This window comes from Klebsiella sp. BIGb0138 (assembly GCF_004342285.1).
Lineage (GTDB): Bacteria > Pseudomonadota > Gammaproteobacteria > Enterobacterales > Enterobacteriaceae > Klebsiella.
This window is the reverse complement of the sequence record NZ_SMCV01000001.1, coordinates 631,432-746,774: the sequence shown is the minus strand read 5'-3', so window position 1 is coordinate 746,774 and position 115,343 is coordinate 631,432. Positions and strand designations below refer to the sequence as shown.

Sequence of the window (115,343 nt, the reverse complement as noted above, 5' to 3'; positions counted from 1 at the left end):
TACTCTTGCTAACTGTGATCGCCAATGCGGATAAGAAAATTAACAATTATTACAGTGCCCGTCAATTGAGGCTTATGAACAGAAAAGAGTAAGGAAAATGAAAAATATATTGTTAGTGTGTGCCGCCGGGATGTCGACCAGTATGTTGGTTAAGCGGATGCAAGAGCATGCCGCAGCGATGGATCTTGCGGTAAATATCAATGCGCTGGCTATTTCAGAAGCCAAAGAAAAAATCAAAAACAACCTGGCGGATGTTGTTCTGTTAGGGCCGCAGGTTCGTTTTCAGAAAAATGAAATAGAAGAAGTGGCGCAGCGACGAATACCTGTGGCCGTGATTGATATGAAATATTATGGGCAAATGGCTGGCCAGGCCGTGTTAGACAGTGCGCTGGCACTGCTGGCAAATAAATAATGTTCAAATGATTCCGGTTAGTTTACAGGGGATAAATCCCTTGTCGCCGGGGGCCTGTGCTCCATCTATGGGGCCTTATCAAATATTAATGATTAACAGAAGGGTTCATCATGAGTTTCATGGATGCCTTTGAACGTGGCATGGAAAAAATTCTTGTCCCCGTGGCTATAAAATTAAATTCTCAGATTCATGTTTCCGCTATTCGGGATGCATTTATTTTATCTTTCCCGATCGTCATGGCCAGTTCGCTGATTATTCTGATTAACTTTGCCATTTTATCTCCGGATGGCTTTATTGCCAGCATCTTACATCTTGGTTCGCTGTTCCCGAATCTTGCCGAGGCGCAGCAAATATTTACCCCGGTAATGAATGGTTCGGTCAATATCATGGCAATACTGATCGCCTTTCTCGTAGCGCGCAATATCGCGATTAGCTATCAGCAGGACGATCTGCTGTGCGGACTGACGGCGATTGGCGCCTTTTTTGTGGTCTATACGCCTTACACGATCATTGACGGTCAGGCGTATCTGACGACGAAATATCTCGGGCCGCAGGGATTGTTTGTGGCGATTATCGTTGCGCTTATTTCCAGCGAGGTGTTTTGCCGCCTGGCGCGTAACCCGAAGGTGACGATTAACATGCCGGCCGCAGTACCGCCTGCGGTAGCGCGTTCGTTTAAGGTGTTATTACCGATCTTCTTCGTGATGATTTTGTTTTCCATCCTTAATTATCTGCTGACGCGGATTTCCCCTAACGGTCTTAACGATCTGATCTATACCCTGATCCAGGCGCCGCTTAAGGATATGGGGACTAATATCGTTACCGTGCTGGTGCTGGGGCTGGTCGCCAACTTCCTGTGGGTGCTGGGGATTCATGGGCCAAACACGGTGGCGGCGATTCGTGAAACGATTTTCTCGGAAGCGAATCTGGAAAATCTCTCCTATGCGGCATCGCACGGCACCACATGGGGCGCTCCGTACCCCATTACCTGGACCGGCATCAACGATGCGTTCGCCAACTGCGGCGGCTCCGGAATGACCCTCGGTTTACTGCTGGCTATCTTTATCGCCTCGCGGCGTAAAGATTATCGCGACCTGGCGAAAATGGCCTTCGTTCCGGGGTTATTCAACATCAACGAACCGGTGATGTTTGGTTTGCCCGTCGTGCTTAACCCGATTCTGGTGATTCCCTTTATCTTCGTACCTTTTATTAACTCGTTGATTGGCTATTTCTTTATCAGCATGGAGTTTATTCCACCTATCGCTTATGCCGTCCCCTGGACCACGCCAGGTCCGCTGATTGCCTTCTTCGGTACCGGCGGTAACTGGTTAGCGCTGTTTGTCGGCATTTTGTGTCTGGCTGTCTCAACCCTGGTCTATTTACCGTTCGTGATTGCGGCGAATAAGGTCAACACCGCGGCGGTAGCTGAATAAGGTCATACCGGGGGGACGTCACGATGTTTGCTGATGTCCAGCCCGGAACTGGCCTGTCGTAAGACGCATAAGATCCAAACGCTATTGATTGCTCTTGATGCGGAATCGGGCGAATTATAAAAATATGCAGGTACTCTATGTATGCAAGTCAATTGAAGGTTAGCTTATTGTCTTTATCCGTACTTCTGGCGCTTTCGTCACCCCCGGTTGTGGCGGCGAAATTAACGATTGAACAGCGTCTTGAATTACTCGAAGCGGAATTATCAGCCAACAAAAAAGAATTACAGACAACGCAATCACAGCTATCGACCTATAAAGATAAAGTGGCGCTGTTGCAAAAAAGTATTCAAGAAAATGAGCACAGAACGGTTACCGCCGGTTACCCTACCGCGACCTCGCCGGTCGCTGAAAATATTGCCAATGAAAATAATGAGTCCGGACAAAAATCGCCGCCAGCGGAAGTGAAAGCGACCCAGCAGGTGGCGGTGATTAATACTGACGGGAAGAAGGCGAAAGTCGAGAGTATTACCATGAAGGATCTTAGCGAATTCGTTAAAGACGATATTGGCTTCAGCTATCAGGGATACTTACGCTCCGGCTGGGGAACCGCCAACCACGGCTCTTCGCAGACCTATGCCGCGGGTTCATTGGGCCGTTTTGGCAATGAAATGAGCGGCTGGTTTGATCTGACCTTGAATCAGCGGGTGTATAACCAGGAGGGGAAAACCGCCAATGCCGTCGTGACCTACGACGGTAACGTGGGTGAGCAGTACAACGATGCCTGGTTCGGCGATACCAACAACGAGAATATCCTCCAGTTCAGCGATATCTATCTCACCACCAAAGGGTTCCTGCCTTTTGCGCCGGAGGCCGATTTCTGGGTCGGTAAACATAAGCTCCCGGAATATGAAATTCAGATGCTTGACTGGAAATCGTTGACCACCGACGTTGCCGCAGGCGTCGGGATGCAAAACTGGGCGCTCGGCGTCGGGCTGCTTGACGCCTCGCTCAGCCGCAACGATGTGGAGGTCTATTCGCGCGATTTTTCGCAGACCACGCAGATGAATACCAACTCTGTCGATCTGCGCTATCGCAATATCCCGCTGTGGGAGAAGGGAACGTTCTCTGTGATGGGGAAATACGCCTTTGCCAACAAGAGCGATCAACAGGAGAAAAACGAGGATAACAACCGCTACTTCAGGCTCAAGGATACGTGGATGGCGACCGGGATCGTTCGTCAGGAACTGGAGCGTCAGGGATTTAATGAGTTTACGTTACAGGTGGCGAATAACTCTTATGCCAGCAGTTTCTCGAACTTCTCCGGTGCCAGCAACTCGATGGCGCACGGGCGGTATTATTATGGCGATCATAGCGACGGTGTAGCCTTACGTCTGATTTCACAGGGTGAAATGTATCTGGCCGATCGCATTATTATGGCCAACGCGCTGGTCTGGTCACACGGCGATGATATTTATAGCTACGAAAGCGGGGCGCATAGCGATTTTGACAGCTTCCGCGCGGTGATTCGTCCGGCATGGATTTGGGATACCTGGAACCAGACCGGGGTCGAGTTAGGCTGGTTTGCGCAGAAAAATAAAACCGCGCAGGGTGAGGATTTGCAAGAGTCGGCGTATAAAACGACGCTTTATCATGCCTTAAAGGTCGGGCCGAGTCTGTTGGGTTCCCGTCCGGAAATTCGTTTCTACGCCACTTATATCAATATCCTCGATAACGAACTGTCGCAGTACCGCTTTAACGACGATAGCAAGGATGAATTTATGCTGGGTGTACAGGCTGAGGTCTGGTGGTAACTGGCTGATTGGCAAACTTACGCCCGCATAGCGGGCGTTTTGGCAGGACGTCAGGGAGTCACATCGCCAGCCACAGCAGGCCGAGCAGCACGATCGCCGCCAGCAGAATGACCCACGGCTTGTTGAACCGCGCGGGCAGAGGGGAGGGCTCAGGCTGCAGCGCCGGAATGGCCAGCGTCTCCTGCGCCCGGGCAACGCGCAGGACAAACACTTTATTCAGCAGCGTCAGCACCTGCGTCGCGCTCAGCGTCGTTTGCGGCGTGACGTGCCAGTTGTGCTGGGCAAAATCGGCGATCTTCTGCCACTCCTGCACCTCCAGCGGCTGTTTCAGCGCCGCCTGTAGCGAGGTGAGCGTCGGAGCGGCCTGCGCGCTCAGGGTTTGCCGCGCATGCAGCCAGTAGGAGAGGGGGGTAAAATGGGTGGCCGGAATCAGCTCTCCGGTTTTCACGCCGCTTAACTCCAGCATGGACTGCCAGATCAGTTTGCCGGGTTCCCCGGTCGCCGCGGCAAGCCTGCTCACCTGCTGATTCAGCGTATTGTGTTCCGCGGGCAACAGCGGGCGCAGGGTCGGCTGGCGCTGCTGCGGCTGCGGGATCGACAGCTGGCCGCTTTGCAGCAGCTGAAGCACCGTTTGCAGCTGCTGCTGGCTTAACGCGTGCAGCGTGGTTTGCCCGTAGTGCTGGCGAATATAATCGCTCACCCCCTGGCGATTGTTGCCTTGATTCAGCAGCTCGCTGAGTTGCGCCAGGGTCTGGCGATGATGATGATTCTGCTGCGCCGCGGTTAAGCGTTGATTCAGGTTGCTTTCTGCGGCGCTGAAATGGCATGCCAGCAGCGGCGCGTCGCCTTTGAGTCCCAGATCGTGCTTGATTCCCGCCCACACTTCCGCGCTCTGCTGGGATGTTAACGCCACCAGGCGCGTAATCAGTCGCTCGAGAACGGTACGTTGTTGCATGGTCAGCCCAGGTTCTCCGGAGACGGAGGAACCAGTCCCCGGGGGACGATCGGACATACCTGAAACGGGTTGCGTCATATTAATCCTTTCCGTATTGCTGTACTGAGGCCCGGGGATGATGTTCCTGGCGGCGAGATTATGGCACACTTCCCCGGTTTACTCTCGTTCTCAGACAGGTACTGAACCGTGAAAATCCTCGTTGATGAAAATATGCCCTATGCCCGCGAGCTTTTTAGCCGTCTGGGTGAGGTGGAGGCGGTCCCCGGCCGTCCGGTCCCGGTTGACGCGCTGACCGACGCCGATGCGTTGATGGTCCGCTCCGTTACTAAAGTCAATGAAGCGCTGCTCTCCGGCAAGGCGATTAAATTCGTCGGTACCGCGACCGCCGGCACCGATCATGTCGATCAGGCCTGGCTGCAGCAGGCCGGGATCGGGTTTTCTGCCGCGCCGGGTTGCAACGCCATTGCGGTGGTAGAATATGTGTTCTCGGCGCTGCTGATGCTGGCCGAGCGCGATGGGTTTGCGCTGGCCGATCGTACCGTCGGGATTGTCGGCGTCGGCAACGTTGGCGGCCGCCTGCAAAAGCGTCTGCAAGCGCTGGGGATCAAAACCCTGCTTTGCGATCCGCCGCGCGCCGATCGCGGGGAGGAAGGCGACTTCCGTACCCTCGATGAGCTGGTGCAGGACGCGGATATTCTGACATTCCATACGCCGTTGTATAAAGACGGACCATATCAAACCCTGCACCTGGCGGATGAGTCGTTAATTCGCCGCCTGAAGCCGGGAACAATACTGATCAACGCCTGCCGTGGCCCGGTGGTTGATAACCGCGCCCTGCTGCAGTGTCTGCAGGCAGGCCAGCCGCTCAGCGTGGTGCTGGATGTCTGGGAACCCGAGCCGGATCTGAACCTTGCGCTGCTGGACAGGGTGGATATCGGGACCGCGCACATTGCCGGCTACACCCTGGAGGGGAAAGCGCGCGGGACCACGCAGGTCTTTGAAGCTTACAGCGCCTTCATTGGCCATCCGCAGCAGGTGGCTCTGGATACCCTGCTGCCGGCGCCGGAATTTGGCCGCATTACCTTGCATGGCGCGCTCGATCAGCCAACGCTGAAAAGGCTGGTGCATTTGGTGTATGATGTGCGCCGCGATGATGCGCCGCTGCGAAAAGTTGCCGGCGTGGCGGGTGAATTTGACAAGCTGCGCAAAAATTATCAGGAACGCCGTGAATGGTCATCCCTGTACGTGCAGTGCAGCGACGCGCAGGCGGCGACGCTGTTGCGGCAGCTCGGCTTTAATGCCGTACATCACCCCATTCGTTAATATCTTCTTAATGGCCCTGTTGGATACTCCGGCAGGGTCGCTTTTTCTGGAGTAAACCACCATGTCTGAAGGCTGGAACATTGCCGTACTGGGCGCAACGGGCGCCGTAGGCGAAGCCCTGCTCGAAACCCTTGCTGAACGTCAGTTCCCGGTGGGCGATATTTATGCGCTGGCGCGCAACGAAAGTGCGGGTGAACACCTGCGTTTTAACGGTAAGTCGGTCATTGTGCAGGATGCTGCCGCGTTTGACTGGACCCAGGTACAGCTGGCTTTTTTTGCCGCGGGCGTCGAAGCGAGCGCGGCCTATGTTGATGAAGCGACCAATGCCGGCTGTCTGGTTATCGATCTCAGCGGCCTGTTTGCGCTGGAGCCGGACGTTCCGCTGGTCGTGCCGGAAGTGAACCCGTTTGTGCTGGCCGATTATCGTAATCGCAACCTGATCGCGGTACCCGACAGTCTGACCAGCCAGCTGCTGACGGCGCTGAAACCGCTGATTGATGACGGTGGTTTATCGCGGATTGGCGTGACCAGTCTGATCTCCGCCTCGGCGCACGGTAAAAAGGCCGTTGACGCGCTGGCCGGGCAGAGTGCGAAGCTGCTTAACGGTATACCGATCGATGACGACGATTTCTTCGGTCGTCAACTGGCGTTCAACATGCTGCCGCTGCTGCCGGATCGTGAAGGCAGCGTGCGCGAAGAGCGACGTATCGTCGACGAAGTCCGCAAAATCCTCCAGGATGACGGGCTGATGATTTCGGCCAGCGTCGTGCAGTCGCCGGTGTTCTACGGCCATGCGCAGATGGTGAATTTCGAAGCGCTGCGCCCGCTGGCGGCGGAAGAGGCGCGTGATGCCTTTGCCCGCGGCGAAGATATCGACCTCTCCGCCGAGCGCGAATTCCCGACCCAGGTCGGCGACGCTTCTGGTTCTGCGCGGCTCTCCGTGGGCTGCGTGCGTAACGATTACGGTATGCCGGAACAGATTCAGTTCTGGTCCGTTGCCGATAACGTCCGTTTCGGCGGCGCGCTGATGGCGGTGAAAATCGCCGAGAAACTGGTGCAGGAGTATCTGTACTGATGTCTGAGATGGAGCAACAGCCGGTCTATAAAATCGCGCTGGGCATCGAGTACGACGGCAGCAAGTATTACGGCTGGCAGCGGCAGAACGAAGTCCGCAGCGTGCAGGAGAAGCTGGAAAAGGCGCTCTCGCAGGTGGCGAATGAACCGATTACCGTGTTCTGCGCCGGCCGCACCGACGCCGGTGTACATGGCACCGGCCAGGTGGTGCATTTTGCGACCCACGCGCTGCGCAAAGACGCGGCCTGGACGCTGGGTGTAAATGCGAATTTACCTGGAGACATCGCCGTACGTTGGGTGAAACATGTGCCGGATGACTTCCACGCCCGCTTCAGCGCGACGGCGCGCCGTTACCGCTACGTCATCTATAATCACCGCCTGCGTCCGGCGGTGTTAAGCCAGGGCGTCACCCATTACCATCAGCCTCTGGATGCCGGGCGGATGCAGCGCGCTGCCCAGTGTCTGGTGGGGGAAAATGATTTCACCTCGTTTCGGGCGGTGCAGTGCCAGTCGCGCACGCCGTGGCGCAATATTAGTCATATTCGCGTGACGCGTTATGGCGCATATGTGGTGGTGGATATCAAAGCCAATGCCTTTGTACATCATATGGTAAGGAACATTGTCGGCAGCCTGATGGAAGTAGGGGCCGGTAACCAGCCAGAGAGCTGGATTGCAGAACTTCTGGCGGCTAAAGACAGGAAGCTGGCCGCCGCAACGGCAAAAGCAGAAGGGTTGTACCTGGTGTCGGTGGATTATCCGGCCCATTACGATCTGCCGGTGATGCCGATGGGCCCGCTGTTTCTGGCGGACTAACGTATAGACTTTATCTTTCAGGCCGTCTCGTTGTTGGCCGCACGGTGTGCCCCGGTTTATACGGCCGGAACTACCGGCTTGCGCGGCGATGGCTGCTGACTGATTTTGTGTCGTGTCATTAAGGACTCATACAATATGGACCTGATTCGCTTTGTAATTGATTTCATCCTGCATATTGATGTTCACCTGGCCGAGCTGGTTGCCGACTACGGGATTTGGGTTTACGCCATTCTGTTTTTGATTCTGTTTTGCGAAACGGGGCTGGTGGTGACGCCGTTCCTGCCGGGAGATTCGCTGCTGTTCGTGGCCGGCGCGCTGTCGGCGCTGCCGACCAATGACCTGAACGTCCATCTGATGGTGCTCCTGATGGTGATTGCGGCGATCCTCGGCGATGCGCTCAATTACACCATCGGGCGGCTGTTTGGCGAAAAGCTGTTCAGCAATCCCAACTCGAAGATCTTCCGCCGGAGCTATCTGGATAAAACCCACTCGTTTTACGAGCGTCACGGCGGCAAAACGATTATTCTTGCGCGCTTTGTGCCGATCGTCAGAACCTTCGCGCCGTTTGTGGCGGGAATGGGCCATATGTCCTATCGTCATTTTGCGGCGTATAACGTGGTTGGCGCGCTGCTGTGGGTCCTGCTGTTTACCTACGCAGGCTACCTGTTTGGCGACCTGCCGATCGTTCAGGAAAACCTGAAGCTGCTGATTGTGGCGATTATTGTTCTGTCGGTGCTGCCTGGGGTGATTGAAATTATTCGCCACAAGCGCGCGGCGGCGAAGCAGCCAAAATAATCCTCATTCCCCTCTTTTCCGCGGGCGTATCACCGCCGCCCGCAGAAACGAGGGGGAGCGGTACGACCACTTTTTTATCCCATGTTACGGGATGTTATGATTTAATGTGCAACATTCATGGTCTGTAAGGGTCAAAAATGGCATTATGCGCCCCTTACGACAAAACTGGCATCGACCAGGTTCAGGCAGAAAGGTTATCAATGAGCTGGATTGAACGAATTAAAAGCAATATAACCCCCACCCGCAAGGCAAGCATTCCCGAGGGTGTATGGACCAAGTGCGACAGCTGCGGGCAGGTTTTGTACCGCGCAGAGCTGGAGCGCAACCTGGAGGTTTGCCCTAAGTGCGATCACCACATGCGTATGTCGGCGCGTAATCGCCTGCATAGCCTGTTGGACGAAGGTTCCCTGGTGGAGCTGGGAAGCGAGCTCGAGCCAAAAGATGTGCTGAAGTTCCGCGATTCAAAAAAATACAAAGACCGTCTGGCGTCCGCGCAAAAAGAGACCGGCGAAAAAGATGCGCTGGTGGTCATGAAAGGCACCCTGTATGAGATGCCGGTTGTCGCTGCGGCCTTCGAGTTCTCCTTTATGGGCGGATCGATGGGTTCAGTCGTTGGCGCTCGTTTCGTGCGTGCGGTTGAGCAGGCGCTGGAAGACAACTGCCCGCTGATTTGCTTCTCCGCCTCCGGCGGCGCGCGCATGCAGGAAGCGCTGATGTCGCTGATGCAGATGGCGAAAACGTCCGCTGCGCTGGCGAAAATGCAGGAGCGCGGCCTCCCGTATATCTCCGTACTGACCGACCCGACCATGGGCGGCGTATCGGCGAGCTTTGCGATGCTGGGCGATCTGAACATCGCTGAACCGAAAGCGCTGATCGGCTTTGCCGGTCCTCGCGTTATCGAGCAAACCGTACGTGAAAAACTGCCGCCGGGGTTCCAGCGCAGCGAGTTCCTGATTGAGAAAGGGGCGATCGATATGATCGTGCGCCGCCCGGAAATGCGTCTGAAGCTGGCCAGCATCCTGGCGAAGCTCATGAATCTCCCGGCGCCGGAGGCTTCTCACGAAGGCGAGGTGGTGCCAGCGGCACCGGATCAGGAACCAGAGGCCTGATAATTCAGAGGGCAGGCCTGACGGCGCTGCCCTTTTTTAATTATACGCGCCATCATTCAAGCGGCGGCAAGGCCGTATCCCCGTCAGGGTTGAGGGCGGCAGGCAGCGCGGGTCAGGTGCGCCGTCGGCGTCAGGCAGTTTGAAGGATGCAGCGTATTTACCGTTAACTCTCGCGGACATCATGGAAAAAGAACCTATTCCTCAGGCCACGTCGCCCCTGGCTACGTGGCTTTCCTATCTGGAACATCTGCACAGCAAAACCATCGACCTGGGGCTGACGCGCGTGAGCGAGGTCGCCGGGCGGATGGCGGTATTGCAGCCGGCGCCATTTGTCTTCACGGTGGCCGGCACCAACGGTAAAGGCACCACCTGCCGTACGCTGGAATCGGTGCTGATGGCGGCGGGCTATAAGGTCGGCGTTTACAGCTCACCGCATCTGGTGCGTTATACCGAGCGCGTGCGCGTGCAGGGCGCAGAGCTGCCGGAAGCGGCGCATACGGCCTCTTTTGCCGAAATCGAAGCGGCGCGCGGCGATATCTCCCTGAGCTATTTTGAGTTCGGCACGCTCTCGGCGCTGTGGTTGTTTAAACAGGCGCAGCTGGACGTGGTGATTCTCGAGGTGGGCCTAGGCGGCCGCCTGGATGCCACCAACATCGTCGACGCCGATATCGCAGTGGTCACCAGCATCGCCCTGGATCATACTGACTGGCTGGGGCCGGATCGTGAAAGCATTGGCCGCGAAAAGGCGGGTATTTTCCGCGCGGGTAAACCGGCGATCGTCGGCGAGCCTGATATGCCGCAGACCATTGCCGAGGTGGCCGCTGAGAAGGGGGCGACGCTACTGCGACGTGACGTAGACTGGCGCTATACCGCGCATGCGCAGGATTGGTCATTCAGCGACGGGCAGGGGGGAGTCGTAGGTTTACCGTTGCCTCAGGTGCCAATGCCGAACGCCGCCACGGCGCTGGCGGCGCTGCGCGCCAGCCCGCTCAAGGTCAGCGAGCAGGCGATTCGTGACGGAATCCAGCGGGCGATGCTGCCCGGACGTTTCCAGATTATTCGCGAAGCGCCGCGCGTTATTCTCGACGTGGCGCATAACCCCCACGCGGCGGCCTGGCTCGTCGGGCGTCTCAAAAGCGCACCGAAAACGGGGCGCGTACTGGCGGTTATTGGTATGCTGCATGATAAGGATATTGCCGGTACGCTGGCGAACCTGACGGCAGAAGTGGATAGCTGGTACTGCGCGCCGCTGGAAGGGCCGCGCGGAGCGACCGCGGAACAACTGCTGGAACATCTGCGCGCAGGAAAAGCTTACGCTGACGTGGCTCAGGCATGGCAGGCGGCGATGACCGATGCCAGACCTGAAGATACGGTGCTGGTGTGCGGGTCATTCCACACGGTGGCGCATGTAATGGAAGAAATAGAGGCGGGGAGAATCGGTGGCGAGTAAGTTTCAGAACCGTTTAGTCGGGACGATTGTGCTGGTGGCGCTGGGGGTGATTATTCTTCCGGGGCTGCTCGACGGTCAGAAAAAACATTATCAGGATGAGTTCGCTGCGATTCCGCTGGTGCCGAAGCCGGGTGACCGCGATGAACCGGACATGCTTCCGGCGGCGACTCAGGCCTTACCGGCGCAGCCGCCCGAAGGGGCCGCCGAAGAGGTGAGGGCGGGGGATGCGGCCGCGCCGTCGCTGGACCCATCGCGGATCCCGGTTAACAGTAACAGTTTCGATGACGTGCAGGAGCCGGTTGTGGCGCCGAAGCCGCAGCCAAAACCGCAGCCGAAGCCTCAGCCTCCTCAGCCGAAGCCGGTTGAGAAACCGCAGCCGCCGCAGCAACAGCAGGTTGCGGTACAGACGCCGCCGCCGAAGCCGGCCGAGATTCCCGCACCGACCGGCAGAGCCTATGTGGTTCAGCTCGGCGCGTTGAAGAACGCGGATAAGGTCAATGAAATCGTCGCGAAGCTGCGCTCCTCCGGGTTTAAGGTCTACACGTCGCCTTCGACGCCGGTACAGGGTAAAATTACCCGCATTCTGGTGGGCCCTGACGCTTCGAAGGATAAGCTGAAAGGGCAGCTGGGCGATCTGAAGCAGCTCTCTGGCCTTAACGGCGTGGTGATGGGATATAGCCCGAACTAATCTGGCCCCCACTCCGCAGGTGACCGGCAAAGCTCCTGTCTGACGCGCTCTCAGGAGGCGAAGGGCAGCATGGCGTTGAATGTTTTTTCAGCGCCATTTTTATTTCTGTAGGGCACGGAAATCCCTACGCAAACGTTTTCTTTTTCTGTTAGAATGCGCCCCGAACCGGACGACAGGGCGTAAAATCGTGGGATGTTTATGGTCTGGATTGATTACGTCATTATTGCGGTGATTGGTTTTTCCTGTCTGGTAAGCCTGATCCGCGGCTTTGTTCGTGAAGCGTTATCGCTGGTAACCTGGGGATGTGCTTTCTTTGTTGCCAGTCATTACTACACTTACCTGGCTGTCTGGTTCACGGGCTTTGAAGACGAAATGGTCCGCAATGGGATTGCTATCGCGATACTGTTTATCGCAACGCTTATCGTCGGCGCTATCGTTAACTATGTGATTAGCGCGCTGGTAGAGAAAACCGGCCTGTCGGGTACCGACAGGGTGTTAGGGATCTGTTTTGGCGCCCTGCGTGGCGTGCTGATCGTCTCTGCGATTCTGTTCTTTCTCGATAGTTTTACCGGCATGGCGAAAAGCGAAGACTGGCAAAAGTCAGAGCTTATCCCGCAGTTCAGTTTCGTTATCAGGTGGTTTTTTGACTATCTGCAAAGCTCGTCAAGTTTCTTGCCCAAAGCATAAGCGTTGGGATGTGGCTGAACGAGGAAAAGACGTATGTGCGGTATTGTCGGTATCGCCGGTGTTATGCCGGTAAACCAGTCGATTTATGACGCGTTAACGGTGCTTCAGCATCGTGGCCAGGATGCCGCAGGCATCATCACCATTGATGCAAATAACTGTTTCCGTTTGCGGAAGGCAAATGGGATGGTGAGCGATATTTTTGAGGCTCGCCACATGCAGCGTATGCAGGGCAATATGGGTATTGGTCATGTCCGCTATCCTACGGCCGGCAGCTCAAGCGCCTCTGAGGCGCAGCCTTTCTACGTCAACTCGCCGTATGGGATTACGTTGGCGCACAACGGCAATCTGACCAACGCTCACGAGCTGCGTAAAAAGCTGTTTGAAGAAAAACGCCGCCACATCAACACCACTTCCGATTCTGAAATCCTGCTCAATATCTTCGCCAGCGAGCTGGATAACTTCCGTCATTACCCGCTGGAAGCGGATAACATCTTTGCCGCGATTGCCGCAACCAACCGCCAGATCCGCGGCGCCTATGCCTGCGTGGCGATGATCATTGGTCACGGGATGGTTGCCTTCCGCGATCCGAACGGTATCCGTCCTCTGGTGTTGGGCAAGCGTGATGTCGGCGACGGCCGCACCGAGTATATGGTCGCTTCCGAAAGCGTGGCCCTGGATACCCTCGGCTTCGAGTTTCTGCGCGACGTTGCGCCGGGTGAAGCGGTGTACATTACCGAAAAAGGCCAGCTGTTTACCCGCCAGTGCGCGGAAAACCCGGTCAGCAACCCGTGCCTCTTCGAGTATGTCTATTTTGCCCGTCCGGACTCCTTTATCGATAAGATTTCGGTTTACAGCGCCCGCGTCAATATGGGCACCAAGCTGGGCGAGAAGATCGCCCGCGAATGGGAAGATCTGGATATCGACGTGGTCATCCCGATTCCGGAAACCTCCTGCGATATCGCGCTGGAAATCGCCCGGATCCTCGATAAACCCTATCGCCAGGGGTTCGTCAAAAACCGCTATGTTGGCCGCACGTTTATCATGCCGGGTCAGCAGCTGCGCCGGAAATCCGTGCGCCGTAAGCTCAATGCTAACCGCGCAGAGTTCCGGGATAAAAACGTCCTGCTGGTCGATGACTCTATTGTGCGCGGCACCACCTCGGAGCAGATTATCGAGATGGCGCGCGAAGCTGGCGCGAAAAAGGTCTATCTGGCTTCCGCTGCGCCAGAGATTCGCTTCCCGAACGTTTACGGTATCGATATGCCGACGGCGACGGAGCTCATCGCTCACGGTCGCGAAGTGGATGAAATCCGGCAGATCATCGGCGCAGATGGCCTTATTTTCCAGGATCTGAACGATCTGATTGAAGCCGTACGTGCGGAAAACCCGGATATTCAGCAGTTTGAATGCTCCGTATTTAATGGCGTGTACGTCACCAAAGACGTTGACCAGCGGTACCTGGATTATCTTGATTCCTTACGTAATGACGATGCGAAAGCGGTACAGCGTCAGAACGAAGTGGAAAACTTAGAGATGCATAACGAAGGCTAACCGGCCACGTTGCTGCCTGAAGCCCGCCGTCTGACGACCGCGGGCTTTTTTGTTTTTGCCGCGCGGCCGTTTGTGTCCCCAGACTTGCGTCGGTGGCGATATTCCGGCAAAGTCTGCGACATAACGCAGAAGGGGCAATCATCGTGAAACGACTCATCATTGGTATTTCTGGCGCCAGCGGGGCGATTTATGGCGTGCGATTGCTGCAGGTTTTGCGTGATGTCCCTGATGTTGAAACCCATCTGATTATGAGCCAGGCGGCGCGACAGACGCTGGCGCTGGAGACCGATTATTCCCTGCGTGAAGTTCAGGCGTTGGCAGATGTCGTCCATGATGCGCGCGATATTGCCGCCAGCATCTCCTCGGGGTCGTTTAAGACCACCGGCATGGCGATTATGCCCTGTTCGATGAAAACGCTTTCAGGCATTGTCCACAGCTATACGGACGGCCTGCTGACCCGCGCGGCGGATGTCGTGCTCAAAGAGCGCCGCCCGCTGGTGCTCTGCGTGCGGGAAACCCCGTTCCACCTCGGCCATCTGCGGCTGCTGGTTCAGGCGGCAGAGATGGGCGCGGTGATTATGCCTCCCGTTCCGGCGTTCTATCACCGCCCACAAACCCTGGATGACATTATCAACCAGACGGTCAATCGGGTGATCGACCAGTTCGATATTACTCTCCCGCAGGATCTGTTTATCCGCTGGCAGGGACCCGTCGATGCACCAAAGTAGTGCGACTTATCGACCTTTGCGTCCCCGTAGTGCAATTTTGTCGCCTCGATCAAATCCTCGACATTTAATTTGTTTTTTTGCGTTCGGGCACTGCGGTTTATCCGTTAATGCTGGTATCTTCCCTTCTAAGACAATCCCGCAACTTTTTATTAACAAATTTAACGCTGTTTCCAGCACGCACTGAGAAGATGGCATAAAACCTGCAGGGTTGGTCGGCAACACAGATAACTACACGACAGAACGCACCGCATAACAACATCACGACACTTAAGGGTATTGTATGAAGAAGACGATCCTGGCCCTCTCTTTAATCATGGGAATCAGCAGTGCCTCCAGCGCTTTTGCCGCACTGCCGCAAAGCATCCGTATCGGCACCGATGCCACCTACGCCCCTTTCTCGTCGAAGGATGCGAAAGGTGATTTCGTCGGCTTTGATATTGATTTGGGCAATGAACTGTGTTCGCGTATCAAGGTGAAATGTACCTGGGTGGGAAGTGATTTTGATTCATTAATTCCGTCGCTGAAGGCGAAGAAAATCGACGCCATTATCTCTTCATTATCGATTACCGAAAAACGTCAGCAGGAGATTGCCTTCTCTGACAAGCTGTACGCCGCAGATTCTCGTCTGATTGCGCCGAAAGGTTCCCCGATTCAGCCGACGGTGGAGTCGTTGAAAGGTAAGCACGTCGGCGTATTGCAGGGTTCGACTCAGGAAGCGTACGGCAACCAACGCTGGCGTAGCCAGGGCGTTGATGTGGTGGCCTACCAGAACCAGGACCTGATCTATTCCGACCTTGCCGCAGGCCGTCTTGACGCCGCTCTGCAGGATGAGGTCGCCGCCAGTGAAGGCTTCCTCAAACAACCCGCCGGTAAAGATTTCGCTTTTGCCGGCCCTTCGGTTAAAGACAAACAATTCTTCGGCGACGGTACCGGTATTGGCCTGCGCAAGGCTGATGGCGAGCTGAAAAGCGCTTTTGACAAAGCGCTGGCCGAGATGCGTAAAGACGGGACCTACGACAAGATGGCGAAGAAATACTTCGACTTTAACGTTTACGGTGACTAATCCGCTCCGGGCCCGGGAAACCGGGCCTGCTGATAGCGCGCCGCTATGAATGCCCTGTGATGGTACAATCCTGCCTTCGCTGTTTCACTTTGGTGCAGTAAAGGCGTTTTTGCCAGGCAGGCAGTGCATAGTTAAGCGTTTATGTTGCGAAATAATTAGTTTCCCGGCGCAGAATGTTTTGCCTTCCCGGGGCGAATAATGGCACGATAACTGGCTTAAGTACTTCTAATAAACCCGTTAGAATGACAGTCTGTTGAGGATAGTTATGAAAAAACTGGCGTTGTCTCTTTCTTTAGCGCTGGCCCTTTCCAGCGTTTCCACGGTATTCGCCGCCATTCCGCAAAAAGTCCGTATCGGTACTGACCCAACTTATGCCCCGTTCGAATCGAAAAATGCGCAGGGTGAATTGATTGGTTTTGACATCGATCTGGCAAAAGAGCTGTGTAAGCGTATCAATACGCAATGTACCTTCGTTGAAAACCCGCTGGACGCGCTGATCCCCTCTTTAAAAGCGAAGAAAATCGATGCAATCATGTCTTCGCTGTCGATTACCGAAAAACGTCAACAGGAAATCGCCTTCACCGACAAACTCTACGCTGCGGATTCCCGCCTGGTGGTGAAAAAGGGCAGCGATATCACCCCGGATCTCAGCAAACTGAAAGGCAAGCGTATCGGCGTGCTGCAGGGCACCACCCAGGAAACCTACGGCAATGAACACTGGGCGCCGAAGGGGATTGAAATTGTCTCCTATCAGGGGCAGGACAATATCTACTCCGATCTGACCGCGGGACGTATCGACGCGGCGTTCCAGGATGAAGTCGCCGCCAGCGAAGGCTTCCTCAAGCAGCCGGTCGGTAAAGATTATCAGTTTGGCGGCCCGTCCATTAAAGACGAGAAGCTGTTTGGCGTCGGCACCGGTATGGGCCTGCGTAAAGAGGACAACGAACTGCGTGAAGCGCTGAATAAGGCCTTCGCGGAAATGCGCAAAGATGGCACTTACGACAAGCTGGCGAAAAAATATTTCGATTTTAACGTGTACGGTGACTAAGCATCATGCGTACCCCATCGCGCGCAGTTTGGCGCGCGATGGTCGATGACAGACAGGGCAGACAGCATGTTGTACGGGTTTTCACAGGTTATATTGCAGGGCGCTCTGGTCACGCTGGAGCTGGCCCTTAGTTCGGTCGTGCTGGCGGTCCTTATTGGTCTGGCGGGCGCCGGCGCAAAACTCTCGAGCAATCGACCACTGGCGCTGGTTTTTGAGGGCTACACCACCTTAATTCGTGGCGTGCCCGATCTGGTGCTGATGTTACTGATTTTCTATGGGCTGCAGATTGCCCTCAATACGCTCACCGATGCGCTGGGCATGTCGCAGTTTGATATCGACCCGATGGTCGCGGGGATTATCACCCTCGGCTTTATCTACGGCGCCTATTTTACCGAAACCTTCCGCGGTGCCTTTATGGCGGTACCGAAAGGGCATATCGAAGCGGCGACGGCGTTTGGATTCAGCAGCGGGCAGACTTTCCGGCGGATCCTCTTCCCGGCGATGATGCGCTATGCGCTACCGGGCATCGGCAACAACTGGCAGGTTATCCTGAAGGCGACGGCGTTGGTTTCTCTGCTGGGGCTGGAAGATGTGGTCAAGGCCACGCAGCTGGCGGGGAAAAGCACCTGGCAGCCGTTCTACTTTGCCATCGTCTGCGGTCTGGTTTATCTCGTGTTTACCACAGTTTCCAATGGTGTACTGCTGCTGCTTGAACGCCGTTACTCCGTGGGCGTGAAGAGGGCTGACCTGTGATTGAGATTATTCAGGAGTACTGGAAATCCCTGTTGTGGACCGACGGCTATCGTTTTACCGGCGTGGCCATCACGCTGTGGCTGTTAATTTCCTCGGTGGTGATGGGCGGCATTCTGGCGGTGTTTCTTGCTATCGGGCGCGTCTCAAGCAACAAATACATTCAGTTTCCGATCTGGCTTTTTACCTATGTGTTCCGCGGGACGCCGCTGTATGTGCAGCTGCTGGTGTTTTACTCCGGGATGTATACGCTGGAAATCGTCAAAGGCACCGAGCTGCTGAACGCTTTTTTCCGCAGCGGCCTGAACTGTACGGTGCTGGCGTTGACCCTCAATACCTGTGCCTACACCACGGAGATTTTCGCCGGGGCGATTCGTTCGGTGCCTCCAGGGGAAATTGAAGCGGCGCGGGCATATGGCTTCTCATCGGTCAAACTGTATCGCTGCATTATCCTGCCGTCGGCGCTGCGCATCGCGCTGCCTGCGTACAGCAATGAAGTGATCCTGATGCTGCACTCCACCGCGCTGGCCTTTACCGCCACCGTGCCGGATCTGCTGAAAATCGCCAGGGATATTAACTCGGCGACCTATCAGCCGTTTACCGCCTTCGGGATTGCCGCGGTGCTCTATTTAATTATTTCGTATGTGCTGATTAGCTTGTTCCGCAAAGCGGAAAAGCGCTGGTTGCAGCATATAAAACCTTCTTCAACGCATTGAGACCGCCATGTCCGACAATAAATTAAATGTTATCGATCTCCATAAACGTTACGGCGAGCATGAGGTGCTGAAAGGCGTCTCGTTACGGGCGAAAGCCGGGGACGTTATCAGTATTATCGGCTCATCGGGTTCCGGTAAAAGTACCTTTTTGCGCTGCATTAACTTTCTTGAAAAGCCCAGTGAAGGCACGCTTGTCGTCAACGGGCAGAATATTGGTCTGGTTCGCGACAAAGACGGTCAGCTGAAGGTGGCGGATAAAAATCAGCTGCGTCTGCTGCGTACCCGCCTGACGATGGTGTTTCAGCATTTCAATCTGTGGAGCCACATGACGGTGCTGGAAAACGTTATGGAAGCGCCGATTCAGGTGCTGGGACTCAGCAAGCAGGAAGCGCGTGACCGGGCGGTGAAATATCTGGCGAAGGTCGGCATTGACGAGCGGCAACAGATCAAATATCCGGTGCATCTTTCCGGCGGGCAGCAGCAGCGCGTCTCAATTGCGCGTGCGCTGGCGATGGAGCCGGACGTGCTGCTGTTTGACGAACCGACCTCGGCGCTCGATCCCGAGCTGGTGGGAGAAGTCCTGCGGATCATGCAGAAGCTGGCGGAAGAGGGGAAAACGATGGTGGTGGTTACCCATGAAATGGGCTTTGCGCGCCACGTTTCCTCACACGTCATCTTCCTGCATCAGGGCAAGATTGAAGAAGAGGGGCACCCGGATGAGGTTTTCGGTAACCCGAAAAGCCCACGTTTGCAGCAGTTCCTCAACGGTTCGTTGAAGTAATATCTCCGCCTTCTCCCGGCGATCCTCGCCGGGAGAAACTCAACGTTCCAGGCGATACACCCAATCATCATAATCCACGCCGTTCAGGTGATAGGCCTTTTCCAGGATCTGAATCCGCGTAAAACCGTGTTTTTCCAGTAAACGCGCGGATCCCTGGTTATCCCCAAGCACCCACGCGTTAATGGCATGGATCCCGAGCTGACGAAATCCGTAATCACAGATGGCCCGCAGCGCTTCGCTGGCATAGCCCTTGCCCTGCGCCTCCGGCAGGAGAGCGTAGCCGATGTCGGCTTCATATGGGTTTTTACCGCTGATGCGCAGGCCAATATCGCCGATGGCTTGTCCCTCCTGGCCGCGGAGCACAAATACGCCGGGGTCGGCGCAGCGGGCAGCAAACAGGGTACGCAGCGCGGGTTCATCAAGGCATTCGCCCATAAAGCGCATCACCTCGCGGTCGCTGCGCAGGCGCTGGAAAAAAGGCCAGTCGGATTCGGTAAATGGAGAAAGCAGCAGCCGCGGGGTTGTCAGGATCGTCATAAGCAGATTATTCGGTGGATCGTGGACCTACCTTACCACCAGAATCCTTACGAAAAAACGATCGTTGACCCCACCCTTTCAGCAGGCCAACGGCGCGCCTGAAATGATGCTCTGGCTGGCAGGGTAGGCGACAACCGGCCAGCTCACCCCAGCACATCCTCTAACGCTTCTTCGAGATCGTACCAGCGGAAGCCGAATCCGGAGGCTTCAAGGCGTTTTGGCAACGCCCGCTGGCCGCCGAGCACCAGTACCGAGGATTCTCCCATCAGCAGACGAATAGCCGCCGCCGGAACGCGGAAAATCGCCGGGCGATTCAGCGCATGTCCGAGGGCGTGGGCGAACTGCTCGTTGCGAACCGGATAGGGGGAGACCATATTAAACGGTCCGCGCAGATCGTTATCCAGCAGCCACAGGATACCGTTGACCATATCGTCGATATGAATCCACGCCAGATACTGCCTGCCGCTGCCGATAGGGCCGCCAAGCCCGAGCTTAAAGGCCGGCGTCATTTTGGCGAGGATCCCGCCCCTGGGCGCCAGCACCACGCCGGTGCGCAGCAGGCAGACGCGGGTACGATCGCTTTGCGCTTCGCAGGCCAGCTGTTCCCAGCGCGCGCAGAGTTTATGGGTGAATTCATTATGCGGCGGCTCTTCTTCGGTGACGACGACTTCACCGAGATCGCCGTAATACCCGGCGGCAGAACCGCTAATCAGCACCGCCGGTGGGGTATCGCTGGCGTTGAATAAGCTCACCAGCTTTTGCGTGATATCCCAGCGGCTGTGGCACAGGCGCTGTTTTTGCTCCGCCGTCCAGCGTTTATCGGCAATGGGTTCGCCCGCCAGGTTGATAACGGCATCCATATCATTAAGGTTATGCTGACCGTCGAAGCCGCGCCACAGGGTGACGCGGGCATCCAGCCGGGTTTGCGCTTTGTCAGGGCTGCGCGTGGATACCGTTACGTGATGCCCAAGCTCCAGCAGCCGGGGGATCAGATGCCGGCCAATCAGGCCGGTACCGCCAGTAAGCAGAATCTTCATAGCGCCTCCCTAAGCAGCTTATCGCCGCCAGCTCATGGTCATGGAGACCGAGTCGGCGTAGCGCAGTGCGTGAAGTTTATCGATCTCTACTTCAGCATAAGTGACCCAGTGGTGTTCGCATGCGATATCGAGCACATCCTGAGTTAATTTTTCCAGCAACGAGAAGCGGTTATTCTCAATGTGGCTGATGATGCTTTTGGTGATAGTGCGGTAATTCAGAGCATCATTGATATCTTCGCTGTTGCGCGACCTGTCCGCCGGGTAGTGAATCGCCACGTTCACCACCACATCCTGACGGTTGGCGATCTCTTCCTCTTTAATCCCAATAAAAGTACGTAAGCGCAGGTTCTTTATACGAATAATGGCGTCTGGCTGAGACATTGCAGGCTTCCTCCGTGTAGTAATTTCCGCAATCATACATCAAAGCACGCCTGGCGAGCAGGGGGTTAATATTGTTGAATTTTCAGCAGGGCCTGCTCGGTTGCCGGGCGCTGGCGAATGCGCTCAAACCAGTTATGGACCGCCGGAAAATTTGTGAGATCGATGCGCTGGCGTGGGTGCGCGCTAACCCACGGCCAGCAGGCAATATCGGCAATACTGTAGTGCTCGCCGCCAAGCCACGGGCTGGCCTCCAGACGGTGGTTCAGCACGTTGTACAAGCGCTGGGTCTCCACCTGATAACGTTCGATGGCATAGGGCACCGTCTGCGGCGCGCTATGGTTGAAATGGTGATTTTGTCCCAGCATGGGGCCTAAGCCGCTGACCTGCCAGAACAGCCACTGCAGCGTGGCATAGCGCTCACGCAGCTCGCCGCTGAGCAGTTTCCCGGATTTCTCCGCCAGATAGAGCAGAATCGCCCCGGACTCAAACAGATTTAACGGCGCACCGCCGTCGAGGGGAACGTGGTCGACGATGGCGGGAATTTTATTATTCGGCGAGATGGCGAGAAACTGCGGGCGGAACTGTTCGCCCTTATTGATATCGACCCGAATCAGGCGGTAGGCCAGCTGCGCCTCTTCGAGGAACAGCACGATTTTTTGGCCGTTAGGGGTGGGTGCGTAGTAAAGATCGATCATGGTGTCTCCCGCCATCGTAGGTCCCAACGTTTCGAGTATAGGCGACCCGCCGTGATTCGGCAGAACGAGGCGCTAAATCGCGCGTGCGGCGCCGGGGCGCCCGCGCATCTCCTGTACCAGCGCGATAAAGGCCTTCAGCCCGGGAGGGACGTGGCGACGGCCGGGGTAATACAGGTGCAGTCCGCCAAATGACGGGCACCATTCCTCCATCACGCTGATCAGCCTGCCGCTGGCGAGATCGTCCTGGATAAACCAGTCGGAGATGAAGGCCAGGCCGATGCCTGAACGCGCCGCCCGGTGGATGGCGCGCATTTCGTTGAGGGTGATGCGCGGCGGGACGTTGACCGTCACTTTGTGCTGATGCCGTTCCAGCTCCCAATGATAGAGGCCGCCGTGGGACATACGCATCCCGATACCCTGATGACGCAGCAGATCTTCCGGGCTTTGCGGGATGCCATGGCGCGCAAAATACTCCGCCGTGCCGACGATAAGCATCCGCACGTCGGGCGTCAGGGGGACGGCAATCATATCCTGCGGCAGCGATTCCGCCAGGCGGATTCCGGCGTCAAAGCCTTCGGCGACAATATCCACCAGTCGCGACTCGGTGGCGATATCCAGACGCATCGCCGGATAGCGCTTGAGAAAATTTTCGAACAGAGCAAACAGCAGGGTGACGCTTTCGCGTGGCGCATTGATGCGCAGCGTCCCGGTGGGCATTTCCGCCTGTGTGGCTATCTCTTCCGACGCGCGCTGAATTTCCGCCAGCGCGGGGGCCACGCGCTCAACATAACGCTGCCCGGCTTCAGTCAGCGCCACGCTGCGGGTGGTGCGGTTAAACAGACGCACGTTGAGACGCGCCTCCAGTCCGGCGATGGCATTGCTGACGGCGGTGGCCGACATACCCAGCTCCCGGGCGGCGGCGCGAAAACTCTGCCGGTGGGCGACGGCGAGGAGGACTTCCAGTTCAGTAAGACCGCTACGATGCATGATTATCCCGATTTTCGTGACAGACTGTGTTAATTATACCTTCTTATCGGGGCAATACGGCGACTCTATACTGCCTTCATCAACACAGATGAGGAGCCCCATCATGCAGCACATCGATAAAATTTATATTAACGGCGAATTTGTGACCCCGCACGGTAGCGAAGAGTTTGCGCTGTTCAACCCGGCGACCGAGGAGGTGATTGGCCTGGTGCGACTGGCGGATGAAGAGGACGCCCGGCAGGCTATCGCGGCGGCAAGGGCTGCGTTCCCGGCCTGGTCGCGAACCACTAAGCCGCAGCGTCTGGCGGTGCTGGAACGAATGTATCAGGCGGTGCAGGCGCGAGAAGCGGATTTACTGGCCGCCATTGTGACGGAATATGGCGCCCCGGCTTCACGCGCGCAGTGGATGGCGCAGTGGCCTGCGCAAACCATCAAGCAGGCGATGGAGACGCTGGCGCGCTTTGAATTTGTTGAACAGGCGGGACGCGCGCAGGTGGTGATGACCCCGGTCGGCGTGGCGGGATTGATTACGCCGTGGAACAGCGATGCCGGTTTTATCTGCAACAAGCTGGCGACGGCGATGGCGGCAGGCTGCACGGCGGTGATTAAACCCAGCGAAATGAGCGCATGGCAGACGCAGATCGTGACCGAAGCGCTGCATGCGGCACAGATCCCGGCCGGCGTGGTTAACATCGTTACCGGCCGCGGCGAGGTGGTGGGCGATGTCATCAACCATCATCCTGATATTGCTAAAATTTCGTTCACCGGTTCCACCGCGGTGGGGAAACATATTATCGAAAGCGGGGCGCAAACCCTGAAACGCGTCACGCTGGAGCTCGGTGGTAAATCGCCAACTCTGATTCTTGATGATGCCGATGCACGGCAGGCGGTGTCCCTGGCGCTGGCAGCAGGGTTTATGAATAGCGGGCAGGCCTGCATTGCCGGAACCCGTATCCTGGTACCCGAACAGCGTCTGGCGGAGTTTGAACAGGCCATCGTGCAGGGAATGGCGGAGTATATCTCCGGCGATCCCTGCGATCCGCGGACCACGATTGGCCCGATGGTCAGCCGTAAACAGTGGCAGCGCGTGCAGGATTACATTCGCCTCGGACAACAGGAAGGGGCGAGGCTGCTGGTCGGTGGTGAAGGGCGGCCGCAGGGGATGGAAAAAGGCTGGTGCGTGAAACCCACCGTCTTTAGCGACGTCCATAACCAGATGCGCATTGCGCGGGAAGAGATCTTTGGCCCGGTACTGGTGCTGATCCCTTATCAGGATCGGGCGCAGGCCATCGCGATTGCCAACGACACCTCCTATGGCCTGAGCGCACTCGTATTAAGCGGGGATCGACAGCGCGGCGAGGAGGTGGCGCTGGAGATTGAATCCGGCCGGGTGCTGGTGAATACTCTCGACAATGAACCGCTGGCGCCGTTTGGCGGCTTTAAGCAATCCGGGCTGGGGCGTGAAATGGGGAAATGGGGGATGCAGGCTTATCTGGAGCCGAAAACGGTGGTCGTGGGTTAATCCTCCGGACGATGCAAAATCCTCATGGTGCGATAAGTGACATCCCTCAAAAGACAGGATATGTTGACTTATCGCCCCATGATTTTTGAGGATGCCATGAGCCAGCCCGTCATTACCCTGTGGTCCGATTCCAGTTTCTTCTCGCCGTACGTGATGTCCGTATACGTTGCTCTGCAGGAAAAGAGCCTGCCTTTTACCCTCAAAACGGTCGATCTGAATCGCGGTGAGAACCGGCAGCCCGGCTGGAAAGGTTACGCCGTGACCCGTCGCGTGCCGCTGCTGGACGTTGACGATTTTTCTCTCAGCGAATCTTCCGCCATTACCGAATATCTCGATGAGCGTTTTGCCCCGCCGGAGTGGGAGCGGCTCTATCCTCATGACCTGCAAAAGCGGGCGCGGGCGCGCCAGGTGCAGGCCTGGCTGCGCAGCGATCTGGTGCCGATTCGCGAGGAGCGTTCGACGGCGGTGGTTTTCGCGGGCGAGAAGAAGCCGCCGCTGAGTGACGCGGGGCGGAAAAGCGCCGCTCTGCTGTTTGAGGCCGCCGCTGCGCTGCTGGTCCACGGCGGCCCCAATCTGTTCGGCGAATGGTCAATTGCCGATACCGATCTTGCGCTGATGCTCAACCGGCTGGTGCTCAACGGCGATGAGGTGCCGGAGCCGCTGGCGGACTACGCGACATTCCAGTGGCAGCGCGCGTCGGTTCAGCGCTTTGCCGCACTGTCAGCTAAACGTGCCGGCTGAATAGCGCCGGCGGTTCCGCTATCATAGGCGTATCGAAATGCGTGGAGATGGAAGAAATGAAGCTGATGTTTGCATCGGATATTCATGGTTCCCTGCCCGCTACTGAACGCGTTCTGCAACGGTTCGCGCAAAGTGGGGCGCAGTGGCTGATTATTCTCGGTGATGTGCTCAATCATGGGCCGCGTAATGCGCTACCCGAAGGCTACGCGCCGGCGGAAGTGGCCGTGCAGCTCAACCGCGTGGCGCAGCGCATTATCGCCGTGCGCGGCAACTGTGACAGCGAAGTCGATCAGATGCTGCTGGACTTTCCCATCACCGCCCCCTGGCAGCAGGTGCTGAGCCAACGCTGCCGTCTGTTTCTGACCCACGGGCATCTGTATAGCCCCGAAAAAATGCCGCCGCTGGCCGCTGGCGATGTGCTGGTTTATGGTCATACTCATATCCCGGTAGCCGAGAAGCGCGGCGATGTTTTTCTTTTCAATCCCGGTTCGGTCAGTATTCCCAAAGGGGGATTCGCCGCCAGCTATGGCCTGCTGGAAGGGGATCGACTGCAGGTTTTAGCACTCTATGATCACCAGGTTATTGCAGAGGTGGCAATTAACCCGTAATTTACCCCCAACCGTAAAGACGCGCCGCAAGAGCGCTTTTAAAAGTAAGGTTTCCTGATGGCGGAACAGAACGATTTGGCAAGCACAGAATGGGTAGATATTGTTAATGAAAACAATGAGGTGATCGCGCAAGCCAGCCGCGAGCAGATGCGCGCGCAGTGTTTGCGTCATCGTGCGACCTATATTGTTGTTCATGATGGGATGGGCAAAATCCTCGTGCAGCGTCGTACCGAGACGAAAGATTTTCAGCCGGGCATGCTGGACGCCACCGCTGGCGGCGTCGTGCAGGCGGATGAGCAACTGCTGGATTCCGCCCGTCGCGAAGCGGAAGAGGAGCTGGGTATTGCCGGCGTCCCCTTCGCCGATCACGGGCAGTTCTATTATGAAGATCAACACTGTCGCGTCTGGGGAAGCCTGTTTAGCTGCGTGTCGCACGGACCGTTTGCGTTGCAGGAAGAGGAAGTGAGCGAAGTGTGCTGGCTGACGCCGGAAGAGATTACCGCCCGTTGCGATGAGTTTACTCCGGATTCGTTGAAAGCGCTGGCGCTGTGGATGACCCGCAACGCCAATAATGACCAGGTAAAAGCGGAAAAACCGGAAAAAGCAGAAAAACCGGAAGCAGCCGAATAGCCTTTAGCAGCTATCCCGCAGACATAAACTGGAGACGATCGCCTTCCGGTCGCTCCAGTCCCCGTCGTTAAGCCGTTCCAGCAGCGCCCGCCCGGCCTCAATGCCAATCTTATGGTGCGGTACCGTCATGGTTGTTAACGGCGGCTGGCACACCCGGCTCACATCGCTGTTGCCAAACCCGACAACGGCCAGATCGTCAGGCACTTTGATGCGTCGGCGCTGGCATTCATACAACACCCCGCAGGCTAGCTCATCTGAAACGCAGACCAGGGCATCCAGTTCCGGCCACGCCAGTAAAAATTCCGGCAGCTGGGAGGCGCCGGTGGAGAAATTCGGTGGCAGGGCGGCGTTAATCACCCTGTTGGGCGACAGATGATGGCGCAGCATCGCCTTATACCACCCTTGCAGGTGCTGCTGAAAAATCCACTGCTCCTGGTTAGCACACAGCAGGCCGATATTCTGATAGCCGCGCTTAATGACCATTTCCGTCAGTTCATACATGGCGGCCACATTATCGATACCGATATTCATATCAATCGGGTCGGCGCGCATCGCCCCCATTTCCATGACCGGAATGGAGGCGTTTTTTAGCCAGTGGCGCACGGTATCGCTGTGCTCGACGCTCAGCAGAATCGCCGCGGCAATATTGGAAGCTAGCAGGGTTTCCAGCAGCTTTTCTTCCTGTTCCAGGCGGTGCTGCGATTCCGCAAGCATGATCTGGTAGCCGGCGGGCTGTAATACCTGCTGCAGACCGGCAAACATGGCTGAACAACCTGCCTCGGCAAGATTAGGTACCACCATCGCGATGGTCCACGATGAAGCGGACGCCAGCGCGCTGGCGGCGAGATTGGGCATATATCCCAGTTCCTGCACCGCGGCTTCGATTTTTTCGCGCAGTTTATCGGAAACCTGTTCAGGGGTGCGCAATGCGCGTGAAACGGTCATGGTTCCCACGCCGGCAAGCTGGGCAACGTCGGCGAGAGTCACTTTACCGGTACTACGCCGTTTTCGGGTTAGAGACATACGAATTCCTGCAGAGCAGATGCTTTTACCATCATCCTTTATTTCACCTTTCACGGAGTATACGCCTTAAATCCTTTTTTTTGCTGTGTTTTCCTCGGCAAAACGCGAATTGATAGCGCTATCACAATTTTGAATGTTAGCCGATGGTAGCGCTATCTTTGTGACCGTAATCGCAGTTAACTGCTGTCAGCTTGAATAGAGTTTGCTCATCGTGGGCTTACTGATGGGGGACAACGTGCTGGAAAAATGGATCTCTGATGCAACTATTACGCAGCAGAAAAGCGTAGCTGACTGGCGGCAGGCCCTGGAACTTTGCGCCAGACCGCTGCTGGCGGCGGGGGTTATCGGCCCTGAATATATCACCGCCATCGTCGACCAGCATCAAAAGCTGGGGCCGTATTATGTTCTGGCCCCCGGTCTGGCGATGCCGCATGCCCGCCCGGAGGAGGGGGCCAAAGGTTTAGGGCTGTCTCTGCTGAAGCTGGAAGAGGGCGTCGCATTTGGCGCCGAAGAGTTTGACCCGGTGGATGTCATTGTTATGCTCGCCGCTCCCGATAAGCATAGTCATATTGAGATGATTTCCGCCCTCGCGGAATTATTTTCCAGCGAGGAGGAGATGGGGAAATTACATCAGGCGACAACCCTGGAGGATATTAAAAAAATAATCTCACGTTTCTGATTTAATTTTATAACCTGATTTCACCGCACATTACGCGCGAGCGTAATGCGGACGTACTGTACCTAAAAAAGGTGATAATGATGAAAATCATGGCAATTTGTGGCTCCGGCCTCGGCAGTAGTTTTATGGTCGAAATGAATATTAAGAAGGTTTTGAAAAAACTCGCTATCGAGGCCGAAGTTGAACATTCCGATCTGTCATCGGCGACCCCCGGCGCAGCGGATCTGTTCGTGATGGCGAAAGATATCGCCGCCAGCGCCAGCGTACCGGAAAGCCAGCTGGTGGTGATTAAAAACATCATCGATATTAATGAACTCGAAGCGCAGCTGCGCGCATGGTTCGATAAACAATAACCTTATTTTAAGCGAGGCGGATATGTTTATCCTTGAGACGCTGAATTTTGTTGTTGATATTCTCAAAGTCCCATCGGTACTGGTGGGATTAATTGCCCTGATTGGTCTCGTGGCGCAGAAAAAATCTTTTTCCGACGTCGTGAAAGGGACGGTTAAAACCATTCTCGGGTTTATTGTGTTAGGCGGCGGGGCAACGGTGCTGGTGGGGTCGTTAAATCCGTTGGGCGGCATGTTTGAACATGCGTTTAATATCCAGGGGATTATTCCCAATAATGAAGCCATCGTCTCCATTGCGCTGGAGAAATATGGTGCATCGACGGCGCTAATCATGGCTTTTGGCATGGTAGCCAATATTATTGTCGCCCGTTTTACGCGCCTGAAATATATCTTCCTGACCGGGCATCACACCTTCTATATGGCCTGCATGATTGGCGTGATCCTCACCGTGGCCGGCTTTGATGGCATCGGCCTGGTGTTCACCGGTTCGCTGATTTTAGGCCTGGTGATGGCCTTCTTCCCGGCGCTGGCGCAGCGCTATATGAAGCGGATTACCGGTACCGACGATATTGCGTTTGGCCACTTCGGCACCCTGGGATATGTCCTCGCCGGCTGGATTGGCAGCCTGTGCGGCAAAGGCTCGCGTTCTACCGAAGAGATGAACCTGCCGAAGAATTTAAGCTTCCTGCGCGACAGCTCAATCTCTATCTCCCTGACCATGATGATTATCTATCTGATTATGGCGGTGAGCGCCGGACGAGAGTATGTCGAAAGCACCTTCAGCGGCGGTCAGAACTACCTGGTGTACGCCATCATTATGGCCATCACCTTTGCTGCCGGCGTGTTCATCATTCTGCAGGGCGTGCGTCTTATTCTGGCGGAGATCGTTCCGGCGTTTACCGGCTTCTCGGAAAAACTGGTGCCGAACGCCCGTCCGGCGCTGGATTGCCCGGTCGTCTATCCCTATGCGCCTAACGCGGTGCTGATTGGCTTCCTGTTCAGCTTCCTCGGGGGACTGGTGGGGCTGTTCCTGCTCGGACAGATGAAGCTGGTGTTGATCCTCCCCGGCGTGGTGCCGCACTTCTTTACCGGCGCGACCTCCGGGGTGTTTGGCAATGCTACCGGCGGGCGCCGCGGGGCGATGATTGGCGCGTTCGCCAATGGCCTGCTGATTACTTTCCTGCCGGTGCTGCTGCTGCCGGTATTAGGCGCTATCGGTTTTGCCAACACCACCTTCTCCGATGCTGACTTTGGCGCTATCGGCATCGTGCTGGGCAATCTCGCGCGCTATTTATCGCCATTTGCCATTACCGGGCTCGTCGTGGCGCTGTTCGCGCTGCTGGTGGCGTACAACGTGCTGGCTAAAAACAAATCTGCGCGTGGTAACACGCAGGAAAACACCGGAGCGAAACCATGAATGTGAATGAAGTGACGCAGCTGGCGCGCGATATCCGCGTTGCCACGCTTAAAACGCTGACGCAGCTCGGCTTTGGCCACTACGGCGGCAGCATGTCTGTGGTGGAGACGCTCGCCGTACTGTATGGCGAGGTGATGAACATTGACCCGGCGGATCCCGACTGGCCGGAACGTGATTACTTTGTGCTGTCGAAAGGCCACGCCGGCCCGGCGCTGTACAGCACCTTAGCCATCAAGGGCTACTTTCCGATCGAGGAGCTCAGCACGTTGAATCATAACGGCACCCGCTTGCCCAGCCATCCCGATCGTCTGAAGACCCGCGGTGTGGATGCCACCACCGGTTCGCTGGGACAGGGGATTTCCATTGCCGGAGGAATGGCGTTATCGCATAAGCTGGCGGGGCGCGCTAACCGGGTGTTCTGCATCGTCGGCGATGGCGAACTTAATGAAGGCCAGTGCTGGGAGGCGTTCCAGTTTATTGCCCATCATCGTTTAACTAACCTGACGATATTTGTCGACTGGAATAAACAGCAGCTTGACGGCGAACTGGACGAGATTATCTGTGCCTTTGATCTGGAGGGGAAGTTCCGCGCCTTTGGTTTTGATGTGGTCACAGTAAAAGGGGACGACATACCGCGGCTGCTTGAAACGGTCTCTCCGCGACCGGCGGCAGATGCCCGTCCGCGGGTGGTGATCCTCGACAGTATTAAAGGGCAGGGCGTACCGTATCTGGAGCAGCTCAGCAACTCCCACCACCTGCGCCTGACCGACGAAATGGCAGAAGCGCTCAACGAGACGATTCGCCAACTGGAGGCCGAGCATGATTAAGGTTGCACCCGCAGGACAAAAAGATGCCGTAGAAATGCGTAAGATCTACGCCGGTTTCGTCTCACAGCAGGTGGAGAAGGGGACGTCGATTATTGCTCTTGAAGCGGACCTGATGAGTTCGATGGCGATGGACAGCGTTGCGCGGAAATACCCGCAGCATGTCATCAACTGCGGCATTATGGAGGCCAACGTGATCGGCACTGCCGCGGGGCTGTCGCTGACCGGGCGCAAGCCGTTTGTGCATACCTTTACCGCCTTCGCCAGCCGTCGCTGTTTCGATCAGCTGTTTATGTCCCTGGATTATCAGCGCAATAACGTCAAGGTCATCGCCTCGGATGCCGGGGTGACCGCCTGTCATAACGGCGGTACCCATATGTCGTTTGAAGATATGGGCATTGTCCGCGGATTAGCGCATTCGGTGGTGCTGGAAGTAACCGATGCGACGATGTTTGAGGATATTCTGCGTCAACTGATCGATCTCGAGGGGTTCTACTGGGTACGAACCATCCGTAAGCAGGCGCCGAGCGTCTATGCGCCGGGTTCGACCTTCACCATCGGCAAGGGAAATGTGCTGCGCGAAGGCGATGATATTACGCTGATTGCGAACGGTATCATGGTGGCCGAGGCGCTGGAGGCGGCACGTCAGCTTGAACAGGAGGGGGTCAGCGCGGCGGTTATCGATATGTTTACTCTGAAGCCCATTGACCGCATGCTGGTAAAAAATTACGCCGAGAAAACCGGACGCATTGTGACCTGTGAAAATCACAGTATCCACAACGGACTGGGATCGGCGGTGGCGGAAGTGCTGGTAGAGACTTGCCCGGTACCGATGCGCCGGGTTGGCGTGAAGGAGCGCTATGGCCAGGTGGGGACGCAGGACTACCTGCAGAAGGAGTACGGCCTGACGGCGCACGACATTGTTTCCAGCGCGCGGGAACTGCTGTAAGCGCGGCTCCCACAGTTGAACTGTGGGAGCTTTTTCTGTTTTTTTGCCATTATTCTGCTGTCAACAATACACTCTTCAACGCTTACCCCCAGGGCCGATACACTTAGCCTGTTAAACCGATACACTCACTTCTGTCGCCATACACAGTATTATATTATTTTTTAATACATTGATAAATTTATATATTTATAATTTGGCACGATAACTGCTTTATCGTATGAGATACTTTCTCAGGATGCAAAAGTGAGAAAGGAGGACCTGACATAATCCGCCCATCGATAAAGAGGAATCGTTAGCCATGGAATGTTCCGTTATTGTTGTGACGCATGGCAACCTGGCGTGTGAACTGATTAATACTACCAATATGCTTATTGGTAGCCAGAAACATGTTTTGACCGTTGATTTTATGCCCGGAGAAAATCTTGAAAGTTTAATAAAAAAGCTCGCGGTAATTATTTCTGATATTTCAGAGGATATTCCGCTATTACTCCTGGTGGATATTCATTCTGGAACTCCTTTTAATGCTTCAAGCTATTTTGTTAAACACCGGCAGGATACCCGACTCATCGCCGGAGTCAATATTCCGATGCTAGTTAATATTTTACTGGAGCGTCAGGACGTCTCTTCGCTGGAGGAACTGGTGACATTATCGGTAAACGTTGGGAAAAGTGCGATAAAACCCCTGTAAAAAAGGAAATCACAATGTCTATGATATCGCTTTTACGAATTGATGACCGATTGATCCATGGCCAGGTAATGACAGGGTGGGTTAAACATCTTAATGCCACAAAGATCATTATTGTTGACGATGAACTGGTCAATGATGAGTTTATGATTTCGGTACTGGAAATGGCGGTTCCTAATAACATGACACTCAATATTTATGATGCTGAGGCCGCTGCGATGAAGCTTAGTGAAGTGAGCTCCGATAATAATAGCGACAATATTATTATTCTGGTGAAGAGCCCACTAACAGTATTGAAAATGCTTAATGTCGGGGCTAAATTTCAGAATTTGACGGTGGGTGGTATGGGGGTAAATGAAAACCGTTCCCGCCTTTATCGTAATCTCGCCGCATCTGATGCCGAACGTCAGGCATTCAAGGATATAGATAAAATGGGTATTCCGATCCAAATTCAGGTGCTTCCCGGGGATACACCGGCAAATTTGATGAGCTATTTGTGAAAAGTTGGCAATTGCACGCCATTTATTTCTGGCGTGCCGTTGCATCATCATAAAGAAGATGACTGATAGTGTGTTATGTCGCGTTATGTGGCAGGGGGATGATTACCCTAAGCATTGCAGTATGCAGACAGATAGCGTTATTCCTGCAAACTATATGCTGGTGTTAAATCCGGCAAAGTATAATAAGAGGACAAAGTACTATGTTACTTTCAGCTATTCTTGTTGCTCTGATCGCTACTATGAGTAACTGGTGGGTCAGCCACCTTATTACTCGAACCTGGCTCTACCCGATTATTTCCGGTTTCCTGGTAGCGTTAGCTCTCGGTGAACCGGTCGAAGGGATGAAAGCTGCCGCCTATATCAACCTTGCTTATCTTGGCTGGATGACGGTCGGTGGTACGATGCCCGGAAACTTACCTGTGGCATCGGTATTTGGTACGGCCATGACCATCCTCAGCGGAGCGGAGCCGTCAACGGCGGTGGTATTCGCGGTGCCGTTCTCGTTGTTGGGCATTTTGACTTTCCAGGCGTCGATGAGTATTAACGCGCTGTGGGTGCATAAAGCTGAGGCGATGCTGGAGCGCGGCAATATTACCGGTATGCGTCTGATGAACTATGTGCCTTCATTCTTCGTTATCTTTATTCTGGTGGGATTACCGGCATTTGCGATGGTCTATTTCGGTGCCGATTTTATGCGTGAAATGCTGGCAAAAATTCCGCAGGAGCTGGTTAATGCGTTCCAGGTCATTGGCGGCATTATGCCAGCGTTGGGTATTGCCATGCTGGTTTCATTCCTGGGGAAAAAGCATCTGATGCCGTTTTTCTTCCTCGGTTTTTTCCTTGTTGCATTTCTTAAACTTGGAATTATGGCGATTGCGGTGTTTGCTATTATCGCCGCCGTTATTCTGAACGTTAATACGAAATTCTCTGTCGAGAAATAACGGGAAATAATAATTATGACTATGAATAACGAAACCGACAAAACTGCGGTAGGTGAAATTCTGACCCGTACTGAACTGTTAAAAACCTGGGCGTTAAATTACTCGTCAGAAACCTGTTATAACTACGAACGTTTACAGGCTTTAGGACAGGCCAGTGCGATGGTTCCGGTAGTACGCAAACTCTATCCGGGGGATAAAGCCCGGCAGGTTAAAGAATTGAAGAAGTATTTTAATTTCTTTAATACCGAACCGTCATTCTGCGGCCACGTGATTACCGGTGTATCGGTGGCAATGGAAGAGCAGAGAGCAAAAGGTATGGATCTGCCGCCGGAAGCGATAACCTCGCTACGTTCTGGATTGATGGGGCCGGTAGCCGGGATCGGCGACACTCTCCAGGCCATTGTTTACTCTATTCTCGCGGCTATCGCCTGTAATCTGGCGATTCAGGGAAATTTCGCCGGCCCCATACTCTTTGAGCTGGGGTATAAGTTCATCATGATCTTCTGCAGTTTGAATATGTTCTTTCTGGGCTATCGAAAAGGTCGCACGGTGATCCTGGATATTTTGAAAAAAGGCTTAATGGATAAACTGACCGATGCCTTTGGGCTTATTGGGCTAATGGTGGTCGGAGGTATGGCGGCTTCGCGCGTTGATATTGTGACCCCATTGGTGATACATATTAAAGGTGCTAATATTGGCATTCAGGATATTTTAAATACATTATTACCATCGTTAATTCCGCTGATAATTACACTCGGCATACTAAAAATGATTCGCCGAAAAATGAAACCCAATACGGTTATTGCGGTTATATTTATCGTCGGCATTATTACCTCCTGGCTTGGTATTCTGGCGGTTCCTGCACAATAACTTAAATTACATCCGGCTTGCCTCAGATTACAGGTCTTTCGCCTGTAATCTGGACGCACGCCTGAATTATAGAGGATAATCAAATGAAAGTATTATCATTGACGGAATTAGGTAAGTTTTCACTCGAGGAAAGACCTGTTCCTGTACCTGCTGCCGGAGAGGTGTTAGTAAAAGTTCGCGCCGCAGGTATTTGTGGTTCCGATATTCCGCGCGCGTTTGTTAACGGCCCGTATCATTATCCCATTGTGCTTGGCCACGAATTTTCCGGCCAGATTGAAAAAGTTGCGGAGGATGTGGATTCGGGGCTAATTGGTCGCAAAGTGGCAATATTCCCTCTAATTCCCTGTAACAAATGTGCCTTTTGCCAGGAGCGTCACTTTGCAAAATGCATTCAGTACAGCTACTTCGGTTCCCGACAGGATGGTGGATTTAGTGAATATCTGACCGTCCCATTATTTAACCTTGTGTTCCTGAATGACGATGCGGATTTACGTGAAGCGGCTATGCTGGAACCCGCCGTTGTTGGACTGCACGTGATGCGCCGCGCTCGTCTGGATATGAACGATAACGTAGTGATTTATGGTGCCGGGCCGATTGGTATCATGATCGCGCGCTGGGCGGCGATTTATGGCGCGCGTAAAGTCATGCTGGTCGATGTTGACAGTAAGAAAATCGATTTCTGCCGTTCTCTGGGCTTTGAACTACTGTGCGACGCCCGTCGGGACGATCCGGTTGACTGGGTCATGCATCAGACCGAGGGCAACGGTGCAGATGTCTGTATTGAAGGCAGCGGTTCCTCCGGCGGACTCTCCAACTCTCTTCTTTCCTGCCGCGTATTTGGCAAGGTACTGATGCTCGGCAACCCTCATGGGGATATGCATATTCCCCGCGGCGTCTATGACAAATTTATGCGTAAAGAAGCCGCGCTTCTTGGGGTCTTCAACTCCGTTTATAAGCAGCAGCCACATGACGAATGGCAGGATGCTGCAGCGGCCATCGGCAGCGGAAAACTCAAAGTTAGCGATTTAATCACCCATGAGGTGGGTATTGATGGACTCGCCGATCTTTTCGACCTGGTTCATGCGAATGACACCTTATTCTGTAAAGCAATGATGGTGATTTAAATGACGAACGCAAGTTATTCAGCAGCGGCGCAGGCGATTACCAGTGAAATTGCATCGGTATTAAAGAACATCGATGAGGCGCAGATTGCCGACTATATTGCGGCACTACGCCAGGCCAATAAGGTCTTTTTCGTCGGGGTCGGTCGTGTTGCGCTGGCGCTGGAAACCACGGTCAAACGCCTGAACCACATCGGCATTACCGCCTGTGAGGTCGGCGCTATTAATGAACCGCCTATTGCTCCTGGCGATGTGCTGGTGGTGGGCTCCGGATCGGGTGAGTCTATCTTTCCGAAACATATTGCCCAATGTGCGAAACGCTATGGCGCGACGGTGGTACACCTGACTTCCAGCCCGGCAAGCACCATTGCCCGTATGTCAGACGTGGTGGTGGATTTCCACTGCGGTTCTAAGTCCGGCAGCGGCACGCAAATGTCTATTCAACCGATGACTACCTTGTTTGAACAATCGCTGATGATTTTTGGCGATCTTATCTGCCTGCGCATTATGGATATGCAGGGTATGACCTTTGAGCAGGTCCGCCTGAACCATGCGAACCTGGAATGATTTGCTAATGCGGGCCGTCATGTCCCGCAGGAGGATGACATGAAAGTTGTTGCACTACGTGCTGTGGGCGATCTGGCGCTGGAGGAGCGAGAATTACCGGTACCGAAAAGCGGAGAGGTCAGGGTCAAAGTGATGGCCTCCGGGGTCTGCGGATCGGATATTCCCAGAATATGGCGCACGGGAACGCCGTCATTTCCTCGGGTGATCGGCCACGAATTTTCCGGACGGATTGACGCCGTAGGGATCGGGGGAGATGAAGCGCTCATCGGGCGACGGGTGGCGGTGTTCCCCATCAAACCCTGTCACGACTGCGTGTTCTGCCGGCATCATCACTATGCCAGATGTCTGAACTACAGCTCGTACGGCTCCCGCTGCGATGGCGGTTTTAGCGAATATCTTACGGTGCCGCTATTTAACCTGGTATTTTTTGCTGACGACGTTAGCTATCCGCAGGCGGCGATGCTGGAGCCCGCCACAATCGCGCTACACGTGGTACGGCGGGCGGCGCTCGACCTCAACGACACCGTGGCTATTATTGGCGCGGGGCCGATCGGACTGCTAACCGCCCGCTGGGCGCAGCTCCACGGAGCCGGAAAAATTGTGCTGCTGGATATCGATCCCGACAAAATCGCCTTCTGCAAACAGCTCGGCTTTGAGTATGCGCTGCGCTGCGATGAGGCAGGGGCGCTGGATAGTCTTCGACAGCTAACCGACGGAGGTGCCCATGTGGTCATTGAAGGCAGCGGTAGCGCTCCTGGGCTTTGCTTCGCGCTGGATGCCTGCCGTACCTTTGGCAGCGTGATGCTGCTGGGCAATTGCCATGAGGAAATGGTTATTCCACGCCTTGCCTATGACCGGGCGATGCGTAAGGAGCTAACGCTGACCGGTGTGTACAACTCAGTCTACAAAGGAGATCCCCACGATGAATGGGCGGATGCAGCGCGGGCTATCAGTTCCGGCGCTTTGCAAGTTAGTGACCTCATTTCCCATCAGGTTGGTATCGGACAGGCGATCGATCTCTTAAACGCCATTCATCAGCGTCAGCAATTTACCTGCAAATGCATGGTGACGGCACAGGAGTAACTTATGAAATTACCGGCTATTGCACCTTCACTTATGTGCATGGATCTGCTTGAGTTTCGCAATCAGATTCAGTTTCTGAACGACAAGGTTGCCTGGTTTCACGTGGACATTATGGATGGACACTTTGTTCCGAATTTGACGCTTTCCCCTTGGTTTGTTTCAAGCCTGAGTCAGCTGGCCAAAGCGCCGATCGACTGTCATCTGATGGTGACAGATCCGGAAAATTACGTTGCGCCCCTCGCGAAAGCCGGGGCGACAATGGTCAGCTTTCACGCGGAGGCGGTCAACGGAAAAGCCTTCCGTTTGATTGATACTATTCGTCAGGTGGGAATGCAGTGCGGGCTGGTGCTCAACCCGGAAACTCAGCTGGAGGATGTGACGCTTTACCTGGCCCGTATTGATAAGGTCACCATTATGACCGTCGATCCGGGATTCGCCGGCCAGGTGTTTATTCCTGAAATGCTGGGAAAAATAAAAGCTTTTGCCTCATGGCGTGAACAGCATGGCCTGAACTACCTGATTGAGGTTGATGGTTCCTGTAACAAGAATACCTACGCCAGCCTGATGGCAGCAGGAGCCGATATTCTGATCATGGGTTCAAGCGGACTATTTAACCATGCGCCGGAAATTGCAGCGGCGTGGCAAATGATGCAATCCGACCTGCAGGAGGCTTTAGCTCCGGTGTAAAGGGACGGGCGCGATGCTGACATCGCGCCGCTTCCTCTATTTGTCCTCCAGCATATCCATAATGTAGAGTAGTTCGTCATCGCTTAGTTTTACCCCTGTTTTATTTTCCAGCATATCGTTCGCCGTCTGGTAAATCGCCATTACCGGGCTGGAAAGATACTCCTCCCTGTTCTGTTTGTTGTAGGTAATGGTCTCGTTACGTACTGAACGTTCGAGAGCCAGGCAAATATGTACGCAGATGTTAAGTAATCCGCTGCCCTGATCCTCCAGCCGCCGATGCTCCTTAATCACCTGAATAAATGACATCACAATGGGCACCGCCTTTTTGGGGTTGAGAAAAACCACGAAATCCTGCAGGTACTGTTCGCTCAATTTGGTCAGAGTGACTGGGTTGTCAGCCCTGTTTTGGCGAACGTAGCTGCTGCCGATCGCCGTCTGAAACTTAAGCTCTCCCTGGCGGGAAAAAAATTCCGCTAGCGGAATATGAGGCAGATTAAACTCTGGATCGACTATCCCAACCGAGAGCAGTACCTGGTACTCGCTTAACAAACTCTGCCGTCGACTGAACATTTCATCGGCGGAAAGATTTATAATGTGAATATCGCTGCGGTTGATTTCATCTAGTACCGAACGCAACAGCGACTGCAGTTTTTTAGCGATCCCCTCGCCAGAAGAACAGATGGCCAGAACCGCCAACGGCTTATCAGGCACCGGCTGTTCCCGATGCTGATTCGCGCCGTAGCCTTTGAAATGGAGTAGACTGAAATAGATATCGTCCAGTTCGACATTGAGAATGGACGTGCGGCGCAGCGCCTCGATCACCAGCGGGGTAGATACCATATCCAGGGTACGCATCGCTATCCGGCACTCCTGGGCGATAATATCCCCGGCATGCAGCAGCGAGCCCATATCGACCAACAGTAAAAATCCCCGGGCGTTAGGCGTTGCCAGAATCGTCTCTTTTATCTGCGCGATGGCCTGGTTGGGACGAATATTCAGAGGCATATTAACCGCCGAAATGTTCTCTTCGGCGATCAGCGTACGGGCAATGTCTACCATATTACTGGCAATGAAATCCCCGTGGGTGGCGACAATTACGTGGATCAACTTCTCTTTTTCGCGGATCACCAGTGAGCTGAGTAAAATGGTCAGGTAAGCTACTTCATCTTCATGAATGTCGATACTGAATTCATCTTGCAGTCGTTTCTTAATGGTTAAGGCGGAATCATATTCCGGGAGTTTGTTAACCCGGTAGCGGCGTATCCAGCTATTACCGGGGGAATGAGTGTGGTTCCGGGTGAGATTCGTCAGGTGATACCCCAGTGAGAACAGAAAATTATCGCCGAACTCTTTTCCCATCTGTAGCTCAATTTCTGTTTTAAGCGACTGACAAAAAAGTAGCATTTTCTTATCTAGCCCGTGATCGAACCACTGGCGCATTCGCGGAAGCTTAACATCAATATAGTTATTAATTTCCGAAGTGATAAAGCGGTTGATATCGCTATCGGTAAAGTTCTGCTCCAGCATAAAATTAATTTTATTATCAATAAAATCATACATTCGTAACGGGCTGTCGTTTTTGTTGATGCTGAGTGCCGGATGAGCGGGAATGGCATCCGGCAAAATAGTCATAATATCGCCCAGGCTATATTGCAGGCGGGCCAGATAATCATTATTACGTTTAAGATTAAAGATCCCCGTTTTGATATCCAGCGCGAGCTGCTCAAAGCGGATATCCAGCATCTGTTGCTGCTGATGTTTTTCCACAAAAAAATGGGCGCAGACCGACTGAATTGTCGATTTAAGTTTACCCACATTGCCAGCAAAGGAGCTGCCAAGTATCGATTTGGCGCTGTCAGCATCGATGGTGATCGTGCAGCCAATGCGCGCCGCCTCGATTTTAAGTAAAAATTTAAGTAGCTCAACTTGCTCCTCAGGAAGGCGGTTAGCGAGGCCGGGTAAATTGATGGTGATGGGGATTCTTCTCAGGAAGGTGGAGAGTAATGAGGAGCTGGGATCTTCAGTTGTGGCGCAGATGAGCAGGATCTCGGCGCGGCGATCGCGCTTTGTTTCACCGAGCTGTCCCCATGTTCCGGTATCGATAAAGTAGAAGATCATCTCCTGACCTTCCGGTGGCAGACGGTGTACCTCGTCAAGGAAAAGCATACCGCCGTCGGCTTCACTTAACAGACCGGGCTTGTCTTTATCGGCGCCGGTAAACGTTCCTTTGGCATGACCAAAAATATGAGAAACCAACAGCTGTGGGTTGCTGGCATAATCGGCACAGTTAAACACAATAAAAGGTGCTTGTTCTTTCAGAAGCCGCCGGGCGATAGCATAGTTATACATTAGCCGGGCAAACAAACTTTTACCAGTACCGGTCTCACCGGTTAACAACGTATGTAGGCCGTGCGGTGGGTAAATAATAGCAGCCTTTGCCTGACTAATTTGTTTTTGCAAACTGTCATGATAGCCAATCAGATAAGTGAAAGGATCGTCGATAGCCGGAGAACTTACTTTTTCGCTGATTAATTCGGTGTTGACAAAATAATAAACCGGACGTGTGTTACTTTTAGAGATAACTCCCTCTTTAACCAGCATATTTAAATCACTACTGACGTTCGGGCGTGAAATTTTCAGCGTCTCGGATATTTGTTGCGTTGTTGTGCCGCCCGGTATTTTTTTACATAAATCAGCCAGATAAGTAAGGATTCTTTTTTTACGGGTCATTTTGTCTTTTGATTATAATTTACAGGGTAGGGTAATTATATAAAGTCTGGTGATTATTACTGTGAGCCAGCAAGAAAAGATACAGAACCTGTATTTTGCGCGGAATGACTTACGGAGAGTGAGGGATTTATATGCAAACCCCCTCGATAAGAGGGGGTTAATTGACAGCAAATTACTGCTGCTGGGAAGACTGAATCGCGGTCAGCGCGATGGTGTAGACGATATCGTCAACCAGCGCGCCGCGGGACAGATCGTTCACCGGCTTACGCATACCCTGCAGCATCGGCCCGATGGAGATCAGGTCAGCGGAACGCTGTACGGCTTTGTAAGTGGTGTTACCGGTGTTCAGATCCGGGAAGATGAACACGGTGGCGCGGCCGGCAACCGGAGAGTTCGGCGCTTTGGACTTCGCCACGTCAGCCATCACCGCAGCATCGTACTGCAGCGGACCGTCGATCATCAGGTCAGGACGTTTTTCCTGAGCCAGACGGGTCGCTTCACGCACTTTCTCCACATCGCTACCGGCACCGGAAGTCCCGGTGGAGTAGGAGAGCATCGCCACGCGCGGCTCAATGCCGAACGCAATCGCGGAGTCTGCGGACTGAATCGCGATTTCGGCCAGCTGTTCTGCGGTCGGATCCGGGTTGATCGCGCAGTCGCCGTAAACGTAAACCTGTTCAGGCAGCAGCATGAAGAACACGGAAGAGACCAGCGAGCTGCCCGGCGCCGTTTTGATCAGCTGCAGCGGCGGACGGATGGTGTTGGCGGTGGTGTGTACCGCGCCGGAAACCAGACCGTCGACTTCGTCTTGTTCCAGCATCAGGGTGCCGAGAACCACGTTGTCTTCCAGCTGCTCGCGCGCGACCGCTTCGGTCATGCCCTTGCTCTTACGCAGTTCGACCAGGCGAGCCACGTAGCTCTCGCGAACCACTTCCGGATCGACGATTTCGATGCCTGCGCCCAGTTCCACGCCCTGAGCGGCGGCAACGCGGTTGATCTCATCCGGGTTACCCAGCAGCACGCAGGTCGCAATACCGCGCTCTGCACAAATGGCGGCGGCTTTAACGGTACGCGGCTCATCGCCTTCCGGCAGAACCACACGTTTGCCCGCTTTGCGCGCCAGCTCGGTCAGCTGGTAGCGGAAGGCCGGAGGAGACAGGCGACGGCTACGCTCGGAGGTGGCGGTCAGAGACTCGATCCAGTCGGCGTTGATGTAACTGGCCACGTATTCCTGAACTTTCTCGATACGCTCGTGATCGTCAACCGGGACTTCGAGGTTGAAGCTCTGCAGGCTCAGGGAGGTCTGCCAGGTGTTGGTGTTGACCATGAATACCGGCAGGCCGGTAGCGAACGCACGTTCGCACAGCTTGCTCACGCGAGCGTCCATTTCGTAGGCGCCGGTCAGCAGCAGGGCGCCGATTTCAACGCCGTTCATGGCGGCGAGGCAGGCGGCAACCAGCACGTCAGGACGGTCTGCGGAAGTCACCAGCAGAGAGCCGGCGCGGAAGTGTTCCAGCATGTGCGGAATGCTGCGCGCACAGAAGGTCACCGATTTCACGCGGCGGGTGTTAATGTCGCCTTCGTTGACGATGGTAGCATTCAGGTGGCGCGCCATATCGATAGCACGGGTAGCAATCAGATCGAAGCTCCACGGTACCGCGCCCAGAATCGGCAGCGCGCTGCCGGTCGCCAGCTGAGCCGGATCGATCTTCACCACTTTCGCTTTCGAGGAGTCATCGAAAATTTCCGACAGATCGGGACGAGTACGCCCCTGTTCGTCAACCGGTGCGTTCAGCTTGTTGACGATAACACCGGTGATGTTGGTGTTCTTCGCGCCGCCGAAGCTGTTGCGGGTCAGTTCGATACGTTCGTTCAGCTGTTCCTGGGTATCGGTACCCTGAGACATGACGAAGACGATTTCCGCGTTCAGCGTTTTAGCGATTTCGAAGTTCAGGGACTGAGCGAACTGGTGTTTACGGGTCGGAACCAGGCCTTCAACCAGCACGACTTCAGCATCCTGAGTCGTTGCGTGGTAGTTAGCGATGATCTCTTCCATCAGCACGTCTTTCTGATTGCTGGACAGCAGCGACTCGACGTGGCTCATCTTCAGCGGCTCGGCGGCCGGAAGATTGGAATTTGCGCGTACGATGGTGGTGGTCTGGTCTGGCGCATCGCCGCCAGCGCGTGGTTGGGCGATAGGTTTAAAGACGCTAAGACGAACGCCTTTGCGCTCCATCGCACGGATAACACCGAGGCTGACGCTGGTCAGGCCAACGCTGGTTCCGGTAGGGATCAGCATGATTATACGGGACACGATATATCCTCTTTCGTTACCGCCAGTATCAGGCGGGAGACAAAACTGCACCACCAGCTTCTCGTCATACTTCAGGTTGCATCTACGTTGGCCTGGTAACCCGGCTCATCCATAAGCCTCGCCCTTGCGGGCCGCCTTCCTGCAACGCGAAGTATTTAAGGTTATCGCTGGCGGTGTGGCATCAGGCAGTCAGACGATTGGCGTCTTGCGCGATGACCAGCTCTTCGTTGGTCGGGATGACCAGAGCCGGGCGGGTGCCTTCTTTGTTGATGAAGCCAGACTTGCCGAAACGGGCCGCCAGGTTACGCTCGTGATCAACATCGAAGCCCAGAACGCCGAGTTTGCCCAGCGACAGCTCGCGTACCATGGCTGCGTTTTCACCGATACCGCCGGTGAAGACCACGGCATCCAGACGGCCGTCCATCAGCGCGGTGTAGGAACCGATGTATTTCGCCAGGCGGTGGCAGTAAACGTCCATCGCGCGTTTAGCGTCTGCTTTATCTGCGTAGTTGTCTTCAACATAGCGGCAGTCGCTGGTAACTTCGGTCAGACCCAGCAGGCCAGACTCTTTGGTCAGCATTTTGTTGATCGCATCAACGCTCATGCCCAGGGAGTCGTGCAGATGGAAAATGATGGCCGGGTCGATATCGCCAGAGCGGGTACCCATGACCAGGCCTTCCAGCGGGGTCAGACCCATAGAGGTGTCAACGCATTTACCGTTGCGGATCGCGGAAACAGAACCACCGTTGCCCAGGTGGCAGGTGATGATGTTCAGTTCTTCAACCGGTTTGTTGAGGACTTTTGCCGCTTCCTGAGTCACGTAGAAGTGGCTGGTGCCGTGTGCGCCGTAGCGACGTACGCCGTGCTCTTTGTACAGGCTGTACGGCAGGGCGTACAGATAGGATTCTTCCGGCATGGTCTGGTGGAACGCGGTGTCGAACACGGCAACGTTCTTATCTTTCAGGTGCGGGAAGGATTTCAGTGCTTCAGCAATACCGATCAGGTGAGCCGGGTTGTGCAGCGGCGCGAAAGAGGCGGAATCTTTGATGCCCTGAATCACGGAGTCATCAATGACCACGGAGCTGGTGTATTTTTCACCACCGTGAACGATACGATGGCCGATTGCGGTCAGCTGAGCAGACAGTTCTGGTTTTTGTGCCAGAATAGTGTTAACGATAAAGTTAAGCGCTTCACTGTGAGCGGCGCCAGCGCCGAGATCCGCTTCGTGTTTGCTGCCATCCATTTTCCATTTGATACGGGCTTCAGGAAGATGGAAACATTCAGCTAAACCAGACAGATATTCGTCACCGTTTACGGCATCAAGGATAGCAAATTTCAGTGAGGAGCTACCGCAGTTCAGAACCAGTACTAACTTACTCGACATGGAAGTACCTTTTATGATACGTGGCTAAAAAAACGTCAGTGTGTCACAAAGCGTAGCGCAGGATGACAACGACATTTATGATTAACATCATGCCTTGTTCTGTTTTCGGGCACGATGGGAGAAGTACATTTGATTTTATGCCATTTTGGATAATTTTCAGCCAATGGCAGAATGTGCGATAATTTGACTAACCTGGTCAAAGGGTCTATCGCCCTTTCAGGCGGGCACAGGATACCTGATTGCCGCAGCCATTGCCAAAATGTTTTGAACGTTGTCATGCATAGTTGGTGTTTTGCACGAATATTTTAAGATTTATATGTAAAGTTGAGGTAAAGCCATGTCGACCCCCGAGAATCGCCCCGTTAGCTTTTTTGGCTTGTTTCGCCACGGGCAGCACTATGCAAAGACCTGGCCTTTGGACAAACGCCTCGCCCCGGTATTTATTGAAAACCGCATCATTCGCGCCACCCGCTACGCGATCCGCATTATGCCGCCGGTCGCTATCTTTACGCTGTGCTGGCAAATCGCGCTAGGCGGTCAGCTTGGCCCGGCGGTCGCGACCGCGCTGTTCGCCCTGAGTTTACCGATGCAGGGATTATGGTGGTTGGGCAAGCGTTCGGTAACGCCGCTGCCGCCATCGGTACTGAACTGGTTTTATGAAGTGCGCGGCAAATTGCAGGAGGCAGGGCAGGCGCTGGCGCCGGTTGACGGCAAGCCGGATTATCAGGCTCTGGCTGACACGCTTAAGCGCGCCTTCAAACAACTGGATAAAACTTTCCTTGATGATTTGTAATTCACCAGGGAAAACGCATATAAAAGAAGGCGCATAATTAATGCGCCTTCTTTTTTCACGCCATAAAGTGCTACAGGAGTCAAAAATGGAAATGACCAATGCGCAGCGTCTGATTTTATCGAATCAGTACAAGATGATGACGATGCTCGACCCGGACAACGCTGAACGTTACCGCCGTCTACAGACCATCATTGAGCGTGGATACGGACTGCAAATGCGCGAGCTGGACCGCGAATTTGGCCAGCTGACGGAAGAAACCTGCCGTACCGTCATTGATATCATGGAAATGTATCATGCGCTGCATGTCTCCTGGGCCAACCTGAAGGACGCCAGTGAAATTGACGAACGCCGGGTGACCTTCCTCGGGTTTGACGTGGCAAGCGAAGCGCGTTTCCTCGGCTATGTGCGCTTTATCGTTAACGTTGAAGGGCGCTATAGCCACTTCGACGCCGGCACCCACGGCTTCAACTCTCAAACGCCGATGTGGGATAAATATCAGCGGATGCTCAGCGTTTGGCACTCTTGCCCGCGCCAGTATCATTTAAGCAGTAACGAAATTAATCACATTATTAATGCCTGATGGAGGTTCCCGTGCAGTGTAAAGGTTTCCTGTTTGATCTTGACGGGACGTTGGTCGATTCGTTGCCGGTGGTGGAACGCGCGTGGTGCAAATGGGCGGACCGATTCGCCATCCCGCGTGATGAGGTGCTTAACTTCATTCATGGCAAGCAGGCAATCACCTCTTTACGCCATTTTTTAGCGGGGCGCAGTGAAGAGGAGATCCAGGCGGAGTTCACCTATCTTGAAGCGGTGGAAGCGGCGGATACCGATGGCATCACGGCGCTGCCGGGCGCGGTCGCGCTGCTGGCCACTCTGGATGAGGCGGGGATCCCGTGGGCCATCGTCACCTCAGGTTCGGTGCCCGTTGCCCACGCCCGCCATCGCGCTGCGGGGCTGCCTGAGGCTAAAGTCTTCGTCACCGCGGAGCGCGTGAAGCATGGCAAACCGGCGCCGGATGCCTACCTGCTCGGAGCGGAACTGCTGGGACTGGCGCCGCAGGAGTGCGTCGTGGTGGAGGATGCGCCAGCCGGGCTACTTTCCGGGCTGGCCGCCGGGTGTCATACCATCGCCGTGAATGTGCCGGCGGATGCGCCTCGTCTCAATGAAGCCGATTTTGTGCTGACCAGCCTTGAAAGCCTGGCGGTTGAGAAGCTGGCGGACGGTAGGGTGAATGTCGCTCTTAAAGCGTGATCTCATGATATAGCCCCGCATCGCCGGGGCTTTTTTATGCAAAAATTCCGGCTCCATCTTCAGACAAGGATAGGTTGTGAACGGTGAACTGATTTGGGTGTTGTCTCTTCTTGCCGTCGCGGTTGTGCTCTTTGCCAGCGGGAAAGTGCGCATGGATGCGATCGCGCTGCTGGTTATTGTGGCCTTCGTGCTCAGCGACACGCTGACGCTCAGCGAAGCGTTCTCCGGATTTAGCGACCCGAACGTGATTTTGATCGCGGCGCTATTTATTATTGGCGATGGCCTGGTGCGTACCGGGGTCGCCACCAAGGTCGGCAGCTGGCTGGTGAAAGTGGCCGGCAACAGCGAAACGAAAATGCTGGTCTTTCTGATGCTGACCGTCGCCGGTCTGGGGGCCTTTATGAGCTCAACCGGCGTGGTGGCGATCTTTATTCCGGTGGTGCTCAGCGTCTCGCTGCGGATGAATACCTCGCCCTCGCGCCTGATGATGCCGCTCAGTTTTGCCGGCCTGATCAGCGGGATGATGACGCTGGTCGCCACGCCGCCAAACCTGGTGGTGAACAGCGAGCTGCTGCGTGAAGGGCTGGAGGGGTTTAGTTTTTTTAGCGTGACGCCGATCGGCCTGGTGGTACTGGTGCTGGGCGTAGTTTATATGCTGGCGGTGCGCTTTATGCTGCGCGGCGGCGAGGGCGAACAGACGCGCGACGGGCGTAAAAGAAGCACCTTTCGCGATTTAATCAAAGAGTACCATTTGACCGGCCGGGCCCGTCGGCTGGCGATTCGCCCGGGCTCGCCGATGATTGGTCAACGCCTGGATGACCTTAAGCTGCGTGAACGCTACTGCGCGAACGTCATCGGCGTGGAGCGCTGGCGTCGTTTTCGCCGGGTTATCGTGAATGTTAACGGCGTCTCTGAATTTCGCGCCCGCGATGTGCTGCTGATCGATATGTCGGCTTCAGACGTCGATTTACGTCAGTTCTGCGGGGAGCAGATGCTCGAACCGATGGTGCTGCGCGGCGAATATTTCGCTGACCAGGCGCTGGATGTCGGCATGGCGGAGGTGTCATTGATTCCTGACTCGGAGCTGATCGGCAAAACGGTGCGCGAAATCGGTTTTCGTACCCGCTTTGGCCTCAATATCGTTGGCCTGAAACGCGATGGCAAGGCCCTTGATGGTTCAGTGGTCGATGAGTCGCTGCAACTGGGCGATATTATGCTGGTGGTGGGGGACTGGCGGTACATCGGCCAACTGGCGAAACGCGGTCGTGATTTTGTGGTCCTCAACATGCCGGTTGAAGTGAATGACGCTTCGCCCGCGCACAGTCAGGCCCCGCATGCGATCTTCTGCCTGGTGCTGATGGTCGCCCTGATGCTCACCGATGAGATCCCCAATCCTATCGCCGCCATTATCGCCTGTCTGCTGATGGGGAAATTCCGCTGCATCAATGCCGAGAGCGCCTATAAAGCCATCCACTGGCCTAGCATTATTTTAATTGTTGGTATGATGCCGTTTGCGCTGGCGCTGCAAAAAACCGGCGGCGTCGATTTGGTGGTTCAGGGGCTAATGGATGTGGCCGGTAGTCAAGGCCCGTATGTGATGTTGGGCTGCCTGTTCGTGATGTGCGCGACTATCGGTCTGTTTATTTCCAACACCGCAACGGCGGTGCTGATGGCGCCGATAGCGCTGGCGGCGGCGAAATCAATGGACGTTTCGCCTTATCCCTTTGCCATGGTGGTGGCGATGGCGGCATCGGCGGCCTTCATGACGCCGGTCTCTTCGCCGGTGAATACTCTGGTACTGGGCCCCGGGAAATACACCTTCAGCGACTTCGTCAAGATTGGCGTGCCGTTTACCGTGCTGGTGATGGTGGTTTGCGTGCTGCTCATTCCGGTGCTGTTCCCCTTCTGAACGGCTCGATAGCCCGGCTCAGGCGGTGTTCACCGCAAGCCGGGTTAGCGCCGATTTACAGCGGGGAATCCTGGCTGATTTCGTCCAGCGACAGCTGGAAGCTGGGGACGAACACCCGCATAAAGTAGTCCATCTCCTCGCTGCGGCGAGACGCCAGGGTCTTCTCAAGCCGGCCCTTAGCCAGTAAAAACTCGTTGTTACCGGCCGACAGCTCTTCCAGGCATTTCAGGTAGGCGCAAAGCGCGTCGGCCTGTTTGACGATCGACTGCTCATCTTCGCTATAGCGATGCTCGTCGATCAGCGGTGCAAAGATATCGCGCAGTTCGTCAGGAACCATGTCGATCAGCTTTTGCTGGGCAATCTTTTCGATCGCCTTATATTCTTGCGCAATCTGCGAATTGAAATATTTTACCGGGGTCGGGAGATCGCCGGTTAAGACCTCCGACGCATCGTGATACATTGCCAGGAGCGCAATTCGCTCGGCATTAACCGTGCCGCCAAACTTACGGTTCTTAATAGCGGCCAGCGCGTGGGCGACCATCGCTACCTGCAGACTGTGCTCGGAGACGTTTTCGGTGCGGACATTGCGCATCAACGGCCAGCGGTTAATCAGCTTCAGGCGAGAGAGGTGGGCAAAGAAATGACTCTGACTCATAGGAACCCTTAATCAGTGACAACATCGGGTGCTATTGTGCGCAGGGATTGCCGCCGGATGCAAACACCGGCGGCAAGGCTTATCAGAGCTGATGATAGCCGGAGAGGAAGCGGCCAAAGCGAGAAATCGCCATTTCCAGATCGTCCTCGCGCGGGAGGGTGACAATACGCACATGATCCGGCCACGGCCAGTTAAAGGCGGTCCCCTGAACCAGCAGCACTTTCTCCTGCAGCAGGAAGTCGAGCACCATCTTCTGATCGTCGTGAATGTTAAAGCGCTTCGCGTCGATTTTCGGGAACATATACAGCGCCCCTTTCGGCTTGACGCAGGAGACGCCGGGGATCTCGTTGATCAACTCCCAGGCGCGATTGCGCTGCTCATACAGCCGACCGCCGGGGACGATAAATTCGCTAATGCTTTGATAGCCGCCTAAGGCGGTTTGAATCGCGTGTTGCGCCGGTACGTTGGCGCACAGGCGCATGGAGGCCAGCATCTCCAGCCCTTCAATGTAGCCCTTCGCGTGTTTTTTCGGCCCGTTCAGAACCATCCAGCCCTGGCGGAATCCGGCCACGCGATAGGTTTTAGACAGGCCGTTAAAGGTGACCGTCAGCAGGTCAGGGGCCAGCGCGGCGATCGAATGGTGCTGGGCCTCGTCGTAGAGGATCTTGTCGTAGATCTCATCGGCGAAGATGATCAGGTTGTGCTGGCGGGCAATCTCAACGATCTCCATCAGCAGCTCTTTCGAGTATACCGCCCCGGTCGGGTTGTTCGGGTTGATGATCACGATGCCGCGGGTGCGCGGGGTGATTTTGGCGCGAATATCGTCAAGATCCGGGAACCAGTCAGCCGATTCATCGCACAGATAGTGCACCGCTTTGCCGCTGGAGAGCGATACCGCAGCGGTCCACAGCGGGTAATCCGGCGCGGGAACCAGCATCTCATCGCCGCTGTTCAGCAGCGCCTGCATCGCCTGGACGATCAGCTCTGAGACGCCGTTGCCGATATAAATATCTTCCACCGTTATGTCACGCATGCCGCGAGCCTGATAGTGCTGCATGATGGCCTTGCGCGCAGAGTAGAGGCCTTTCGAATCACAGTAGCCCTGGGCGGTCGGGAGATTGCGAATAACGTCAACAAGGATCTCGTCGGGGGCATCAAAGCCGAACGGCGCCGGGTTGCCGATGTTCAGTTTCAGGACTTTATTGCCTTCTTCTTCAAGACGTTTTGCCTCTTTCAGAACCGGGCCGCGGATGTCGTAGCAGACGTTATCTAACTTGCTGGATTTTTCGATAGGGGACATGAACCTTTGACCTTTTAGCTGTTATCGCCACTCCCTGCTGTGGAAGTCAGCACGGAACAATGTACTCTTCATCCCCGAGGTTTTGAAGGGTTAACAGGAGAAGATTTTGCTAATATGATTTTTTTGGAGTAATCAATTTAGCTGATGCCGGGCTTTTTGTTTTATACAATATGCCTTCCATTGGTAATTTAATGGTTAAATATTGTGTATTTTTCGCTATTTAATGAACGTTTATCTGGTTTTCTGCCGGTCGGGAGACATCGGAGCACGTTTTTTGTACGTTTAGCGCGACCCGGCGTAAAAAGGTGTATAACTATTTAAGTAGGATGGCTGTAACGCTAATGTTAAATATGCTGAGCGAGAATATTTAACAAATTAAAAATTTTTTATTTTTTCGCCAGCGGAATTCTGATTTTTGTTAATTTAATTAAAGAGCTGAAAAAAATTTAAAATTATCTTTAATAGTAAAGATTAGCTCTTATAAATAATTCAGTTTTCGGTTAGGATACCCCTGTTAATATCGATTAAAGGCCTGCCGTTAGCGCGGGTTGGTTATTAATATATTGTTATTGCAGGCTTTTTTGTTCGTCTTTGTGCGGGTTGCGAGCGCGTGACTTGTGGGCTGATGGCAGTGCTCTGGTTATTGATGTTTTTTTGAATGCCATCACCGAAACTCGCTCGCGGTAATAAAAAGCGTAGAACTACGAACAAAATATTACTCAGACGTTTCGCACACTTGTCGCGGACGAGTACTTTCAAATGCAATAACGTTCTTCCAGTTGCCGATTCATTTTATGGATGGCACAAGGCTCAAGGAATAGCCGGAAACCTGGAGCACAGCATCAACAAGGCAGGTCAGCATTCGCCACCTGTAAGTGAAGCACATATGATAAATGCAAATCGTCCGATACTAAACCTCGACCTCGATCTGCTGAGAACATTCGTTGCCGTCGCCGATCTGAATACGTTCGCCGCCGCCGCCGCCGCGGTATGCCGTACGCAATCCGCAGTAAGCCAACAGATGCAACGTCTGGAACAGCTGGTTGGAAAAGAACTTTTTGCCCGCCACGGGCGCAATAAATTACTGACCGAGCAGGGTATTCAGCTGCTGGGTTATGCCCGAAAAATCCTGCGTTTTAATGATGAGGCCTGCCTGTCGCTGATGTTCAGCAGCCTGCAAGGCATCTTAACGATAGGGGCCTCGGATGAAACGGCAGAGACGATTCTGCCGTTTTTGTTGAACCGAATCGGCGGCCTCTACCCGAAACTGAACCTGGAAATCAAAGTCCTTAGTCATGTTGAGGCGGTGGAGATGCTGGCCAACGGTGCGATTGACCTCGCGTTGACCACTCACCAGTCCGGATATGTCGATACCCTGACGTTGCGCACTTCGCCAACGTTATGGTACTGCGCGGCCGATTATGTCCTGCGGCAGGGGGAGTCGATCCCGCTGATCCTGCTCGAAGAACCGGGACCGTTCCGGGCGGATATCATTGCCGCGCTCAATGCCGCCCGTACGCCATGGCATCTGGCCCATTCCGCTTCGACGCTTGCCGGCGTCAAAGCGGCGGTGAAGGCGGGGCTTGGCGTCACGGCGCGGCCGGTGGAAATGATGAGTCCTGAACTGCGTGTGGTGGGGAAAAACGACGGTCTTCCGGGGCTGCCGGATACGCATTACGTACTGAGCAGCAATCCGCAGAAAGCGAACGAACTGGTGCAGTCGATTTTCCGCTCGCTGCGTCAGGACGATAGCCCATGGTCATCGGAGCCGGTTTTTACCCCGGAAGGGGGAGATAATTCCCTCGTTTCCTGAGGGGATTTAGTTACGCAGATCACAAAAAGCTGGTAACAAATTGTAAGTGTAGAAAAGGGCCACAGAGGTTTGAATTACGCCCTGCGGTTCTTTTTTTTCTTATTTTACAGCGCTTTTTACTATTTGTTTGTTTTATTTTTATATTTATCAATCAGTTAACTAGGTTGTTGTGCTCACTTCCCGACTTTTCCCTGCACTTTCAATACTTCATGCTAATGTTAAAAAACCGACGGTATTGTTGCTGTTTTACAGCTTTAATTAACAAAAGCGTGTCACAGATCAAGAAAATACCCCTCCTTAGGGGGAGGAATCAAAGCTAAATCCTGTCAAAATAGACGGGTAATTTTGATTTACACCAGAAACGGACACGATTCAACAACACTAAATCCGGTTTGTATGCAAGGTTATTTCGCATAAAAGGGCATTTAATGTTAATGAAAAAAAAACTAATGTAAATTAATGTGGTTAAAACTTTTGTTGAAGTTGACAAAAGGTTAAAGAAAGGGGTAAAAAGCCACCGCATATAGCCTTCTACGCTAAGTAGGGACGCTTTTTTGCAAGGTTATTTTTTTATTCCTCCCCGTGAAACGCTGTGGCGTTCATCTGCCAGCAAGAGCAGAGGGTTTAGCGCTACACTTTTTTGGTTAAGCAATGCGTATGTCAACATCCACTGAAGTCATCGCTCATCATTGGGCATTCGCTATATTTCTCATCATTGCCATCGGCCTGTGCTGCCTGATGCTTGTCGGGGGCTGGTACCTCGGCGGTCGCGCGCGCGCGCGTAGCAAAAATACGCCGTTTGAATCGGGGATCGACTCCGTTGGTTCGGCTCGCTTACGTCTTTCTGCGAAGTTTTATCTGGTTGCCATGTTCTTCGTTATCTTCGACGTGGAAGCCCTGTATCTCTACGCATGGTCGGCTTCAATCCGCGAAAGCGGTTGGATCGGCTTTGTGGAAGCCGCAATTTTCATTTTAGTGCTACTGGCAGGTCTGGTTTACCTCGTTCGTATCGGCGCACTGGACTGGACGCCTGCGCGTTCCCGTCGCACGCTGGTTAACTCAGAAACAGACAGTCCCACTAACCGTCATATGCAGTAAAAGCGAGGCAATAAGATGGATTATACGCTCACCCGCATAGATCCTAACGGTGAGAACGACCGTTACCCCCTGCAGAAACAGGAGATCGTCACTGACCCCCTGGAGCAAGAAGTCAACAAAAGCGTGTATATGGGGAAACTCGAACATGCGCTGCATGACATGGTGAACTGGGGCCGCAAGAACTCAATCTGGCCTTACAACTTTGGCCTGTCATGCTGCTACGTTGAAATGGTGACGTCATTCACTGCGGTGCATGACGTTGCGCGTTTTGGCGCCGAGGTACTGCGTGCTTCTCCTCGTCAGGCGGACCTGATGGTCGTCGCCGGCACCTGCTTCACCAAAATGGCGCCGGTTATTCAGCGTCTTTATGACCAGATGCTGGAGCCAAAATGGGTTATCTCCATGGGCGCATGCGCCAACTCCGGCGGAATGTACGATATTTATTCTGTCGTCCAGGGCGTGGACAAGTTTATCCCGGTTGATGTTTACATCCCAGGCTGTCCGCCGCGTCCGGAAGCTTATATGCAGGCGCTGATGCTGCTGCAGGAGTCCATTGGTAAAGAACGTCGTCCGCTCTCGTGGGTGGTTGGCGATCAGGGCGTTTATCGCGCCAACATGCAGTCGGAACGCGAGCGTAAACGTGGCGAACGCATTGCGGTGACCAATCTGCGGACTCCGGACGAGATTTAACTTGCGCCTGCGGGCGGCGGCACAACACTTCGCAAATCAATCTACAACAGCGCGAAGCCACGCCCGGCAGTCACCACGGACCTTTTGCAATGGTGAACAATATGACCGATTTACATGCGCATGACGCCGCACCAGCCTGGCAAACCCGCGATCACCTCGATGACCCGGTGATCGGCGAACTGCGCAATCGTTTTGGGCCGGATGCCTTTACCGTTCAGCCTACCCGCACCGGCGTTCCGGTGGTCTGGGTCAAGCGCGAACAGCTGCTGGAGGTGGTTGATTTCCTGAAGAAATTGCCAAAACCTTATGTCATGCTGTTCGATCTGCACGGCATGGACGAACGTCTGCGTACCCACCGTGACGGGCTACCCGCCGCGGATTTTTCCGTTTTCTATCACCTGATTTCTATTGAACGCAATCGTGACGTCATGCTCAAGGTAGCATTGTCTGAAAACGATCTGCGCGTGCCGACACTGACCAAACTGTTCCCGAATGCCAACTGGTATGAGCGTGAAACGTGGGAAATGTTCGGTATTGATATCGAAGGCCACCCGCACCTGACGCGCATCATGATGCCGCCGACCTGGGAAGGCCATCCGCTGCGTAAAGACTACCCGGCGCGCGCCACCGAGTTCGATCCGTTTGAGCTGACCAAAGCCAAGCAGGATCTGGAAATGGAAGCGCTGACCTTTAAGCCAGAAGCGTGGGGCATGAAACGCGGGACCGAAAACGAGGACTTCATGTTCCTTAACCTCGGCCCGAACCACCCCTCCGCGCACGGTGCTTTCCGTATCGTTTTGCAGCTTGATGGCGAAGAGATCGTCGACTGTGTACCGGATATCGGCTACCACCACCGTGGCGCTGAGAAAATGGGCGAACGTCAGTCGTGGCACAGCTACATTCCGTATACCGACCGTATTGAATACCTTGGCGGCTGCGTCAATGAGATGCCGTACGTTCTGGCGGTCGAAAAGCTGGCGGGTATCACCGTACCGGATCGCGTCAATGTGATTCGCGTCATGCTCTCCGAGCTGTTCCGCATTAACAGTCACCTGCTGTATATCTCGACCTTTATTCAGGACGTCGGGGCGATGACGCCGGTGTTCTTTGCCTTTACCGACCGGCAGAAGATCTACGATCTGGTGGAAGCCATCACCGGTTTCCGTATGCACCCGGCGTGGTTCCGCATCGGCGGCGTGGCGCACGATCTGCCGCGCGGCTGGGATCGTCTGCTGCGTGAATTCCTTGAGTGGATGCCCAAGCGTCTGGATTCTTACGAGAAAGCCGCGCTGCGCAACAGCATTCTGATTGGCCGTTCAAAAGGCGTTGCCGCTTACGGCGCGAAAGAAGCGCTGGAGTGGGGCACCACCGGCGCCGGTCTGCGCGCCACCGGAATCAACTTCGACGTGCGTAAAGCGCGTCCATACTCTGGCTATGAGAACTTTGACTTCGAAGTGCCGGTTGGCGGCGGTGTATCCGACTGCTATACCCGCGTGATGCTGAAAGTTGAAGAGCTGCGCCAGAGCCTGCGCATTCTCCAGCAGTGCCTCGATAATATGCCGGAAGGCCCGTTCAAGGCGGATCACCCGCTGACGACGCCGCCGCCGAAAGAGCGCACGCTGCAGCATATCGAAACCCTGATTACGCACTTCCTGCAGGTTTCCTGGGGCCCGGTAATGCCGGCCAACGAATCCTTCCAGATGATTGAAGCGACGAAGGGTATTAACAGTTACTACCTGACCAGCGACGGCAGCACCATGAGCTATCGTACCCGTATCCGCACGCCGAGCTATGCGCACCTGCAGCAGATCCCGTCGGCGATTCGTGGCAGCCTGGTATCCGACCTGATCGTTTATCTGGGTAGTATCGATTTTGTTATGTCAGACGTGGACCGCTAATTATGCACGAGAATCAACAACCACAAACCGAGGCTTTTGAGCTGAGTGCGGCAGAGCGTGAGGCCATTGAGCACGAGAAGCACCACTACGAAGACCCGCGTGCGGCGTCCATCGAAGCGCTGAAGATCGTTCAGAAACAGCGCGGCTGGGTGCCGGATGGTGCGATCTATGCGATCGCCGACGTACTGGGCATCCCGGCAAGCGACGTGGAAGGCGTAGCGACATTCTACAGCCAGATCTTCCGCCAGCCGGTTGGCCGTCACGTGATCCGCTATTGCGATAGCGTGGTTTGCCACATTACCGGCTTCCAGGGCATTCAGTCGGCGATCGAGAAAAAGCTCGACATCAAACCGGGTCAAACCACCTTTGATGGCCGCTTTACTCTGCTGCCGACCTGCTGTCTGGGCAACTGCGACAAGGGACCGACGATGATGATTGATGAGGATACTCATAGTTATCTGACGCCGGAGGCGATTCCTGACCTGTTGGAGCAGTATAAATGAAGACAGTGATCCGCACTCCCGAAACGCATCCGCTCACCTGGCGTCTGCGCGATGATAAACAGCCGGTATGGCTGGAAGAATATCAGAGCAAAAACGGCTACGCCGGCGCGCGTAAGGCGCTGCTGGGGCTGGCGCCGGATGAGATCGTCAATCAGGTGAAAGACGCCGGTCTGAAAGGGCGCGGCGGCGCGGGCTTTTCCACCGGTCTGAAGTGGAGCCTGATGCCGAAAGACGAATCCATGAACATCCGTTACCTGCTGTGTAACGCCGATGAGATGGAGCCGGGCACCTATAAAGACCGCCTGCTGATGGAGCAGCTGCCGCACCTGCTGGTGGAAGGCATGCTGATCTCCGCGTTTGCGCTGAAAGCGTACCGCGGCTACATCTTCCTGCGCGGCGAATACATTGAAGCGGCGGTGCATTTACGCCGCGCCATTGCCGAGGCGACCGAAGCCGGTCTGCTGGGCAAAAACATTCTCGGCACCGGTTTCGATTTCGAACTGTTTGTGCACACCGGGGCAGGGCGCTACATCTGCGGTGAAGAAACCGCGCTGATTAACTCCCTTGAAGGCCGTCGCGCCAACCCGCGTTCCAAGCCGCCATTCCCGGCGAGTTCTGGCGTGTGGGGTAAACCGACCTGCGTGAACAACGTTGAAACCCTGTGTAACGTCCCGGCGATTCTGGCCAACGGCGTCGAGTGGTATCAGAACATTTCAACCAGCAAAGATGCCGGTACCAAGCTGATGGGCTTCTCTGGCCGGGTGAAAAACCCGGGCGTCTGGGAGCTACCGTTTGGTACCACCGCGCGCGAAATCCTCGAGGATTATGCCGGCGGCATGCGCGATGGCCTGAAGTTCAAGGCCTGGCAGCCGGGCGGCGCGGGGACCGACTTCCTGACCGAAGCGCATCTTGATCTGCCGATGGAATTCGAAAGTATTGGCAAAGCGGGGAGCCGTCTGGGCACCGCGCTGGCGATGGCCGTCGACCACGAGATTGGCATGGTGTCGCTGGTGCGCAACCTGGAAGAGTTTTTCGCCCGCGAGTCCTGCGGCTGGTGTACGCCGTGCCGCGACGGTCTGCCGTGGAGCGTGAAAATTCTGCGCGCTCTGGAGCGCGGTGAAGGCCAGCCGGGGGATATCGAGACACTTGAGCAACTGTGTCGGTTCCTGGGGCCGGGGAAAACCTTCTGTGCGCATGCGCCAGGTGCGGTAGAACCGCTGCAGAGCGCCATTAAATATTTCCGCGACGAATTCGAAGCAGGCATTAAGCAGCAGTTCAGTAATACCCATGCTATCAACGGGATTCAGCCGAACCTGCTTAAGACGCGCTGGTAATGTCTCCACCGGCTCTTCCAGGCGACGCGAAGGCGGCAATCTGGAAGAGGAAGTGGTAACGATTTTTTAATTTGGAAGCATGCTAATGGCTACGATTCATGTAGACGGCAAAGAATACGAGGTCAATGGAGCGGACAACCTGTTAGAGGCCTGTCTCTCTCTTGGTCTTGATATTCCATACTTTTGCTGGCACCCGGCGCTCGGCAGCGTCGGTGCTTGCCGCCAGTGTGCGGTGAAGCAATATCAAAACGCGGAAGACACGCGTGGTCGCCTGGTGATGTCCTGTATGACACCGGCATCGGACGGCACTTTTATTTCCATTGACGACGGCGAAGCGAAGCAGTTCCGCGAGAGCGTGGTGGAGTGGTTGATGACCAACCACCCGCACGACTGCCCGGTCTGCGAAGAGGGCGGTAACTGCCACCTGCAGGATATGACCGTGATGACCGGTCATAGCTTCCGTCGCTACCGTTTTACCAAGCGTACCCACCGCAACCAGGATCTGGGGCCGTTCATCTCGCACGAAATGAACCGCTGCATCGCCTGCTACCGCTGCGTTCGTTACTACAAAGATTATGCCGACGGCACCGATCTGGGGGTGTATGGCGCCCACGACAACGTCTACTTCGGCCGCCCGGAAGATGGCGTGCTGGAAAGCGAATTCTCCGGCAACCTGGTTGAAGTCTGCCCGACCGGCGTGTTCACTGATAAGACGCACTCCGAGCGTTATAACCGTAAATGGGATATGCAGTTTGCGCCGAGCATCTGCCAGCAATGTTCCATTGGCTGTAACATCAGCCCGGGCGAGCGCTATGGCGAGCTGCGTCGTATCGAAAACCGTTATAACGGTACGGTAAACCGCTACTTCCTCTGCGACCGCGGTCGTTTCGGCTATGGCTACGTGAACCTGAAAGACCGTCCGCGTCAGCCGGTGCAACGTCGCGGCGACGATCTGATTACCCTTAACGCTGAACAGGCGATGCAGGGGGCTGCGGATATTCTGCGTCAGTCGAAAAAAGTGATTGGTATTGGCTCGCCGCGCGCCAGCATTGAAAGCAACTTTGCGTTGCGTGAGCTGGTGGGCGCTGAGAACTTCTATACCGGCATTGCGAAGAGTGAGCAGGAGCGCCTGCAGATGGTGCTGAAAGTGCTGCGTGACGGCGGTATTCATACCCCGGCGCTGCGCGAAATCGAATCCTACGATGCGGTACTGGTGCTGGGCGAAGATATCACCCAAACCGGCGCCCGCGTCGCCCTGGCCGTACGTCAGGCGGTGAAAGGGAAAGCGCGTGAAATGGCCGCGGCGCAGAAAGTCGCCGACTGGCAGATTGCGGCGATCCTCAACATCGGTCAGCGCGCGAAGCATCCGCTGTTTGTCACCAATATCGATGACACCCGTCTCGACGATGTCGCCGCGTGGACCTACCGCGCGCCGGTTGAAGACCAGGCGCGCCTGGGCTTTGCCATTGCGCATGCGCTGGATGACAGCGCGCCGGCGGTGGACGGACTGAGCAACGATCTGAAAGGCAAAATCGATGTAATCGTCCAGGCGTTGGCCGGGGCGAAGAAACCGCTGATTGTCTCCGGGACTAACGCCGGCAGCATTGAGATTATTCAGGCGGCGGCCAACGTGGCCAAAGCGCTGAAGGGCCGCGGTATCGACGTCGGCGTCACCATGGTCGCCCGGGCGGTGAACAGCGTTGGCCTGGGACTGATCGGCGGCGGCTCTCTGGAAGAGGCGCTGAGCGAACTGGAAACCGGCGCGGCCGATGCGGTTATCGTGCTGGAAAACGACCTGCACCGCCACGCTTCTGCCGAGCGCGTAGACGCTGCGCTGGCCAAAGCGCCGCTGGTGATGGTGGTTGATCACCAGCGCACGGCGATTATGGACAAAGCGCATCTGGTGCTTTCCGCGGCAAGTTTCGCCGAAAGCGACGGGACGGTGGTCAACAACGAAGGCCGCGCACAGCGTTTCTTCCAGGTTTACGACCCGGCTTACTACGATGCGAATACCGTCATGCTGGAAAGCTGGCGCTGGCTGCACTCGCTGCACAGCACCGTCGACAACCGTCAGGTTGACTGGACGCAGCTGGACCACGTGATTGATGCCGTCGTGGCGAAACTGCCGCAGCTGGCAGGCATTAAAGATGCCGCGCCGGACGCGACCTTCCGTATCCGGGGCCAGAAACTGGCGCGTGAGCCGCATCGCTACAGCGGCCGCACGGCAATGCGCGCTAACATCAGCGTGCATGAACCGCGTCAGCCGCAGGATAAAGACACCATGTTCGCCTTCTCGATGGAAGGGAACAACCAGCCGTCCGCGCCGCGTTCGCAAATTCCGTTTGCCTGGGCGCCGGGCTGGAACTCCCCGCAGGCGTGGAATAAATTCCAGGACGAAGTGGGCGGTAAACTGCGCCATGGCGATCCGGGCGTACGTCTGATCGAGGCGTCTGCCAGCGGTCTGGATTATTTCACCACGGTGCCGGCAAGCTTCCAGGCGGAAGAGGGGAAATGGCGTATCGCGCCGTACTACCATCTGTTCGGCAGCGACGAACTGTCGCAGCGTTCTCCGGTCTTCCAGAGCCGCATGCCGCAGCCGTATATCAAGCTGAACCCGGCGGATGCCGCGAAGCTTGGCGTCAACGAAGGGGCGATGGTCTCCTTCAGCGTAGAAGGCCAGGCGCTTAGCCTGCCGCTGGTGATTTCTGCGGGGCTGACGGCAGGGCAGGTGGGCTTGCCGATGGGGATGCCGGGCATTGCGCCGGTACTGACCGGCGCACGTATTGACACACTGCAGGAGGCGAAAGCATGAGTTGGTTAACACCGGATCTCATCGACATTCTGTTAACCATCCTGAAGGCAGTGGTTATTCTGCTGGTGGTGGTGACCTGCGGTGCGTTCATGAGCTTTGGCGAACGTCGTCTGCTGGGGCTGTTCCAGAACCGTTACGGGCCTAACCGTGTCGGCTGGGGCGGGTCGCTGCAGCTCGTCGCCGATATGATCAAGATGTTCTTTAAAGAGGACTGGGTTCCGCGCTTTACGGACCGCGTTATCTTTACTCTGGCCCCGGTTATCGCCTTTACGTCGTTGCTGCTGGCCTTTGCTATCGTGCCGGTCAGTCCGTCGTGGGTGGTCGCCGACCTGAACATCGGTATCCTGTTCTTCCTGATGATGGCCGGTCTGGCGGTTTACGCCGTGCTGTTCGCCGGCTGGTCGAGTAACAACAAATACTCGCTGCTGGGGGCGATGCGTGCTTCCGCGCAGACCCTGAGCTACGAAGTGTTCCTCGGTCTGTCGCTGATGGGCGTGGTGGCGCAGGCGGGATCGTTCAACATGAGCGATATCGTCAACAACCAGGCGCATCTGTGGAACGTGATTCCGCAGTTCTTTGGCTTTGTCACCTTTGCTATCGCCGGCGTGGCGGTCTGTCACCGTCACCCGTTTGACCAGCCGGAAGCCGAGCAGGAACTGGCCGATGGTTACCACATCGAATATTCCGGCATGAAGTTCGGTCTGTTCTTCGTCGGTGAGTACATCGGGATTGTCACCGTATCAGCGCTGATTGTGACGCTGTTCTTCGGCGGCTGGAATGGCCCATGGTTACCTCCGTTCATCTGGTTCGCGCTGAAAACCGCGTTCTTCATGATGATGTTCATTTTGATTCGCGCATCATTACCGCGTCCGCGCTATGACCAGGTAATGTCCTTTGGCTGGAAGGTATGCCTGCCGTTAACGCTGATCAACTTGTTGGTAACGGCGGCTGTCATTCTCTGGCAGGCGCAATAAGGGGTGAATTGACCATGACCTTAAAAGAATTATTGGTGGGGTTCGGCACCCAGGTCCGCAGTATCTGGATGATCGGGATGCACGCCTTCGCCAAACGTGAAACTCAGATGTACCCGGAAGAGCCGGTATATCTGCCGCCGCGCTATCGTGGCCGTATCGTGCTGACGCGCGACCCGGACGGTGAAGAGCGCTGCGTTGCCTGTAACCTGTGTGCGGTAGCGTGTCCGGTAGGCTGTATCTCTTTGCAAAAAGCAGAGACCAAAGACGGCCGCTGGTACCCGGAGTTTTTCCGTATCAACTTCTCGCGCTGCATTTTCTGCGGTCTGTGTGAAGAAGCGTGCCCGACCACGGCGATTCAGTTGACCCCGGACTTCGAACTGGGCGAATACAAACGTCAGGACCTGGTGTACGAAAAAGAGGATCTGCTGATTTCCGGTCCGGGCAAATACCCGGAATATAACTTCTACCGGATGGCGGGTATGGCAATCGACGGCAAAGATAAGGGCGAAGCAGAGAACGAAGCTAAGCCTATCGACGTCAAGAGCCTGTTACCGTAAGGAGAGGGCAATGGAATTCGCTTTTTATATCTGTGGCCTTATCGCCATCCTCGCGACCCTGCGGGTGATCACCCACACCAATCCGGTACATGCCTTGCTGTACCTGATCATTTCGCTGTTAGCGATTGCCGGGGTGTTCTTTTCGCTGGGCGCCTACTTCGCCGGGGCGCTGGAAATCATCGTTTACGCCGGGGCCATCATGGTGCTGTTCGTGTTTGTGGTGATGATGCTCAACCTGGGCGGCAGCGAAATCGAACAGGAACGCAAATGGCTGCAGCCGGGGATCTGGATTGGCCCGGCGATTCTGTCCGCGGTACTGCTGGTGGTTATCGTTTACGCCATCCTCGGTCTTAACGATCAGGGCATCGATGGCGCGGCGATAAGCGCGAAAGAAGTGGGTATTGCGCTGTTTGGCCCGTACGTACTGGCGGTGGAGCTGGCCTCCATGCTGCTGCTGGCCGGTCTGGTTGTCGCCTTCCACATCGGCCGCGAAGAGCGCGTCGGTGAGGTGCTGAGCAACCGCCAGGGCGATAGCGACAAAAGAAAAACGGAGGAACACGCATGATCCCCTTAACACATGGACTGATCCTCGCCGCGATCCTGTTTGTTCTCGGTTTGACGGGTCTGGTGATCCGTCGCAATCTGCTGTTTATGCTGATTAGCCTGGAGATCATGATCAACGCCGCGGCGCTGGCTTTCGTGGTTGCCGGCAGCTACTGGGGCCAGACCGACGGTCAGATAATGTATATCCTCGCCATCAGCCTCGCGGCTGCGGAAGCGAGTATCGGCCTGGCGCTGTTGCTGCAGCTCCATCGTCGCCGCCAGAACCTGAACATCGATTCAGTAAGTGAGTTGCGTGGATGAACATGCTTGCCTTAACCATTCTTCTGCCATTGATTGGCTTTGTCCTGCTGGCATTCTCCCGTGGCCGCTGGTCGGAAAACCTCTCCGCCACCGTGGGGATGGGGTCAGTCGGCCTGGCGGCGCTGGTGACCGCGTTTGTCGGCGTCGACTTTTTTGCGAACGGCAAACAGGCGGTCAGCGTCCCGCTGTGGACCTGGATGTCGGTGGGTGATTTCAACATCGGTTTTAACCTGGTTCTGGATGGTCTTTCGCTGACCATGCTCTCCGTGGTTACCGGCGTTGGCTTCCTGATCCACATGTTCGCCTCCTGGTATATGCGTGGGGAAGAGGGCTACTCCCGCTTCTTCGCCTACACCAACCTGTTCATTGCGAGCATGGTGGTGCTGGTGCTGGCCGATAACCTGCTGTTGATGTACCTCGGCTGGGAAGGCGTGGGCCTGTGCTCCTATCTGCTGATCGGTTTCTACTATACCGATCCGAAAAACGGCGCCGCCGCAATGAAAGCGTTTGTGGTGACCCGCATCGGCGACGTGTTCCTCGCCTTTGCGCTGTTCATTCTCTACAACGAACTGGGGACGCTGAACTTCCGTGAAATGGTCGAACTGGCGCCGCAGCACTTCGAAGCCGGCAACAACATGTTGACCTGGGCGACGCTGATGCTGCTGGGTGGTGCGGTCGGTAAATCCGCGCAGCTGCCGTTGCAGACCTGGCTTGCGGATGCGATGGCGGGTCCAACGCCGGTCTCCGCGCTGATCCACGCCGCAACCATGGTGACCGCGGGCGTCTACCTGATCGCCCGTACCCACGGCCTGTTCCTGATGACCCCGGAAATTCTCCATCTGGTCGGTATTGTGGGGGCGGTGACGCTGGTGCTCGCCGGTTTCGCCGCGCTGGTGCAGACCGACATCAAACGCGTGCTCGCCTACTCGACCATGAGCCAGATTGGCTATATGTTCCTGGCGCTGGGCGTGCAGGCGTGGGATGCGGCGATTTTCCATCTGATGACCCACGCGTTCTTTAAAGCGCTGCTGTTCCTCTCCTCCGGTTCGGTTATCCTGGCCTGTCATCACGAGCAGAACATCTTCAAGATGGGCGGCCTGCGTAAGTCGATTCCGCTGGTGTACGTCTGCTTCCTGGTGGGGGGCGCGGCGCTGTCCGCCCTGCCGCTGATTACCGCAGGCTTCTTCAGTAAGGATGAAATTCTGGCCGGGGCGATGGCCAACGGTCATATCAACCTGATGGTAGCCGGCCTGGTCGGGGCGTTCATGACCTCGCTGTATACCTTCCGCATGATCTTCATCGTGTTCCACGGCAAAGAACAGATCCACGCGCATGCAGGGCAGGGGATTACCCACCATCTGCCGCTGATTGTTCTGCTGATTTTGTCGACTTTCGTTGGCGCACTGATCGTTCCGCCGCTGCAGGGCGTGCTGCCGCAGACGACCGAGCTTGAGCACGGTCGCGTGATGACGCTGGAAATCACCTCCGGGATCGTGGCTATCGCCGGCATCCTGATCGCCGCATGGCTGTGGCTGGGCAAACGCACGCTGGTGACCTCTATCGCCAACAGCGCGCCTGGCCGCTTCTTGGGCACATGGTGGTTCCATGCCTGGGGCTTCGACTGGTTATACGACAAAGTGTTCGTGAAACCATTCCTCGGCATCGCCTGGCTGCTGAAGAGCGATCCGCTGAATGCCATGATGAACATTCCGGCGATCCTTTCCCGCTTTGCAGGTAAAGGCCTGCTGCTAAGCGAGAACGGTTATTTACGCTGGTACGTGGCATCAATGAGCGTCGGAGCGGTTGTCGTACTGGCGTTGCTGATGGTACTGCGCTGAGTTTGTGGGTTGAGTGAATATCCCCGGCGGCGGTCCGCTGCCGGGTTTGTGAACCAAGAATGAATTTTAGGTAACTGCTTCTGAAGTCCGGGCGTCATCGGCGAGTGCGATAGCCTGTTCGGGAGTGAGAATATAAGGGACATACTTAGCTATGCTATTACCCTGGTTAATACTAATCCCCTTTATCGGCGGGTTTCTGTGCTGGCAGACTGAACGCTTTGGCGTGAAGGTGCCGCGCTGGATTGCGCTGATTACCATGGGACTGACGCTGGTGCTCTCTCTGCAGCTGTGGCTGCAGGGCGGTTATTCGCTGACGCAATCCGCGGGTATTCCGCAGTGGCAGTCAGAGTTCGTGATGCCGTGGATCCCACGCTTCGGTATTAGCATTCATCTGGCTATCGACGGTCTGTCGCTGCTGATGGTGGTGCTGACCGGTCTGCTCGGCGTGCTGGCAGTGCTGTGTTCGTGGCGCGAAATCGAAAAATACCAGGGCTTCTTCCACCTCAACCTGATGTGGATCCTGGGCGGCGTTATCGGCGTGTTCCTTGCCATCGACATGTTCCTGTTCTTCTTCTTCTGGGAGATGATGCTGGTGCCGATGTACTTCCTGATCGCGCTGTGGGGCCATAAGGCTTCCGACGGTAAAACGCGTATCACGGCGGCAACCAAGTTCTTCATCTATACCCAGGCGAGCGGTCTGGTGATGCTGATCGCCATTCTGGCGCTGGCCTTCGTGCACTTTAACGCCACCGGCGTGTGGACCTTCAACTATGAAGATCTGCTGAAGACCCCGATGTCCCACGGCGTCGAATACATGCTGATGCTCGGCTTCTTCATCGCCTTCGCGGTGAAAATGCCGGTGGTTCCGCTGCACGGCTGGCTGCCGGATGCCCACTCTCAGGCGCCGACCGCCGGTTCCGTTGACCTCGCCGGGATCCTGCTGAAAACGGCGGCCTACGGTCTGCTGCGTTTTGCTCTGCCGCTGTTCCCGAATGCCTCCGCCGAGTTTGCTCCTGTCGCCATGTGGCTGGGCGTTATCGGTATCTTCTACGGCGCGTGGATGGCTTTCTGCCAGTACGACATCAAACGCCTGATTGCTTACACTTCCGTGTCCCACATGGGCTTCGTGCTGATTGCTATCTATACCGGCAGCCAGCTGGCGTACCAGGGCGCGGTGATTCAGATGATTGCGCACGGTCTGTCCGCGGCCGGCCTGTTCATCCTGTGCGGCCAGCTGTATGAACGCCTGCACACCCGCGATATGCGTCAGATGGGCGGTCTGTGGAGCAAAATTAAATGGCTGCCGGCGCTGTCGATGTTCTTTGCCGTGGCGACGCTGGGGATGCCGGGTACCGGTAACTTTGTTGGCGAATTCATGATTCTGTTCGGCAGCTATAAAGTGGTGCCGCTGATTACCGTGATTTCCACCTTCGGTCTGGTCTTTGCTTCCGTCTACTCGCTGGCGATGCTGCATCGCGCGTACTTCGGCAAAGCGAAGAGCGAAATCGCGGCGCAAGAGCTGCCGGGCATGTCTCTGCGCGAGCTGTCGATTATTCTGCTGTTGGTGGTGCTGCTGGTGCTATTGGGCTTCTTCCCGCAGCCGATTCTGGACACCTCACATGCTGCGATGAGCAACATTCAGCAGTGGTTTGTTAATTCTGTTTCTACTACAAGGCCGTAATTCGCCATGACAATAACTCCACAACAACTGATCGCACTGCTACCGCTGCTGATCGTCGGCTTGACGGTGGTGGTTGTGATGCTCTCCATTGCGTGGCGACGCAATCATTTCCTTAATGCCACGCTGTCGGTTCTTGGACTTAACGCCGCGTTGATCTCGCTCTGGTTCGTGGGGCAAAACGGCGCGATGGACGTCACGCCGCTAATTCGCGTTGACGGTTACGCGATGCTCTATACCGGGCTGGTGCTGCTGGCGAGTCTGGCCACCTGTACCTTCGCGTACCCATGGCTTGAAGGCTACAAGGACAACAAAGAAGAGTTCTACCTGCTGGTGCTCATCGCCGCGCTGGGTGGCATTCTGCTGGCGGGCGCCAACCATCTGGCTGCGCTGTTCCTCGGTATCGAATTAATTTCGCTGCCGCTGTTCGGCCTTATCGGTTATGCCTTCCGCCAGAAGCGTTCGCTGGAAGCGAGTATCAAATACACCATTCTGTCTGCCGCAGCCTCTTCTTTCCTGCTGTTCGGTATGGCGCTGGTGTATGCCAACTCTGGCAACCTGTCCTTCCTGGCGCTGGGTAAAAGCCTGGCGGATAACGCCCTGCACGAGCCGCTGCTGCTGGCGGGTCTGGGCCTGATGATTGTCGGCCTTGGCTTTAAGCTGTCGCTGGTGCCGTTCCACCTGTGGACGCCGGATGTTTACCAGGGCGCGCCTGCGCCGGTATCAACCTTCCTGGCGACCGCCAGCAAGATTGCCATCTTCGGCGTGGTGATGCGTCTGTTCCTGTATATGCCGGTGGGCAACAGCGAAGCGGTACGCGTGGTGCTGGGCCTGATTGCCTTTGCCTCCATTATCTTCGGTAACCTGATGGCGCTGAGCCAGACCAACATCAAGCGTCTGCTCGGTTACTCCTCCATCTCGCATCTTGGCTATCTGCTGGTGGCGCTGATCGCCCTGCAGAGCGGTGAAATGTCGATGGAAGCGGTCGGCGTCTATCTGGCCGGTTACCTGTTCAGCAGCCTCGGCGCGTTCGGCGTGGTGAGCCTGATGTCCAGCCCGTACCGTGGCCCGGATGCCGACTCGCTGTACTCCTATCGCGGCCTGTTCTGGCACCGTCCGATTCTGTCGGCGGTAATGACGGTGATGATGCTGTCGCTGGCGGGTATCCCGATGACGCTGGGCTTTATCGGTAAGTTCTACGTCCTGGCGGTCGGTGTCCACGCGCACCTGTGGTGGCTGGTTGCCGCCGTGGTGATCGGTTCGGCGATCGGTCTGTACTACTACCTGCGCGTGGCGGTGAGTCTGTACCTGAGCGCGCCGGATAAACTGAACCGCGATGCGCCGTCGAACTGGCAGTACAGCGCGGGCGGTATCGTGGTGCTGATTTCTGCTCTGCTGGTTCTGGTGCTCGGCGTGTGGCCGCAGCCGCTGATTAGCATTGTGCAACTGGCAACGCCGCTGATGTAATCACCTGGGCCGGGGTTCACACCGCCGGTCCTGGCGCCATGCCTGCTCGTCGCGCGACGGGCAGGCATTTTTTTTGCCTCGTTTCTCTGCTGTATCTCTTCCAGCCCGGCTAGCTCAGGCTGTACACCATAAAGTCTTCGGCCAGCAGCGTCCGGGGAAAAACCTCCCGACACTCCGCCAGCAGGCGCCGGCAGCCTTCAGCGTCATAGCGCGAACTAAAATGGGTAGCGATAAACATACTGACGCCGGCATCGCGGGCCAGCGCCGCTGCCTGCTGGCTCGACGAATGGCCGCGGCTATTGGCTTTTTCCGCCATCGCCTGCTCCAGCGTCGTCTCATGAATCATGACGTCAACGTCGCGCGCCAGTTCAAACGCCGTCTCGCAAGGGGCGGTATCGCCAAAAATCGCCAGTTTTTTGCCGGGCGTCGCCGGGCCAAGATAGCGCTTCCCGTCGATCGTCCGGCCATCTTCCAGGGTGATGGTTTCTCCCTGTTTCAGGCGTTGAAACAGCGGCCCCGGCGGCACGCCGTCGGCAATCAGCCGGGCCGCATCGAGGGTGCCGGGTTTATCGTGCTGCTCAATGCGATAGCCGTAGCATTCCACCGGATGCGCCAGCGGCCAGGCGCTGACCCGATATCCCTGTTCATCGAACACCAGTCCTGGGCCGATTTCGACGATAGACAGCGGGTAATCGGTCCATGAACCGCTGAGGCGCAGCGCGGTCTCGACGAACTCTTTCAGTCCCGCTGGCCCATACAGCGTCAGCGGCAGCGAGTTTCCCTGCATGGAGCGACTGCACAGCAGGCCGGGGAGACCGAACAGATGGTCGCCATGCAGGTGGGTGATAAAAATTTTATTCAGTTTACCGGGGTGATATGGGGTATGCAGAAACTGATGCTGGGTGCCTTCCCCACAGTCGAACAGCCACATCTCCGCCGCCGTCGGCTGTTGCAAATTCAGCACGATAGACGTCATATTACGCGTACGGGTAGGCACGCCTGCGGATGTCCCCAAAAATGTTAATTCCATCGTCCAGTGTCCTCAGGGCGCGGGTGAAAAAACAGAGTATACAGGAGCAGTTAATGATTACATGGCAGGATCTTCATCACGGTGAGCTGACCGTTACGCAGCTATACGCTTTCCTGAAACTGCGTTGCGAAGTGTTTGTTGTCGAGCAAACCTGCCCCTACCTGGATATCGACGGCGATGATCTGGTCGGTGAAAACCGCCATCTTCTCGGCTGGCGCGGGGATGAGCTGGTGGCCTATGCGCGCATTCTGAAAAGCGCTGAAGATATTGAACCGGTGGTGATTGGTCGGGTCATCGTCAGCCCGGCGGTGCGCGGTGAAAAGCTGGGGTATCAATTGATGGAGCATGCGCTGGCCAGCTGTCAGCGGCATTGGCCGGATAAGGCTATCTACCTCGGCGCTCAGGCGCACCTGCAGGGATTCTATGGCCGCTTCGGTTTTCAGCCGGTGACGGATATTTATGATGAAGATGGCATTGCCCATATTGGTATGGCCCGCGAAGCGGCGGTGAATTAAGCGACTTCGCCTCCCCGCTTAAAGCCCTCTCCCTCATCATGGGTACTGCTATTTCCGGGTAGTACCCCGTATAATGTGTGGTTTTTAATGCGTGGAGGTTTGCGTGCTGTCTGTTTCCACTGCGCTCGAACGCTTACATGGCTGTCTGGCTGAGGATTTTCCGCCGTCTTGCGGCACGCGAATTTTCGCTATTCCTTTCCCTCCCGATGACGCCTTTGATCCTCTGCTGTGGTGCGGTCATCAGGCGCATTGGCCGCAGTTTTACTGGCGGCAGCGGCAGGGGGATGAAGAGCTTGCCGCGCTCGGCGCGGCCAGGACGTTCGCTTCGCTGACGGAAGCCCATCGCTTTTTGCAACATCACGGGCGCGAGGATTTGCGCATTTGCGGCCTTAATGCGTTTGATCCGCAGCAGGGGAGCTTACTCCTGCCGAGGCTGGAATGGCGCCGCGTCGGCGATCGGGCAAGCCTGCGCCTGGTGCTGTGCAGCGAGACGTCGCTGCGTGAAGATGCCGCCGCGGCCCGCGAATTTCTCCGTACCTTAACGCCTGAACAGTCGCAGCCGGCGGCGCTGCCGGCGATGGTCGGCGAGCGGCATTTTCCACCCTATCCGCAGTGGCGCGAGCTGGTTGTGCAGGCGACCCGGGCGATTGCCGCCGGGGAGTTGGATAAAGTGGTGCTGGCGCGGGCGACGGATGTGCGGTTTGCCGGACCACTCGATCCGCGGGCGATCGTGGCCGCCAGCCGTCGCAGCAACCGCCGCTGTTTTCATTTTATGATGGCCTTTAACCCGCAGCAGGCCTTTTTAGGCTCCACGCCGGAACGGCTGTGGCGGCGGGATGGAACCTTGCTGCGTACCGAAGCGCTGGCGGGAACCGTGGCCAGCCATAGCGACGATCGGCAGGCGCAGCGCCTGGCCGACTGGCTGATGAAAGACGATAAGAACCAGCGTGAAAATCGGTTGGTGGTGGAGGATATCTGCCAGCGGCTGCGGGATGACGTCCGTGCGCTGGACGTGCTGCCGCCGCAGGTGGTGCGGCTGCGCAAGGTGCAGCACCTGCGCCGATGCATCCGGGGCGAGCTGTATCAGCCGGATGATGCGCGCTGCCTGCATCAGCTGCAGCCCACCGCGGCCGTTGCCGGGTTACCGCGCCGGGCGGCGCTGGATTTTATTACCCGTCATGAACCCTTCACCCGGGAATGGTACGCCGGTTCCGCCGGCTATCTGTCGCTGGCGCAAAGCGAGTTCTGCGTGGCTCTGCGTTCGGCGAAAGTCGACAACGAGACGCTCAGGCTGTATGCCGGTGCCGGTATTGTCAGCGGTTCCGATCCTGAACAGGAGTGGCAGGAGATTGAGAATAAAGCGGCCGGGCTACGCTCGTTGTTACTGACAAAAACGTAGATGATGCATATCAAAACTCCATCACTATGTATTACCTATACTTAGCCTCAATATTTGATACCGGACAATTTCATGTCAGTAAGCGCATTTAACCGACGCTGGGCGGCGGTGATCCTCGAAGCATTAACCCGCCACGGCGTGCAGCATATCTGCATTGCGCCGGGCTCGCGCTCGACACCCTTAACGCTGGCAGCGGCGGAAAACCGCGCATTGATTCCCCATACTCATTTTGACGAACGCGGTCTTGGTCATCTGGCGCTGGGGCTGGCGAAAGCCAGCAGGCAGCCGGTGGCGGTGATTGTCACCTCCGGTACGGCGACGGCCAATCTCTATCCGGCCTTGATTGAGGCGGGGCTCACCGGGGAAAAGCTGATCCTGCTGACCGCCGACCGTCCCCCTGAGCTGATTGACTGCGGGGCTAACCAGGCGATTCGCCAGCCGGGGATGTTCGCCTCCCATCCGTCGCAGACCCTCGCGTTGCCGCGCCCGTCGCAGGAGGTGCCCGCGCGCTGGCTGGTATCGGCGATTGACCAGGCGCTGGGGGCGCTGCATTCCGGCGGCGTCCATATTAACTGTCCGTTTGCCGAGCCTCTGTACGGCGAGGTGGATGATACCGGCGTGGCCTGGCAGCAGCAGCTTGGCGAGTGGTGGCACAGCGATAAGCCCTGGCTGAGCCAGTCGCTGCATCTGGAAAGTGAAAAACAGCGCGACTGGTTTTTCTGGCGGCAGAAGCGCGGGGTGGTGGTGGCCGGGCGCATGAGCGCCGCCGAAGGTAAAAAGGCAGCGGAGTGGGCGAAAACCCTCGGCTGGCCGCTGATTGGCGATGTCCTTTCCCAAACCGGGCAGCCGCTGCCGTGTGCCGATCTGTGGCTGGCCAACGGCAAGGCGGTCAGTGAACTGCAACAGGCGCAAATCGTGGTCCAGCTGGGCAGCAGCCTGACCGGCAAGCGCGTGCTGCAGTGGCAGGCAACCTGCGAAGCGGATGAATACTGGATAGTGGATCATTTACCCGGGCGCCTGGATCCGGCGCATCACCGCGGCCGCCGTCTGGTTTGCCCGGTGGATCGCTGGCTGGACCTGCACCCGGCAGAAAACCGCCAGCCCTGGGCGACGGCGATCCCGGCCCTGGCGAAACAGGCCTGGCAGGCGGCGGTCGCCTGTAGCGAAACCTTCGGCGAAGCCCAGCTGGCCCAGCGGATCAGTCGCTATCTGCCGGAACAAGGGCAGCTGTTTGTCGGCAATAGCCTGGTGGTGCGCTTAATCGATGCCCTGTCGCAGCTTCCGGCGGGTTACCCGGTCTACAGCAACCGCGGCGCCAGCGGTATTGATGGCCTGCTGGCGACCGCCGCGGGCGTCCAGCGGGCTAATGCGCGTCCGCTGCTGGCGATCGTCGGCGATCTTTCCGCGCTCTACGATCTGAACTCCCTGGCGCTGCTGCGTCAGGCCTCCGCGCCGCTGGTGCTGATCGTCGTGAACAACAACGGCGGACAGATCTTCTCTCTGCTGCCGACGCCGCAGGAACAGCGGCGGCAGTTTTATCTGATGCCGCAGGATGTCCATTTCCGCCACGCCGCGGCGATGTTTGATCTTGCTTATCATCGCCCGACGAACTGGGATGAGCTGGAGGCGGCGTTAGCCGGCGCCTGGCGCCTGCCGGGGGCGACGCTGATCGAGCTGGTGGTTAACGAAACCGAGGGGACGCATACCCTGCAGCAGCTGCTGGCTCAGGTCAGCCGGCTATGACGCTGCATGCCGCGAGTGAAAAGGGGCGGCCGGGCTATCCCTGGCTGGTCTTTTTGCACGGCTTTTCCGGCGATCGTCGGGAATGGCAAGCGGTCGGCGACGCGTTCGCGGCGTATCCGCGCCTCTATATCGACCTGCCGGGTCATGGCGCTTCGCGCGATGTTGAGGTCAGCGGATTCGCCGATGTCTGCCTGCGGTTACAGGAAACCCTCGCGGACTATCGCATACGCGACTATTGGTTGATTGGCTACTCCCTCGGCGGACGGGTTGCGATGGTTTTTGCCAGCGAGCCGCGCCAGGGGCTGCGCGGCCTGGTGGTGGAGGGCGCTCATCCTGGATTGCAGGATGACGACCAGCGTTTGCTGCGCCGTCGCGCCGATGCCGGGTGGGCGGCGCGTTTTCGCCGCGAGCCGCTCTCCGCGGTCTTTGCCGACTGGTATCAACAGCCGGTTTTCGCCTCCCTCAGCCCGCAGCAGCGGGAGACGCTCATTGCGTTGCGCAGCCGCAATGACGGCGCCAATCTGGCTGCGATGCTGGAGGCGACGTCATTGGCCTCGCAGCCCGATCTCCGCGCGTCATTGCGCGCTTGCCGCTACCCTTTTCATTATCTTTGCGGCGAACATGATGACAAATTTCGCGCGATTGCACGCGATCTTGCCGCGACGCGACATCTTATTCAGCATGCCGGGCATAACGCGCATCGGGAAAATCCCACGGCGGTGGTGTCGTGTCTGGCACAGTTTTTAGCGAGTTAACCAAAGGACATTCTATGATTTCTCTTGATGAAGCAATACTCTACGCCCCTGTGGAATGGCAGGATTGCTCCGAAGGCTATACCGATATTCGTTACCAGAAATCGACGGATGGGATTGCTAAAATCACCATTAACCGTCCGCAGGTGCGCAACGCCTTCCGCCCGCTGACGGTGAAAGAGATGATCCAGGCGCTGTCTGACGCCCGCTATGATGACAATATCGGCGTCATCATCCTGACCGGCGAAGGCGATAAGGCCTTCTGCGCCGGCGGTGACCAGAAAGTGCGCGGCGATTACGGCGGTTATCAGGATGATTCCGGCGTTCATCATCTCAACGTGCTCGACTTCCAGCGTCAAATCCGTACCTGTCCGAAACCGGTCGTGGCGATGGTGGCGGGCTTCTCTATCGGCGGCGGCCACGTGCTGCATATGATGTGCGATCTGACGATTGCCGCAGAGAATGCCATTTTCGGCCAGACCGGCCCGAAAGTGGGTTCGTTCGACGGCGGCTGGGGCGCATCCTATATGGCACGCATCGTCGGGCAGAAAAAAGCGCGTGAAATCTGGTTCCTGTGCCGTCAGTACGATGCGCAGCAGGCGCTGGATATGGGGCTGGTCAACACCGTCGTCCCGCTGGCGGATCTGGAAAAAGAGACCGTGCGCTGGTGTCGTGAAATGCTGCAAAACAGCCCGATGGCGCTGCGTTGCCTGAAGGCGGCGCTAAACGCCGACTGCGATGGTCAGGCGGGGCTGCAGGAGCTGGCGGGCAATGCCACCATGCTGTTCTACATGACCGAAGAGGGTCAGGAAGGACGTAACGCCTTTAACCAGAAACGTCAGCCGGACTTCAGCAAATTTAAACGGAATCCATAATGCGTCAGGCGCAGGTATACCGCTGGCAGGTCCCGATGGACGCGGGTGTGGTCCTGCGTGAACGGCGGCTAAAAACTCGCGACGGGCTGTTCATCCACCTGCAGGAGGGCGAGCGCCAGGGATGGGGGGAAGTTTCTCCTCTGCCGGGATTCAGCCCGGAGACGCTGGAACAGGCGCAGTCCGCGCTGCTGGCGTGGGCTACGGCCTGGCGGCAAGGCGAAGAGCCGCCTTATCCGGTTCCACCTTCGGCGGCCTTCGGCGTTAGCTGCGCGCTGGCGGAACTGCGCGATGAGCTGCCGCAGAGCGCGGATTATCGCGCGGCGCCGCTGTGTACCGGCGACCCGGATGAACTGTTTGCCAGGCTGGCGGCGATGCCCGGCGAGAAGGTGGCAAAGGTTAAGGTCGGTCTGTATGAGGCGGTGCGCGACGGGATGGTGGTGAACCTGCTGCTGGAAGCCATACCCGAGCTGTCGCTGCGCCTTGATGCCAACCGCGCCTGGACGCCGCTCAAAGCGCAGCAGTTTGCGAAATACGTCAATCCGCAATACCGCGAGCGCATCGCCTTCCTTGAGGAGCCGTGCAAAAGCCGCGACGATTCCCGGGCCTTCGCCAGAGAGACCGGTATCGCGATTGCCTGGGATGAGAGTCTGCGTGAAGCGGATTTTCGCTTTCAGGCCGAGCCGGGGCTGAAAGCGCTAGTGATTAAGCCGACCCTGACCGGTAGCCTGCAAAAAGTGCAGGAACAGGTCGCGGCGGCCCACGCGCTGGGGCTGACGGCGGTGATCAGCTCGTCGATTGAATCGAGCCTGGGTCTGACACAGCTGGCGCGGATTGCCGCATGGCTGACGCCGCAGACTATCCCCGGCCTCGATACCCTGGCGCTGATGCGTGCGCAGCTGATTCGCCCATGGCCGGACAGCACGTTGCCCTGCCTGAAGAGCGATACCCTGGAGCCGCTGTTGTGATATTCAGCGACTGGCCGTGGCGCCACTGGCGCCAGCAGCGTGGCGCTGCCCCTGCGCTGCGCCTGAACGACGACGTTCTGAACTGGCGACAGCTGTGTGCCAGAGTGGATGCGCTGGCCGCCGGGTTCTGCGCTCAGGGGGTGAGCGCGGGGGAGGGGGTGCTGCTGCGGGCCTACAATCAGCCGTCAACCCTGCTGGCATGGCTGGCGCTGCTTCAGTGCGGCGTGCGGGTCTTGCCGCTGAATCCACAGCTGCCGTCTTCCCTGCTGACGGCGCTGTTACCCACCCTCGATCTCCGCTACGCCCTGGAACTGAACGGCGAGCCGCTGGCGCGGGATTATCAGCCGCTGACGCTACATCGCGCCGCGGGTGAACATGCGGCAGCCTGGTGCGCAGAGCGTCTGGCGTCGATGACGCTGACCTCCGGTTCCACCGGCCTGCCGAAAGCCGCCGTCCACAGCTGTCGTGCGCATCTGGCCAGCGCGCAGGGGGTTCTGGCGATGATGCCGTTGGCGCCTGAAGATGACTGTCTGCTGTCGCTGCCGCTGTTTCATGTCTCCGGGCAGGGCATCGTCTGGCGCTGGCTGCTGGCCGGATCGCGCCTGACGGTACGGGAAAAACAGCCGCTGGAGCAGGCGTTACGGGGCTGCAGCCATGCTTCGCTGGTGCCGACGCAGCTGTGGCGGTTGCTCAACAGCGCGGCGGAGATCTCGTTGCAAGCGGTGCTGCTGGGCGGCGCGGCGATTCCCGTAGCGCTTACCGAACAGGCCCGCGAACGCGGGATCCGCTGCTGGTGCGGCTACGGCCTGACGGAGTTCGCCTCGACGGTGTGCGGAAAAGCGGCCGACGGCGCGCCGGATGTCGGGCGGCCGCTGCCGGGGCGAGCGCTGAAAGTTGTCGCGGGCGAAGTCTGGCTGCGTGCCGACAGCATGGCGGCGGGTTACTGGCGTGACGGCGGCGTTCAGCCGCTGGTGAACGAGCAGGGCTGGTTTGCCACCCGCGATCGCGGTGAGCTGCGCGACGGTAAACTGACGATCCTCGGGCGGATGGATAATCTCTTTTTCAGCGGCGGCGAAGGTATTCAGCCTGAAGAGGTGGAGCGGGTGATTGTGAACCATCCGCAGGTGCAGCAGGTGTTTATCGTCCCGCTGGCCGATCGCGAGTTTGGTCAACGCCCGGTGGCGGTGGTGGAGTGCGATGCGCAGTGCGACATCGCCAGTTTAGCGGCCTGGGCGGAGGATAAGCTGGCGCGCTTTCAGCAGCCGGTTCGCTGGTTGACGCTACCTGAAAGGTTGAAAACCGGCGGAATTAAAATCTCCCGCCGGGCGTTAAGTGAATGGGTCAATGCCACGCTGCGCGCGGCGGATTAGCCGACGCAGTCACAGCAGGCCCTTCAGGGTTAAGGTCTGACGGGTGGCGACATTCAGGTCATAACGCGATAAATCCTCGGGGCTAACCCAGGCATACTCCTGAAACTCTTCATTAATGGTGACGTCGCGATTGGCGCTGATGCAGTCGAAAATCAGGTAGATCATATAAATCTCTTCCCGGCGGCCGTCGGCATAGGTTTTGACCCGAATATCGTCTCTGAAGGTCCACGGGGTGATGCTCGTTAGCTGCAGGGCTTCCCCCAGCTCCTCGTGAACCTCCCGACGCAGCGCCGCCTCAATGCGCTCGCCAGGCTCCACGCCGCCGCCGGAAAGCGCCCACTGTCCGGGGAATACGCCGCGATCGTCGGCCATTTTGCACAGCAGGTAGTGGCCATCGTTTTGAATCAGCGGGCAGACAATAGTCCTTTGACGCATGGTTATCTCCTTGAGTTGACGATCGACAAAATGTTCAGGAGAACCAGTTTGCGAGCCGCCTCGTTAAACTGCAAGCATCATTGCCACCCTCTGTGTCAGAACATTCGTAGCAACTGTTTACAATCACGCGAATAAAGGTCGTTTTAGTGCATTGATTCCTCAGCATTCGGCAGTACAATTCTGCGGTTTTTGGGACTTTTTTGATTCTTGTTTTCTGGATAGAGTAAAAATGAAAAAGAGCATGTTTTTAGGCCTGGCGGGCATGATGCTGGTCTCGACGGCGGCCAACGCGATCGGCGTGACCGGGCAGGTGGGCGAGCACTACACCAACCTTGGCGTCGGTTTTGGTACCGAATCAACCGGGCTGGCGGTCACCGGCAACTGGATGCACAGCGATAATGACGGTGATGCGGCAGGCTTAGGCCTCGGCCTGAATGTCCCGCTGGGTCCGTTCCTGGCTACGGTCGGCGGGAAGGGGGTATATACCAACCCGAAGAGCGGCGATGAAGGTTACGCGGCGGCAGTCGGCGGCGGCCTGCAGTGGAAAATTGGCGACAGTTTCCGCCTGTTCGGCGAATACTATTATTCTCCGGACTCGCTCTCCAGCGGTATCCAGAGCTATCAGGAAGCCAATGCCGGCGCGAGCTGGACAATCATGCGTCCTCTGAGCATTCAAGCGGGCTATCGCTATCTGACCCTCGAAGGAAAAGACGGCAACAAAGACAATACGATCGCAGACGGCCCGTACGTCGGCGTCAGCGCCAGCTTCTGATCCTACCATGGCGTGGCCTGTCCGCGCCGTATCCTGCCCGCGCCGTCCGTACCACATCATTCCGGATGCATTAAGCTCGCCAACAACAAGGCAGCCGCGCGGATGACGTGTATAGTATTCCCACCTGGCAGGCAAGGAGTGAAAAATGTTAAATGTGGAAATGCTGTCCACCGGCGATGAAGTACTGCACGGACAAATTGTTGATACCAACGCCGCGTGGCTGGCAGATTTCTTTTTCAATCAGGGGTTACCGTTAACGCGCCGCAATACCGTCGGCGACGATCTTGACGCCCTGGTGGCGGTTTTACGCGAGCGTAGCGAGCAGGCGGATGTGCTGATCGTTAACGGCGGCCTGGGGCCGACCAGCGACGATCTGAGCGCGCTGGCCGCGGCGACCGCCAAGGGGGAAGGGCTGGTTCTGCACGCCGGATGGCTGGAGACGATGACCCGCTTCTTCGCTGAACGCGGGCGGCCGATGGCAGCAAGCAACCGCAAGCAGGCGGAAATCCCCGCCAGCGCGGAGATGATCAACAATCCAGTTGGCACGGCCTGCGGTTTTGCCGTGCAGCTCAATCGTTGCCTGATGTTTTTCACCCCCGGCGTACCGTCGGAATTTAAAGTGATGGTGGAGCAGGAGATTTTACCGCGTCTCCGCCAGCGCTTCCCGCTGTCTGCGCCGCCGTTGTGCCTGCGTCTGACCACCTTTGGCCGTTCGGAAAGCGAGCTGGCGCAAAGCCTCGAGCCGTTAGCGTTACCTCCCGGCGTGGTGATGGGCTACCGGTCTTCGATGCCAATTATTGAGCTGAAGCTCACCGGCCCGGATTCACAGCGGGAAGCGATGCTGGCGCTGTGGCCAGAAGTGAAAAAGGTGGCGGGGGAGAGCCTGATCTTTGAGGGCACCGAAGGGCTGCCGGCGCAGATCGCCCGTCGTTTACAGGAGCGTCAGCTGAGCCTGACGCTAAGCGAACAGTTTACCGGTGGTCTGCTGGCGCTCCAGCTTTCGCGGGCTAACGCGCCGCTGCTGGCAAGCGAAGTGGTGCCCTCCCAGGAAGAGTCGCTGGCCCAGTCGGCCCGCTGGACGGCGGAACGGCGGGTCAACCATTTCGCCGGCCTGGCGCTGGCGGTCAGCGGCCAGGAGGCCGATTTCCTGAACTTTGTGCTGTCGACGCCGCAGGGGACCCATGCGCTACGGGTTAAATTCAGCGTGACCCGCCATAGCGTAGCGGTTCGCCAGGAAGTCTGCGCGATGATGGCCCTCAACATGCTGCGCCGCTGGCTGAACGGCCAGCCGGTAGCCGGTGAACACGGGTGGATTAACGTCGTGGATACCTTGTTCATCGACTGATCTTTCCTCAGGCAGGCGCGTCCAGCGCCTGCGCCAGTAAGGTGATCGGGTGTTCGCAGCGTTTGCTGGTGGACATCTCGATTTGCCACTTGCAGGTTTCACAATCGGTGACCACAAGGTCGGCCCCGCTCTCCTCAATCTGGCGAAACAGCGGGGCGCCAATCGCCTGCGAAGAGGGATAATTCTCCGATTTAAAACCGTAGGTGCCGGCAATGCCGCAGCACTGTGAATCCAGCACCTCCAGCTGTAAGCCTGGGATCTGCCGCAGCAGTTCGAGGGTATACAGCGACCAGCCCATTTTCTCCATATGACACGGCGTGTGATAGACCACCTTAAGCGGCAGCGACCGTAGCGGCAGGGGGCGCCCGGCATCCAGCTGGCGCCAGATCCAGCGCGTCGCCAGTTCGACCCGGTCGCGAATATCGCCGTTGTCGACGTCCAGCAGGTGCGGGTATTCATCCCGCAGGGTAAAGGTACAGGTCGATGAGGTGGCCACGATCGGCAGCGGCTTCTCCCGCATGGCGGCGACGTTGCTGAGCGCCTGCCTGCGGGCTTTGGCAAAAAAGCCGTTGGCGATGAGCGGCACGCCGCAGCATTTTTCTTTGCTTAACAGCTGCACGCCGGTGCCCATAGCGTTAAGGACGCGGATCAGATCGTGACCGAGCTGCGGATGGTTGTAGTTGACGTAACAGCCGTGAAAGAACGCCACCTGTTCGCTGAACTGCGCCTGGCGGTCCGCCTGCAGACGGTACGCCCGGCGAAAAGTGCCGAAGCCATATTTCGGCAGGCTGCGGCGATGGTCAATCTTTAGCGTCGCATCCAGCAGCCGGCGCACCGGTTTGAGCCCCGTCGCGGCGTTGACCAGCGGAGCAAACGGCGTGGAAAGGGTACCCATCAGGTCGGTATGGCTGAGGATGGCATCGCGCAGCGTCGGCTTTTGCTGACTGTACTGCGCCCGTGCCCGCTGAATAATGTCGCCGATTTTGACGTCGGAGGGGCAGGCCACTTCGCAGCGCTTGCAGTTAATACAATATTTTAAGGCCTCGTCGTACAGCGCCCCGTCTTTCAGCCGCAGACGTTCGCCATCCGGCCCCGCCTGTTTCGGGCCGGGGTAGCGAGGATTGACCCGGCTGACCGGACAGGCGGTCGTACAGACGGTACATTTAATACAGCTCTCAAAGCGGGTATCGTTCATCGCGCGCCTCCGGCAAGGTCATTGATCTGTTTTGCGACGTGCAGCGCCGTCACCGCGCAAACGCCGCCGCCGCACCCCAGCTGAATGGCATCAAAACCGCCCAACAGCGAACCGATGGCAAACAGATTGCCAAGCGGCTGGCCGTGTAGCAGCGGACGCAGCCGCGCATCGGTTTTCAGACCAAAGCGCTGCCAGGGCTGCGAGGCGAAGAAGTCGCGTTGATACCAGCTCTCCCGCGGGGAGGTCTGCTGGAGATCGAGGTCGAGAATCGGTTCCCGCACCCGTTCTTTGTCGGCAATCAGGCCATTGCTGAAAAAACTGCCGCTGGCCAGGACCGCGAAGCGCGGGCGCAGCGCAACATCCCCGTGCTGACGGGTCCAGATGGCGGTGACCGCGCCATCCTGATGACCGATTTGCGTCACCTCGTCGCCCGCCAGCCAGGTTCCCCCGCCGCGGATAAAACGGCGCTGGAGCTGGTGATGCAGGCGCATGCCCGGCACCGAAGGCGGTAGCGTCGGCACCAGGCGCAGCGTACAGGGCAGCTGCGCCTGTAACCACGCGTATAGCGCACCGTCATTGAGGCCGAAACAGGCGGGCATGATCAGTAAATCGTACGCCAGCGCCAGCGGGCGTAATGCGGCGAGAAGGGAGGGCCAGTGGCGCTCTTCGTCGAGCATTCGGGCAATATTCGCGGCGCGAAATTCACTCGGGTTATCCCGCAGGATGTCCAGCAGCGGCAGGTCGATCTCCTCTGCCGTGGCGTTGACGCCTTGCTGATGGAGCGAGGCGGCGGCCAGATGCGGCTGGAAGTCGGCGAAACCGCTGATCCCGATCACGCCCACCCGGCCGGTGGTTAACGGGGCCACCGGCACTTCCTGCGGGGAAAGCCATGTCGGGCGCAGGGTGCCTAACGGCGTGACGCGCGAATGCGGCTGGTGCGCAGCGCCGTGCATCCGGATCCCGCTGGCCGCCAGCAGCGCTTCGGTTTGCGCGGCGTAGGCCATCACCAGGTCGGCGCCCAGCGTTGCGTAGGGATGAGCGGGAAGCTGCTCTGCCAGACGGGCGATCCCGTGGGCCACGTCGGTGACGACTTCGCCATCGGGAAGGGCGCAGAGCAGGTCCAGCGATGCGGAGGAGAAGTGCAGCGCGCTCTGGCCCCGGCTAACGATCGCGCAGCGCAGGCCGTGCTGGTTGAGACTCAGGCCGCAAAGCAGGCCGGCCAGCCCGCCGCCGATAATAACGCAATCAAATTTCATCCTGATGCTCCTTCTGCAGTCCGCACAGCCCGAGGTAGACCCAGCGGGTGAATTCGCTTTCGCGTAACGCATCGCCCCAGGCGACGGGCTGTACACCCCTCCAGCGTTCGTTGAGAAAGGCGGAAAGCTGGGTCAGCGACTGCGCCGGCGTGGTGATATTGAAGCGTTGTAGCAGCCCGGCCGCGCGGCAGGCGCACAGCTCCCCCTGGCAGGTACCCATTCCGATCCGCGTGCGGCGGCGCAAATCGAGCAGGCTGTTGACCGCTAAGTTTTCGACCGCGTACTGTACTTCCCCGGCGGTGACCATTTCGCATTCGCAGATCAGGCTGCGATGCTGGCGGGTATCCCCCAGCCAGGCGGGAGTCCGGTCGCCGTGGCGATAGATGGCGGAACCGCGCAGCGGGGCGGACAGGGAGATGATTTTTTTCACCGTGGTTTCGCTGGCTTCCTGTGAGCCCGGTAGCGGAGTATCGGCGGTGGTACAGGGGGCGCCGTTGCCCAGTTTGCGACAGACGGCATCCGTCGCCCACTCCGCCATCAGACGGTAGGTCATCAGCTTGCCGCCGGTGATGGTGAGAAAACCCTCCATTCCGTCGCGCTCGGCGTGATCGAGCAGGACAATGCCGCGGCTGACGCTGCGTCCGCTGGGGTCATTATCGCTGGCCACCAGCGGACGCACGCCGGAATAGGCGCGGAGTACGCGGGTGCGGCCAAGTACCGGCGCCAGCTTTTCACCTTCCCGTAGCAGGATGTCGACTTCGGCGGCGGTGACCCGGTTGTCGTCTATCTCGGCGTAGGGAATATGCTCAGAGGTGGTGCCAATCAGCGAAATGGTATCCCCGGGCACCAGAATATCGGCGTCGGCGGGTTTACGGCAGCGGTTGATCACCTGGCGATTAATACGATGGTCGAGGATCAGCAGCGAGCCTTTGGCCGGAAACATCGCAACGCGCAGATCGGCATATTCCGCGATCCGCTGGCCCCAGATCCCGGCGGCATTGACCACCATGCTGGCGCGCAGCGCGCGCGTTTCGCGTCGTTGATGATCGTAAAACTGTACGCCGCAAACGCGATCCGCGTGGCGGATCAGCGCGGTAATTTCGCAGCCGGTGAGAATGGTGGCGCCATGCTCGCGGGCGTCGAGCATGTTGGCGGCGGTGAGACGAAACGGGTCGATGGTGCCATCGGGAACCTGAACGGCGCCGAGCAGAGCCGGATTAACGGTCGGCTCAATGCGCAGCGCTTCCGCTGGCGACAGCTGGCGGGTCTCGATACCGGCCTGCTGACAGGCGCTGATAAAGGTCTGCTGCCAGGCCAGGTCGTCCTCGGGAAGGGTGATAAACAGTCCATTAGTGGGTTCAATACAGTGGCGGGCGATGCGGCGCAGGATGCGGTTTTCACTGATGCATTCCCGGGCCGATTCGCCATCGGTTACGGCATAGCGCGCGCCGCTGTGCAACAGCCCATGATTGCGCCCGGTCGCCCCGGTGGCGATATCGTGGCGTTCCACTAACGTTACGCGCAGCCCGCGAAGCGCACAGTCGCGCGCGATCCCTGCGCCGGTTGCGCCGCCGCCAATGATGATGACATCACATTCACCGCTATCGGCCATCTTCAAGTCCCTCTATGTTCGTTTTGCGCCATTTAGCCATACAAACAGTGTGTGTTGTTTGATTTCGAGCATATTCGCGCGTTATTCGAGCGTGTTATGTGATTTCATGCTCACAATGGAATTTTTTGTCATATTTTTGTAACAAAACGTGCGATATTTCACAGTATCTGAGCCGGGCTTTGCCTACCATCCCGCAGCATCAGAAGTGGGTGATTAGATTAGATTTTTCTTATCGGTATCAGCAGAAAAGAAATGGCCACGGAGGCTGCTATGTTAACTATTTTTAAACCTGCGCCACATAAAGCGCGTTTGCCAGAGGCGGAAATCGACCCGCTATATCGCCGTCTGCGCTGGCAAATTTTTATCGGCATCTTCTTCGGATATGCCGCTTACTATCTGGTTCGTAAGAACTTTGCTTTGGCCATGCCCTACCTGGTTGAGCAAGGGTTTTCGCGCGGCGATCTCGGTTTCGCGCTCTCGGGTATTTCCATCGCCTATGGATTTTCGAAATTCATCATGGGGTCGGTATCCGATCGTTCGAATCCGCGCATTTTCCTGCCGGCAGGGTTGATCCTGGCCGCGCTGGTGATGCTGGTGATGGGGTTCGTGCCCTGGGCGACCTCCAGCATTATGGTGATGTTTGTTCTGCTGTTCCTGTGCGGCTGGTTCCAGGGGATGGGCTGGCCGCCGTGCGGCCGGACGATGGTGCACTGGTGGTCGCAGAAAGAGCGCGGCGGTATTGTCTCGGTGTGGAACTGCGCGCATAACGTTGGCGGCGGGATCCCGCCGCTGCTGTTCCTGCTGGGGATGGCCTGGTTTAACGACTGGCACGCGGCGCTGTATATGCCGGCTTTCGGCGCCATTCTGCTGGCGGTGTTTGCCTTTGCCATGATGCGTGATACCCCGCAGTCCTGCGGCCTGCCGCCGATTGAAGAGTACAAGAACGACTACCCGGACGATTACAGCGAAAAGCATGAAGAGGAGCTGACCGCCAGCCAGATCTTTAAGCAGTATATTCTGCCGAACAAGCTGCTGTGGTATATCGCCGTGGCGAACGTCTTTGTCTATCTGTTGCGCTACGGCATTCTCGACTGGTCGCCGACCTATCTGAAAGAGGTGAAGCACTTCGCGCTGGATAAATCCTCCTGGACCTACTTCTTATATGAGTATGCGGGTATTCCGGGAACGCTGATTTGCGGCTGGATGTCGGATAAGGTGTTTAAGGGGAATCGCGGGGCGACCGGGGTCTTCTTTATGACGTTGGTGACCATTGCGACCGTGGTTTACTGGCTTAACCCGCCGGGCAACCCGGGCATCGACATGACCTGTATGATCGTCATCGGCTTCCTGATTTATGGCCCGGTGATGCTGATTGGTCTGCACGCCCTGGAGCTGGCGCCGAAGAAAGCCGCCGGCACCGCCGCGGGCTTTACCGGTCTGTTTGGCTACCTCGGCGGTTCCGTCGCCGCCAGCGCGATTGTCGGCTACACCGTCGACTTCTTCGGCTGGGATGGCGGTTTCATGGTGATGATCGGCGGTAGCGTACTGGCGGTACTGCTGCTGCTGGTGGTGATGATCGGCGAAAAACGCCATCACCAGCAACTGAAACAGTCTTAAGGAATGCGTATGAAAACGGCAATAACGACCTTGATGACCGGGATTTTACTGGCAGGTTGCACGCTAAGCTTTGCCGCGCTGGCAGGGGATAAGATAGTCATCGCCCACCGCGGCGCCAGCGGCTATCTGCCCGAGCATACGCTGCCGGCGAAAGCGATGGCCTATGCCCAGGGAGCCGATTATCTCGAGCAGGACCTGGTGATGACCAAAGACGATCGGCTGGTGGTGCTGCATGACCACTATCTCGATCGGGTCACCGATGTGGCGGAGAAATTCCCGCAGCGCGCGCGTCAGGATGGCCGCTTTTACGCGATCGACTTCACCCTGGCGGAGATCAAATCGCTGCGGTTCAGCGAAGGGTTCGAGCCTAAAGACGGTAAGCATGTACAGACCTTCCCGGGACGCTTTCCGATGGGAAAATCGGATTTCCGCGTTCATACCTTTGAAGAGGAGATTGAGTTCGTTCAGGGGTTGAATCATTCCACGGGGAAAAATATCGGTATCTACCCGGAGATTAAAGCGCCGTGGTTCCACCATCAGGAAGGCAAGGATATCGCCGCCAGCGTTCTGCAGGTGCTGAAGAAGTATGGTTACACCAGCAAGCAGGATAAAGTGTATCTGCAATGCTTTGATGCTAACGAGCTCAAGCGCATCAAGAACGAGCTGGAGCCGAAGATGGGGATGAACCTGAATCTGGTGCAGCTGATCGCTTACACCGACTGGAACGAAACCCAGCAGCGCCAGGCGGACGGCAAATGGGTTAACTACAGCTACGACTGGATGTTTAAGCCCGGCGCGATGGGGCAGATCGCACAATACGCCGACGGTATTGGCCCGGACTACCATATGCTGGTGGCGGCACAGGCCAGACCGGGCGAGGTGGCGTTGACCAATATGGTGCAAGAGGCGCATCAGCAGCATCTGGTGGTACACCCGTATACCGTGCGCGCCGACCAGCTGCCGGATTACGTCACCAATGTCGATCAGCTGTTCGACCTGCTGTACAACAAGGCCGGTGTCGATGGGCTGTTCAGCGACTTCCCGGATAAGGCGGTGCAGTTCCTGCAACAAGAGGGGGAACACCGCTAACCCGCGGTGTGAGCGGAAAACCTGTCCGCGCCGGCCGGCGCGGATGGGATTTCGCTAAGCGGCTACATCTCTATTTCGATATCACCCTTCGCCCGGCAGCAGCAGGGCAAAATTTCTCCCGGTTGGATAAACGCCAGCGGCTCGGTCAGCCAGTCAACCTGACCGGAGACCAGCCGCGTGCGGCAGGAACCACAATAGCCCGCGCGGCACTGATACTCCACGTCGATGTTATGTGATTCCAGGGCGGCCAACAGGGAAGGGTGTTCATCCTGACACTCCAGGCGAGTGTCAGAAATTTTCAAAAAAATGCGTTTCATCAGAGCTGGAAGTTGCTCAGATCGTCGGCATCGACTTCGGAATCGATCTGGCCGACCAGGTAGGAGCTGACCTCTACTTCCTGCGGCGCCACCTGCACGTTATCGGACACCAGCCAGGTGTTGATCCACGGAATCGGGTTGGAGCGGGTCTGGAAGGGCAGGTCGAGGCCCACCGCCTGCATGCGGATATTGGTGATGTATTCGACATACTGACAGAGAATATCTTTGTTCAGGCCAATCATCGAACCATCGCGGAACAGGTAATCCGCCCACTCTTTCTCCTGCTGTGCGGCCAGTACGAACAGATCGTAGCACTCCTGCTTACACTCTTCGGCAATTTCCGCCATCTCCGGGTCGTCTACGCCGGAACGCAGCAGGTTCAGCATATGCTGGGTGCCGGTCAGGTGCAGCGCTTCGTCACGGGCGATCAGCCGGATGATTTTGGCGTTGCCTTCCATCAGCTTACGTTCGGCGAACGCGAAGGAGCAGGCGAAGCTGACGTAGAAGCGGATCGCTTCCAGCGCGTTAACGCTCATCAGGCACAGGTAGAGTTTCTTTTTCAGCTCGCGCAGGTTGACGGTGACGGTTTTACCGTTGACGGTGTGCGTGCCTTCCCCCAGCAGATGCCAGTAGCTGGTCAGTTCGATCAGCGTGTCGTAATAGTGGGAAATACCTTCCGCTCGTTTCTGAATCTGCTCGTTAGTGACGATATCGTCAAAAACCATCGCCGGATCGTTGACGATGTTACGGATGATATGGGTGTAGGAGCGAGAGTGAATCGTCTCAGAGAACGCCCAGGTTTCAACCCAGGTTTCCAGTTCCGGGATCGAGATCAGCGGCAGCAGCGCCACGTTCGGGCTACGCCCCTGGATGGAGTCCAGCAGCGTCTGATACTTCAGATTGCTGATGAAAATATGTTTTTCATGTTCTGGCAGCGCCTGGTAATCGATACGGTCGCGGGAGACGTCAACCTCTTCCGGACGCCAGAAAAAGGAGAGCTGCTTTTCGATCAGCTTTTCGAAGATGTCATATTTTTGCTGATCGTAACGGGCCACGTTAACCGGCTGGCCAAAAAACATCGGCTCAAGCAGCTGATCGTTTTTTGTCTGTGAAAAAGTGGTATATGCCATTAAATGTGAGTCCTGTGGTGTTATTGCCCCTCACCCCGACCCTCTCCCGGAGGAGGGGGGAAAATCGTACGGAGCTTTTAGGTTTCCTCGCTCGCCAGAGCGAGGAGGGGATCAGATCTTACACGCGCCGCTTTCGCAGCCGTCGTCCTGGATGGACGGCGCCATATCGTCCTGCGCATCTTCCGCGCCATCACGGGTGTTGTGATAGTACAGAGTTTTCACGCCGAATTTATAGGCATTGAGCAAGTCTTTCAGCAACTGCTGCATCGGGACTTTCCCGGACTGGAAACGCGTCGGGTCGTAGTTGGTGTTGGCGGAAATCGACTGATCGATAAACTTCTGCATGATGCCGACCAGCTGCAGATAGCCGTCATTGTTCGGCATTTCCCACAGCAGCTCGTAGCTGTTCTGCAGTTTTTCATAGTCCGGCACCACCTGACGCAGAATGCCGTCTTTCGAGGCTTTGATGCTCACGTGGCCGCGCGGCGGCTCAATCCCGTTGGTGGCGTTAGAGATCTGCGAAGAGGTCTCGGACGGCATCAGCGCGGAGAGGGTCGAGTTACGCAGACCGTGGGTTTTAATCGACTCACGCAGCGCTTCCCAATCGTAATGCAGCGGCTCGCTGACGATAGCGTCGAGATCCTTTTTATAGGTATCGATCGGCAGCACACCTTTGGCATAGGTGGTTTCGTTGAACCACGGGCACGCGCCTTGCTCAATCGCCAGCTCGTTAGAAGCTTTCAGCAGGTAGTACTGGATGGCTTCAAAGGTTTTATGCGTCAGGTTGTTGGCGCTACCGTCGGAGTAGCGTTTGCCGTGTCTCGCCAGGTAGTAAGCGAAGTTGATCACCCCAATACCCAGGGTACGACGGCCCATCGCGCCGCGCTTGGCCGCCAGAATCGGGTAGTCCTGGTAATCCAGCAGGGCATCCAGCGCACGCACCGCCAGCACCGCCAGCTCTTCCAGCTCATCCAGGCTCTCAATGGCGCCAAGGTTGAAGGCGGACAGCGTACACAGCGCGATTTCGCCGTTTTCATCGTTGACATCGTCCAGCGGTTTGGTCGGCAGAGCGATTTCCAGGCACAGGTTGGACTGGCGAACCGGAGCGATAACCGGGTCAAACGGGCTGTGGGTGTTGCAGTGGTCAACGTTCTGAATGTAGATACGGCCGGTGGAGGCGCGTTCCTGCATCATCAGGGAGAACAGTTCAACGGCTTTAATCCGCTGTTTGCGAATGCTGTCGTCTTTTTCATACAGAGTGTACAGACGCTCGAACTCGTCCTGATCGGCGAAGAAGGCATCATACAGGCCCGGGACGTCAGACGGGCTGAACAGGGTGATGTCTTCGCCTTTCAGCAGACGGGTGTACATCAGTTTGTTGATCTGTACGCCGTAATCCATGTGGCGAACGCGGTTTGCGTCGGTACCGCGGTTGTTTTTCAGCACCAGCAGGGTTTCAACTTCCAGGTGCCACATCGGGTAGAACAGCGTCGCCGCACCGCCGCGTACGCCACCCTGCGAGCAGGACTTCACCGCGGTCTGGAAGTGCTTGTAGAACGGGATACAGCCGGTGTGGAACGCTTCACCGCCGCGAATCGGGCTGCCCAGCGCACGGATGCGGCCGGCGTTAATCCCGATACCGGCGCGCTGAGAAACGTATTTCACGATGGCGCTGGAGGTGGCGTTGATGGAGTCCAGGCTATCGCCGCACTCGATCAGCACGCAGGAGCTGAACTGACGGGTTGGGGTACGCACGCCGGACATAATCGGCGTCGGCAGCGAGATTTTGAACGTGGATACGGCGTCGTAGAAACGCTTGATGTAATCCAGACGCGTCGCGCGCGGGTAGTTGGAGAACAGGCAGGCGGCGACCAGAATATAGAGGAACTGGGCGCTTTCATAAATTTCGCCGGTCACGCGGTTCTGCACCAGATATTTGCCTTCCAGCTGTTTAACGGCAGCGTAGGAGAAGCTCATATCGCGATCGTGCACGATGAACGAGTCCATCTGCTTGAACTCTTCTTCCGTGTAGTCTTCCAGCAGATGCGTGTCGTATTTACCGTTCTTCACCATTTTAGTGACGTGGTCATACAGTGCCGGCGGCTCAAACTGGCCGTAGGCTTTTTTACGCAGGTGGAAAATCGCCAGGCGCGCGGCGAGATACTGGTAATCCGGCGCATCGCGGGAGATCAGGTCCGCAGCCGCCTTAATGATGGTTTCGTGAATATCGGCGGTTTTGATACCGTCGTAGAACTGAATGTGGGAGCGCAGTTCTACCTGAGAAATCGAAACGTTATTCAGTCCTTCTGCCGCCCAATCCAGTACACGATGGATTTTGTCGAGATTAATGCGCTCGGTGCTACCGTCGCGCTTTGTCACCAGCAGACTCTGATTCATGTGGATTATACCTGTCCGTGAGAGAAAATATCCCCCGTTTATCCACAGACCGTCGTTGTGACTAACTCTGTGGATAAATACTATATATAGGGGGTTGTAGATAAAAGAAACGCTATATGGTGAGTATTTTAGTAAGGATTCTTTTGAGTACAAGGGTTGATTTTGACGTTAATTTGAGGTTGCACAAGCGTAATAATCGCCTGGCCCACGTCGCATAAGGCCTGGCGAAGATGTCAATAAACTGGAAAATAAAAATGAAAATTTGATCGAGTGCTGATTTCTTCAACGGATGTAAAAATTACGCGGCTTGATGCCGCGCAATCATCACCGGATCGTCATATGAAAAACTGCTGACGTTATGCGTTTTTCGCGGTTGTATGCAACATATAGTTAACATCAACGCCGGGCGCCAGCTTGAAAGTATTGGTCAACGGATTGTAATGCAGACCGGTAATATGCTGCTCTTTCAGATTAGTCTGATCAACCCAGCCGATCAGCTCTGACGGCTTAATAAACTTCTTCACGTCATGGGTGCCCTTCGGCACCATTTTCATCACGTACTCTGCGCCGACGACCGCCATCAGCCACGCTTTCCCGTTACGATTAATGGTGGAAAAGAACACCTGGCCGCCGGGCTTCACCAGCCGCGCGCAGGCATGCACCACCGATTGCGGGTCGGGAACGTGCTCGAGCATCTCCATACAGGTCACCACATCGTACTGCTGCGCGTGCTTCGCCGCGTGTTCTTCTACCGTCTCCTGGACGTATTCCACCTGTACGCCGCTTTCCAGCGCGTGGAGCTTTGCCACCTGCAGCGGTTCAAAGCCCATGTCGAGCCCGGTCACCGTCGCACCTTCGCGCGCCATACTTTCTGCCAGGATGCCGCCGCCGCAGCCGACATCGAGCACCTTCTTGCCAAACAGACCGCCGGAACGCTCGGCAATATAGCCAAGACGCAGCGGGTTGATGCGATGTAATGGTTTGAACTCGCCCTCTAAATCCCACCAGCGCGAGGCGACGGCTTCAAATTTAGCGATTTCATGGTGATCAACGTTGTGGGCCACCGGCTGTTTTTCGGCATTCATGGGCGCTCTTACTCCTTTTCTGTTCAGACCGGCGAGTATATCAGTTGGCCGCCATGAATAAACCGTATATACCCATCGCCTTTCGCCGCGCCCGTTCATTAGCCCGGGAATCACTGACTAAAGTCAGCTCAGCAGGACTCCGGCATTTGCCGGCCTGACGCAGCGCGAAATTCATTGGGTATAGGTTTACCCGTATCACCGTGGCTGTGTTATAATTTGCGACCTTTGAATCCGGGATACAGTAGAGGGATAGCGGTTAGATGAGCGACCTTGCGAGAGAAATTACACCGGTCAACATTGAGGAAGAGCTTAAGAGCTCGTATCTGGATTATGCGATGTCGGTCATTGTTGGCCGTGCGCTGCCGGATGTCCGAGATGGCCTGAAACCGGTACACCGTCGCGTACTTTACGCCATGAACGTATTGGGCAATGACTGGAACAAAGCCTATAAAAAATCCGCCCGTGTCGTTGGTGACGTCATCGGTAAATACCACCCTCATGGTGATACCGCCGTTTATGACACCATTGTCCGTATGGCGCAGCCATTCTCCTTGCGTTATATGCTGGTCGATGGCCAGGGTAACTTCGGTTCTGTCGATGGCGACTCCGCCGCAGCGATGCGTTATACGGAAATCCGTATGTCGAAAATCGCCCACGAGCTGATGGCCGACCTGGAAAAAGAGACGGTTGATTTCGTTGATAACTATGACGGTACGGAGCGCATCCCTGACGTCATGCCGACCAAAATCCCTAACCTGCTGGTAAACGGTTCGTCCGGTATCGCAGTCGGGATGGCGACCAACATTCCGCCACACAACCTGACGGAAGTGATCAACGGCTGCCTGGCCTATATCGACGATGAAGATATCTCCGTCGAAGGGCTGATGGAACACATCCCGGGGCCGGACTTCCCGACCGCCGCCATTATTAATGGTCGTCGTGGTATTGAGGAAGCTTACCGTACCGGTCGCGGTAAAATTTATATCCGCGCCCGCGCTGAGGTGGAAACCGATGCCAAAACGGGTCGTGAAACCATCATCGTGCACGAAATTCCGTATCAGGTGAACAAAGCGCGCCTGATTGAGAAAATTGCCGAGCTGGTGAAAGACAAACGCGTTGAAGGTATCAGCGCGCTGCGTGACGAGTCTGATAAAGACGGGATGCGCATCGTGATTGAAGTGAAGCGCGATGCGGTGGGTGAAGTGGTTCTCAACAACCTCTATTCCCAGACGCAGCTGCAGGTCTCCTTCGGCATTAACATGGTTGCGTTGCACCATGGTCAGCCGAAAATCATGAACCTGAAAGATATCCTTTCAGCGTTCGTGCGCCACCGTCGTGAAGTGGTGACGCGTCGTACCATTTTCGAACTGCGTAAAGCTCGCGATCGTGCGCATATCCTGGAAGCGCTGGCGATTGCGCTGGCCAACATCGATCCGATCATCGAGCTTATCCGCCGTGCGCCAACGCCTGCGGAAGCCAAAGCCGGCCTGATTGCTCGCCCATGGGATCTGGGTAACGTGGCGGCGATGCTGGAACGCGCCGGTGATGATGCTGCGCGTCCGGAGTGGCTGGAGCCAGAGTTCGGCGTGCGCGACGGTCAATACTATCTGACCGAACAGCAGGCGCAGGCGATTCTGGATCTGCGTTTGCAGAAACTAACCGGCCTTGAGCACGAAAAACTGCTCGACGAATATAAAGAGCTGCTGGAACAGATTGCTGAGCTGCTGCATATCCTCGGCAGCGCCGATCGTCTGATGGAAGTGATTCGCGAAGAGCTGGAAGCCATGCGCGAGCAGTTCGGCGATCAGCGTCGTACCGAAATCACCGCCAACACCGCGGATATCAACATCGAAGATCTGATCAACCAGGAAGATGTGGTGGTCACCCTGTCTCACCAGGGCTATGTGAAGTATCAGCCGCTGACCGACTATGAGGCGCAGCGCCGCGGTGGCAAAGGTAAATCAGCCGCCCGTATTAAAGAAGAAGACTTTATCGACCGCCTGCTGGTGGCCAATACCCATGACACGATCCTCTGCTTCTCGAGCCGTGGTCGCCTGTACTGGATGAAGGTCTATCAGCTGCCGGAAGCCAGCCGTGGGGCGCGCGGGCGTCCAATCGTCAACCTGCTGCCGCTGGAAGCCAACGAACGTATCACCGCCATTCTGCCGGTACGCGAGTACGAAGAGGGCGTGAACGTCTTTATGGCGACCGCCAGCGGTACCGTGAAGAAAACCGCGCTGACCGAGTTCAGCCGTCCGCGTTCAGCCGGTATTATTGCCGTTAACCTGAATGAAGGCGATGAACTGATTGGCGTTGACCTGACTAACGGTAACGACGAAGCGATGCTGTTCTCCGCGGCCGGCAAAGTGGTGCGCTTTAAAGAGAGCGCGGTCCGCGCGATGGGCCGTACGGCAACCGGCGTTCGCGGTATTAAGCTGGCCGGTGAAGATAAAGTGGTCTCGCTGATTATTCCGCGCGGCGAAGGGGCGATCCTGACCGTTACGCAGAATGGTTACGGTAAACGTACGGCGGCGGAAGAGTATCCGACCAAGTCTCGTGCGACCCAGGGCGTTATCTCCATCAAGGTCACCGAACGTAATGGTTCCGTGGTCGGTGCGGTGCAGGTTGATGATTGCGATCAGATCATGATGATCACCGATGCTGGCACCCTGGTGCGTACTCGCGTATCGGAAGTTAGCATCGTCGGTCGTAACACTCAGGGCGTTATTCTGATTCGTACTGCGGAAGACGAAAACGTCGTGGGTCTGCAGCGCGTGGCTGAGCCGGTTGATGACGAAGAGCTGGATGCCATCGATGGCAGCGTTGCGGAAGGCGATGATGATATCGCGCCGGAAACCGACGCTGATGCCGATGATGACATCGCCGAAGATGAAGAATAATCTGCGGTAGCTGTGCGAAGAGGGCCGGGGGGATACCCCGGCCTTTTTTTAATTCATTCTTTCGACAATCATGGCAATTCCCTGGCCGCCGCCAATACACAGCGTTGCCAGCCCGAGCGTTTTATCCCGCGCAGAGAGGGCATGCAGCAGCGTCACCAGGATTCGCGCGCCGCTGGCGCCAATAGGGTGCCCAAGCGCGATAGCCCCGCCGTTGACGTTCACTTTCTGCCGATCAAAGCCGAGCGTTTTCCCGACGGCAAGGAACTGTGCCGCAAATGCCTCATTGGCTTCAATCAGATCGATATCAGAAAGCTGTAGTCCGCACTGTTGCAGCGCCTTTTGCGTGGCGGGAACCGGCCCCATGCCCATCAGCGCCGGAGCGACACCGCCGCTGGCATAGGCTTTGATACGGGCAAGGGGTTTAAGCCCCGCCGCCAGCGCCGCCGCTTCCTCCATCACTACCAGGGCCGCCGCACCGTCGTTGATCCCTGAGGCGTTACCGGCGGTTACGGTACCTGCTTTATCGAAGGCCGGGCGCAACGCGGCGAGACCTTCCGTCGTGGAGTCGGCTTTGGGGAATTCATCGCGGTCAAAAACAACGGTTTTCTTGCGCGATACCACGTTGACGGGGACGATTTCCGCCTGAAATGCACCATTCTTGATAGCCGTGATCGCCTTAAGCTGCGATTGCAGTGAAAGTTCATCCTGCATCTCCCGGCTGATGCCGTACTCCCGGGCGACATTTTCGGCAGTGATGCCCATATGATAGCCGTGCGTAGCGCAGATCAGGCCGTCGCGGAGAATAACGTCGGATAGCTCTCCGTCGCCGAGACGATAGCCCCAGCGGGCTTTCGCGCCCAGCAGGTACGGCGCCAGGCTCATGTTCTCCATACCGCCCGCCACTATCGCCTGCGCCTGTCCAGCCTGAATCGCCTGGGCAGCAAGCGCGACGCTTTTAAGACCGGAGCCGCAAACCTTGTTCACGGTAAAACCGCAGACCGTTTCGGCGAGACCGCTTTTCAACAGAGCCTGGCGCGCCGGGTTTTGTCCAAGCCCGGCCTGCAGCACGTTCCCCATAATGACTTCATCAACCCGCAGTGGATCGAGCTGGGCGCGTTCGAGAACGGCTTTAATCACGATTGCTCCAAGATCTATCGCGCTGGTGGTTGCTAGCGCGCCATTAAAGCTGCCGATGGCGGTACGTGCCGCACTGACGATGACACAATTTTTCATCTTCTGTTCCTTAAAGTGAGGGTTGCCGTCAGAACAAGGTCAAACCAATGACAAAAATGACGCCGGAGAAGAGCAGGGCGGTGATGCAGTACCCCATAATGTCGCGTACCCCCAGTCCGGCAATGGCCAGCGCAGGTAGCGCCCAGAACGGTTGCGCCATGTTCATCCACTGTTCGCCGTAGGCGATTGCCATCACCGATTTACCGAGATCGGCCCCTAGCGCCTGGGCCGCAGGCATAACGAACGGTCCCTGGATTACCCAGTGGCCGCCGCCCGAGGGAACGGCAAAGTTAATCAGCGCAGAGCTAAAGAAGGTCATTACCGGGAAGGTGTCTTTATTGGCAACGTTAATGAAGAATTCCGTGATAAGGCCGCCGAGACCGGAATGTTCCATCATCAGTTGGATCCCGGCATAAAAGGGAAACTGCACCAGAATTCCGGCGGTACTACGTGCCGCGGCGCTGATGGCGCGCATATAAGCCATCGGCGTCTTGTGCAGCAGCAGGCCGGCAATCATAAACATCAGATTGACGGTATTGATGGTGATGTTAAATCCCTTCTCAGCGAAATAGAGTGCGAGGTAAGCAATGCCCAGCGCGCCAACGATCAATGCCAGGATACGGCTCTCCTCCAGCCGTTCCGATGGTGGGGCATCAGCCGGCAATTTCTTCTGAAAATCGGCCTCTTCCAGCAGCAATGCCGGATCGATACTGACCACGTCCGACGGTTTTGGCGTCATCATCCGGGTAATGAATGGCATCACCACGATCAGTCCGAGCGTGATAAAGATGTTGAATCTGGTGAACAGGGTATCGCCGACCGGGATTAATCCGGCGATATGTTCGACCGGGTTGCCCGGCGTGGCCGCCAGCAGAGGCATGGATCCAGAGAAGCCGCCGCCCCAGGTGAGAAACCCGATATAGGCGCAGGCAATCAGTAGCGGATAGTCGGAACCGGGCACCCGACGAGCGACTTCGCGGGCAAACATCGCCCCGACCACCAGGCCGAAGCCCCAGTTGATTACGCAGGCGACCGAGCCAAAGAAGGTGACCAGCATCACGCCCTGGGCCGGCGTTTTGGCTGCTGAGGCGGCGGTACGCAGCAGGCTTTTTACCGGTCCTGAGCTTGCCAGGGCATGACCTGTGACAATAATCAGCGCCATTTGCATACCGAAAGCCAGCAGATTCCAGAAACCGTCGCCCCATAGTTTCACCATGCTGACTGGCGTTTGCGGCGTGAGCCAGAGCGCAATGGCAAAGGTCAGCAGAGTTAACAGCATGGCAAAGATCAGAGGATCGGGAAGCCAGCGGCTGACGATACGCGTCATAAAACGCGAGATACGGCCAATCATGCGTCACCTCGTTGTATTAGCAGGTCCGCGGCGATGGCGAAATGCGCTTCGGTTTTTGCGTGCAGGGTGTCGAGGTCGCATCCTTCGACGATTTCGGTGAGCCACATCTTGCCGTCAATAAAGCGGAACACCGCAAGCTCGGTCACCAGCATGTGCACCGCATGTTGTGCGGTAAGCGGCATCGTACATTGGCGCAGAATCTTCGCCGAACCATCTTTGGCGCAATGTTCCATTGCGATAATGACTTTGCGTGCGCCGGTAACCAGATCCATTGCGCCGCCCATACCGGGCACCATTTTGCCGGGGACCACCCAGTTGGCGAGGTTAGCCTGCTCATCTACCTGCAGTCCGCCAAGAACGCAGGCATCAACATGACCGCCGCGAATTAGCGAGAAGGACATCGCGCTGTCGAACATCGCTGCGCCGGGCAAAATCCCGCAGGGTTGCCCGCCTGCGTTTACCAGATCGGGATGGACTGTGGTCACCGGCCCCAGACCCAGAAAACCGTTCTCGGATTGCAGTGTGATGTGAATGTCGTTCGGCAGGAAGTTTGCCACCATTGTTGGCAGGCCAATGCCGAGGTTAACGATGTCGCCATCGCGAAGTTCTTGCGCCACGCGGCGCGCGATACGTTGTTTAGCATCCATGATTATTTCTCCTGCGGCATGAGGATATGGTCGATAACGGCGCCAGGGGTCACGATCTGGTCAGGTTGGAGCGCGCCGGTGTCGACCAGTTCATCGGGTTCAGCCAGCGCAATGTCGGCTGCGAGAGCAATAAGCGGGTTGAAATTGCGGGCGCTGAGTCGGTAGGTGAGGTTGCCAGATGAGTCGGCTTGATGGGCGCGGATAAGCGCCAGATCCGCACGTAAAGGGCGTTCCAGGAGCCAGGTTTTGCCGTCAAGAGTGAGGGTCTGCTTACCCTCCTCTACGACGGTACCGACGCCGGTTGCCGTCAAAAAGCCGCCGAGGCCTGCGCCGCCGCAGCGGATTTGTTCAATCAGGGTACCTTGCGGAACCAGCTGAACCTCCATCTCTTCGGCAATCATGCGGCGACCCGTTTCGGGATTGGTGCCAATATGGGAAGCGATAACTTTGCTAACCCGGCCATTGACGATCAGTGGACCAATGCCGGTATCAACGAATGCAGTATCGTTGGCAATGAGGGTGAGATCTCTGACGCCGGATTCAAGTAACGCCGCGACAAGGCGGGGCGGGGTGCCAACCCCCATAAAGCCGCCAACCATAATGGTCATGCCGTCACGAAAGAAGCCAGAGGCGTCCTGTAAGGTAATCAGTTTATTTTTCATTGTGTTTCCCTTTTGCATACTCCGTGTTGGGTACACCAAGGGGATAGCAAGCGGGGTGCCAGAGTTGGAATTTGAAGTGGTTTTTATTAATTGATTGAATTTAAAGGTTTATTTTGGCTTTTTTTGTCGATGGTGACGGCGGAAACTATGCAGGATTTTGCGCACTGTGCAAAATCCTGCATAGCAGATTTTGGTATTAGATACCCGCCGGGTCGATATCGTACTCCTGCAGTTTATACATCAAGGCACGTCGGCTGATACCCAGCATTAATGCGGTGCGGGTGCGATTTCCCTCCTGCTGTTCGAGCACCTCAAGAATGATCCGTTTCTCTTCACGCTTGATCTCCTCTTTCAGATTTCGTTCTCCCGCCTGCGCCGGCTTCATTTCCGTCGTCGTGCTGATGGGATGACGGAACTGAGCGGGTAAGTCTTCGGCGAAAATGACCGCGCCGGTGCTCATCACCACCGCGCGTTCAATGACGTTGGATAGCTCGCGGATATTGCCCGGCCATGGCCAGGTGGCGAGCAGCGAGAGCGCCGCCGGGTCAATCTCAATGATATCGCGCTGATTTTCCGAACTGAATTTCTGCAGAAAATGGTTGGCCAGCAGGGCGATATCTTCTCGCCGCTCTCTTAGCGGCGGCAGCATCAGATGAATCACATTCAGGCGGTAAAACAGGTCTTCGCGAAAATGGCCTTCTTTCACCATCGCCTGTAGATCCCGGTTGGTGGCGGCGATAATGCGAATATCGACCTTAATGGTTTGATGTCCGCCAATGCGCTCAAATTCTCTTTCCTGCAGAATGCGCAGTAGTTTAGCCTGGAGGATCGGCGGCATTTCGCCAATCTCATCGAGTAACAGCGTTCCCCGATGCGCTCGTTCAAACAGTCCCTGACGTAGGGTCTGCGCGCCGGTAAAAGCGCCTTTTTCATGACCAAAGAGCTCGCTTTCCAGTAATGATTCCGGTAAAGCGGCGCAGTTAATCTTGATAAACGGGCCGTTTGAGCGGCGGGAATTATAGTGAATCGCGCGGGCGATCAGCTCTTTCCCGGTCCCGCTTTCGCCGCTAACCAGTACGCTGGCCTGCGAGAGGGCGATTTTGGCCGTGTCTTTGCAGATATCCATCATTGCCGGGCTGTTCGTCAGAATATGCCCCCACTGCCAGCTGGTGCTCAGCGCCTTATGCAGGCTGCGGATCTCTTGCTTCATCGCCTGAAGCTGTAGCGCTCGTTGAATCACTAAGGTTAGTTCGTCAAGATCGAAAGGTTTGATCACATAATCGAATGCCCCGCTGCGTAAGGCTTCTACTGCCGTCTCCACTTCCGCATAGGCGGTCATCAAAATGATGGGGATCCCTGGCTCCATCGCCCGCATGGCTTTCAGCGCCGCGATACCGTCCATTTCCGGCATCCGAATATCCATCAACACCACATCTGGCTGCGTTTGTGCAAAGGTTCGTAGCGCGTCCTGGCCATTACTAACGGAGTGCGTTTCGTGTCCCTGTAAGGAAAATGCCGTAGTCAACATTCGGCGAACGTTCTCTTCGTCATCAACGATGAGAATACGGTAGGTGGATTTCATACGCGCGGGTTCTCCCGGGGATTGAGCGGTAAAATAAGGGTGAAGGTTGTACCGCATCCTGGCGTGCTGGTAACGCGGATATCTCCTTGATGTGCATTGATGATCCGCTGGCTCAGCGCCAGCCCAAGACCGGTACCTGAGGCTTTGGTCGTGAAAAAGGGGTCAAATATCTTTTTTTGCAGTGCGAGATCAATACCGCAACCATCATCCTTAATCGCGACCGCCAGCTGTGTTGGCGTGTATTGCCACGTTCGAATGCGAATTTCCCCTCGTGCCCCTATTGCCTGTACCGCATTAATCAACAGATTGAGGAGTACCTGCTTAAGCAATTCACGATCCGCGACGATCGCGGGTTGGTTGGCGTCAAATTGCGTAACGAAGGTGATTCTGGCCTGCACGCCGGAGGTTTGTACCAGAATCAACGCCTCTTCAATCAGGGCGTTCAGATGGATTTTTTGCCATTGGCTTTGCCGGGGCCGGGAGAAATCCAGCAGCTGCTGGATGACCTTATTGATTGAATCAATTTCATTGAGCACGATAGATAAATATTCTTGATGCACGGGCAGGGGAGTTTGCTGGAGGATGATTTGCACGTAGCCACGGATTGCCGTCAGCGGGTTCCGGACTTCATGAGCCACGCCGGCCATTAATTCGCCCAGGGTGGCGAGCCTCTCCGTTTGGGTCAGCCGGCGCTGCGCCTCTTTACGGGCTGTCAAATCAGAAAAAATAACCAGCGCGCCGATCAACTCGCCCCGCGCGTTGTGGATTCGGCTGGTCGTCACGCTAAGTTCAATAGTGCGGTCGCGCGCCGGAAAACTGACCTCCTGAGCGAGATGCTCAATGCCGTGCGCCAGCGTGTCGAGAACGGGGCTACGGAAATGCGGATCGGTAAACAGAGTGGCATACGGTTGCCCGACCAGTTCATGCTGCTTATAGCCGGTAATCTGTTCTGCTGCGGGATTGATCGTCGTGACATCGCCCTGTCTGTCGATGGCGATAACCCCGTCGGCGGCGTTTTCTATGATCAGATCGTTAAGGGTTTTGGTCTCGCGTAGCGTTTGCGCCAACGCATTTACGCTACGGCTAATTTGTCCCAGTTCGCCTGGCAGATTGGGTAATCGCGTAGGGTTATTCTGCGCAAGGGTGGAGAGACTGTCGGTGATAATATCAATGTTGGCACTGAATCGCCGTGAAAAGAGGACAATCAGCAGCAGGCTACTCATCAATCCCACCGCCAGGACTGCAATAATCCGGACGTCCATCTTCCATGCCTGTTGGCGAATATCTTCTGTCAGCTCATTGGCCCAGATATAGCCGATGACTTCACCATGCCGTTCGATTGGAATCATGGAGTTGAGAATATCGCCGCGAACCTGCTTGCCAGAAAATACCAGCGGAGCGTTGGTGTTCATGACCCTACGGCCAGGATGCTCTGCTGTAATGGTGATGCCGACGGTGTCCTGAAAAAGTTGTGCGGGAGCATACGTGATAATGGCATCCAGCGCCTTATTGTAATACCCTGCGCCGATACCGGGGAAGGCATCAGTAATACGTTCGGTAATGGGACCTAGCTCATGATTAAGAGCCCGGATGCGTTCATCACGGGGTAAATGGCTATAGTGATTAAAGCGATCGGCCAGAGCAGTATTCAGCAGGTTAACGACGGCTGAGAGTTTTTTCTCTTTTTCAGATAAGACTGCTGAACGGCCCTCTGTTTCTACGATATAACCAATAGCGATTATCGGTATGCAAACCATCAGTATAGCCATCAGAATCATTTGGTTTCGCAAACGCCGGGGATAGATCCGGCGTATTATCCCTTTTAGATAGCGCATGCTGATGTCCATGTTGAATGTTTTTCAGGCAAACGCCTATTATCGAGGGGGAGGCCGCAGGTTTCTCGGCGGTGTATCATATTCCCGTAAAGAGAGAGCATTGCGACGTCGGTCATTTACCGCTACCTTAACCCCATTCTGTTGAGTCCCTGACGGCCGAGTATCGCCACATTGAAATATCTTGCCTCTTTTCATACCACGCTAAAGGTTTCACGCTACCTGTTCCGGGCGCTGGCGGTACTGCTCTGGATGCTGATCGCTTTCGTCTCCGTGTTTTATATCGTCAATGCCCTGCATGATAGAGAGTCGGAAATCCGTCAGGAATTTAACCTCAATGCCGATCAGGCGCAGCGCTATATCCAGCGGACCGCAGACGTTATTAAAGAGTTGAAATACGTCGCCGGTAACCGGCCGCTCAGCGGCGGTGAGAGCGCGGCTTCGTCTGTGCCGAATGGCAGCATCGCCGTGCCCGATTTCGAACCGCTGTATCCCGATTCGGATTGTGGAACCATGGTCACCACCTGGCACAATTCTTTGCAGTCGCTGGCGTGGTTTATGCGCTACTGGCGCGATAATTTTTCCGCCGCCTATGATCTGAACCGCATCTTTTTGATCGGGAGCGATAATCTGTGTATGGCCAACTTTGGCCTGCGCGAAATGCCGCTCGAGCGCGATCAGGCGCTGAAGGTTCTGCACCAGCGCATCGAACAGTATCGCGATGCGCCGCAAAACGAGCGCGGCAGCAATCTGTTCTGGATAAGCCAGGGCGTGCGCCCGGGAGTGGGGTATTTTTACGCGCTGACGCCGGTGTATATGGCAAACCGTCTGCAGGCGATGTTGGGCATTGAGCAAACGATCCGGATGGAGAGCTTCTTCACGCCGGGCAGTCTGCCGATGAGCGTCACCATTCTCGACGACAACGGGCAGCCGTTAATTTCGCTTGCCGGGGCGGATAACAAAATTAAGAGTGAAGCCCGGTGGATGCAGGAGCGGGTCTGGTTTGGCTACACCGCCGGTTTTCGCGAGCTGGCGCTGAAGAAGAGCCTGCCGCCGTCGTCATTGAGCATTGTCTATTCGGTGTCGGTCGATCAGGTGCTCGAACGTATCCGGATGCTGATCATCAACGCGATTATCCTCAATATCCTGACCGGGGTGATTCTGTTCGCTCTGGCGCGGATGTATGAACGGCGGATCTTTATCCCGGCGGAAAACGACGCCCAGCGGCTGGAGGAGCATGAGCAGTTCAATCGTAAAATCGTCGCGTCGGCGCCGGTCGGCATTTGCATTCTGCGCACGCTCGATGGCACCAATATCCTGAGCAATGAGCTGGCGCATAACTACCTCAACATGTTGACCCATGAGGACCGACAGCGGCTAACGCAGATAATCTGCGGCCAGCAGGTTAACTTTGTGGATGTGTTGACCAGCAACAACACCAACCTGCAAATCAGCTTTGTGCATTCGCGCTATCGCAACGAAAACGTCGCTATTTGCGTGCTGGTGGACGTCAGCGCGCGCGTCAAAATGGAAGAGTCATTGCAGGAAATGGCGCAGGCCGCGGAGCAGGCCAGCCAGTCGAAATCGATGTTCCTCGCCACCGTCAGCCATGAATTACGCACGCCGCTGTACGGGATTATCGGTAACCTCGATCTCCTGCAAACCAAAGAGTTACCGAAGGGCGTCGACAGGCTGGTAACGGCGATGAATAACTCTTCCAGCCTGCTGCTGAAGATCATCAGCGATATCCTCGACTTCTCGAAAATTGAGTCCGAGCAGCTGAAAATTGAACCCGGTGAGTTTTCTCCCCGCGAGGTGATGAACCATATCTCTGCCAACTATCTGCCGCTGGTGGTGCGTAAACAGCTGGGACTGTACTGCTTTATAGAGCCCGACGTCCCGCAGCTGATGTCCGGCGATCCGATGCGCCTGCAGCAGGTCATTTCTAACCTGCTCAGTAACGCCATCAAATTTACCGACACCGGCTGTATTATTCTGCATGTCCAGTGTGCCGGGGATTATCTGCAAATTAGCGTGCGTGATACCGGGGAAGGGATCCCGGCGAAAGAGGTGGTGCGCCTGTTTGATCCTTTCTTCCAGGTCGGGACCGGCGTACAGCGTAATTTCCAGGGGACCGGCCTGGGGCTGGCGATCTGCGAAAAGCTGATCAGCATGATGGATGGCGATATTGCCGTCGAAACCGAACCGGGGATGGGCAGCCGTTTCACCATTCGTATCCCGCTATATGGGGTGCAAAACCGCTCGCCGCTGATAGCGGAAGGGCTGGCGGAAAAATGCTGCTGGCTGGCGATACACAATACGTCGCTGGCGTTGTTTATTACGTCGCTACTCAGACACCACGGCCTCCAGGCGCATGTCTATGACGGGCAGCCGTCGGGGGCGGATGATATTTTGCTGACCGATGATGAGCCGGATGCGCGCTGGCAGGGCGGTGCGGCGGTGATTTTCTGCCGCCGCCATATTGGTATCCCGCTGGAGCGCGCGCCGGGTGAATGGATCCATAGCGTGACCACGCCGCATGAGCTGTTGCCGCTGCTGGGACGCATCTTCAGTATTGCCGTGACGAGCCCCGAGCATGGGCCTGCGCTGTCGGCGCCGGAAACGCAGCTCGCCAATAATGATGACATGATGATCCTGGTGGTAGACGACCATCCGATCAACCGCCGGCTGCTGGCTGACCAGCTTGGTTCGCTGGGATACCAGTGCGTAACCGCCAACGATGGGGTCGATGCGCTGGGCGTGCTGAGTAAACAGCATATCGATATCGTGTTGAGCGATGTCAACATGCCAAACATGGACGGCTATCGTCTGACGCAGCGTATCCGCCAGCTGGAGATGACGCTACCGGTTATCGGAGTGACCGCCAACGCGCTGGCCGAAGAGAAACAGCGCTGCCTGGAATCCGGAATGGATAGCTGTCTGTCGAAACCGGTGACCCTGGATATCCTTAAACAAACCCTGGCGCTGTATGCCGCGCGGGTGCGCAAGAGCAGGGAATAGACCGGGGAATTTCCCGGCGGCGCGGGGCGCGCTCGTCCGGGATCTCTTCTGGCCAGGATCGGGCGCGGGGCGCCGTCGTCCGGGCGGGAACGTTACTCTTTGTCGCTGGCGCTCAGAGAAACGGAAGAAAGGTAGTTCAGCAGGGCGATATCGTTTTCCACGCCCAGTTTCATCATCGCCGATTTCTTCTGGCTACTGATGGTTTTAATGCTGCGGTTGAGCTTTTTGGCAATCTCCGTCACCAGGAAACCTTCGGCGAACAGGCGCAGCACTTCGCTCTCTTTTGGCGACAGGCGTTTATCGCCGTAGCCACTGGCGCTGATTTTTTCCAGCAGGCGTGAGACGCTTTCCGGGGTGAATTTTTTGCCTTTCTGCAGCGCGGCCAGCGCTTTTGGCAGATCGGTCGGCGCGCCCTGTTTCAGCACGATCCCTTCGATATCCAGATCCAGCACCGCGCTGAGAATCGCCGGGTTGTTGTTCATTGTCAGAACGATGATCGACAGATCCGGGAAATGGCGCTTGATGTATTTGATCAAGGTGATCCCGTCGCCATATTTGTCGCCGGGCATCGACAGGTCGGTAATCAGAACGTGTGCGTCTAATTTAGGCAGATTGTTGATCAGGGCCGTGGAGTCTTCAAATTCGCCAACGACGTTTACCCACTCGATTTGCTCGAGTGATTTACGAATACCGAACAGTACGATCGGATGGTCATCGGCAATAATTACGTTCATAGTGTTCATGTATTAGGCTACCTTGCTACAGCAAGCTCTTGACGTAAACGTCAATGTCGCTGATATATTTTTCTATGCCTTGCGCATCTTTTTCGCGAATCAGATGCTCAAGCGTTTCACATAACTGTTTGCCGGGTGTCAGATTAAGCATAGCAAACGCCCCTTTAAGGCGGTGCGCTGTCTGCGCCAACGCAGCTAAATCGCTTGTGGCCAGTTCAGTATACAGCCTCTGAACATCATCCGGAACCGTATCGGCAAACAGTGCGTAATAGCCGCTGGCGTGGAGCTCGGCATTACTTTCGCTGCCTGGAGAGGCGGGCTGAACCTCTTCCTGCGCCAGCTGCTGCTCAATCAGTTGCAGAATCGCTTCCTGCATGGCTGCGCTGATATTAAAATTGACACGCAGCTGGCCTGGGCCAATTTTGCGTATCCCAACCTCATCATCGCTTAAAAGCAAGCCTGAAGCAGTAAGATTAGACGGATTATCCGTTAAAAAGAGATCGTATTCTTGATTTGTCAGCCTTTCGTCCGGGGTGATGCAGCTTGCCCCCCAGCTTTCAAGCTGGCGCACGACGATCCGTCGCACTTCATTGGCGGTAATATCCAGCATCGCCACGACATCATCCAGCAGATGCTCGCCAGCCTCGTGCTCTTCGCCACTGGCCGGCATTTTGAGATGCAGTGAATAGCGGGTGCCCAGCGACTCGCGCGCTTTGATATTCATCTGGCCGCCAAGCTTACGCGTCAGGCGATCGCAGAGCCAGAAGGTGAGGGCGTTAGCCTTACCATACAGGTCTGACTGAGTCTCGTTGAGGAACGGGAAGTGCATATTGTCGATTTCGTTGCCGGATACGCCGTTGCCGGTGTCCAGAATACGGAAGGTCAGGCGATCGTCTGCCGACTCGTCTTTACTCACTTCGAGGGTGATTTTACCGATTTGCGTCGTGGTCACCGAATATTGAATTAACAGCAGCAGGGTGCGGCGCAGGGCATCGCGATCGCCATAGCGTTGTTCACTCGCCGGTAGCGCGTTGTTAATCAGTAGCTGCAGGCCTTTACGTTTGATGAGCGGCAGCACCTCTGGCACCACTTCATCGATCAGCTCCTGGATGGAGAACAGCCCGGGGCTACTTTTCCAGCAATCGTTCTCCAGCAGGTTGGCGAGCTGAATTTCATCCACCAGCTGTACCAGCCGATCGGCATGCTGCGCCAGCTTACGGCTCTCGGCGATACCAAGCGCCGCGGCTTCTTCCGCCAGCGTCTGCGCCGGTTGCTTCAACGCGCTTCCGATATGCTGCATAAACGCGGCGCGACCGTGCTGGTTTTTTTCATACAGCCGCTGCGCCTGCTTCAGCTTTTTACTGACCAGCACCTCCCGGTCCTGATCGCGAATAATGAAAATCTGCGTCCGCGGCGCTACCTGGCTACGATACTGACGAATTTCATACAGCTCGTTATTGATGGTGGCCTGAATGACCCCCTGATGCTGATCCGCCATATTGGTGATGTTCTGCAGGTTCAGATGCGGCAGAAGATGGTCGGCAATCGGGTTGCTGATAAGCGTCCGGTTGGCTTCCTGATCGTGGACCAGCAGCCCCAGCGGCAACAGCGATACGATCTCTTCATTAATGGCGCGCAGGGTGCGTAATTCACCGTTGGCGGCGGAAGAGACGCCGGTGCCGCTCTGACGGCTGCGGCCGCTGTAGTGGCGAAATGTCGTAAACCCGAACAGGGTCAATGCCAGCAAGCCGACGATCAGCAGCAGCGGCAGAAGAACGCTCTGCAGGGATTGCATCAGCAATGTGCTGAATGGAACGACCCAGATCAGGCGCATTCCGCTGGTACTGATGTTGGTGGTGATCTCGATTCGCGCGCCGTTAAAGTCGACGTTGACGTTATCAGCGGTTTCTTTATCCGGGCTGGTGGCCGCGCTTTGCGCCGGGTCGGGTTCAATCCGAAAATTATCCAGCGACATACCTGGCGGTATCAGGTCGTTAATCGGCAGATCGAAGGCGACAACGGTCGCCAGATGGCCCGGTTGGTTAAACGTGGTGCGCAGGGTGAAATAGTGCCCGTTTTGCCAGGAGAGGTGGCGCAGCGACGAAAAGGTTTCGCGCTCATCCAGGGTGTTGGCCTGCAACAGCATTTCCGCACGGCGGGACTCTACGACGCTGGCGATCGTCGACTCTTTAAAACTTGATGACAGATCTTTCAGCGGCAGCGTCGAAACCAGGATCAGGCTGTTATCGAGGCCGTTCAGATAGTACATCGACCAGGGGATGGTTTCCGCGCCCCACAGAATGTCGAGGTAGCTGGAGATTTTTTGCGTCATTTCCAGCGTCGAGCTGTCATGAGAACCAAAAATCAGCGCTTCGGTTTTCCGCCGCGGCTTTTCCAGGTAGTAGACATCTTGTTTCAATCGCGTTTCTTGTAAGCCATCGCCGGCGGTGCTGGAAGAGGTGGCGGCAATATTGTCATAAATTTGCCAGGTCGCGTAGCGCCAGGCATCGATGCGTTTATGCAGCGCGTGGCTCACGTCGATGACCTGATAACTTTTATCTTTCAGCCAGGTATTGACCGCGCTTTGAATCATGACACCCATCGTCGCCAGCAGGACGATGACCATTAAAATGAAGAAGCGGGTGATGCTGCCTGGCATCAGGGAAAATTTTTTTTGGGTCATCGTGTGACGGAGCGACTCATCAGTGTGTAAGCAGGACGTTGCGCCAGATAGCTGGCAGCAGAGTGAATACTGTAAGCAGTATAAAGGCTAATTTATCAAATCCATACTACAGATTGCCGTTCTGCAATTTTTTTAATCCTGAGATTTATCTTAAAGAAGTGAGTGCGGAGAAGGTGTACAGCCCGGTGAATTTTGTACAATTATTTACCGATTTATTTTTGTGAATAGCACTAAATAACAAGAAATTACCGGAATAAGGATGTGCTCAATGGTGAGGTGTTTGATTAATAAACGTTATTTTTTTCGCGCGCCGAACAGAGGGAATTAAAGTTGTGTAAAGAAGGGTAAAAAAAAACCGAATGCGAAGCATCCGGCTCAAATAGGGGTAAACAGACATTCAGAACTGAATGACGGTAATAAATAAAGTTAATGATGATAGCGAGGGTTATTCTAGTCGGCGGGGGAGATTTTGTTTTGTCATTCAGTGCTATAGATGTAGCTGGGTGTAACTTCATGATGTTGTTTGAGAAAAATTATTTTCTTGATTATTGGTGCTTATTTTCTTGATTCCCATTGGTGGGAAAAAGTTCCCCTGCGTTTACAAATTGAAACATCTTGTGCGCATTTTGAAACACCTTAGAAGTTTTCGTATCATATTCTTGTTGGATTATTCTGCATTTTACAGCACAATGAATATAGCCGACTGATTAGAAGGGTAATCAGTAAGCAGTGGCAATAATAAAAGGCATATAACAAACAGAGGGTTAATAACATGAAAGTTAAAGTACTGTCCCTCCTGGTACCGGCTCTGCTGGTAGCAGGCGCAGCAAATGCGGCTGAAATTTATAACAAAGACGGCAACAAATTAGACCTCTACGGTAAAATCGACGGTCTGCACTATTTCTCTGATGATAAGGGCGCTGACGGCGACCAGACCTACATGCGTATCGGCGTGAAAGGCGAAACTCAGATCAACGACCAGCTGACCGGTTACGGCCAGTGGGAATACAACGTTCAGGCGAACAACACTGAGAGCTCCAGCGATCAGGCATGGACCCGTCTGGCGTTTGCTGGTCTGAAATTCGGCGACGCGGGCTCTTTCGACTACGGTCGTAACTACGGCGTTGTTTACGACGTAACTTCCTGGACCGACGTTCTGCCGGAATTCGGCGGCGACACCTACGGTGCTGACAACTTCATGCAATCCCGTGCTAACGGCGTTGCAACCTATCGTAACTCTGACTTCTTCGGTCTGGTTGACGGCCTGAACTTTGCTCTGCAGTACCAGGGTAAAAACGGCAGCGTCAGCGGCGAAGGCACCTCCCCGACCAACAACGGTCGTGGCGCTCTGAAACAGAACGGCGACGGTTTCGGTACCTCTCTGACCTATGACATCTGGGACGGCATCAGCGCTGGTTTCGCTTACTCAACTTCTAAACGTACTGGCGATCAGAACAATCTGTCCAAAGGTCGTGGTGATAACGCTGAAACCTACACCGGCGGTCTGAAATACGACGCGAACAACATCTATCTGGCGACTCAGTATACTCAAACTTACAATGCGACCCGTTTCAGCGGTAGCGGTGAGTCTGATTCCATCAGCGGTTTCGCTAATAAAGCGCAGAACTTCGAAGTGGTTGCTCAGTACCAGTTTGATTTCGGCCTGCGTCCGTCCGTGGCTTACCTGCAGTCTAAAGGTAAGGACATCGAAGGTTTCGGCGACCAGGATATCCTGAAATATGTTGACGTAGGCGCGACCTACTACTTCAACAAAAACATGTCCACCTATGTTGACTACAAAATCAACCTGCTGGACGACAATGATTTCACCCGTCGTGCCGGTATCTCTACCGACGACATCGTTGCTCTGGGCCTGGTTTACCAGTTCTAAGCACGCTGAAGTCTCGAAAAAAGGCGCCTCTGGCGCCTTTTTTTATGCCTCGTTTAAACTGTCTGGTGTAACCTTGCTGGCTTAGCAAGAGGAACCCAATTTTATGGATATCACTTTTTTTCGTACCGCGCTGTTTGCCATCTGCGTACTCCTTTCCGGCTGCGATGCAGCCACTTCTCCTGGCATGCCAAAGAGTGCCGCTACCGTGCTGGACGGCAAGACGATGGGCACATTCTGGCGGGTCAGCGTGATTGGCGTGGATGAAAGCAAAGCCCAGGCGCTGCGACAGAAGGTACAGGCACAGCTCGATGCCGACGATCGCCTGCTTTCCACCTGGAAAAACGATTCGGCATTGATGCAGTTTAACCATGCCGCTACCACCGGGCCATGGCCGGTGAGCGAGGCGATGGCCGATATCGTCTCAATGTCGCTGCGCATCGGCGCCAAAACCGATGGCGCGATGGATATTACGGTGGGTCCGCTGGTTAATCTCTGGGGCTTCGGCCCGGATAAGCAGCCGGTGAAAACGCCGGATCCGGCGCAGATCGCCGCCGCGAAAGCGCGTAGCGGATTGCAGCATCTGACGGTCATTAACCACGCGGATCGCCAGTATCTGCAGAAAGATATTGCGGATCTGTTTGTCGATCTCTCCACCGTCGGCGAGGGTTATGCCGCCGATCATCTGGCGCGCCTGATGGAGCAGGAGGGGATTTCCCGCTATCTGGTCTCGGTCGGCGGGGCGTTGGTCAGCCGGGGGATGAACGCCGACGGGCAACCGTGGCGGGTGGCTATTCAGAAACCGACCGATCGTGAAAACGTCGTTCAGGCAATAGTGGATATCAACGGTCATGGGATCAGCACTTCCGGCAGCTACCGCAATTACTATGAACTGGATGGGAAGCGGATCTCGCACGTGATCGACCCGCAAACCGGCCGGCCGATTGATCATAAGCTGGTCTCGGTTACGGTGATTGCGCCAACGGCGCTGGAAGCGGATGGCTGGGATACCGGGCTGATGGTGCTCGGGCCGCAAAAAGCGCAGGACGTCGTGCGCGAACAAGGCCTGGCGGTGTATATGATTATTAAAGAGGGCGACGGGTTTAAAACCTGGATGTCGCCGCAGTTCCGCACTTTCCTGGTCGGCGAAAAAAATTAAACAGCAAGATTGCGGGTTTTTTTCATCGGGCGCCGGGCCAGACTGGCGATACACTTAAAGCAGGAGCCCGCTATGAAACCGATTATTGCTGATACCGATGACCGCCGCTGGCAGGCGGTTTGCGAACGTGATGTCCGCGCCGATGGTCAGTTCGTCTTTGCCGTACTGACTACCGGTATTTGCTGCCGCCCGTCCTGCCGTTCGCGGCGGGCGCTGCGGGAGAACGTGCGTTTTTACCCCACCGTTGAGGCTGCCACTGCCGCAGGTTTTCGCCCCTGCAAGCGCTGCCAGCCGGATAAAAACGCCCCGCATCAGCAAAAGATAGACAAAGTGGCCAGGGCCTGTCGCCTGCTGGAGCAGGAATCGCCCGTTACCCTGGCTGCGTTGGCTGAAGAGCTGGCGATCAGCCCCTACCATTTCCATCGTTTATTCAAATCCGTTACCGGGATGACGCCAAAGGCCTGGCAGCAGGCGTGGCGCGCGCGGCGTTTACGCGATGCGCTGGGGCAGGGCGAAAAGGTCACTCCCGCGGTGATGGCCGCCGGCTTCCCCGGGGGCAGTAGCTATTACCGTCAGGCGGATGCCGCGCTGGGCATGACCGCGCGGCAGTTTCGCCGCGGCGGTGAGGATATCGATATTGTCTATGCCTTCGGCGACTGTGCGGTCGGCCGCTGCCTGGTGGCGGAGAGTGAACGCGGGGTCTGCGCGGTGTTGCCTGGGGAAGATGATCCGTCGCTGCTCAATGAGCTACGCCGCCTGTTCCCCAACGCGCGGCTGATGCCCGGCGATGGGCTATTTCATCAGCGGGTGGCGCAAATTTTCGCTCATCTGGACGATCACCGACACGCGGTCAACCTGCCGCTGGACATTCGCGGCACCGCCTTCCAGCAGCGCGTCTGGCAGGCGTTGCGGCAGATTCCCGCCGGGGAAACCCGCAGCTATCGTCAGGTCGCGCAGAGCATCGGCCAGCCGCGTGCGGTCAGGGCCGTCGCCGGCGCCTGTGCGGCGAATAAGCTGGCGATCGTCATCCCTTGTCACCGGGTGGTGCGTGAGGGCGGAGCGCTCTCTGGCTACCGCTGGGGAACGGCGCGCAAAGCGCAGCTGCTGGCGCGCGAAGCGCAGAACGAGGAGAAGTGATGCTTGATTTATTCGCCGATACCCCGCCCTGGCAGGAGCCGCTGGCTCCGGGAGCGACGATTCTGCGGCGCTTCGCGCATCAGCGCGCCCCGGCTTTACTGCAGGCGATAGATCGGGTGGCCGGACGTTCGCCGTTTCGTCAGATGGTGACGCCCGGCGGCTATACCATGTCGGTGGCGATGACCAACTGCGGCAGCCTGGGCTGGACCACCGATATGCACGGCTACCTGTATGCCCCTGACGATCCGCTCACCGGCCAGCGCTGGCCGGCGATGCCGGCGATATTTCGCGAACTGGCGGCGGAGGCGGCGCTCGCCTGCGGCTACCCGGGTTTTACGCCCGATGCCTGTTTGCTTAACCGCTACTCGCCGGGCGCGAAGCTTTCGCTGCATCAGGATAAAGATGAACGCGATCTGCGGGCGCCTATCGTTTCGGTATCCCTGGGACTGCCCGCGGTCTTTCAGTTTGGCGGGCTGCAGCGTAGCGATCCCCTGCAGCGCGTGTTGCTGGAGCACGGCGATGTGGTGGTCTGGGGCGGGGAGTCACGCCTGGTGTATCACGGCGTTCAGCCGCTGAAAGAGGGGGACCATCCGCAGACCGGCGCCTGTCGTTACAACCTCACTTTCCGCCTCGCAGGTAATGCGGGTAATTAAAGAACAAAAATAAGAATTATTCTTGCTGTCATCGGCGAGCAGTTTAAACTGCTGGCTGTTTTGCTTGTCCGGATTGCGTGTTTATGGAACTCCTCCTTCTTGTATGGCGCCAGTATCGCTGGCCGTTTATTTCCGTCATCGCCCTGAGCCTGCTCAGCGCGGCGCTGGGTATCGGGCTAATTGCTTTTATTAATCTGCGCCTGATGACCGTGGTCGATACGTCGCTGACGGTGCTGCCGGAGTTTCTCGGGTTATTGCTGCTGTTGATGGTGGTGACGCTCGGTTCCCAGCTGGCGCTGACCACTCTCGGGCACCATTTCGTTTTTCGTCTGCGCGGCGAATTTATTAAGCGTATCCTCGATACCCCCATCGAACAGGTCGAGAAGATCGGCAGCGCCTCGCTGCTCGCCGGGTTAACCAGCGACGTGCGTAATATCACCATCGCTTTCGTTCGCCTGCCGGAGCTGGTGCAGGGGATTATCCTGACCTTTGGCTCCGCCGCCTATCTGGCCTGGCTGTCGGGAAAAATGATGCTGGTCACCGCGCTGTGGATGGCGCTCACTATCTGGGGCGGGTTTGTGCTGGTCGCCCGCGTCTATAAGCATATGGCGACGCTGCGGGAAACCGAGGATCGGCTGTACCAGGACTATCAGACGGTGCTGGAAGGGCGCAAGGAGCTGACCCTCAACCGGGAACGCGCCGAATACGTGTTTAACCAGCTCTATCTGCCGGATGCCCGCGAATATCGTCACCATATTATTCGCGCCGACACCTTCCACCTCAGCGCGGTGAACTGGTCGAATATCATGATGCTCGGCGCTATCGGGCTGGTGTTCTGGATGGCGAACGGTCTCGGCTGGGCCAACACCGCCGTGGCGGCGACCTACTCGCTGACCCTGCTGTTCCTGCGCACGCCGCTGCTCTCGGCGGTTGGCGCGCTGCCGACGCTGCTGAGCGCGCAGGTGGCCTTCAATAAGCTGCATCGGTTTTCGCTGGCGCCCTATCGCGCCGACTTCCCGTCGCCGGATGCGCATCCCCACTGGCAAAGCCTGGAACTGCGCGATGTCTGCTTCCAGTATCCGGATAATACTTTCGCGGTGGGGCCGATTAACCTGACCCTGCAGCGCGGCGAGCTGGTCTTTTTAATTGGCGGTAACGGCAGCGGAAAATCGACGCTGGCGATGTTGCTGACCGGGCTGTACCAGCCGGCCTCCGGGCAGATCCTCGTGGATGGTCAGGCGCTGGCGGTGGACAAGCCGGAGGATTACCGCAAGCTTTTCTCGGCGGTGTTCACCGACGTCTGGCTGTTTGACCAGCTGCTGGGGCCCGGCGGCAAAACGGCCGATCCGGCGCTGGTTGACCGGTGGATGGATTATCTGAAAATGACGCATAAGCTGCAGCTGGATAACGGCAGAATTGTCGATCTGAAACTGTCGAAGGGACAGAAGAAGCGTGTAGCGCTGCTGCTGGCGCTGGCTGAGGAACGGGATATCGTCCTGCTCGATGAGTGGGCTGCGGACCAGGACCCGCACTTCCGCCGCGAGTTTTATCAGGTGCTGTTGCCGCTGATGCAGCAGATGGGCAAAACCGTTTTCGCCATCAGCCACGACGATCACTACTTCCAGCATGCCGATCGCCTGCTGGAGATGCGCAGCGGTCAGCTGACGGAGCTGATCGGGGAAGAGCGCGAGCTGGCCAGCCGTGATGCGGTAGCACGCACGGCCTGATACTTCGCGCCTCCTGGTCGACGGGAGGCGCGGCTGGTGATTTTTCCGCCGTCTGAACTCGCCGACGGTTATTTTTTCTCCCTCCCCGCGCTATGCTTATGGCACCTGGCCTGCTGGTCCGCCACATGTTTTCACAAGGATTGCCTGACCGATGTCCGTTTTGCATAAAAAAAGCGCCAGATTGCGTGATGAAGAGCGTGCCCGCCTGATCTGGCTGCTGGCCACCGATAAAGCCGTTACCTCGGCATTGTTAGGCAAATTGACCCTCGCCGAACGCTACGACGACGGCACGCTGGCAGACGATCTGGCGGAGGTCGAGGTGCTGGTCTCCCACCTGCCGCCGCCGGACCTCGCCGATGCCCTGGAAGCGCTGCCGTACGACGGGCGTAATGCGCTCTGGCAGCTGGTCACCAATGATAAACGCGGGGAGGTGCTGCTCGAGGCATCGGAAAACGTCTGGGGCGATCTCATCGATAAGATGAGCGACCACGAGCTGCTGGACGCGCTACAAACGTTGGATATCGATGAGCAGGTCTATCTGGTCCAGCACCTGCCGCGTAATCTGACCGGCCGCCTGCTGGCGACGATGCCGCCGGATAAACGCGCGCGCGTGCGCCAGATGATGCGCTATGCCGACAATACCGTCGGGGCGATCATGGAGTTCGAGGTCATTATCGTGCGTCCGGACATGACGCTGGCGGCGGTGCAGCGCTATCTGCGGCGGCTGGGTAAAATGCCGGAGAATACCGATAAGCTGTTTGTCACCACCCGCAATAAGCTGTTGTTGGGGGAGCTGGAGCTACAGACTATTTTGCTCAATGACGCGCAAAAGCGGGTCGGCGAGGTAATGGAAGGGGATCCGGTCACCTTCCAGCCGCACGAAGAGGCGGAAAAGGTCGCGCGTACCTTCGAACGTGATGACCTGCTCAGCGCGGCGGTGATCGATGCGGAAGGTAAGCTGATGGGCCGTCTGACCATCGACGAAATCGTCGACGTGGTGTATGAAGAGACGGACAGCGACCTGCGTGGCATGGGCGGCCTGAGCAGCGATGAAGATGTCTTTGCCCCGGTCAGCAAAGCGGTAAAAACCCGCTGGGCGTGGCTGGCGGTCAATTTGTGTACCGCTTTTATCGCCTCACGGGTGATCGACGGTTTCGAACACACCATCTCACAGCTGGTGGCGCTCGCCTCGTTGATGCCGATCGTCGCCGGGATCGGCGGTAACACCGGTAACCAGACGATCACCATGATCGTCCGCGCCATGGCGTTACAGCACATTCAGCCCGGCAGCTTTTCGTTCTTGATTATGCGTGAAATGGGCGTGGCGCTGATTAACGGTCTGGTGTGGGGCG

General features: G+C 56.3%; 101 protein-coding genes (1 of these 101 running past the window's edge). 72 read left to right on the top strand and 29 right to left on the bottom strand.

What is annotated here, in order from left to right; all coding sequences use genetic code 11:
• Positions 1–97: 97 nt before the first annotated feature.
• From EDF73_RS03470 to EDF73_RS03460, 3 genes are all read left to right on the top strand, one after another.
• Positions 98–412: a PTS sugar transporter subunit IIB gene (locus tag EDF73_RS03470; RefSeq protein ID WP_132725783.1), complete on the top strand. Its 315-nt coding sequence runs from the start codon at positions 98–100 to the stop codon at positions 410–412.
• Between the two features lie 110 nt (positions 413–522).
• Complete coding sequence (locus EDF73_RS03465) at positions 523–1,845, top strand: PTS sugar transporter subunit IIC (protein WP_132725780.1); 1,323 nt, start codon at positions 523–525, stop codon at positions 1,843–1,845.
• A 137-nt stretch (positions 1,846–1,982) separates the two neighbouring features.
• The gene (locus EDF73_RS03460; protein ID WP_132725777.1) at positions 1,983–3,656 is read left to right on the top strand and encodes a carbohydrate porin; all 1,674 of its coding nucleotides are present in this window, start codon (positions 1,983–1,985) and stop codon (positions 3,654–3,656) included.
• A 58-nt stretch (positions 3,657–3,714) separates the two neighbouring features.
• Here the strand turns inward: EDF73_RS03460 and flk are convergent, their stop codons facing one another.
• Positions 3,715–4,689, bottom strand: a complete 975-nt coding sequence (gene flk / locus EDF73_RS03455; protein WP_132725774.1) for a flagella biosynthesis regulator Flk — start codon at positions 4,687–4,689, stop codon at positions 3,715–3,717.
• A 108-nt stretch (positions 4,690–4,797) separates the two neighbouring features.
• Between flk and pdxB the strand changes: the two genes are divergently transcribed.
• The 15 genes from pdxB (at position 4,798) to hisP (ending at position 19,187) form a co-directional block, all read left to right on the top strand.
• Positions 4,798–5,934 carry a 4-phosphoerythronate dehydrogenase PdxB gene (gene pdxB, locus EDF73_RS03450; RefSeq protein WP_165905629.1) on the top strand — a complete coding sequence of 379 codons (1,137 nt, stop codon included), beginning with the start codon at positions 4,798–4,800 and terminating at the stop codon, positions 5,932–5,934.
• 61 nt (positions 5,935–5,995) lie between these two features.
• The gene (locus EDF73_RS03445; RefSeq protein ID WP_132725771.1) at positions 5,996–7,009 is read left to right on the top strand and encodes an aspartate-semialdehyde dehydrogenase; all 1,014 of its coding nucleotides are present in this window, start codon (positions 5,996–5,998) and stop codon (positions 7,007–7,009) included.
• Complete coding sequence (gene truA, locus EDF73_RS03440) at positions 7,009–7,821, top strand: tRNA pseudouridine(38-40) synthase TruA (protein ID WP_132725768.1); 813 nt, start codon at positions 7,009–7,011, stop codon at positions 7,819–7,821. Before EDF73_RS03445 ends, truA begins: the two co-directional genes overlap by 1 nt.
• A 135-nt stretch (positions 7,822–7,956) precedes the next feature.
• The gene (locus EDF73_RS03435) at positions 7,957–8,616 is read left to right on the top strand and encodes a DedA family protein (RefSeq protein WP_132725765.1); all 660 of its coding nucleotides are present in this window, start codon (positions 7,957–7,959) and stop codon (positions 8,614–8,616) included.
• Between the two features lie 200 nt (positions 8,617–8,816).
• On the top strand, positions 8,817–9,725 hold the full coding sequence (gene accD / locus EDF73_RS03430; protein WP_132725762.1) for an acetyl-CoA carboxylase, carboxyltransferase subunit beta: 909 nt from the start codon (positions 8,817–8,819) through the stop codon (positions 9,723–9,725).
• A gap of 181 nt (positions 9,726–9,906) precedes the next feature.
• The gene (gene folC / locus EDF73_RS03425; RefSeq protein ID WP_132725759.1) at positions 9,907–11,175 is read left to right on the top strand and encodes a bifunctional tetrahydrofolate synthase/dihydrofolate synthase; all 1,269 of its coding nucleotides are present in this window, start codon (positions 9,907–9,909) and stop codon (positions 11,173–11,175) included.
• Positions 11,165–11,863 (top strand): cell division protein DedD, encoded by a 699-nt coding sequence (gene dedD, locus EDF73_RS03420; protein WP_132725756.1) that lies wholly within the window; start codon positions 11,165–11,167, stop codon positions 11,861–11,863. Before folC ends, dedD begins: the two co-directional genes overlap by 11 nt.
• Positions 11,864–12,061: 198 nt before the next feature.
• A complete protein-coding gene (cvpA, locus tag EDF73_RS03415) occupies positions 12,062–12,550 on the top strand; it encodes a colicin V production protein (RefSeq protein WP_132725753.1) in 489 nt (162 codons plus the stop codon).
• 33 nt (positions 12,551–12,583) lie between these two features.
• Positions 12,584–14,101: an amidophosphoribosyltransferase gene (purF, locus tag EDF73_RS03410; protein ID WP_132725750.1), complete on the top strand. Its 1,518-nt coding sequence runs from the start codon at positions 12,584–12,586 to the stop codon at positions 14,099–14,101.
• Positions 14,102–14,244: 143 nt separating this feature from the next.
• On the top strand, positions 14,245–14,829 hold the full coding sequence (locus tag EDF73_RS03405) for a UbiX family flavin prenyltransferase (protein WP_132725747.1): 585 nt from the start codon (positions 14,245–14,247) through the stop codon (positions 14,827–14,829).
• Between the two features lie 280 nt (positions 14,830–15,109).
• Entirely contained in the window at positions 15,110–15,892 is a 783-nt protein-coding gene (gene argT, locus EDF73_RS03395; RefSeq protein WP_132725745.1) for a lysine/arginine/ornithine ABC transporter substrate-binding protein ArgT, read from the top strand.
• A 265-nt stretch (positions 15,893–16,157) separates the two neighbouring features.
• Complete coding sequence (gene hisJ / locus EDF73_RS03390; protein ID WP_132725742.1) at positions 16,158–16,940, top strand: histidine ABC transporter substrate-binding protein HisJ; 783 nt, start codon at positions 16,158–16,160, stop codon at positions 16,938–16,940.
• A gap of 66 nt (positions 16,941–17,006) precedes the next feature.
• On the top strand, positions 17,007–17,693 hold the full coding sequence (locus EDF73_RS03385) for a histidine ABC transporter permease HisQ (RefSeq protein ID WP_132725739.1): 687 nt from the start codon (positions 17,007–17,009) through the stop codon (positions 17,691–17,693).
• Entirely contained in the window at positions 17,690–18,406 is a 717-nt protein-coding gene (locus tag EDF73_RS03380; RefSeq protein ID WP_132725736.1) for an ABC transporter permease, read from the top strand. Before EDF73_RS03385 ends, EDF73_RS03380 begins: the two co-directional genes overlap by 4 nt.
• 7 nt (positions 18,407–18,413) lie before the next feature.
• Positions 18,414–19,187 (top strand): histidine ABC transporter ATP-binding protein HisP, encoded by a 774-nt coding sequence (gene hisP, locus EDF73_RS03375; RefSeq protein WP_132725733.1) that lies wholly within the window; start codon positions 18,414–18,416, stop codon positions 19,185–19,187.
• Positions 19,188–19,226: 39 nt separating this feature from the next.
• On the opposite strand, the gene EDF73_RS03370 is transcribed toward hisP, so the two are convergent.
• The 5 genes from EDF73_RS03370 to EDF73_RS03350 form a co-directional block, all read right to left on the bottom strand.
• Positions 19,227–19,724, bottom strand: coding sequence for a GNAT family N-acetyltransferase (locus tag EDF73_RS03370; RefSeq protein ID WP_132725730.1), 498 nt, complete (start codon positions 19,722–19,724; stop codon positions 19,227–19,229).
• A 143-nt stretch (positions 19,725–19,867) separates the two neighbouring features.
• On the bottom strand, positions 19,868–20,761 hold the full coding sequence (locus tag EDF73_RS03365) for a TIGR01777 family oxidoreductase (protein ID WP_132725728.1): 894 nt from the start codon (positions 20,759–20,761) through the stop codon (positions 19,868–19,870).
• Between the two features lie 18 nt (positions 20,762–20,779).
• The gene (folX, locus tag EDF73_RS03360; RefSeq protein ID WP_132725726.1) at positions 20,780–21,142 is read right to left on the bottom strand and encodes a dihydroneopterin triphosphate 2'-epimerase; all 363 of its coding nucleotides are present in this window, start codon (positions 21,140–21,142) and stop codon (positions 20,780–20,782) included.
• Positions 21,143–21,207: 65 nt separating this feature from the next.
• Positions 21,208–21,837, bottom strand: coding sequence for a GSH-dependent disulfide bond oxidoreductase (gene yfcG / locus EDF73_RS03355; protein WP_132725723.1), 630 nt, complete (start codon positions 21,835–21,837; stop codon positions 21,208–21,210).
• A gap of 72 nt (positions 21,838–21,909) precedes the next feature.
• Positions 21,910–22,824, bottom strand: a complete 915-nt coding sequence (locus EDF73_RS03350; RefSeq protein ID WP_132725721.1) for a LysR family transcriptional regulator — start codon at positions 22,822–22,824, stop codon at positions 21,910–21,912.
• A gap of 103 nt (positions 22,825–22,927) precedes the next feature.
• On the opposite strand from EDF73_RS03350, the gene EDF73_RS03345 reads away from it, so the two are divergent.
• The 4 genes from EDF73_RS03345 (at position 22,928) to yfcD (ending at position 26,325) form a co-directional block, all read left to right on the top strand.
• Positions 22,928–24,346 carry an aldehyde dehydrogenase family protein gene (locus tag EDF73_RS03345; protein WP_132725718.1) on the top strand — a complete coding sequence of 473 codons (1,419 nt, stop codon included), beginning with the start codon at positions 22,928–22,930 and terminating at the stop codon, positions 24,344–24,346.
• Between the two features lie 96 nt (positions 24,347–24,442).
• Positions 24,443–25,087: a glutathione transferase gene (gene yfcF, locus EDF73_RS03340; RefSeq protein WP_132725716.1), complete on the top strand. Its 645-nt coding sequence runs from the start codon at positions 24,443–24,445 to the stop codon at positions 25,085–25,087.
• Positions 25,088–25,143: 56 nt separating this feature from the next.
• Positions 25,144–25,695 (top strand): phosphodiesterase, encoded by a 552-nt coding sequence (gene yfcE, locus EDF73_RS03335; protein ID WP_132725713.1) that lies wholly within the window; start codon positions 25,144–25,146, stop codon positions 25,693–25,695.
• Positions 25,696–25,752: 57 nt separating this feature from the next.
• Positions 25,753–26,325, top strand: coding sequence for an NUDIX hydrolase YfcD (gene yfcD / locus EDF73_RS03330; RefSeq protein ID WP_132725711.1), 573 nt, complete (start codon positions 25,753–25,755; stop codon positions 26,323–26,325).
• 3 nt (positions 26,326–26,328) lie between these two features.
• Here yfcD and EDF73_RS03325 read toward each other — a convergent pair whose 3' ends face one another.
• The gene (locus tag EDF73_RS03325) at positions 26,329–27,348 is read right to left on the bottom strand and encodes a LacI family DNA-binding transcriptional regulator (RefSeq protein ID WP_132725708.1); all 1,020 of its coding nucleotides are present in this window, start codon (positions 27,346–27,348) and stop codon (positions 26,329–26,331) included.
• A gap of 235 nt (positions 27,349–27,583) precedes the next feature.
• Here EDF73_RS03325 and EDF73_RS03320 point away from each other — a divergent pair, with 235 nt between their 5' ends.
• The 13 genes from EDF73_RS03320 (at position 27,584) to alsE (ending at position 38,021) form a co-directional block, all read left to right on the top strand.
• On the top strand, positions 27,584–28,027 hold the full coding sequence (locus EDF73_RS03320; protein ID WP_132726296.1) for a PTS sugar transporter subunit IIA: 444 nt from the start codon (positions 27,584–27,586) through the stop codon (positions 28,025–28,027).
• An 80-nt stretch (positions 28,028–28,107) separates the two neighbouring features.
• Positions 28,108–28,380: a PTS sugar transporter subunit IIB gene (locus EDF73_RS03315; protein ID WP_004865143.1), complete on the top strand. Its 273-nt coding sequence runs from the start codon at positions 28,108–28,110 to the stop codon at positions 28,378–28,380.
• A 22-nt stretch (positions 28,381–28,402) separates the two neighbouring features.
• Positions 28,403–29,794, top strand: coding sequence for a PTS ascorbate transporter subunit IIC (locus EDF73_RS03310; RefSeq protein WP_032686648.1), 1,392 nt, complete (start codon positions 28,403–28,405; stop codon positions 29,792–29,794).
• Positions 29,791–30,621 carry a transketolase gene (locus EDF73_RS03305; RefSeq protein ID WP_132725706.1) on the top strand — a complete coding sequence of 277 codons (831 nt, stop codon included), beginning with the start codon at positions 29,791–29,793 and terminating at the stop codon, positions 30,619–30,621. Before EDF73_RS03310 ends, EDF73_RS03305 begins: the two co-directional genes overlap by 4 nt.
• The gene (locus EDF73_RS03300; RefSeq protein WP_132725703.1) at positions 30,614–31,567 is read left to right on the top strand and encodes a transketolase family protein; all 954 of its coding nucleotides are present in this window, start codon (positions 30,614–30,616) and stop codon (positions 31,565–31,567) included. Before EDF73_RS03305 ends, EDF73_RS03300 begins: the two co-directional genes overlap by 8 nt.
• Positions 31,568–31,865: 298 nt before the next feature.
• Positions 31,866–32,255 (top strand): mannose/fructose/sorbose PTS transporter subunit IIA, encoded by a 390-nt coding sequence (locus EDF73_RS03295; protein ID WP_132725701.1) that lies wholly within the window; start codon positions 31,866–31,868, stop codon positions 32,253–32,255.
• A 14-nt stretch (positions 32,256–32,269) separates the two neighbouring features.
• The gene (locus EDF73_RS03290; protein WP_132725699.1) at positions 32,270–32,752 is read left to right on the top strand and encodes a PTS sugar transporter subunit IIB; all 483 of its coding nucleotides are present in this window, start codon (positions 32,270–32,272) and stop codon (positions 32,750–32,752) included.
• 200 nt (positions 32,753–32,952) lie between these two features.
• Positions 32,953–33,693 (top strand): PTS sugar transporter subunit IIC, encoded by a 741-nt coding sequence (locus EDF73_RS03285; RefSeq protein ID WP_132725697.1) that lies wholly within the window; start codon positions 32,953–32,955, stop codon positions 33,691–33,693.
• Positions 33,694–33,708: 15 nt separating this feature from the next.
• A complete protein-coding gene (locus EDF73_RS03280; protein ID WP_243655193.1) occupies positions 33,709–34,563 on the top strand; it encodes a PTS system mannose/fructose/sorbose family transporter subunit IID in 855 nt (284 codons plus the stop codon).
• An 83-nt stretch (positions 34,564–34,646) separates the two neighbouring features.
• Positions 34,647–35,687: a galactitol-1-phosphate 5-dehydrogenase gene (locus tag EDF73_RS03275; RefSeq protein WP_132725694.1), complete on the top strand. Its 1,041-nt coding sequence runs from the start codon at positions 34,647–34,649 to the stop codon at positions 35,685–35,687.
• Positions 35,688–36,251: a 6-phospho-3-hexuloisomerase gene (gene hxlB, locus EDF73_RS03270; RefSeq protein ID WP_132725692.1), complete on the top strand. Its 564-nt coding sequence runs from the start codon at positions 35,688–35,690 to the stop codon at positions 36,249–36,251.
• A 39-nt stretch (positions 36,252–36,290) separates the two neighbouring features.
• A complete protein-coding gene (locus EDF73_RS03265; protein ID WP_132725689.1) occupies positions 36,291–37,334 on the top strand; it encodes a galactitol-1-phosphate 5-dehydrogenase in 1,044 nt (347 codons plus the stop codon).
• A gap of 3 nt (positions 37,335–37,337) precedes the next feature.
• A complete protein-coding gene (gene alsE, locus EDF73_RS03260; RefSeq protein ID WP_132725686.1) occupies positions 37,338–38,021 on the top strand; it encodes a D-allulose 6-phosphate 3-epimerase in 684 nt (227 codons plus the stop codon).
• 36 nt (positions 38,022–38,057) lie between these two features.
• Here the strand turns inward: alsE and EDF73_RS03255 are convergent, their stop codons facing one another.
• From EDF73_RS03255 to ackA, 3 genes are all read right to left on the bottom strand, one after another.
• On the bottom strand, positions 38,058–40,751 hold the full coding sequence (locus EDF73_RS03255) for a sigma-54-dependent transcriptional regulator (RefSeq protein WP_132725684.1): 2,694 nt from the start codon (positions 40,749–40,751) through the stop codon (positions 38,058–38,060).
• 172 nt (positions 40,752–40,923) lie between these two features.
• Entirely contained in the window at positions 40,924–43,065 is a 2,142-nt protein-coding gene (pta, locus tag EDF73_RS03250; RefSeq protein ID WP_132725681.1) for a phosphate acetyltransferase, read from the bottom strand.
• A gap of 181 nt (positions 43,066–43,246) precedes the next feature.
• Positions 43,247–44,449, bottom strand: a complete 1,203-nt coding sequence (ackA, locus tag EDF73_RS03245; protein ID WP_132725679.1) for an acetate kinase — start codon at positions 44,447–44,449, stop codon at positions 43,247–43,249.
• A 337-nt stretch (positions 44,450–44,786) separates the two neighbouring features.
• Between ackA and yfbV the strand changes: the two genes are divergently transcribed.
• The 4 genes from yfbV (at position 44,787) to EDF73_RS03225 (ending at position 48,402) form a co-directional block, all read left to right on the top strand.
• Positions 44,787–45,242 (top strand): terminus macrodomain insulation protein YfbV, encoded by a 456-nt coding sequence (gene yfbV, locus EDF73_RS03240; protein WP_132725676.1) that lies wholly within the window; start codon positions 44,787–44,789, stop codon positions 45,240–45,242.
• 85 nt (positions 45,243–45,327) lie between these two features.
• Positions 45,328–45,822, top strand: coding sequence for a YfbU family protein (locus EDF73_RS03235; RefSeq protein WP_132725674.1), 495 nt, complete (start codon positions 45,328–45,330; stop codon positions 45,820–45,822).
• Positions 45,822–46,493 carry a sugar phosphatase gene (locus tag EDF73_RS03230; RefSeq protein WP_279387969.1) on the top strand — a complete coding sequence of 224 codons (672 nt, stop codon included), beginning with the start codon at positions 45,822–45,824 and terminating at the stop codon, positions 46,491–46,493. Before EDF73_RS03235 ends, EDF73_RS03230 begins: the two co-directional genes overlap by 1 nt.
• Before the next feature lie 76 nt (positions 46,494–46,569).
• Positions 46,570–48,402, top strand: coding sequence for an SLC13 family permease (locus EDF73_RS03225; protein WP_132725668.1), 1,833 nt, complete (start codon positions 46,570–46,572; stop codon positions 48,400–48,402).
• Positions 48,403–48,457: 55 nt separating this feature from the next.
• Here the strand turns inward: EDF73_RS03225 and yfbR are convergent, their stop codons facing one another.
• Together yfbR and alaA are read right to left on the bottom strand one after the other, a co-directional pair.
• Complete coding sequence (gene yfbR / locus EDF73_RS03220) at positions 48,458–49,057, bottom strand: 5'-deoxynucleotidase (protein ID WP_132725665.1); 600 nt, start codon at positions 49,055–49,057, stop codon at positions 48,458–48,460.
• Between the two features lie 82 nt (positions 49,058–49,139).
• Positions 49,140–50,357: an alanine transaminase AlaA gene (gene alaA / locus EDF73_RS03215; RefSeq protein WP_132725662.1), complete on the bottom strand. Its 1,218-nt coding sequence runs from the start codon at positions 50,355–50,357 to the stop codon at positions 49,140–49,142.
• 886 nt (positions 50,358–51,243) lie between these two features.
• Here alaA and EDF73_RS03210 point away from each other — a divergent pair.
• From EDF73_RS03210 to nuoN, 14 genes are all read left to right on the top strand, one after another.
• Positions 51,244–52,170: a LysR family transcriptional regulator gene (locus EDF73_RS03210; RefSeq protein ID WP_132725660.1), complete on the top strand. Its 927-nt coding sequence runs from the start codon at positions 51,244–51,246 to the stop codon at positions 52,168–52,170.
• Between the two features lie 651 nt (positions 52,171–52,821).
• Positions 52,822–53,268, top strand: coding sequence for an NADH-quinone oxidoreductase subunit NuoA (gene nuoA / locus EDF73_RS03200; RefSeq protein ID WP_132725657.1), 447 nt, complete (start codon positions 52,822–52,824; stop codon positions 53,266–53,268).
• Positions 53,269–53,283: 15 nt separating this feature from the next.
• Complete coding sequence (gene nuoB / locus EDF73_RS03195) at positions 53,284–53,958, top strand: NADH-quinone oxidoreductase subunit NuoB (RefSeq protein WP_002913178.1); 675 nt, start codon at positions 53,284–53,286, stop codon at positions 53,956–53,958.
• Positions 53,959–54,047: 89 nt separating this feature from the next.
• Complete coding sequence (nuoC, locus tag EDF73_RS03190) at positions 54,048–55,856, top strand: NADH-quinone oxidoreductase subunit C/D (protein WP_132725654.1); 1,809 nt, start codon at positions 54,048–54,050, stop codon at positions 55,854–55,856.
• Positions 55,857–55,858: 2 nt separating this feature from the next.
• Positions 55,859–56,359 carry an NADH-quinone oxidoreductase subunit NuoE gene (nuoE, locus tag EDF73_RS03185; RefSeq protein ID WP_004865099.1) on the top strand — a complete coding sequence of 167 codons (501 nt, stop codon included), beginning with the start codon at positions 55,859–55,861 and terminating at the stop codon, positions 56,357–56,359.
• Positions 56,356–57,693, top strand: coding sequence for an NADH-quinone oxidoreductase subunit NuoF (gene nuoF / locus EDF73_RS03180; RefSeq protein ID WP_004865097.1), 1,338 nt, complete (start codon positions 56,356–56,358; stop codon positions 57,691–57,693). Before nuoE ends, nuoF begins: the two co-directional genes overlap by 4 nt.
• 85 nt (positions 57,694–57,778) lie before the next feature.
• On the top strand, positions 57,779–60,505 hold the full coding sequence (gene nuoG, locus EDF73_RS03175) for an NADH-quinone oxidoreductase subunit NuoG (protein WP_132725652.1): 2,727 nt from the start codon (positions 57,779–57,781) through the stop codon (positions 60,503–60,505).
• Positions 60,502–61,479, top strand: coding sequence for an NADH-quinone oxidoreductase subunit NuoH (nuoH, locus tag EDF73_RS03170; RefSeq protein ID WP_132725649.1), 978 nt, complete (start codon positions 60,502–60,504; stop codon positions 61,477–61,479). The genes nuoG and nuoH overlap by 4 nt, the downstream gene beginning before the upstream one ends.
• Before the next feature lie 14 nt (positions 61,480–61,493).
• Positions 61,494–62,036, top strand: a complete 543-nt coding sequence (nuoI, locus tag EDF73_RS03165; protein ID WP_004865092.1) for an NADH-quinone oxidoreductase subunit NuoI — start codon at positions 61,494–61,496, stop codon at positions 62,034–62,036.
• 10 nt (positions 62,037–62,046) lie between these two features.
• Positions 62,047–62,601: an NADH-quinone oxidoreductase subunit J gene (gene nuoJ, locus EDF73_RS03160; protein WP_132725646.1), complete on the top strand. Its 555-nt coding sequence runs from the start codon at positions 62,047–62,049 to the stop codon at positions 62,599–62,601.
• Positions 62,598–62,900, top strand: a complete 303-nt coding sequence (gene nuoK / locus EDF73_RS03155) for an NADH-quinone oxidoreductase subunit NuoK (RefSeq protein ID WP_004865088.1) — start codon at positions 62,598–62,600, stop codon at positions 62,898–62,900. The genes nuoJ and nuoK overlap by 4 nt, the downstream gene beginning before the upstream one ends.
• Positions 62,897–64,738 (top strand): NADH-quinone oxidoreductase subunit L, encoded by a 1,842-nt coding sequence (gene nuoL / locus EDF73_RS03150; RefSeq protein WP_132725643.1) that lies wholly within the window; start codon positions 62,897–62,899, stop codon positions 64,736–64,738. Before nuoK ends, nuoL begins: the two co-directional genes overlap by 4 nt.
• A gap of 151 nt (positions 64,739–64,889) precedes the next feature.
• Complete coding sequence (gene nuoM / locus EDF73_RS03145) at positions 64,890–66,419, top strand: NADH-quinone oxidoreductase subunit M (RefSeq protein ID WP_132725640.1); 1,530 nt, start codon at positions 64,890–64,892, stop codon at positions 66,417–66,419.
• Between the two features lie 6 nt (positions 66,420–66,425).
• Entirely contained in the window at positions 66,426–67,883 is a 1,458-nt protein-coding gene (nuoN, locus tag EDF73_RS03140; protein ID WP_004865083.1) for an NADH-quinone oxidoreductase subunit NuoN, read from the top strand.
• A gap of 109 nt (positions 67,884–67,992) precedes the next feature.
• On the opposite strand, the gene rnz is transcribed toward nuoN, so the two are convergent.
• Positions 67,993–68,913, bottom strand: a complete 921-nt coding sequence (gene rnz, locus EDF73_RS03135) for a ribonuclease Z (protein WP_132725638.1) — start codon at positions 68,911–68,913, stop codon at positions 67,993–67,995.
• Positions 68,914–68,966: 53 nt separating this feature from the next.
• On the opposite strand from rnz, the gene EDF73_RS03130 reads away from it, so the two are divergent.
• The 7 genes from EDF73_RS03130 (at position 68,967) to menE (ending at position 76,532) form a co-directional block, all read left to right on the top strand.
• Positions 68,967–69,428, top strand: a complete 462-nt coding sequence (locus EDF73_RS03130; protein ID WP_132725635.1) for a GNAT family N-acetyltransferase — start codon at positions 68,967–68,969, stop codon at positions 69,426–69,428.
• A 103-nt stretch (positions 69,429–69,531) separates the two neighbouring features.
• Complete coding sequence (gene menF / locus EDF73_RS03125) at positions 69,532–70,827, top strand: isochorismate synthase MenF (protein WP_132725632.1); 1,296 nt, start codon at positions 69,532–69,534, stop codon at positions 70,825–70,827.
• A 72-nt stretch (positions 70,828–70,899) separates the two neighbouring features.
• Positions 70,900–72,570, top strand: coding sequence for a 2-succinyl-5-enolpyruvyl-6-hydroxy-3-cyclohexene-1-carboxylic-acid synthase (menD, locus tag EDF73_RS03120; RefSeq protein ID WP_132725629.1), 1,671 nt, complete (start codon positions 70,900–70,902; stop codon positions 72,568–72,570).
• Positions 72,567–73,325 carry a 2-succinyl-6-hydroxy-2,4-cyclohexadiene-1-carboxylate synthase gene (gene menH, locus EDF73_RS03115; protein WP_132725626.1) on the top strand — a complete coding sequence of 253 codons (759 nt, stop codon included), beginning with the start codon at positions 72,567–72,569 and terminating at the stop codon, positions 73,323–73,325. Before menD ends, menH begins: the two co-directional genes overlap by 4 nt.
• 14 nt (positions 73,326–73,339) lie before the next feature.
• A complete protein-coding gene (gene menB, locus EDF73_RS03110; protein ID WP_132725623.1) occupies positions 73,340–74,197 on the top strand; it encodes a 1,4-dihydroxy-2-naphthoyl-CoA synthase in 858 nt (285 codons plus the stop codon).
• On the top strand, positions 74,197–75,162 hold the full coding sequence (menC, locus tag EDF73_RS03105; RefSeq protein WP_132725621.1) for an o-succinylbenzoate synthase: 966 nt from the start codon (positions 74,197–74,199) through the stop codon (positions 75,160–75,162). Before menB ends, menC begins: the two co-directional genes overlap by 1 nt.
• The gene (gene menE, locus EDF73_RS03100) at positions 75,159–76,532 is read left to right on the top strand and encodes an o-succinylbenzoate--CoA ligase (protein WP_132725618.1); all 1,374 of its coding nucleotides are present in this window, start codon (positions 75,159–75,161) and stop codon (positions 76,530–76,532) included. The genes menC and menE overlap by 4 nt, the downstream gene beginning before the upstream one ends.
• Before the next feature lie 9 nt (positions 76,533–76,541).
• Here menE and nudI read toward each other — a convergent pair whose 3' ends face one another.
• Positions 76,542–76,967, bottom strand: coding sequence for a nucleoside triphosphatase NudI (nudI, locus tag EDF73_RS03095; protein ID WP_132725615.1), 426 nt, complete (start codon positions 76,965–76,967; stop codon positions 76,542–76,544).
• A gap of 229 nt (positions 76,968–77,196) precedes the next feature.
• Here nudI and EDF73_RS03090 point away from each other — a divergent pair, with 229 nt between their 5' ends.
• Complete coding sequence (locus EDF73_RS03090; protein WP_132725612.1) at positions 77,197–77,739, top strand: YfaZ family outer membrane protein; 543 nt, start codon at positions 77,197–77,199, stop codon at positions 77,737–77,739.
• 145 nt (positions 77,740–77,884) lie between these two features.
• The gene (locus tag EDF73_RS03085; RefSeq protein ID WP_132725609.1) at positions 77,885–79,084 is read left to right on the top strand and encodes a nicotinamide mononucleotide deamidase-related protein YfaY; all 1,200 of its coding nucleotides are present in this window, start codon (positions 77,885–77,887) and stop codon (positions 79,082–79,084) included.
• 7 nt (positions 79,085–79,091) lie between these two features.
• On the opposite strand, the gene glpC is transcribed toward EDF73_RS03085, so the two are convergent.
• The 3 genes from glpC to glpA are packed head-to-tail and all read right to left on the bottom strand — an operon-like array spanning position 79,092 to position 83,147.
• The gene (glpC, locus tag EDF73_RS03080) at positions 79,092–80,279 is read right to left on the bottom strand and encodes an anaerobic glycerol-3-phosphate dehydrogenase subunit GlpC (RefSeq protein WP_132725607.1); all 1,188 of its coding nucleotides are present in this window, start codon (positions 80,277–80,279) and stop codon (positions 79,092–79,094) included.
• On the bottom strand, positions 80,276–81,535 hold the full coding sequence (gene glpB / locus EDF73_RS03075) for a glycerol-3-phosphate dehydrogenase subunit GlpB (protein ID WP_132725604.1): 1,260 nt from the start codon (positions 81,533–81,535) through the stop codon (positions 80,276–80,278). The genes glpC and glpB overlap by 4 nt, the downstream gene beginning before the upstream one ends.
• Positions 81,525–83,147 (bottom strand): anaerobic glycerol-3-phosphate dehydrogenase subunit A, encoded by a 1,623-nt coding sequence (glpA, locus tag EDF73_RS03070; protein WP_132725601.1) that lies wholly within the window; start codon positions 83,145–83,147, stop codon positions 81,525–81,527. The genes glpB and glpA overlap by 11 nt, the downstream gene beginning before the upstream one ends.
• Positions 83,148–83,417: 270 nt before the next feature.
• On the opposite strand from glpA, the gene glpT reads away from it, so the two are divergent.
• Both glpT and glpQ read left to right on the top strand, forming a co-directional pair.
• Positions 83,418–84,764 (top strand): glycerol-3-phosphate transporter, encoded by a 1,347-nt coding sequence (gene glpT / locus EDF73_RS03065; RefSeq protein WP_132725599.1) that lies wholly within the window; start codon positions 83,418–83,420, stop codon positions 84,762–84,764.
• Between the two features lie 9 nt (positions 84,765–84,773).
• Positions 84,774–85,853, top strand: a complete 1,080-nt coding sequence (gene glpQ, locus EDF73_RS03060) for a glycerophosphodiester phosphodiesterase (protein WP_132725596.1) — start codon at positions 84,774–84,776, stop codon at positions 85,851–85,853.
• A gap of 62 nt (positions 85,854–85,915) precedes the next feature.
• Here glpQ and yfaE read toward each other — a convergent pair whose 3' ends face one another.
• The 4 genes from yfaE to ubiG form a co-directional block, all read right to left on the bottom strand.
• A complete protein-coding gene (gene yfaE / locus EDF73_RS03055) occupies positions 85,916–86,170 on the bottom strand; it encodes a class I ribonucleotide reductase maintenance protein YfaE (protein WP_004201692.1) in 255 nt (84 codons plus the stop codon).
• On the bottom strand, positions 86,170–87,300 hold the full coding sequence (nrdB, locus tag EDF73_RS03050) for a class Ia ribonucleoside-diphosphate reductase subunit beta (protein WP_132725594.1): 1,131 nt from the start codon (positions 87,298–87,300) through the stop codon (positions 86,170–86,172). Before nrdB ends, yfaE begins: the two co-directional genes overlap by 1 nt.
• Before the next feature lie 111 nt (positions 87,301–87,411).
• On the bottom strand, positions 87,412–89,697 hold the full coding sequence (gene nrdA, locus EDF73_RS03045; RefSeq protein ID WP_132725592.1) for a class 1a ribonucleoside-diphosphate reductase subunit alpha: 2,286 nt from the start codon (positions 89,695–89,697) through the stop codon (positions 87,412–87,414).
• A gap of 356 nt (positions 89,698–90,053) precedes the next feature.
• A complete protein-coding gene (gene ubiG / locus EDF73_RS03035; protein WP_132725589.1) occupies positions 90,054–90,782 on the bottom strand; it encodes a bifunctional 2-polyprenyl-6-hydroxyphenol methylase/3-demethylubiquinol 3-O-methyltransferase UbiG in 729 nt (242 codons plus the stop codon).
• Between the two features lie 260 nt (positions 90,783–91,042).
• Here ubiG and gyrA point away from each other — a divergent pair, with 260 nt between their 5' ends.
• A complete protein-coding gene (gene gyrA, locus EDF73_RS03030) occupies positions 91,043–93,682 on the top strand; it encodes a DNA topoisomerase (ATP-hydrolyzing) subunit A (RefSeq protein ID WP_132725588.1) in 2,640 nt (879 codons plus the stop codon).
• Between the two features lie 48 nt (positions 93,683–93,730).
• On the opposite strand, the gene EDF73_RS03025 is transcribed toward gyrA, so the two are convergent.
• From EDF73_RS03025 to atoS, 6 genes are all read right to left on the bottom strand, one after another.
• The gene (locus EDF73_RS03025) at positions 93,731–94,915 is read right to left on the bottom strand and encodes an acetyl-CoA C-acetyltransferase (protein WP_132725586.1); all 1,185 of its coding nucleotides are present in this window, start codon (positions 94,913–94,915) and stop codon (positions 93,731–93,733) included.
• A gap of 28 nt (positions 94,916–94,943) precedes the next feature.
• On the bottom strand, positions 94,944–96,266 hold the full coding sequence (locus EDF73_RS03020; RefSeq protein ID WP_132725584.1) for a TIGR00366 family protein: 1,323 nt from the start codon (positions 96,264–96,266) through the stop codon (positions 94,944–94,946).
• Positions 96,263–96,913 (bottom strand): 3-oxoacid CoA-transferase subunit B, encoded by a 651-nt coding sequence (locus EDF73_RS03015; RefSeq protein ID WP_132725581.1) that lies wholly within the window; start codon positions 96,911–96,913, stop codon positions 96,263–96,265. Before EDF73_RS03015 ends, EDF73_RS03020 begins: the two co-directional genes overlap by 4 nt.
• A 2-nt stretch (positions 96,914–96,915) precedes the next feature.
• The gene (gene atoD / locus EDF73_RS03010) at positions 96,916–97,575 is read right to left on the bottom strand and encodes an acetate CoA-transferase subunit alpha (protein WP_132725579.1); all 660 of its coding nucleotides are present in this window, start codon (positions 97,573–97,575) and stop codon (positions 96,916–96,918) included.
• Between the two features lie 196 nt (positions 97,576–97,771).
• Positions 97,772–99,157, bottom strand: coding sequence for an acetoacetate metabolism transcriptional regulator AtoC (gene atoC, locus EDF73_RS03005; protein WP_132725576.1), 1,386 nt, complete (start codon positions 99,155–99,157; stop codon positions 97,772–97,774).
• A complete protein-coding gene (atoS, locus tag EDF73_RS03000) occupies positions 99,154–100,992 on the bottom strand; it encodes a two-component system sensor histidine kinase AtoS (RefSeq protein WP_132725574.1) in 1,839 nt (612 codons plus the stop codon). The genes atoC and atoS overlap by 4 nt, the downstream gene beginning before the upstream one ends.
• A 171-nt stretch (positions 100,993–101,163) precedes the next feature.
• On the opposite strand from atoS, the gene rcsC reads away from it, so the two are divergent.
• Positions 101,164–104,010 carry a two-component system sensor histidine kinase RcsC gene (gene rcsC / locus EDF73_RS02995; RefSeq protein ID WP_132725572.1) on the top strand — a complete coding sequence of 949 codons (2,847 nt, stop codon included), beginning with the start codon at positions 101,164–101,166 and terminating at the stop codon, positions 104,008–104,010.
• Between the two features lie 92 nt (positions 104,011–104,102).
• Here rcsC and rcsB read toward each other — a convergent pair whose 3' ends face one another.
• A complete protein-coding gene (gene rcsB / locus EDF73_RS02990; RefSeq protein ID WP_132725569.1) occupies positions 104,103–104,753 on the bottom strand; it encodes a response regulator transcription factor RcsB in 651 nt (216 codons plus the stop codon).
• Positions 104,754–104,769: 16 nt separating this feature from the next.
• Positions 104,770–107,427: a phosphotransferase RcsD gene (gene rcsD, locus EDF73_RS02985; RefSeq protein WP_132725567.1), complete on the bottom strand. Its 2,658-nt coding sequence runs from the start codon at positions 107,425–107,427 to the stop codon at positions 104,770–104,772.
• Positions 107,428–108,199: 772 nt separating this feature from the next.
• On the opposite strand from rcsD, the gene EDF73_RS02980 reads away from it, so the two are divergent.
• From EDF73_RS02980 to mgtE, 6 genes are all read left to right on the top strand, one after another.
• On the top strand, positions 108,200–109,318 hold the full coding sequence (locus EDF73_RS02980) for a porin OmpC (RefSeq protein ID WP_132725565.1): 1,119 nt from the start codon (positions 108,200–108,202) through the stop codon (positions 109,316–109,318).
• Positions 109,319–109,421: 103 nt separating this feature from the next.
• Positions 109,422–110,474: an FAD:protein FMN transferase ApbE gene (apbE, locus tag EDF73_RS02975; protein ID WP_132725562.1), complete on the top strand. Its 1,053-nt coding sequence runs from the start codon at positions 109,422–109,424 to the stop codon at positions 110,472–110,474.
• Positions 110,475–110,546: 72 nt separating this feature from the next.
• A complete protein-coding gene (gene ada, locus EDF73_RS02970) occupies positions 110,547–111,611 on the top strand; it encodes a bifunctional DNA-binding transcriptional regulator/O6-methylguanine-DNA methyltransferase Ada (protein WP_132725560.1) in 1,065 nt (354 codons plus the stop codon).
• Positions 111,611–112,264: a DNA oxidative demethylase AlkB gene (gene alkB, locus EDF73_RS02965; RefSeq protein WP_132725558.1), complete on the top strand. Its 654-nt coding sequence runs from the start codon at positions 111,611–111,613 to the stop codon at positions 112,262–112,264. The genes ada and alkB overlap by 1 nt, the downstream gene beginning before the upstream one ends.
• Positions 112,265–112,347: 83 nt before the next feature.
• Positions 112,348–113,991, top strand: a complete 1,644-nt coding sequence (locus EDF73_RS02960) for a multidrug ABC transporter permease/ATP-binding protein (protein ID WP_132725555.1) — start codon at positions 112,348–112,350, stop codon at positions 113,989–113,991.
• A 151-nt stretch (positions 113,992–114,142) separates the two neighbouring features.
• Positions 114,143–115,343 carry the 5' portion of a magnesium transporter gene (gene mgtE / locus EDF73_RS02955; protein ID WP_132725552.1) on the top strand. It continues 236 nt past the right edge of the window, so 1,201 of the gene's 1,437 nt are visible here — the first part of the coding sequence; it begins with the start codon at positions 114,143–114,145; the stop codon falls past the right edge of the window.

Excerpts from the sequence above, each read along its gene's own strand:
- EDF73_RS03470 (WP_132725783.1), top strand. The coding sequence starts at position 98 with ATGAAAAATATATTGTTAGTGTGTGCCGCCGGGATGTCGACCAGTATG.
- EDF73_RS03465 (WP_132725780.1), top strand. The coding sequence starts at position 523 with ATGAGTTTCATGGATGCCTTTGAACGTGGCATGGAAAAAATTCTTGTC.
- EDF73_RS03460 (WP_132725777.1), top strand. The coding sequence starts at position 1,983 with ATGTATGCAAGTCAATTGAAGGTTAGCTTATTGTCTTTATCCGTACTT.
- flk (WP_132725774.1), bottom strand. The coding sequence starts at position 4,689 with ATGACGCAACCCGTTTCAGGTATGTCCGATCGTCCCCCGGGGACTGGT.
- EDF73_RS03445 (WP_132725771.1), top strand. The coding sequence starts at position 5,996 with ATGTCTGAAGGCTGGAACATTGCCGTACTGGGCGCAACGGGCGCCGTA.
- truA (WP_132725768.1), top strand. The coding sequence starts at position 7,009 with ATGTCTGAGATGGAGCAACAGCCGGTCTATAAAATCGCGCTGGGCATC.
- EDF73_RS03435 (WP_132725765.1), top strand. The coding sequence starts at position 7,957 with ATGGACCTGATTCGCTTTGTAATTGATTTCATCCTGCATATTGATGTT.
- accD (WP_132725762.1), top strand. The coding sequence starts at position 8,817 with ATGAGCTGGATTGAACGAATTAAAAGCAATATAACCCCCACCCGCAAG.
- folC (WP_132725759.1), top strand. The coding sequence starts at position 9,907 with ATGGAAAAAGAACCTATTCCTCAGGCCACGTCGCCCCTGGCTACGTGG.
- cvpA (WP_132725753.1), top strand. The coding sequence starts at position 12,062 with ATGGTCTGGATTGATTACGTCATTATTGCGGTGATTGGTTTTTCCTGT.
- purF (WP_132725750.1), top strand. The coding sequence starts at position 12,584 with ATGTGCGGTATTGTCGGTATCGCCGGTGTTATGCCGGTAAACCAGTCG.
- argT (WP_132725745.1), top strand. The coding sequence starts at position 15,110 with ATGAAGAAGACGATCCTGGCCCTCTCTTTAATCATGGGAATCAGCAGT.
- hisJ (WP_132725742.1), top strand. The coding sequence starts at position 16,158 with ATGAAAAAACTGGCGTTGTCTCTTTCTTTAGCGCTGGCCCTTTCCAGC.
- EDF73_RS03385 (WP_132725739.1), top strand. The coding sequence starts at position 17,007 with ATGTTGTACGGGTTTTCACAGGTTATATTGCAGGGCGCTCTGGTCACG.
- hisP (WP_132725733.1), top strand. The coding sequence starts at position 18,414 with ATGTCCGACAATAAATTAAATGTTATCGATCTCCATAAACGTTACGGC.
- EDF73_RS03370 (WP_132725730.1), bottom strand. The coding sequence starts at position 19,724 with ATGACGATCCTGACAACCCCGCGGCTGCTGCTTTCTCCATTTACCGAA.
- EDF73_RS03365 (WP_132725728.1), bottom strand. The coding sequence starts at position 20,761 with ATGAAGATTCTGCTTACTGGCGGTACCGGCCTGATTGGCCGGCATCTG.
- folX (WP_132725726.1), bottom strand. The coding sequence starts at position 21,142 with ATGTCTCAGCCAGACGCCATTATTCGTATAAAGAACCTGCGCTTACGT.
- yfcG (WP_132725723.1), bottom strand. The coding sequence starts at position 21,837 with ATGATCGATCTTTACTACGCACCCACCCCTAACGGCCAAAAAATCGTG.
- EDF73_RS03350 (WP_132725721.1), bottom strand. The coding sequence starts at position 22,824 with ATGCATCGTAGCGGTCTTACTGAACTGGAAGTCCTCCTCGCCGTCGCC.
- EDF73_RS03345 (WP_132725718.1), top strand. The coding sequence starts at position 22,928 with ATGCAGCACATCGATAAAATTTATATTAACGGCGAATTTGTGACCCCG.
- yfcF (WP_132725716.1), top strand. The coding sequence starts at position 24,443 with ATGAGCCAGCCCGTCATTACCCTGTGGTCCGATTCCAGTTTCTTCTCG.
- yfcE (WP_132725713.1), top strand. The coding sequence starts at position 25,144 with ATGAAGCTGATGTTTGCATCGGATATTCATGGTTCCCTGCCCGCTACT.
- yfcD (WP_132725711.1), top strand. The coding sequence starts at position 25,753 with ATGGCGGAACAGAACGATTTGGCAAGCACAGAATGGGTAGATATTGTT.
- EDF73_RS03325 (WP_132725708.1), bottom strand. The coding sequence starts at position 27,348 with ATGTCTCTAACCCGAAAACGGCGTAGTACCGGTAAAGTGACTCTCGCC.
- EDF73_RS03315 (WP_004865143.1), top strand. The coding sequence starts at position 28,108 with ATGAAAATCATGGCAATTTGTGGCTCCGGCCTCGGCAGTAGTTTTATG.
- EDF73_RS03310 (WP_032686648.1), top strand. The coding sequence starts at position 28,403 with ATGTTTATCCTTGAGACGCTGAATTTTGTTGTTGATATTCTCAAAGTC.
- EDF73_RS03305 (WP_132725706.1), top strand. The coding sequence starts at position 29,791 with ATGAATGTGAATGAAGTGACGCAGCTGGCGCGCGATATCCGCGTTGCC.
- EDF73_RS03300 (WP_132725703.1), top strand. The coding sequence starts at position 30,614 with ATGATTAAGGTTGCACCCGCAGGACAAAAAGATGCCGTAGAAATGCGT.
- EDF73_RS03295 (WP_132725701.1), top strand. The coding sequence starts at position 31,866 with ATGGAATGTTCCGTTATTGTTGTGACGCATGGCAACCTGGCGTGTGAA.
- EDF73_RS03290 (WP_132725699.1), top strand. The coding sequence starts at position 32,270 with ATGTCTATGATATCGCTTTTACGAATTGATGACCGATTGATCCATGGC.
- EDF73_RS03285 (WP_132725697.1), top strand. The coding sequence starts at position 32,953 with ATGTTACTTTCAGCTATTCTTGTTGCTCTGATCGCTACTATGAGTAAC.
- EDF73_RS03280 (WP_243655193.1), top strand. The coding sequence starts at position 33,709 with ATGACTATGAATAACGAAACCGACAAAACTGCGGTAGGTGAAATTCTG.
- EDF73_RS03275 (WP_132725694.1), top strand. The coding sequence starts at position 34,647 with ATGAAAGTATTATCATTGACGGAATTAGGTAAGTTTTCACTCGAGGAA.
- hxlB (WP_132725692.1), top strand. The coding sequence starts at position 35,688 with ATGACGAACGCAAGTTATTCAGCAGCGGCGCAGGCGATTACCAGTGAA.
- EDF73_RS03265 (WP_132725689.1), top strand. The coding sequence starts at position 36,291 with ATGAAAGTTGTTGCACTACGTGCTGTGGGCGATCTGGCGCTGGAGGAG.
- alsE (WP_132725686.1), top strand. The coding sequence starts at position 37,338 with ATGAAATTACCGGCTATTGCACCTTCACTTATGTGCATGGATCTGCTT.
- EDF73_RS03255 (WP_132725684.1), bottom strand. The coding sequence starts at position 40,751 with ATGACCCGTAAAAAAAGAATCCTTACTTATCTGGCTGATTTATGTAAA.
- ackA (WP_132725679.1), bottom strand. The coding sequence starts at position 44,449 with ATGTCGAGTAAGTTAGTACTGGTTCTGAACTGCGGTAGCTCCTCACTG.
- yfbV (WP_132725676.1), top strand. The coding sequence starts at position 44,787 with ATGTCGACCCCCGAGAATCGCCCCGTTAGCTTTTTTGGCTTGTTTCGC.
- EDF73_RS03235 (WP_132725674.1), top strand. The coding sequence starts at position 45,328 with ATGGAAATGACCAATGCGCAGCGTCTGATTTTATCGAATCAGTACAAG.
- EDF73_RS03230 (WP_279387969.1), top strand. The coding sequence starts at position 45,822 with ATGGAGGTTCCCGTGCAGTGTAAAGGTTTCCTGTTTGATCTTGACGGG.
- yfbR (WP_132725665.1), bottom strand. The coding sequence starts at position 49,057 with ATGAGTCAGAGTCATTTCTTTGCCCACCTCTCTCGCCTGAAGCTGATT.
- alaA (WP_132725662.1), bottom strand. The coding sequence starts at position 50,357 with ATGTCCCCTATCGAAAAATCCAGCAAGTTAGATAACGTCTGCTACGAC.
- EDF73_RS03210 (WP_132725660.1), top strand. The coding sequence starts at position 51,244 with ATGATAAATGCAAATCGTCCGATACTAAACCTCGACCTCGATCTGCTG.
- nuoA (WP_132725657.1), top strand. The coding sequence starts at position 52,822 with ATGCGTATGTCAACATCCACTGAAGTCATCGCTCATCATTGGGCATTC.
- nuoB (WP_002913178.1), top strand. The coding sequence starts at position 53,284 with ATGGATTATACGCTCACCCGCATAGATCCTAACGGTGAGAACGACCGT.
- nuoC (WP_132725654.1), top strand. The coding sequence starts at position 54,048 with ATGGTGAACAATATGACCGATTTACATGCGCATGACGCCGCACCAGCC.
- nuoE (WP_004865099.1), top strand. The coding sequence starts at position 55,859 with ATGCACGAGAATCAACAACCACAAACCGAGGCTTTTGAGCTGAGTGCG.
- nuoF (WP_004865097.1), top strand. The coding sequence starts at position 56,356 with ATGAAGACAGTGATCCGCACTCCCGAAACGCATCCGCTCACCTGGCGT.
- nuoG (WP_132725652.1), top strand. The coding sequence starts at position 57,779 with ATGGCTACGATTCATGTAGACGGCAAAGAATACGAGGTCAATGGAGCG.
- nuoH (WP_132725649.1), top strand. The coding sequence starts at position 60,502 with ATGAGTTGGTTAACACCGGATCTCATCGACATTCTGTTAACCATCCTG.
- nuoI (WP_004865092.1), top strand. The coding sequence starts at position 61,494 with ATGACCTTAAAAGAATTATTGGTGGGGTTCGGCACCCAGGTCCGCAGT.
- nuoJ (WP_132725646.1), top strand. The coding sequence starts at position 62,047 with ATGGAATTCGCTTTTTATATCTGTGGCCTTATCGCCATCCTCGCGACC.
- nuoK (WP_004865088.1), top strand. The coding sequence starts at position 62,598 with ATGATCCCCTTAACACATGGACTGATCCTCGCCGCGATCCTGTTTGTT.
- nuoL (WP_132725643.1), top strand. The coding sequence starts at position 62,897 with ATGAACATGCTTGCCTTAACCATTCTTCTGCCATTGATTGGCTTTGTC.
- nuoM (WP_132725640.1), top strand. The coding sequence starts at position 64,890 with ATGCTATTACCCTGGTTAATACTAATCCCCTTTATCGGCGGGTTTCTG.
- nuoN (WP_004865083.1), top strand. The coding sequence starts at position 66,426 with ATGACAATAACTCCACAACAACTGATCGCACTGCTACCGCTGCTGATC.
- rnz (WP_132725638.1), bottom strand. The coding sequence starts at position 68,913 with ATGGAATTAACATTTTTGGGGACATCCGCAGGCGTGCCTACCCGTACG.
- EDF73_RS03130 (WP_132725635.1), top strand. The coding sequence starts at position 68,967 with ATGATTACATGGCAGGATCTTCATCACGGTGAGCTGACCGTTACGCAG.
- menD (WP_132725629.1), top strand. The coding sequence starts at position 70,900 with ATGTCAGTAAGCGCATTTAACCGACGCTGGGCGGCGGTGATCCTCGAA.
- menH (WP_132725626.1), top strand. The coding sequence starts at position 72,567 with ATGACGCTGCATGCCGCGAGTGAAAAGGGGCGGCCGGGCTATCCCTGG.
- menB (WP_132725623.1), top strand. The coding sequence starts at position 73,340 with ATGATTTCTCTTGATGAAGCAATACTCTACGCCCCTGTGGAATGGCAG.
- menC (WP_132725621.1), top strand. The coding sequence starts at position 74,197 with ATGCGTCAGGCGCAGGTATACCGCTGGCAGGTCCCGATGGACGCGGGT.
- nudI (WP_132725615.1), bottom strand. The coding sequence starts at position 76,967 with ATGCGTCAAAGGACTATTGTCTGCCCGCTGATTCAAAACGATGGCCAC.
- EDF73_RS03090 (WP_132725612.1), top strand. The coding sequence starts at position 77,197 with ATGAAAAAGAGCATGTTTTTAGGCCTGGCGGGCATGATGCTGGTCTCG.
- EDF73_RS03085 (WP_132725609.1), top strand. The coding sequence starts at position 77,885 with ATGTTAAATGTGGAAATGCTGTCCACCGGCGATGAAGTACTGCACGGA.
- glpC (WP_132725607.1), bottom strand. The coding sequence starts at position 80,279 with ATGAACGATACCCGCTTTGAGAGCTGTATTAAATGTACCGTCTGTACG.
- glpB (WP_132725604.1), bottom strand. The coding sequence starts at position 81,535 with ATGAAATTTGATTGCGTTATTATCGGCGGCGGGCTGGCCGGCCTGCTT.
- glpA (WP_132725601.1), bottom strand. The coding sequence starts at position 83,147 with ATGGCCGATAGCGGTGAATGTGATGTCATCATCATTGGCGGCGGCGCA.
- glpT (WP_132725599.1), top strand. The coding sequence starts at position 83,418 with ATGTTAACTATTTTTAAACCTGCGCCACATAAAGCGCGTTTGCCAGAG.
- glpQ (WP_132725596.1), top strand. The coding sequence starts at position 84,774 with ATGAAAACGGCAATAACGACCTTGATGACCGGGATTTTACTGGCAGGT.
- yfaE (WP_004201692.1), bottom strand. The coding sequence starts at position 86,170 with ATGAAACGCATTTTTTTGAAAATTTCTGACACTCGCCTGGAGTGTCAG.
- nrdB (WP_132725594.1), bottom strand. The coding sequence starts at position 87,300 with ATGGCATATACCACTTTTTCACAGACAAAAAACGATCAGCTGCTTGAG.
- nrdA (WP_132725592.1), bottom strand. The coding sequence starts at position 89,697 with ATGAATCAGAGTCTGCTGGTGACAAAGCGCGACGGTAGCACCGAGCGC.
- ubiG (WP_132725589.1), bottom strand. The coding sequence starts at position 90,782 with ATGAATGCCGAAAAACAGCCGGTGGCCCACAACGTTGATCACCATGAA.
- gyrA (WP_132725588.1), top strand. The coding sequence starts at position 91,043 with ATGAGCGACCTTGCGAGAGAAATTACACCGGTCAACATTGAGGAAGAG.
- EDF73_RS03025 (WP_132725586.1), bottom strand. The coding sequence starts at position 94,915 with ATGAAAAATTGTGTCATCGTCAGTGCGGCACGTACCGCCATCGGCAGC.
- EDF73_RS03020 (WP_132725584.1), bottom strand. The coding sequence starts at position 96,266 with ATGATTGGCCGTATCTCGCGTTTTATGACGCGTATCGTCAGCCGCTGG.
- EDF73_RS03015 (WP_132725581.1), bottom strand. The coding sequence starts at position 96,913 with ATGGATGCTAAACAACGTATCGCGCGCCGCGTGGCGCAAGAACTTCGC.
- atoD (WP_132725579.1), bottom strand. The coding sequence starts at position 97,575 with ATGAAAAATAAACTGATTACCTTACAGGACGCCTCTGGCTTCTTTCGT.
- atoC (WP_132725576.1), bottom strand. The coding sequence starts at position 99,157 with ATGAAATCCACCTACCGTATTCTCATCGTTGATGACGAAGAGAACGTT.
- atoS (WP_132725574.1), bottom strand. The coding sequence starts at position 100,992 with ATGCGCTATCTAAAAGGGATAATACGCCGGATCTATCCCCGGCGTTTG.
- rcsB (WP_132725569.1), bottom strand. The coding sequence starts at position 104,753 with ATGAACACTATGAACGTAATTATTGCCGATGACCATCCGATCGTACTG.
- rcsD (WP_132725567.1), bottom strand. The coding sequence starts at position 107,427 with ATGACCCAAAAAAAATTTTCCCTGATGCCAGGCAGCATCACCCGCTTC.
- EDF73_RS02980 (WP_132725565.1), top strand. The coding sequence starts at position 108,200 with ATGAAAGTTAAAGTACTGTCCCTCCTGGTACCGGCTCTGCTGGTAGCA.
- apbE (WP_132725562.1), top strand. The coding sequence starts at position 109,422 with ATGGATATCACTTTTTTTCGTACCGCGCTGTTTGCCATCTGCGTACTC.
- ada (WP_132725560.1), top strand. The coding sequence starts at position 110,547 with ATGAAACCGATTATTGCTGATACCGATGACCGCCGCTGGCAGGCGGTT.
- alkB (WP_132725558.1), top strand. The coding sequence starts at position 111,611 with ATGCTTGATTTATTCGCCGATACCCCGCCCTGGCAGGAGCCGCTGGCT.
- EDF73_RS02960 (WP_132725555.1), top strand. The coding sequence starts at position 112,348 with ATGGAACTCCTCCTTCTTGTATGGCGCCAGTATCGCTGGCCGTTTATT.